113 protein-coding genes, 1 tRNA gene, 1 pseudogene and 1 riboswitch (1 of these 116 running past the window's edge) are annotated in these 115,343 nt (G+C 64.7%); of the genes and pseudogenes, 54 read left to right on the forward strand and 61 right to left on the reverse strand.

Features of this window, described 5'->3' with window-relative positions:
* Positions 1-211 (reverse strand): annotated as a pseudogene (locus LCM4576_RS37005) (hypothetical protein); the annotation flags it as partial.
* Between the two features lie 249 nt (positions 212-460).
* On the opposite strand from LCM4576_RS37005, the gene LCM4576_RS18005 reads away from it, so the two are divergent.
* On the forward strand, positions 461-2,443 hold the full coding sequence (locus LCM4576_RS18005) for a M23 family metallopeptidase (protein ID WP_071033723.1): 1,983 nt from the start codon (positions 461-463) through the stop codon (positions 2,441-2,443).
* A 121-nt stretch (positions 2,444-2,564) separates the two neighbouring features.
* Here LCM4576_RS18005 and LCM4576_RS18010 read toward each other — a convergent pair whose 3' ends face one another.
* The gene (locus tag LCM4576_RS18010; RefSeq protein WP_071033521.1) at positions 2,565-4,118 is read right to left on the reverse strand and encodes an MFS transporter; all 1,554 of its coding nucleotides are present in this window, start codon (positions 4,116-4,118) and stop codon (positions 2,565-2,567) included.
* 225 nt (positions 4,119-4,343) lie between these two features.
* Between LCM4576_RS18010 and LCM4576_RS18015 the strand changes: the two genes are divergently transcribed.
* Positions 4,344-4,976, forward strand: a complete 633-nt coding sequence (locus tag LCM4576_RS18015; RefSeq protein WP_071033523.1) for a TMEM175 family protein — start codon at positions 4,344-4,346, stop codon at positions 4,974-4,976.
* Here the strand turns inward: LCM4576_RS18015 and LCM4576_RS18020 are convergent.
* The 8 genes from LCM4576_RS18020 to LCM4576_RS18055 form a co-directional block, all read right to left on the reverse strand.
* Complete coding sequence (locus LCM4576_RS18020; protein WP_071033525.1) at positions 4,950-6,494, reverse strand: L,D-transpeptidase family protein; 1,545 nt, start codon at positions 6,492-6,494, stop codon at positions 4,950-4,952. The two genes, LCM4576_RS18015 and LCM4576_RS18020, sit on opposite strands and share 27 nt — an antisense overlap.
* 128 nt (positions 6,495-6,622) lie before the next feature.
* On the reverse strand, positions 6,623-6,991 hold the full coding sequence (locus LCM4576_RS18025; protein WP_071033527.1) for an MmcQ/YjbR family DNA-binding protein: 369 nt from the start codon (positions 6,989-6,991) through the stop codon (positions 6,623-6,625).
* 118 nt (positions 6,992-7,109) lie between these two features.
* Positions 7,110-9,716: an ATP-dependent chaperone ClpB gene (clpB, locus tag LCM4576_RS18030; protein ID WP_071033529.1), complete on the reverse strand. Its 2,607-nt coding sequence runs from the start codon at positions 9,714-9,716 to the stop codon at positions 7,110-7,112.
* A gap of 222 nt (positions 9,717-9,938) precedes the next feature.
* Positions 9,939-10,943, reverse strand: coding sequence for a DUF4167 domain-containing protein (locus LCM4576_RS34870; RefSeq protein WP_244510833.1), 1,005 nt, complete (start codon positions 10,941-10,943; stop codon positions 9,939-9,941).
* Positions 10,944-11,275: 332 nt separating this feature from the next.
* Positions 11,276-12,154 (reverse strand): peptide chain release factor N(5)-glutamine methyltransferase, encoded by an 879-nt coding sequence (gene prmC / locus LCM4576_RS18040; protein ID WP_071033531.1) that lies wholly within the window; start codon positions 12,152-12,154, stop codon positions 11,276-11,278.
* Entirely contained in the window at positions 12,147-13,226 is a 1,080-nt protein-coding gene (prfA, locus tag LCM4576_RS18045) for a peptide chain release factor 1 (RefSeq protein WP_040989211.1), read from the reverse strand. Before prfA ends, prmC begins: the two co-directional genes overlap by 8 nt.
* Positions 13,227-13,235: 9 nt before the next feature.
* A complete protein-coding gene (ptsP, locus tag LCM4576_RS18050; protein WP_071033533.1) occupies positions 13,236-15,506 on the reverse strand; it encodes a phosphoenolpyruvate--protein phosphotransferase in 2,271 nt (756 codons plus the stop codon).
* A gap of 82 nt (positions 15,507-15,588) precedes the next feature.
* Positions 15,589-16,842, reverse strand: coding sequence for an aspartate kinase (locus LCM4576_RS18055; RefSeq protein ID WP_071033535.1), 1,254 nt, complete (start codon positions 16,840-16,842; stop codon positions 15,589-15,591).
* Positions 16,843-17,054: 212 nt separating this feature from the next.
* Here LCM4576_RS18055 and LCM4576_RS18060 point away from each other — a divergent pair, with 212 nt between their 5' ends.
* The gene (locus LCM4576_RS18060; protein WP_071033537.1) at positions 17,055-17,351 is read left to right on the forward strand and encodes an antibiotic biosynthesis monooxygenase; all 297 of its coding nucleotides are present in this window, start codon (positions 17,055-17,057) and stop codon (positions 17,349-17,351) included.
* Positions 17,352-17,378: 27 nt separating this feature from the next.
* On the opposite strand, the gene LCM4576_RS18065 is transcribed toward LCM4576_RS18060, so the two are convergent.
* Positions 17,379-17,936 (reverse strand): putative glycolipid-binding domain-containing protein, encoded by a 558-nt coding sequence (locus LCM4576_RS18065; RefSeq protein ID WP_071033539.1) that lies wholly within the window; start codon positions 17,934-17,936, stop codon positions 17,379-17,381.
* Positions 17,937-18,166: 230 nt separating this feature from the next.
* Between LCM4576_RS18065 and ubiG the strand changes: the two genes are divergently transcribed.
* Complete coding sequence (ubiG, locus tag LCM4576_RS18070) at positions 18,167-18,916, forward strand: bifunctional 2-polyprenyl-6-hydroxyphenol methylase/3-demethylubiquinol 3-O-methyltransferase UbiG (RefSeq protein WP_071033541.1); 750 nt, start codon at positions 18,167-18,169, stop codon at positions 18,914-18,916.
* 25 nt (positions 18,917-18,941) lie between these two features.
* On the opposite strand, the gene LCM4576_RS18075 is transcribed toward ubiG, so the two are convergent.
* Both LCM4576_RS18075 and LCM4576_RS18080 read right to left on the reverse strand, forming a co-directional pair.
* The gene (locus tag LCM4576_RS18075) at positions 18,942-19,445 is read right to left on the reverse strand and encodes a flavin reductase family protein (protein WP_071033543.1); all 504 of its coding nucleotides are present in this window, start codon (positions 19,443-19,445) and stop codon (positions 18,942-18,944) included.
* Between the two features lie 167 nt (positions 19,446-19,612).
* Positions 19,613-20,545, reverse strand: a complete 933-nt coding sequence (locus tag LCM4576_RS18080; RefSeq protein ID WP_071033545.1) for a DMT family transporter — start codon at positions 20,543-20,545, stop codon at positions 19,613-19,615.
* Between the two features lie 99 nt (positions 20,546-20,644).
* Here LCM4576_RS18080 and LCM4576_RS18085 point away from each other — a divergent pair, with 99 nt between their 5' ends.
* Positions 20,645-21,130, forward strand: a complete 486-nt coding sequence (locus tag LCM4576_RS18085) for a MarR family winged helix-turn-helix transcriptional regulator (RefSeq protein WP_071033547.1) — start codon at positions 20,645-20,647, stop codon at positions 21,128-21,130.
* Positions 21,131-21,137: 7 nt separating this feature from the next.
* Here LCM4576_RS18085 and LCM4576_RS18090 read toward each other — a convergent pair whose 3' ends face one another.
* The 4 genes from LCM4576_RS18090 to LCM4576_RS18105 form a co-directional block, all read right to left on the reverse strand.
* A complete protein-coding gene (locus LCM4576_RS18090; protein WP_071033549.1) occupies positions 21,138-21,563 on the reverse strand; it encodes a DUF1178 family protein in 426 nt (141 codons plus the stop codon).
* Positions 21,560-22,426: a carbon-nitrogen hydrolase family protein gene (locus LCM4576_RS18095; RefSeq protein WP_071033551.1), complete on the reverse strand. Its 867-nt coding sequence runs from the start codon at positions 22,424-22,426 to the stop codon at positions 21,560-21,562. The genes LCM4576_RS18090 and LCM4576_RS18095 overlap by 4 nt, the downstream gene beginning before the upstream one ends.
* A gap of 2 nt (positions 22,427-22,428) precedes the next feature.
* Positions 22,429-22,698 (reverse strand): glutaredoxin 3, encoded by a 270-nt coding sequence (gene grxC / locus LCM4576_RS18100; RefSeq protein WP_071033553.1) that lies wholly within the window; start codon positions 22,696-22,698, stop codon positions 22,429-22,431.
* Between the two features lie 76 nt (positions 22,699-22,774).
* Positions 22,775-23,575, reverse strand: a complete 801-nt coding sequence (locus LCM4576_RS18105) for a ComF family protein (RefSeq protein ID WP_071033554.1) — start codon at positions 23,573-23,575, stop codon at positions 22,775-22,777.
* Positions 23,576-23,639: 64 nt separating this feature from the next.
* Between LCM4576_RS18105 and LCM4576_RS18110 the strand changes: the two genes are divergently transcribed.
* The gene (locus LCM4576_RS18110; RefSeq protein WP_071033556.1) at positions 23,640-24,512 is read left to right on the forward strand and encodes a methyltransferase domain-containing protein; all 873 of its coding nucleotides are present in this window, start codon (positions 23,640-23,642) and stop codon (positions 24,510-24,512) included.
* A 32-nt stretch (positions 24,513-24,544) separates the two neighbouring features.
* On the opposite strand, the gene LCM4576_RS18115 is transcribed toward LCM4576_RS18110, so the two are convergent.
* The 5 genes from LCM4576_RS18115 to argJ form a co-directional block, all read right to left on the reverse strand.
* Positions 24,545-24,730 carry a Flp family type IVb pilin gene (locus LCM4576_RS18115; protein WP_082047341.1) on the reverse strand — a complete coding sequence of 62 codons (186 nt, stop codon included), beginning with the start codon at positions 24,728-24,730 and terminating at the stop codon, positions 24,545-24,547.
* A gap of 104 nt (positions 24,731-24,834) precedes the next feature.
* Positions 24,835-25,155 carry a hypothetical protein gene (locus tag LCM4576_RS18120; protein ID WP_071033558.1) on the reverse strand — a complete coding sequence of 107 codons (321 nt, stop codon included), beginning with the start codon at positions 25,153-25,155 and terminating at the stop codon, positions 24,835-24,837.
* Between the two features lie 167 nt (positions 25,156-25,322).
* Positions 25,323-25,745, reverse strand: a complete 423-nt coding sequence (locus tag LCM4576_RS18125; protein ID WP_041011337.1) for a (deoxy)nucleoside triphosphate pyrophosphohydrolase — start codon at positions 25,743-25,745, stop codon at positions 25,323-25,325.
* Positions 25,742-26,521 carry an N-acetyltransferase gene (locus LCM4576_RS18130; protein ID WP_198540265.1) on the reverse strand — a complete coding sequence of 260 codons (780 nt, stop codon included), beginning with the start codon at positions 26,519-26,521 and terminating at the stop codon, positions 25,742-25,744. The genes LCM4576_RS18125 and LCM4576_RS18130 overlap by 4 nt, the downstream gene beginning before the upstream one ends.
* Entirely contained in the window at positions 26,521-27,762 is a 1,242-nt protein-coding gene (gene argJ, locus LCM4576_RS18135) for a bifunctional glutamate N-acetyltransferase/amino-acid acetyltransferase ArgJ (protein WP_071033560.1), read from the reverse strand. The genes LCM4576_RS18130 and argJ overlap by 1 nt, the downstream gene beginning before the upstream one ends.
* A 188-nt stretch (positions 27,763-27,950) precedes the next feature.
* Between argJ and LCM4576_RS18140 the strand changes: the two genes are divergently transcribed.
* Positions 27,951-28,547 (forward strand): TetR/AcrR family transcriptional regulator, encoded by a 597-nt coding sequence (locus LCM4576_RS18140; protein WP_041011335.1) that lies wholly within the window; start codon positions 27,951-27,953, stop codon positions 28,545-28,547.
* A 50-nt stretch (positions 28,548-28,597) separates the two neighbouring features.
* Here the strand turns inward: LCM4576_RS18140 and LCM4576_RS18145 are convergent, their stop codons facing one another.
* The gene (locus LCM4576_RS18145) at positions 28,598-29,518 is read right to left on the reverse strand and encodes a peptidylprolyl isomerase (protein WP_071033562.1); all 921 of its coding nucleotides are present in this window, start codon (positions 29,516-29,518) and stop codon (positions 28,598-28,600) included.
* Positions 29,519-29,782: 264 nt separating this feature from the next.
* On the opposite strand from LCM4576_RS18145, the gene secA reads away from it, so the two are divergent.
* Complete coding sequence (gene secA / locus LCM4576_RS18150) at positions 29,783-32,515, forward strand: preprotein translocase subunit SecA (RefSeq protein WP_071033564.1); 2,733 nt, start codon at positions 29,783-29,785, stop codon at positions 32,513-32,515.
* Between the two features lie 126 nt (positions 32,516-32,641).
* Here secA and LCM4576_RS18155 read toward each other — a convergent pair whose 3' ends face one another.
* The gene (locus LCM4576_RS18155; protein WP_244510834.1) at positions 32,642-35,230 is read right to left on the reverse strand and encodes a LuxR family transcriptional regulator; all 2,589 of its coding nucleotides are present in this window, start codon (positions 35,228-35,230) and stop codon (positions 32,642-32,644) included.
* Positions 35,231-35,546: 316 nt separating this feature from the next.
* Here LCM4576_RS18155 and LCM4576_RS18160 point away from each other — a divergent pair, with 316 nt between their 5' ends.
* The 7 genes from LCM4576_RS18160 to LCM4576_RS18185 all read left to right on the forward strand — a co-directional run bounded on the left by LCM4576_RS18160 (position 35,547) and on the right by LCM4576_RS18185 (position 41,847).
* Positions 35,547-35,819 carry a DUF4242 domain-containing protein gene (locus LCM4576_RS18160; protein WP_040989229.1) on the forward strand — a complete coding sequence of 91 codons (273 nt, stop codon included), beginning with the start codon at positions 35,547-35,549 and terminating at the stop codon, positions 35,817-35,819.
* A 112-nt stretch (positions 35,820-35,931) separates the two neighbouring features.
* A complete protein-coding gene (locus LCM4576_RS36535; protein WP_157900451.1) occupies positions 35,932-36,081 on the forward strand; it encodes a hypothetical protein in 150 nt (49 codons plus the stop codon).
* 162 nt (positions 36,082-36,243) lie between these two features.
* Positions 36,244-36,696 carry a hypothetical protein gene (locus tag LCM4576_RS18165; protein ID WP_052468089.1) on the forward strand — a complete coding sequence of 151 codons (453 nt, stop codon included), beginning with the start codon at positions 36,244-36,246 and terminating at the stop codon, positions 36,694-36,696.
* A 321-nt stretch (positions 36,697-37,017) separates the two neighbouring features.
* Positions 37,018-38,421 carry a lipopolysaccharide biosynthesis protein gene (locus LCM4576_RS18170; protein ID WP_071033567.1) on the forward strand — a complete coding sequence of 468 codons (1,404 nt, stop codon included), beginning with the start codon at positions 37,018-37,020 and terminating at the stop codon, positions 38,419-38,421.
* A complete protein-coding gene (locus LCM4576_RS18175) occupies positions 38,421-39,701 on the forward strand; it encodes a GNAT family N-acetyltransferase (RefSeq protein WP_071033569.1) in 1,281 nt (426 codons plus the stop codon). The genes LCM4576_RS18170 and LCM4576_RS18175 overlap by 1 nt, the downstream gene beginning before the upstream one ends.
* Before the next feature lie 72 nt (positions 39,702-39,773).
* Positions 39,774-40,934 (forward strand): YncE family protein, encoded by a 1,161-nt coding sequence (locus LCM4576_RS18180; RefSeq protein WP_071033727.1) that lies wholly within the window; start codon positions 39,774-39,776, stop codon positions 40,932-40,934.
* A gap of 583 nt (positions 40,935-41,517) precedes the next feature.
* Entirely contained in the window at positions 41,518-41,847 is a 330-nt protein-coding gene (locus LCM4576_RS18185) for a hypothetical protein (RefSeq protein WP_083361422.1), read from the forward strand.
* A 577-nt stretch (positions 41,848-42,424) separates the two neighbouring features.
* Here LCM4576_RS18185 and LCM4576_RS18190 read toward each other — a convergent pair.
* A tRNA-Leu gene (locus LCM4576_RS18190) sits at positions 42,425-42,509 on the reverse strand.
* A gap of 336 nt (positions 42,510-42,845) precedes the next feature.
* Here LCM4576_RS18190 and LCM4576_RS18195 point away from each other — a divergent pair.
* On the forward strand, positions 42,846-43,433 hold the full coding sequence (locus tag LCM4576_RS18195) for a YqaA family protein (RefSeq protein WP_071033571.1): 588 nt from the start codon (positions 42,846-42,848) through the stop codon (positions 43,431-43,433).
* 23 nt (positions 43,434-43,456) lie between these two features.
* On the forward strand, positions 43,457-43,975 hold the full coding sequence (locus tag LCM4576_RS18200; RefSeq protein WP_071033573.1) for a disulfide bond formation protein B: 519 nt from the start codon (positions 43,457-43,459) through the stop codon (positions 43,973-43,975).
* 166 nt (positions 43,976-44,141) lie between these two features.
* Here the strand turns inward: LCM4576_RS18200 and LCM4576_RS18205 are convergent, their stop codons facing one another.
* On the reverse strand, positions 44,142-44,699 hold the full coding sequence (locus LCM4576_RS18205; protein WP_027167440.1) for an HNH endonuclease: 558 nt from the start codon (positions 44,697-44,699) through the stop codon (positions 44,142-44,144).
* 110 nt (positions 44,700-44,809) lie between these two features.
* Complete coding sequence (locus LCM4576_RS18210) at positions 44,810-45,469, reverse strand: DNA-3-methyladenine glycosylase (protein ID WP_071033575.1); 660 nt, start codon at positions 45,467-45,469, stop codon at positions 44,810-44,812.
* A gap of 81 nt (positions 45,470-45,550) precedes the next feature.
* On the opposite strand from LCM4576_RS18210, the gene gluQRS reads away from it, so the two are divergent.
* On the forward strand, positions 45,551-46,420 hold the full coding sequence (gluQRS, locus tag LCM4576_RS18215; protein WP_071033577.1) for a tRNA glutamyl-Q(34) synthetase GluQRS: 870 nt from the start codon (positions 45,551-45,553) through the stop codon (positions 46,418-46,420).
* Between the two features lie 15 nt (positions 46,421-46,435).
* Here the strand turns inward: gluQRS and LCM4576_RS18220 are convergent, their stop codons facing one another.
* On the reverse strand, positions 46,436-46,723 hold the full coding sequence (locus LCM4576_RS18220; RefSeq protein WP_041011325.1) for a hypothetical protein: 288 nt from the start codon (positions 46,721-46,723) through the stop codon (positions 46,436-46,438).
* 155 nt (positions 46,724-46,878) lie between these two features.
* On the opposite strand from LCM4576_RS18220, the gene LCM4576_RS18225 reads away from it, so the two are divergent.
* Positions 46,879-47,760 (forward strand): DMT family transporter, encoded by an 882-nt coding sequence (locus LCM4576_RS18225; protein WP_071033579.1) that lies wholly within the window; start codon positions 46,879-46,881, stop codon positions 47,758-47,760.
* 156 nt (positions 47,761-47,916) lie between these two features.
* On the opposite strand, the gene LCM4576_RS18230 is transcribed toward LCM4576_RS18225, so the two are convergent.
* Entirely contained in the window at positions 47,917-48,768 is an 852-nt protein-coding gene (locus tag LCM4576_RS18230; protein ID WP_071033581.1) for a YihY/virulence factor BrkB family protein, read from the reverse strand.
* Positions 48,769-48,826: 58 nt separating this feature from the next.
* On the opposite strand from LCM4576_RS18230, the gene LCM4576_RS18235 reads away from it, so the two are divergent.
* The 7 genes from LCM4576_RS18235 (at position 48,827) to LCM4576_RS18265 (ending at position 54,337) form a co-directional block, all read left to right on the forward strand.
* A complete protein-coding gene (locus LCM4576_RS18235; RefSeq protein ID WP_083361423.1) occupies positions 48,827-49,693 on the forward strand; it encodes an SDR family oxidoreductase in 867 nt (288 codons plus the stop codon).
* Between the two features lie 25 nt (positions 49,694-49,718).
* On the forward strand, positions 49,719-49,910 hold the full coding sequence (locus LCM4576_RS18240) for a twin transmembrane helix small protein (protein WP_040989242.1): 192 nt from the start codon (positions 49,719-49,721) through the stop codon (positions 49,908-49,910).
* A 79-nt stretch (positions 49,911-49,989) separates the two neighbouring features.
* On the forward strand, positions 49,990-50,571 hold the full coding sequence (locus tag LCM4576_RS18245; RefSeq protein WP_071033583.1) for a cob(I)yrinic acid a,c-diamide adenosyltransferase: 582 nt from the start codon (positions 49,990-49,992) through the stop codon (positions 50,569-50,571).
* 21 nt (positions 50,572-50,592) lie between these two features.
* Positions 50,593-51,396, forward strand: a complete 804-nt coding sequence (locus LCM4576_RS18250; protein ID WP_071033585.1) for a rhomboid family intramembrane serine protease — start codon at positions 50,593-50,595, stop codon at positions 51,394-51,396.
* A 162-nt stretch (positions 51,397-51,558) separates the two neighbouring features.
* The gene (locus LCM4576_RS18255) at positions 51,559-52,308 is read left to right on the forward strand and encodes an electron transfer flavoprotein subunit beta/FixA family protein (RefSeq protein WP_071033587.1); all 750 of its coding nucleotides are present in this window, start codon (positions 51,559-51,561) and stop codon (positions 52,306-52,308) included.
* 24 nt (positions 52,309-52,332) lie between these two features.
* Positions 52,333-53,262 (forward strand): electron transfer flavoprotein subunit alpha/FixB family protein, encoded by a 930-nt coding sequence (locus tag LCM4576_RS18260; RefSeq protein WP_071033589.1) that lies wholly within the window; start codon positions 52,333-52,335, stop codon positions 53,260-53,262.
* 196 nt (positions 53,263-53,458) lie between these two features.
* Complete coding sequence (locus LCM4576_RS18265) at positions 53,459-54,337, forward strand: 3-hydroxybutyryl-CoA dehydrogenase (RefSeq protein ID WP_071033591.1); 879 nt, start codon at positions 53,459-53,461, stop codon at positions 54,335-54,337.
* A gap of 30 nt (positions 54,338-54,367) precedes the next feature.
* Here LCM4576_RS18265 and LCM4576_RS18270 read toward each other — a convergent pair whose 3' ends face one another.
* The 3 genes from LCM4576_RS18270 to LCM4576_RS18280 all read right to left on the reverse strand — a co-directional run bounded on the left by LCM4576_RS18270 (position 54,368) and on the right by LCM4576_RS18280 (position 57,687).
* Complete coding sequence (locus tag LCM4576_RS18270) at positions 54,368-56,344, reverse strand: PAS domain S-box protein (protein ID WP_244510835.1); 1,977 nt, start codon at positions 56,342-56,344, stop codon at positions 54,368-54,370.
* Positions 56,345-56,510: 166 nt separating this feature from the next.
* Positions 56,511-57,149 (reverse strand): NrsF family protein, encoded by a 639-nt coding sequence (locus tag LCM4576_RS18275; protein ID WP_071033593.1) that lies wholly within the window; start codon positions 57,147-57,149, stop codon positions 56,511-56,513.
* Position 57,150: 1 nt separating this feature from the next.
* Positions 57,151-57,687 (reverse strand): sigma-70 family RNA polymerase sigma factor, encoded by a 537-nt coding sequence (locus LCM4576_RS18280; RefSeq protein ID WP_071033595.1) that lies wholly within the window; start codon positions 57,685-57,687, stop codon positions 57,151-57,153.
* A gap of 206 nt (positions 57,688-57,893) precedes the next feature.
* Between LCM4576_RS18280 and LCM4576_RS18285 the strand changes: the two genes are divergently transcribed.
* From LCM4576_RS18285 to LCM4576_RS18305, 5 genes are all read left to right on the forward strand, one after another.
* Positions 57,894-58,898 carry an iron ABC transporter substrate-binding protein gene (locus tag LCM4576_RS18285; RefSeq protein ID WP_071033597.1) on the forward strand — a complete coding sequence of 335 codons (1,005 nt, stop codon included), beginning with the start codon at positions 57,894-57,896 and terminating at the stop codon, positions 58,896-58,898.
* Positions 58,899-59,074: 176 nt separating this feature from the next.
* Positions 59,075-60,649: an iron ABC transporter permease gene (locus tag LCM4576_RS18290; protein ID WP_071033734.1), complete on the forward strand. Its 1,575-nt coding sequence runs from the start codon at positions 59,075-59,077 to the stop codon at positions 60,647-60,649.
* On the forward strand, positions 60,646-61,728 hold the full coding sequence (locus LCM4576_RS18295) for an ABC transporter ATP-binding protein (RefSeq protein WP_071033599.1): 1,083 nt from the start codon (positions 60,646-60,648) through the stop codon (positions 61,726-61,728). Before LCM4576_RS18290 ends, LCM4576_RS18295 begins: the two co-directional genes overlap by 4 nt.
* A 57-nt stretch (positions 61,729-61,785) precedes the next feature.
* The gene (locus LCM4576_RS18300) at positions 61,786-62,061 is read left to right on the forward strand and encodes an AbrB/MazE/SpoVT family DNA-binding domain-containing protein (RefSeq protein WP_071033601.1); all 276 of its coding nucleotides are present in this window, start codon (positions 61,786-61,788) and stop codon (positions 62,059-62,061) included.
* Entirely contained in the window at positions 62,058-62,456 is a 399-nt protein-coding gene (locus LCM4576_RS18305) for a type II toxin-antitoxin system VapC family toxin (protein ID WP_071033602.1), read from the forward strand. The genes LCM4576_RS18300 and LCM4576_RS18305 overlap by 4 nt, the downstream gene beginning before the upstream one ends.
* A 1-nt stretch (position 62,457) precedes the next feature.
* Here LCM4576_RS18305 and LCM4576_RS18310 read toward each other — a convergent pair whose 3' ends face one another.
* The 5 genes from LCM4576_RS18310 to LCM4576_RS18330 all read right to left on the reverse strand — a co-directional run bounded on the left by LCM4576_RS18310 (position 62,458) and on the right by LCM4576_RS18330 (position 67,739).
* Entirely contained in the window at positions 62,458-63,255 is a 798-nt protein-coding gene (locus LCM4576_RS18310; protein ID WP_071033604.1) for a phosphodiesterase, read from the reverse strand.
* 45 nt (positions 63,256-63,300) lie between these two features.
* Complete coding sequence (gene ugpC, locus LCM4576_RS18315; RefSeq protein WP_071033606.1) at positions 63,301-64,401, reverse strand: sn-glycerol-3-phosphate ABC transporter ATP-binding protein UgpC; 1,101 nt, start codon at positions 64,399-64,401, stop codon at positions 63,301-63,303.
* Positions 64,402-64,413: 12 nt separating this feature from the next.
* The gene (locus LCM4576_RS18320; protein WP_071033608.1) at positions 64,414-65,328 is read right to left on the reverse strand and encodes an ABC transporter permease subunit; all 915 of its coding nucleotides are present in this window, start codon (positions 65,326-65,328) and stop codon (positions 64,414-64,416) included.
* 8 nt (positions 65,329-65,336) lie between these two features.
* Complete coding sequence (locus LCM4576_RS18325) at positions 65,337-66,221, reverse strand: carbohydrate ABC transporter permease (RefSeq protein WP_071033609.1); 885 nt, start codon at positions 66,219-66,221, stop codon at positions 65,337-65,339.
* A 165-nt stretch (positions 66,222-66,386) separates the two neighbouring features.
* Entirely contained in the window at positions 66,387-67,739 is a 1,353-nt protein-coding gene (locus LCM4576_RS18330) for an extracellular solute-binding protein (protein WP_071033611.1), read from the reverse strand.
* 241 nt (positions 67,740-67,980) lie between these two features.
* Here LCM4576_RS18330 and LCM4576_RS18335 point away from each other — a divergent pair, with 241 nt between their 5' ends.
* Both LCM4576_RS18335 and LCM4576_RS18340 read left to right on the forward strand, forming a co-directional pair.
* Positions 67,981-69,021: an endonuclease/exonuclease/phosphatase family protein gene (locus LCM4576_RS18335; protein ID WP_071033613.1), complete on the forward strand. Its 1,041-nt coding sequence runs from the start codon at positions 67,981-67,983 to the stop codon at positions 69,019-69,021.
* Between the two features lie 162 nt (positions 69,022-69,183).
* Entirely contained in the window at positions 69,184-71,655 is a 2,472-nt protein-coding gene (locus tag LCM4576_RS18340) for an EAL domain-containing protein (RefSeq protein ID WP_071033615.1), read from the forward strand.
* A 67-nt stretch (positions 71,656-71,722) separates the two neighbouring features.
* On the opposite strand, the gene tlpA is transcribed toward LCM4576_RS18340, so the two are convergent.
* Positions 71,723-72,406 (reverse strand): thiol:disulfide interchange protein TlpA, encoded by a 684-nt coding sequence (gene tlpA, locus LCM4576_RS18345; RefSeq protein ID WP_071033617.1) that lies wholly within the window; start codon positions 72,404-72,406, stop codon positions 71,723-71,725.
* Between the two features lie 32 nt (positions 72,407-72,438).
* Here tlpA and argH point away from each other — a divergent pair, with 32 nt between their 5' ends.
* From argH to LCM4576_RS18370, 5 genes are all read left to right on the forward strand, one after another.
* Entirely contained in the window at positions 72,439-73,839 is a 1,401-nt protein-coding gene (gene argH, locus LCM4576_RS18350; RefSeq protein WP_071033619.1) for an argininosuccinate lyase, read from the forward strand.
* A gap of 300 nt (positions 73,840-74,139) precedes the next feature.
* Positions 74,140-74,346, forward strand: a complete 207-nt coding sequence (locus tag LCM4576_RS18355) for a lipoprotein (RefSeq protein WP_040989264.1) — start codon at positions 74,140-74,142, stop codon at positions 74,344-74,346.
* A 54-nt stretch (positions 74,347-74,400) separates the two neighbouring features.
* Positions 74,401-75,669, forward strand: a complete 1,269-nt coding sequence (gene lysA / locus LCM4576_RS18360; RefSeq protein WP_071033621.1) for a diaminopimelate decarboxylase — start codon at positions 74,401-74,403, stop codon at positions 75,667-75,669.
* 32 nt (positions 75,670-75,701) lie between these two features.
* Positions 75,702-76,643: a threonine/serine dehydratase gene (locus LCM4576_RS18365; protein WP_071033622.1), complete on the forward strand. Its 942-nt coding sequence runs from the start codon at positions 75,702-75,704 to the stop codon at positions 76,641-76,643.
* Positions 76,644-76,757: 114 nt separating this feature from the next.
* Complete coding sequence (locus LCM4576_RS18370; protein WP_071033624.1) at positions 76,758-79,361, forward strand: TIGR02302 family protein; 2,604 nt, start codon at positions 76,758-76,760, stop codon at positions 79,359-79,361.
* A gap of 264 nt (positions 79,362-79,625) precedes the next feature.
* Here the strand turns inward: LCM4576_RS18370 and LCM4576_RS18375 are convergent, their stop codons facing one another.
* Complete coding sequence (locus LCM4576_RS18375) at positions 79,626-80,504, reverse strand: LysR family transcriptional regulator (RefSeq protein ID WP_071033735.1); 879 nt, start codon at positions 80,502-80,504, stop codon at positions 79,626-79,628.
* A 212-nt stretch (positions 80,505-80,716) separates the two neighbouring features.
* Here LCM4576_RS18375 and LCM4576_RS18380 point away from each other — a divergent pair, with 212 nt between their 5' ends.
* The gene (locus LCM4576_RS18380) at positions 80,717-81,670 is read left to right on the forward strand and encodes a DMT family transporter (protein WP_071033626.1); all 954 of its coding nucleotides are present in this window, start codon (positions 80,717-80,719) and stop codon (positions 81,668-81,670) included.
* Here LCM4576_RS18380 and LCM4576_RS18385 read toward each other — a convergent pair.
* From LCM4576_RS18385 to LCM4576_RS18395, 3 genes are all read right to left on the reverse strand, one after another.
* Positions 81,653-82,024, reverse strand: a complete 372-nt coding sequence (locus LCM4576_RS18385) for a response regulator (protein WP_040989271.1) — start codon at positions 82,022-82,024, stop codon at positions 81,653-81,655. The genes LCM4576_RS18380 and LCM4576_RS18385 overlap by 18 nt on opposite strands.
* Positions 82,025-82,106: 82 nt before the next feature.
* Entirely contained in the window at positions 82,107-82,649 is a 543-nt protein-coding gene (hpt, locus tag LCM4576_RS18390) for a hypoxanthine phosphoribosyltransferase (RefSeq protein WP_071033628.1), read from the reverse strand.
* A 122-nt stretch (positions 82,650-82,771) separates the two neighbouring features.
* Complete coding sequence (locus LCM4576_RS18395; protein ID WP_040989273.1) at positions 82,772-83,413, reverse strand: hypothetical protein; 642 nt, start codon at positions 83,411-83,413, stop codon at positions 82,772-82,774.
* A gap of 280 nt (positions 83,414-83,693) precedes the next feature.
* On the opposite strand from LCM4576_RS18395, the gene ftsE reads away from it, so the two are divergent.
* The 3 genes from ftsE (at position 83,694) to LCM4576_RS18410 (ending at position 86,216) form a co-directional block, all read left to right on the forward strand.
* Positions 83,694-84,353 (forward strand): cell division ATP-binding protein FtsE, encoded by a 660-nt coding sequence (ftsE, locus tag LCM4576_RS18400; protein WP_071033738.1) that lies wholly within the window; start codon positions 83,694-83,696, stop codon positions 84,351-84,353.
* Entirely contained in the window at positions 84,346-85,338 is a 993-nt protein-coding gene (locus tag LCM4576_RS18405) for an ABC transporter permease (protein ID WP_071033630.1), read from the forward strand. The genes ftsE and LCM4576_RS18405 overlap by 8 nt, the downstream gene beginning before the upstream one ends.
* Before the next feature lie 197 nt (positions 85,339-85,535).
* Entirely contained in the window at positions 85,536-86,216 is a 681-nt protein-coding gene (locus LCM4576_RS18410) for a YdcF family protein (RefSeq protein WP_244510836.1), read from the forward strand.
* On the opposite strand, the gene LCM4576_RS18415 is transcribed toward LCM4576_RS18410, so the two are convergent.
* On the reverse strand, positions 86,213-86,833 hold the full coding sequence (locus tag LCM4576_RS18415; protein ID WP_071033633.1) for a pyridoxamine 5'-phosphate oxidase family protein: 621 nt from the start codon (positions 86,831-86,833) through the stop codon (positions 86,213-86,215). The two genes, LCM4576_RS18410 and LCM4576_RS18415, sit on opposite strands and share 4 nt — an antisense overlap.
* A 102-nt stretch (positions 86,834-86,935) precedes the next feature.
* On the opposite strand from LCM4576_RS18415, the gene LCM4576_RS18420 reads away from it, so the two are divergent.
* Both LCM4576_RS18420 and LCM4576_RS18425 read left to right on the forward strand, forming a co-directional pair.
* Positions 86,936-87,838: a LysR family transcriptional regulator gene (locus LCM4576_RS18420; RefSeq protein ID WP_071033635.1), complete on the forward strand. Its 903-nt coding sequence runs from the start codon at positions 86,936-86,938 to the stop codon at positions 87,836-87,838.
* A gap of 139 nt (positions 87,839-87,977) precedes the next feature.
* Positions 87,978-88,772 carry a 1-acyl-sn-glycerol-3-phosphate acyltransferase gene (locus LCM4576_RS18425; RefSeq protein WP_071033636.1) on the forward strand — a complete coding sequence of 265 codons (795 nt, stop codon included), beginning with the start codon at positions 87,978-87,980 and terminating at the stop codon, positions 88,770-88,772.
* Between the two features lie 105 nt (positions 88,773-88,877).
* Here LCM4576_RS18425 and LCM4576_RS18430 read toward each other — a convergent pair whose 3' ends face one another.
* From LCM4576_RS18430 to LCM4576_RS18440, 3 genes are all read right to left on the reverse strand, one after another.
* On the reverse strand, positions 88,878-89,498 hold the full coding sequence (locus LCM4576_RS18430; RefSeq protein WP_071033637.1) for a LysE family translocator: 621 nt from the start codon (positions 89,496-89,498) through the stop codon (positions 88,878-88,880).
* Positions 89,499-89,580: 82 nt separating this feature from the next.
* The gene (locus LCM4576_RS18435) at positions 89,581-90,528 is read right to left on the reverse strand and encodes an aldo/keto reductase (RefSeq protein WP_071033639.1); all 948 of its coding nucleotides are present in this window, start codon (positions 90,526-90,528) and stop codon (positions 89,581-89,583) included.
* Positions 90,529-90,644: 116 nt separating this feature from the next.
* Positions 90,645-91,166, reverse strand: a complete 522-nt coding sequence (locus tag LCM4576_RS18440) for a gamma-glutamylcyclotransferase (RefSeq protein ID WP_071033641.1) — start codon at positions 91,164-91,166, stop codon at positions 90,645-90,647.
* Between the two features lie 119 nt (positions 91,167-91,285).
* On the opposite strand from LCM4576_RS18440, the gene LCM4576_RS18445 reads away from it, so the two are divergent.
* Both LCM4576_RS18445 and LCM4576_RS18450 read left to right on the forward strand, forming a co-directional pair.
* Positions 91,286-92,284: a DUF2125 domain-containing protein gene (locus LCM4576_RS18445; RefSeq protein WP_041000342.1), complete on the forward strand. Its 999-nt coding sequence runs from the start codon at positions 91,286-91,288 to the stop codon at positions 92,282-92,284.
* Positions 92,285-92,291: 7 nt separating this feature from the next.
* Positions 92,292-93,218: a sugar kinase gene (locus tag LCM4576_RS18450; protein ID WP_071033643.1), complete on the forward strand. Its 927-nt coding sequence runs from the start codon at positions 92,292-92,294 to the stop codon at positions 93,216-93,218.
* Between the two features lie 358 nt (positions 93,219-93,576).
* Here LCM4576_RS18450 and LCM4576_RS18455 read toward each other — a convergent pair whose 3' ends face one another.
* The 9 genes from LCM4576_RS18455 to LCM4576_RS18495 all read right to left on the reverse strand — a co-directional run bounded on the left by LCM4576_RS18455 (position 93,577) and on the right by LCM4576_RS18495 (position 102,629).
* A complete protein-coding gene (locus LCM4576_RS18455; protein ID WP_198540266.1) occupies positions 93,577-94,512 on the reverse strand; it encodes a prephenate/arogenate dehydrogenase family protein in 936 nt (311 codons plus the stop codon).
* A 6-nt stretch (positions 94,513-94,518) separates the two neighbouring features.
* A complete protein-coding gene (gene hisC, locus LCM4576_RS18460; protein WP_071033647.1) occupies positions 94,519-95,622 on the reverse strand; it encodes a histidinol-phosphate transaminase in 1,104 nt (367 codons plus the stop codon).
* Positions 95,623-95,764: 142 nt separating this feature from the next.
* A complete protein-coding gene (locus tag LCM4576_RS18465) occupies positions 95,765-96,595 on the reverse strand; it encodes a 3-methyl-2-oxobutanoate hydroxymethyltransferase (protein ID WP_071033649.1) in 831 nt (276 codons plus the stop codon).
* A gap of 2 nt (positions 96,596-96,597) precedes the next feature.
* Positions 96,598-97,059: a D-ribose pyranase gene (gene rbsD / locus LCM4576_RS18470; protein ID WP_071033651.1), complete on the reverse strand. Its 462-nt coding sequence runs from the start codon at positions 97,057-97,059 to the stop codon at positions 96,598-96,600.
* Entirely contained in the window at positions 97,056-98,006 is a 951-nt protein-coding gene (gene rbsK / locus LCM4576_RS18475; RefSeq protein WP_244510837.1) for a ribokinase, read from the reverse strand. Before rbsK ends, rbsD begins: the two co-directional genes overlap by 4 nt.
* Before the next feature lie 13 nt (positions 98,007-98,019).
* Positions 98,020-99,537 carry a sugar ABC transporter ATP-binding protein gene (locus tag LCM4576_RS18480; protein ID WP_071033655.1) on the reverse strand — a complete coding sequence of 506 codons (1,518 nt, stop codon included), beginning with the start codon at positions 99,535-99,537 and terminating at the stop codon, positions 98,020-98,022.
* A 59-nt stretch (positions 99,538-99,596) separates the two neighbouring features.
* Complete coding sequence (locus tag LCM4576_RS18485; protein ID WP_071033657.1) at positions 99,597-100,565, reverse strand: sugar ABC transporter substrate-binding protein; 969 nt, start codon at positions 100,563-100,565, stop codon at positions 99,597-99,599.
* 151 nt (positions 100,566-100,716) lie between these two features.
* Positions 100,717-101,739: an ABC transporter permease gene (locus tag LCM4576_RS18490; RefSeq protein ID WP_071033659.1), complete on the reverse strand. Its 1,023-nt coding sequence runs from the start codon at positions 101,737-101,739 to the stop codon at positions 100,717-100,719.
* 134 nt (positions 101,740-101,873) lie between these two features.
* The gene (locus LCM4576_RS18495) at positions 101,874-102,629 is read right to left on the reverse strand and encodes a phytanoyl-CoA dioxygenase family protein (RefSeq protein ID WP_244510838.1); all 756 of its coding nucleotides are present in this window, start codon (positions 102,627-102,629) and stop codon (positions 101,874-101,876) included.
* Between the two features lie 189 nt (positions 102,630-102,818).
* Between LCM4576_RS18495 and LCM4576_RS18500 the strand changes: the two genes are divergently transcribed.
* The 5 genes from LCM4576_RS18500 (at position 102,819) to LCM4576_RS18520 (ending at position 107,651) form a co-directional block, all read left to right on the forward strand.
* Entirely contained in the window at positions 102,819-103,673 is an 855-nt protein-coding gene (locus LCM4576_RS18500) for an AraC family transcriptional regulator (protein WP_071033663.1), read from the forward strand.
* A 119-nt stretch (positions 103,674-103,792) separates the two neighbouring features.
* Positions 103,793-103,870: riboswitch (SAM riboswitch) on the forward strand.
* 97 nt (positions 103,871-103,967) lie between these two features.
* A complete protein-coding gene (locus LCM4576_RS18505) occupies positions 103,968-105,137 on the forward strand; it encodes a homoserine O-acetyltransferase (RefSeq protein WP_071033665.1) in 1,170 nt (389 codons plus the stop codon).
* Between the two features lie 58 nt (positions 105,138-105,195).
* Positions 105,196-105,810, forward strand: coding sequence for a methionine biosynthesis protein MetW (metW, locus tag LCM4576_RS18510; RefSeq protein WP_041011284.1), 615 nt, complete (start codon positions 105,196-105,198; stop codon positions 105,808-105,810).
* On the forward strand, positions 105,759-106,562 hold the full coding sequence (locus LCM4576_RS18515) for a Stf0 family sulfotransferase (RefSeq protein ID WP_131803263.1): 804 nt from the start codon (positions 105,759-105,761) through the stop codon (positions 106,560-106,562). The genes metW and LCM4576_RS18515 overlap by 52 nt, the downstream gene beginning before the upstream one ends.
* Before the next feature lie 96 nt (positions 106,563-106,658).
* Positions 106,659-107,651, forward strand: a complete 993-nt coding sequence (locus LCM4576_RS18520; protein WP_071033669.1) for a glycosyltransferase family A protein — start codon at positions 106,659-106,661, stop codon at positions 107,649-107,651.
* A gap of 119 nt (positions 107,652-107,770) precedes the next feature.
* On the opposite strand, the gene LCM4576_RS18525 is transcribed toward LCM4576_RS18520, so the two are convergent.
* On the reverse strand, positions 107,771-108,091 hold the full coding sequence (locus LCM4576_RS18525) for a DUF1330 domain-containing protein (RefSeq protein ID WP_071033739.1): 321 nt from the start codon (positions 108,089-108,091) through the stop codon (positions 107,771-107,773).
* Positions 108,092-108,422: 331 nt separating this feature from the next.
* Here LCM4576_RS18525 and LCM4576_RS18530 point away from each other — a divergent pair, with 331 nt between their 5' ends.
* Complete coding sequence (locus tag LCM4576_RS18530) at positions 108,423-109,352, forward strand: glycosyltransferase family A protein (RefSeq protein WP_071033671.1); 930 nt, start codon at positions 108,423-108,425, stop codon at positions 109,350-109,352.
* A 111-nt stretch (positions 109,353-109,463) separates the two neighbouring features.
* Here the strand turns inward: LCM4576_RS18530 and LCM4576_RS18535 are convergent, their stop codons facing one another.
* Together LCM4576_RS18535 and LCM4576_RS18540 are read right to left on the reverse strand one after the other, a co-directional pair.
* Positions 109,464-111,305 carry an ABC transporter ATP-binding protein/permease gene (locus LCM4576_RS18535; protein ID WP_071033674.1) on the reverse strand — a complete coding sequence of 614 codons (1,842 nt, stop codon included), beginning with the start codon at positions 111,303-111,305 and terminating at the stop codon, positions 109,464-109,466.
* 116 nt (positions 111,306-111,421) lie between these two features.
* Positions 111,422-112,198 carry a class I SAM-dependent methyltransferase gene (locus LCM4576_RS18540; RefSeq protein WP_071033676.1) on the reverse strand — a complete coding sequence of 259 codons (777 nt, stop codon included), beginning with the start codon at positions 112,196-112,198 and terminating at the stop codon, positions 111,422-111,424.
* A 133-nt stretch (positions 112,199-112,331) separates the two neighbouring features.
* Here LCM4576_RS18540 and gloB point away from each other — a divergent pair, with 133 nt between their 5' ends.
* Together gloB and LCM4576_RS18550 are read left to right on the forward strand one after the other, a co-directional pair.
* Positions 112,332-113,099: a hydroxyacylglutathione hydrolase gene (gene gloB / locus LCM4576_RS18545; protein ID WP_071033740.1), complete on the forward strand. Its 768-nt coding sequence runs from the start codon at positions 112,332-112,334 to the stop codon at positions 113,097-113,099.
* A gap of 10 nt (positions 113,100-113,109) precedes the next feature.
* Complete coding sequence (locus LCM4576_RS18550; RefSeq protein WP_071033678.1) at positions 113,110-113,544, forward strand: cupin domain-containing protein; 435 nt, start codon at positions 113,110-113,112, stop codon at positions 113,542-113,544.
* Here LCM4576_RS18550 and LCM4576_RS18555 read toward each other — a convergent pair.
* The 3 genes in view from LCM4576_RS18555 to LCM4576_RS18565 are tightly spaced (at most 32 nt apart) and all read right to left on the reverse strand, a layout consistent with a single transcriptional unit that may run on beyond the window.
* A complete protein-coding gene (locus tag LCM4576_RS18555; RefSeq protein WP_071033679.1) occupies positions 113,541-114,215 on the reverse strand; it encodes a lysoplasmalogenase family protein in 675 nt (224 codons plus the stop codon). The two genes, LCM4576_RS18550 and LCM4576_RS18555, sit on opposite strands and share 4 nt — an antisense overlap.
* Positions 114,212-115,099, reverse strand: coding sequence for a DMT family transporter (locus tag LCM4576_RS18560; protein WP_071033681.1), 888 nt, complete (start codon positions 115,097-115,099; stop codon positions 114,212-114,214). The genes LCM4576_RS18555 and LCM4576_RS18560 overlap by 4 nt, the downstream gene beginning before the upstream one ends.
* A 32-nt stretch (positions 115,100-115,131) precedes the next feature.
* Positions 115,132-115,343: the final stretch of a DUF3108 domain-containing protein gene (locus tag LCM4576_RS18565; protein WP_071033683.1), read on the reverse strand. Its footprint extends 580 nt past the window's final position; the window shows 212 of its 792 coding nt (coding positions 581-792); its start codon lies beyond the right edge, outside the window; its stop codon occupies positions 115,132-115,134.

Below are 115,343 nucleotides of genomic sequence, written 5' to 3' on the forward strand. Positions count from 1 at the left end.
CGCGGCTCTCTTGAATTCCAAACAGGGCAAACATAGAAGCGAACTTCTCTGCCGCCAGCGGCGCACCGCCCTCGTTCGTGGGCCGTATATAGTCGGAGCTCCCTCGACGCGTCAACACCGATTTCGAACTTTTTTGAATTTTTTGCGACGAATTTTTCGAACCGTTTTTTCGATAGCCGACTGCCCTTGCGGCAGCCCTTGGGTCATCCACAACGAGGCCCTATTGCCGCCGCATTGAGGCGTGAAACCGGCCCATATAAGGAAGGCGCGCGCATATGTGAGGCGCCCTCAAAACGGACGACCGCGACAGACGACAGGGCGCCCTGCGCAAGGGGCGTATCATTGGGGACATCGGCCCCGGCTTGCCGCTTCGTTGACTTCAACCGCCGCGACAGGCAATTGTCATGGCCGCAACGACAACGACAAGCCGTTTCGCCTGGGGAAGAAGCAGCCTTTCTGGATGCCAGACACCGAAGAGGTCATAGCCGAACTCGGCAACGAGCCGCCGCTGATCGCGGACGGCCGCAGCGGTCCGCCTGACCGCCGCGAAGTTTCGGCGCGTTGGTTGTCGGGCACGTTCCTTACCGGCGTTACATCGAGTGTCTTGATGGGCGTGGCCTTGTTTGCCGCCCTCGATGGCCGCCAGCAGCTGGCGACTCCGCCCGAAATCGCCGAGCTCATCAGCCTTGCCGGCGGCGGCGACGATTCGGGCGAGCAGGCAAAGACCACAAGACTGGTCGCGCCCCGCCAGATCGCCCGGGCAAAGGACCGGCGTCGCATGGAAGTGTCGATGGTCACCAAGGTCGGCGATCGCGACGTTATCCACACCATGCCTTTCGTGCAGATCAAGATGGCCTTGGCCGCCGGGCACACCACCAATCGCCCCTACCCGCCATTCGACCCGATGCAGGTGTTCGGCGACGACGGCGACGACAACAACGCGCAGCCGGCAACGGCCACCGCGGCCGCCGGGCAGATCTACGGTGCCAAGGTCGAAAGCGAGATGAGCCTGAAAACGGTCGATTTTCCGATCGAGACGGCTTCCTTCGACGAAAAGAGCGATCTTTCCGCCGACGAGGTGGAAAAGGTGGTGCGCGACGCCAGCAACGGCCTGAGCGACGGCGCCGTCCAGGTGGCCGCGTTGCATTATGTCGATCCGCAGCGATTCGGCGACGCCTTCGCCGAATCGATGGCCGGCTCATACGATGTGAAGATCACGCAGGAAAATGTCTCGGTGGCGCCGCGGGCCACGCCGGACGACCAGGCGCCCGCCTTCGCCGAGGAAATCATTCCCTTCACCAAGGATACCGATATCGCCGAGGCCTTTGCCGATTCGGGCTACACAGGCGACGACGCGTCCGGCATGGCGGAGGCGATCGGCAAGCTGTTGAACGCCCCGGCGCTGAAGGCCGGAACGGTGCTGCGCGTCGGTCTTGAAGTGCGCGGCGACATCGCCAAGGTCGTGCGCACCAGCGTCTACGACAAGACAACCCACATCGTCACCATCGCACTTAACGATCGCGGCCAGTATGTGCCGGCGCAGGAGCCGGAGGCCAATCCCGAACTCTTGACGGCGTTCGATGATTCGCAGCCCGTCGTGGTGCGCGGCAATCTTCCCAATATCTATGACGGCATCTACCGTGCCGCCTATTCCTACGGGATGTCGAAAGYGATGACGCAGAAGCTGATCAAGCTTCTCGCCTCCGACGTCGATTTCCAATCGCGGATTTCGCCGGCCGATCGCCTCGAGGTCCTGTTCTCGCAGCCCGACGGCGACGACCAGACCTCCGACAATTCCGACCTGCTCTATGTATCGGYGACCTTCGGCGGCCAGACGAAGAATTTCTACCGCTTCCAGATGCAGGACGGCAGCACCGACTATTTCGACGAAAACGGTTCGAGCGCCCAGCAATTTCTGCTGCGCAATCCGCTGCCCGCCGGCAAGTTCCGCTCCGGCTTCGGCGCGCGGCGGCATCCGATTCTGGGCTATGTGCGCATGCATACCGGTGTCGACTGGGCGGCGCCCATCGGTACGCCGATCATCGCTGCGGGCAACGGCGTCGTCGAGAAGGTCGGCTGGGCCGGCGGCTACGGCAAGCAGATCATCATCCGCCACGCCAATGGCTACGAGACCTCCTACAATCACCAGAGCGCTTTCGCCAAGGGCATCGAGCCCGGGATGCGCGTGCGCCAGGGCCAGGTGATCGGCTATCTCGRCCAGACCGGTCTCGCCACCGGTCCGCATCTTCACTATGAGCTGATCGTCAACGGCACCAAGGTCGACCCGATGCGCGTGCGCCTGCCGGTGGGCAAGGTGCTGAAGGGCGACGATCTCGTCGCTTTCAAGCGCGAGCGCGAGCGCATTGACGATCTTTTGAAGCAGGAAGACGGCAACGCGCTGAAGGTCGCCAGCGCCAAGACTGATTCGCAGCTTCCCAATTGAAGCATGTCTCCCGAAAGTGGGTACCGGTTTCGGGATGAAGACATGCGTAAAATCAAAAACCTAAAGCGCGTGGAGCGAATCTGAAAGATCGCCACGCGCTTTAGCCGCGCGAATTATTGAACTATTCGCCCGAATCGTCGCCTTGYCGCGGCCAGGGTGATGCCTGCCCGGGCACCGTGAGCCAGGCAACGATCGACGACAACACGCAAAGCAATGTCGTGACAGCGGCGACCGCGGCAAAAGCCGAATCGCTTGCCGTAATCCGCAATGCGTCGAGATTGGCCGCCAGCCCGGCCGGGGGCGGCTCGCCGAAACCGGGAATACCGGCAGGGTTGCCGGTCAGTCGCGCATAGATGAAAGCCGCCAGCGAGCCCATTGCCGCCACCGCGATCAACCCGCCGACGCGCGAGACGGCATTGTTGATGCCTGACGCAGCCCCCGTGTCCTTGTCTTCGACCGAGGTCATGACCGCCGTCGACAGCGGCGACACCACAAGCGCCATGCCAAGCCCCATCAAGGCCATCAGCGGAAAGGCCCCGGTCCAGAAACGATGGATGCCGGCGTGAGAGAGCAAGGCGAGCCCGGCAAAGGCGATAGCGACGATGAGGCTGCCGGCGGCGATCGGCAGACGCGGGCCGATCTTGTCGGACCACTGGCCGACCGGTCCCGATAGCAACGCGATCGATGCCGACAACGGCAGGAAGATGAATCCGACCTCGGCCGAGCTCAATCCCCAGCCCGCGATCAGGACCATCGGCAGGTAGAAGAGATTCGCCGACAGCGCGAAATAGAGGAAGAAGGTCGCCAGATTGGCGCCGGCGAAGGCGCCGATGCGGAACAGGCCGAGATCGATCATCGGCTCGCGCTGCCAGCGCTCGTAAAGGATGAAGACGAAAAGCAGCACGACGCCGGCGACGATCGCCGGCCCGGCCATCATCCCGCCGCCCTCGGCATTCATGGCCGTCAATCCATAGGCCAACGATCCGAACGCCAGCGTCGCCAGCGCCGCACCCCCGAGATCGAGGCTGCGCTTTTCAGTCGGCTGGTCGGCCGGCACCTTGGCCAGAAGCAGATAGATCGAGATCAGTCCAAGCGGCAGGTTGATGGCGAAGATCGCGCGCCAGACCCCATTGCCGAAAGTCGTCAAGACGAAGCCGCCCAGCACGGGACCGAGCGCCGTGGTCAGCGCCGACGCGGCGGCCCAGATGCCGATCGCCCGGCCGCGCTCCTTCTTCGGATAGGCCTTGGCGATGATGGCGAGGCTGCCCGGCACCATGATCGCCGCGCCGATGCCCTGGATGGCGCGGAAGGCGATCAAAATGGCCGGGTCGGGCGCCACCGCGCAGGCGAGTGAAGCCGCGATGAACAGCGCGATGCCGGCCACGAAGGCGCGCCGCAGCCCAAACCGGTCGCCAGCGGCGCCTCCCGCCAGGATGAGCGCCGACAGCGTCAACGCATAGGCGTTGGAAATCCACTGCGCCTGCGCCAGGCTGGCGCCGAGATCCACGCGCAGCGCCGGCATGGCGATCGCCAGGATCGAGCCGTCGATGAAGCCGAGCGCCGAGGCGAGGATCGCCGCGACCAACACGAATTTTCGCTGCGTCTGAGGACAAAACGTACCGTTAGCGCGGACGGGCGAATGCGAATCGGCAGTGGTTTCGTTCGCGGATGACATAAATCCCTGCTTAGTCCTCCGTTGCGGCCGCAACAACAAGCCAGAGCATGGCTGTTCTTGAAACCAGATGCCCCCGGGCATTCCAGGAGGATGCACCTTAGTTTTCCGTTGTCGACTCAACCTGAAATCATCCGGCCCTGGCCGCATGGCGAGGCGGACGCCAATTCTGATGCAAACCGCCGATCGCGTGCTAGGTTCCACCATCATGCGTGAGAGGGGGAAGCCATGAAGCGGCCGCTCGAACCGTCGGCGGAAGGACGCGGACGCATCGTCGGCATTACCGACGGCGTCTTCGCCATCGCGCTGACCTTGATCGTGCTGGAGATCAGGGTGCCGTCRCATGAGGTGGTGCATTCGGAGGGAGAGCTGCTTGCCGCGATCCTGGCGCTCGGGCCACGGTTCCTGACTTATGCGCTGAGTTTTCTGACGCTCACCATCTTCTGGTTCGGCCAGCAAGCGCAGCATGGCCTGATCRCGAGGTCAGACCRCAGGCTGGCGACRCTCAACCTGTGCTTTCTTGCCTTCATCGCGCTGCTGCCGTTCTCGACCRACCTGCTGGGCGATTTCCTGGAATTCAGGATCGCGGTGCTGGTCTACTGGCTGAACCTCTTGATGCTTGGCGCCACGCTGTTCGCGAGCTGGTGGTATGCCGACAGGAACGGCATGGTCGCCGAGGATGTGGACGCCGGTACACGGCACACCGTCTACAATCGCATCGTCAGGGCGCAAATTCTGTGGGYGGTCGGCGCGGCGCTTTGCCTGATCACGCCGCTGCTCAGCATAGGCTTCATCCTGCTGGTGCAGCTCATCTATGCCGCGGCGCCRCGCGCTTCACTGCTGCGTAAACTCATCGGTTGAGGTCCCGCCGACCTCCGCGATTGTTGGTCCGCCGACGAACTCCACCGTGACGCCCGGGGACACCAGCTTGRCAAGCTCGCGTGCATCCCAGTTGGTCAGGCGCACGCAGCCATGGCTCTCGGTCTTGCCGATCTTGGAAGGGTCAGGYGTGCCGTGGATGCCGTAGGTCGGCTTATCGAGCGCGATCCACACCGAGYCGACCGGACCGTTCGGTCCCGGCGGGACGGTCAGGATCTTGTCGTTCTGGCCCTGCTTGAAATTGATGTTCGGGTTGTAGGTGTAGTTCGGATCGAGCGCGATGCGCGAGACGGCATGGATGCCGGTCGGCGACGGCGTGTCGGCCGAGCCGATGGTCGCCGGATAGGCCGCGACCAGCTTGCCGCTGCCATCATAGGCGTAGACTTCCTTCTTCGTCTTGTCGGCGACGATACGCGTTACCGGCGTCGAGACCAGCTTGCCRAAATTGGYGACCTTGATCATCGTGCCGGGGCGATTGAAGTCGACGCCCTTGTTGATCGACTTCAGATAGGTCTCGTCCATGTGGAAGCGTTCGGCCAGCGCCTCGGTGACCGAGGTGTAGCACATGCAGTCGAGCTTGGCCTTCTGACTGTAGTCCTCAGGGATCGAAGCGACGTAAGGGCCGGCCACATCTTCCGGCGTGATCGTATAGTTGGCAAAGGGGTCACCGCCCGACTGGGCAAGCGCCGCCTGGATGCCGACGGCATCGGTGGATTTCAGATTGGTGCCGTTTATCTCGTTGTAGGCGGCCAGCGCCTTGTCGACGTTGGAGCCGAAGCGCCCGTCGATCACGCCCGGCGAAGCGCCGCCGCGGTCGAGCAGCACCTGCAGCGCGGCAACGTCCTGGCGCACCCCGAGCGACAGYGACGGATCGACCGAGGCCTTGCCGCCCGTGTTCGGCGGCAGCGACGGCTCGGCGTCCGGATTGGTCTGCAGCACTTCGCCCTGACCCGGCTGCTCCGGGTCGATCGAAGCCTCGTTCAGCGGCTGGCGCTTGATGGTGTTCGACTTCGGCTCCTCGGGATAGGTGGTGGCATAGCCCTCATCATTGGAGGGCGCCGGCGGATAGGCATCGACGGAATTGTCGCTGTTGGGATCGTATTCATCGACCGGCGGCGGGATAACGCGGCCGTTCTCCTCCAGTTGCCGGCGGCGGAAGCGCGCCATGTCCTCGGGATTGTCGAGATAATAGCGATCGTCACCCTCGGTCGGCGCGCGGCCGAGTTCCTGCATGCGCATCTRCCGGCGCAGAGCTCGGCGGTCGAGCCTGCTCCCCGGCGGCTGGATGGCGATCACCTTGCCGGTGTCGGCATCGACCAGCACGCGGTTGCCCCTGGCGTCGTAGTAGATATCGATATTGCCTTCCTGCGCCAGCACCAGCGCACCGCGCTGGGCGGGCCGTGTCGCCTGCGGCGCGCCATCCACGCTCGGCGTGGCGAACGCACTGGAAGTCACCAGCCCGGCCGCGAGTGCCGAAAGGGAAAAGATCAAGCGCAGCATGGGGGTCTAGCTCTCCGGTCGACTAGGCTCCTGGCGGGCGAATCTTCGCCAGCAAACCAGTTGCCCAAATTAAGGTTCCAATATGAACCGGGCATGAAGATGGCGGTTTTCCGCGAGCTTGAGGAATATCAGCCAGCTTGCGCAAGTCCCAATTCCTTGCGTGCCTGTCTGGTCAGCTTGAGCACGACCAGGCGATGGCTCTCGCGCAGATAGTCCATCAGCGCCGCGTCATCCACGCTTTGGCTCGTCTGACGCTGAATCCATTTCATGCCGCGCGAGGCAAGATAGGGAGCCGGCCGGCAGCCCGGCTGCTCCTTCAGCACGTCATAGGCCATCTCGGAACACTTGAAGGTAACGAAGAGCTCGCCGCCCTCGTTCCAGCCGCCGATGGCGAACACCTTGCCGCCAACCTTCCAGACATGGGCGCCGCCCCACTGAACGACATGCGTCGTGGCGGGCAGCGATGCGCAGAAGCCGTTGTAATCGTCGAGCGTCATCGAGTCCTTCCCCAGCCATTCGAATCGGCAGCCGATTATGCGCAGTCGCCGGGAATAACAAAGCGCGCCGCACCGGTCCGGTGCGACGCGCTTCGCGTTCGTTCAAGCTCGACCCGGATCAGGCGGCGGCTTCCGTCGCCACCACGGTCGGCTTCGAGCGGAAGTTCAACCGGTCGGAGCCCGCGGTGACCTTGACAGTCGAACCGTCGAGGATCTCGCCGAGCAGGATCTTCTCCGCCAGCGGGTCCTGCAGCTCCTTCTGCATCACCCGCTTCAGCGGCCTGGCGCCATAAGCCGGATCGTAGCCCTTCGAGGCCAGCCACTCGATCGCGTCATGATCCAGCGACAGCGTGATCTTGCGGTCGACAAGCAGGTTCTCCAGCCGCTTGAGCTGGATCTCGACGATACGGTCCATATCCTGACGGCGCAGCCGGTGGAACAGGATCACCTCGTCGACACGGTTGAGGAACTCCGGCCGGAACGAGGCCTTCACCACGCTCATCACCTCGTCGCGCACGGCATCGACATCCTGGTCGTCGCTGAGGTTGACCAGATATTCGGCGCCGAGGTTGGACGTCATGATGATCAGCGTGTTGCGGAAATCGACCGTGCGGCCCTGGCCATCGGTCAGCCTTCCGTCGTCGAGCACCTGCAGGAGCACGTTGAACACGTCTGGATGCGCCTTCTCGATCTCGTCGAACAGCACGACCTGATAGGGCCGGCGCCGCACCGCTTCGGTCAGCGCGCCGCCTTCCTCATAACCGACATAGCCGGGAGGCGCGCCGATCAGCCGGGCGACGGAATGCTTCTCCATGAACTCCGACATGTCGATGCGCACCAGCGCCGTCTCGTCGTCGAACAGGAAGCTGGCCAGCGCCTTGGTGAGCTCGGTCTTGCCGACGCCGGTCGGTCCGAGGAACATGAACGAGCCGATCGGCCGGTTCGGATCCTGCAGTCCGGCGCGGGCGCGGCGCACGGCCTTGGACACCGCCTGCACGGCTTCGCCCTGGCCGACGACCCGCTTGCCGATTTCGTCTTCCATGCGCAAAAGCTTCTCGCGCTGCCCTTCCAGCATCTTGTCGACCGGAATGCCGGTCCAGCGCGACACAACATGCGCGACATGGTCGGGCGTGACCACCTCTTCCACCATGCCGGTCTTGCCGTCCTGCGCCTCGGCTTCCTTGAGCTTCTTCTCGAGCTCCGGGATCTTGCCGTAGGCAAGCTCGCCGGCGCGCTGGAATTCGCCCTTGCGCTGCGCGATCGCCAGTTCGTTGCGCGTCTCGTCGAGCTGCTTCTTCAGGTCGGCGGCAAGGCCAAGCTTCTGCTTTTCGGCCTGCCACTTCGTGGTCAACTCGCTCGATTCCTCCTCGAGATCGGCAAGCTCCTTCTCCAGYCGGGCAAGCCGGTCCTTCGAGGCCTCGTCCTTCTCGACCTTCAGCGCCTCGCGCTCGATCTTGAGCTGCATGATGCGGCGGTCGATCTCGTCCAGCGCCTCGGGCTTGGAATCGACCTGCATGCGCAGCCTGGAGGCCGCCTCATCGACCAGATCGATCGCCTTGTCCGRCAGGAAACGGTCGGCGATGTAGCGGTTGGAAAGCGTGGCCGCCGACACCAGCGCGGAATCCGAAATGCGCACCTTGTGGTGCTGCTCGTACTTCTCCTTCAGGCCGCGCAGGATCGAGACCGTGTCCTCCACCGTCGGCTCGTCGACGAAGACGGGCTGGAAACGGCGGGCAAGGGCGGGGTCCTTCTCGACATGCTTGCGGTACTCGTCGAGCGTGGTCGCGCCGACGCAGTGCAGCTCGCCGCGCGCAAGCGCGGGCTTCAGCAGGTTGGACGCATCCATCGCACCGTCGGCCTTGCCGGCGCCGACCAGCGTGTGCATCTCGTCGATGAACAGGATGATGTTGCCGTTGGCCGAGGTGACCTCGTTGAGCACCGCCTTCAGCCGCTCTTCGAACTCGCCGCGATATTTGGCGCCGGCAATCAGCGCGCCCATGTCGAGCGCCATCAACTGCTTGTCCTTCAGCGATTCCGGCACGTCGCCATTGACGATGCGCAGCGCCAAGCCTTCGGCGATCGCCGTCTTGCCTACGCCCGGCTCGCCGATCAGCACGGGGTTGTTCTTGGTGCGCCGCGACAGCACCTGGATGGTGCGGCGGATCTCGTCATCACGGCCGATGACCGGATCGAGCTTGCCGGCGCGGGCGTCGGCGGTGAGGTCGCGCCCGTATTTCTTCAGCGCGTCATAGCCTTGCTCGGCCCCGGCCGAGTCGGCGGTGCGGCCCTTGCGGATATCGTTGATGGCCTGGTTGAGCGCCTGCGCGGTGACGCCTGCCTTGGACAGGATGTCGGCGGTCTTGGCCGACTTCTCCATGACAAGCGCCTGCAGCAGCCGCTCGACGGTGACGAAGCTGTCGCCGGCCTTCTTGGCCAGGTCCTCGGCGGTGGAAAACACCTTGGCAAGAGGCTGGRCCAGATAGAGCTGGCCATTGCCTCCTTCGACCTTGGGCATGGCTTCGAGCGCGGTCTCGACGCCGAGCTTGACGTCGCGGACGCTGCCGCCAGCGCGCTCGATCAGGGACGCGGCAAGGCCCTCGTCATCGTCGACGAGCACCTTCAGCATATGTTCGGGGGTGAATTGCTGGTGATTGCGCGAGAGCGCCATGGTCTGCGCCGACTGGATGAAGCCGCGCACGCGCTCGGAATATTTCTCGATATTCATATGTGTCTCCTTCCATCACCGGCCCGCTTTGCGGCACCGGATCAGATTGCGGTGACGGACCCGCTCATAGGAGCCGAGCCCTGTTCAGCCGAGATATGGTGTATGGGGCACGGTCCCTCAAGACGCCTTGATGTCGATCAAAGCAGAATATTCCAGCTGCGCACGAACGAAAACGGCGGAGATTGCTCTCCGCCGTCTGCAATGCCTGGAATGGCGTCCGGATCAGTTGTTCGCGTCGGCGGGAACAGGCTCGCCGGGAACTTCGCCGGCAACGGGCGCCGGCTCAATCACCCGGTCCGCTTCTTCTGCCGGCCTGACGCTGGYGGCGTCGCCATTGCCAGCCGCATTGCGCGCTTCGCCTGAATTCTCAGGACTGGCGGCTTCCGGGCTCAAGCTCTCCGGCTGATCGCCCTGCTCGCCATTGCCGGCCTGCTCGGCATAATTGCCACGCGGGCGCCGCGGGCGCCGTGGCCGGCGACCGCCGCCGGTGGCGGCTTCGTTGAGCTCGGCCTGGGCGGCGAGCGCGGCCGGCGAGAAACTGTCGAACTGCGGCGCCTGCTCGGCCTGAGGACCGGCCTCGCCGGCAGCCTCGGGCTGCGCCTGCGCGGCCTCATTGCGGCGGTTCTGATCGGACTGCTGGCCGCCATGCTCGCGCTGGCCGCTGTCACCGCGCGGACCGTTCTGGCCATGCTGGCCGTAGCCGCCGTTGCGGCGGTCGCGATGCCGGTCGCGGCCATTGTTGTCGCGCTGTCCCCCGTCACGCTGACCGCTGTCGCGGCGATTGTTGTTGTCGCGGCCGTTTTCCTGGTTATAGGCGAGTTCCGCCGGCGTGCCTTCGATCACCGGCTGCGGCCCGGAGCCGTTCGCCGGCGCCTCGGCGCCGTTGCCGCTGTTATTTCCCGTATTGTCGAACTCGTCGCGGTCCTCATCGAGATCGTCCTCGAAGTCGTCGCGGTTCTGCGGGACGTTCTGGATCGGCATCTGCGCCTGTGCGGCGGCAATGATGCGATTGTAATGTTCGGCGTGCTGGAGGTAGTTCTCCGCCATCACCCTGTCGCCGGAGCTTTGCGCGTCACGGGCGAGTGCGGCGTATTTTTCGGCGATCTGTTGAGCCGATCCGCGGATCTTCACGTCCGGGCCGTTGCTCTCATAAGTGCGGGTCAGGGGATTCGGCCCCTTGCGGTTGTTGTTGTTGCCACCGCCGCCATTGTTGTTGCGACCGCGCATGCGCCTGTTCTGCTGTTGTGGCCTCATTAGACTCTCTTCATAGTGAATTTTCGAAAAAACTCTTCACGAACGGAGGCGCTCATGCAGCCAGCCGTTTCGTTTCTTCACCGGCGTTCGCCCGCATCAATTGCGTTGGCGCCACGTGCCATCCTGTTCCGGTTACATCACTTGCCGGATGATTCCCGCACGAAGCTTGGGCGTCGTTTGCGCAAGAAGGCAGCTATTTCCAAGGAAAACCGAATCGCTGGGAGCACTGCCTGCTTCGTCTCATCCGGTTGAGCCGGACCCTAACTGCATTCCCCTGTATTGCCAAGCGGTTTTTTCGCACTGCATCAGGGCTTTCGCCGCTCGAACACCAGAACTCTGTCATTCTTGCCGAGGTCGCGATGTGTCCCGATTAACACATAACCGGCTGYGGCGAATATTCCGCTGACCTCGTTCTTCTGCGTGTGGCCGATCTCGACCGCTACCTTGCCTTGCGTTTCCAGAAATCCTGCCGCCTCGGCGGCGATGACCCTATAGGGGTCCAACCCATCCGCACCGCCGTCCAGCGCCCGATGCGGGTCGAAATCGCGGACCTCATCCTGCAGATTTCCGATCTCTCGACTGGGTATATAGGGAGGGTTCGAGGCAATTACATGGTAGCGGCCCGAAACTTTTTCGAACCAGTTGGAATGCAAGGCTTTGAAGCGCTCGCCGAGCCCCAGATCCCGGGCATTTGCGGTTGCGGTCGCCAATGCGCCGGGCGAAATGTCGACGCCCGTCGCTGTCGCTGCCGGGACGGCGCCGAGCAGGGCCAGCGCGATGGCGCCGGTGCCCGTGCCGAGATCGAGAATACGGCATTCGCCCAGCCTTTCGGCCGTTGCCCGGGCGAAGGGCAGGACGGCGTCGACCAGCGTCTCGGTGTCCGGCCGGGGTTCCAGCGTCTGCGGTGACAGCGACAGGCGCAAACCGTAGAATTCGCGGTAGCCGAGGATGCGGTGCACCGGCTCGCCTGCGACGCGACGCCTCAGGGCCGCTTCAACGGCCGAAAGCGCCTTCGGACCCACCTCGTGCCCCGGTTCGGCGATCGCCTGGGTGCGGGTCGTGCCGGAGAAATGTTCCACGATCAGCCGGGAATCGAGCGCCGGATCGTCGATACCGGCGGCGGCCAGACGCTCGCGCGCCGCCCTGAGCAGCGGCCCGAGCGCGGCGGGCAGATGGTCAGCCATCGAGGCTCATATCGGCCAGCAGCTTCGACTGATGGTCGGCGATCAGCGCGTCGATCACCTCGTCGAGCTCACCCATCATCACCCGGTCGAGCTTGTAGAGCGTGAGGTTGATGCGGTGGTCGGTGACGCGCCCCTGCGGAAAATTATAGGTGCGGATGCGCTCTGAACGGTCGCCCGAGCCGACCTGTGATTTGCGCGACGACGAGCGTTCTTCGTCGGCCCGGCTGCGCTCCAGGTCATAGAGCCGCGCGCGCAGGATCTGCATGGCGCGCGCCCGGTTCTGGTGCTGCGATTTTTCCGCCTGCACCACCATGATGCCGGTCGGCAGATGGGTGATGCGCACCGCCGAGTCGGTGGTGTTGACGTGTTGGCCCCCCGAGCCCGAGGCGCGCATCGTGTCGATGCGGATATCCTCCGCCCGGATGTCGATATCGACCTCCTCGGCTTCGGGCAGCACGGCTACCGTCGCCGCCGAGGTGTGGATGCGCCCACCGGCTTCGGTTTCCGGCACGCGCTGGACGCGGTGCACGCCGGATTCGAACTTCAGATGCGCGAACACGCCCTTGCCCGACACCGAGGCGATGATTTCCTTGTAGCCGCCGACCTCGCCTTCGCTGGCCGACACCACCTCGAAACGCCAGCCGCGCGAAGCGGCGTAGCGCTCATACATGCGGAACAGATCGCCGGCGAACAGCGCCGCCTCGTCGCCGCCGGTGCCGGCGCGGATTTCGAGGATGGCGTTCCTCTCGTCGGCCGCGTCCTTGGGCAGAAGCAGGATCTGGATGTCCTTCTGCAGCGCCTCGATGCGGCTCTCGACCTCCGGCAGGTCCGCCTCGGCCAACGCCCGCATGTCGGCGTCGGTCGCCTTGTCGGCCAGCATCGCCTCAAGGTCCGCCTGTTCCTGCTCGGCGGCGCGCAACGCCCGGATCTTGCCCACCATCTCCTGGATGTCGGCATATTCCGAGGCCATCTTGACATATTGATCGGCGGCGGGGCCGGCCGCCATCTGCGCTTCGAGCATGTCGAAACGCTTGACGACTTGATCCATACGGTCGCGGGGCAGGTTGATCATGATGGGATGCTATAGCGGTATGGAGCGATCGTCGGCAAATGCCTGCAGCAGCGCCCGCATCGGCGTCCCTTGGGCCGGCGCCATCAGATTGTCCTTGAAGAAGTCTTTCAGCTCCTGCAGCGGCAGCTCGGTCAGCATTGCCTTGACCGGGCCGATCGAGGCCGGCGACATCGAGATCGAGCGGAAGCCCAGGCCGATCAGCGCCATGGCCGAGATCGGCCTCCCGGCAAGCTCGCCGCAGAGCGTCACCGGCGTGTTGTTGCGCACGCCGGCATCGGCGATTGTCTTCAGCACCCGCAGGAACGGCGCCGAAAGCGTGTCGAAGCGGTCGGCGAGCTGGGTGTTGCCGCGATCGACGGCCATGACGAACTGGAAGAGGTCGTTGGAGCCGACCGAGACGAAGTCCACCGCCTTCATCAATTCGTCGAGCTGGAACAAGAGCGAGGGCACTTCCAGCATCGCGCCGAGCTTGAGGCTGGTGGGCAGATGATGCGCAAAGCGCGACAGATGCCGGACCTCGCGGTCGATGATCTCGCGCGCCTGCGCGATTTCCGACAGCTCGGTGACCATCGGCAGCATCAGCTTCAACTCACGGCCGCCGCAGGCCTTCAGCAGCGCCCGGATTTGCGTCCTGAGCAGGCCGGGGCGGTCGAGCGTCAGCCGGATCGCCCGYCAGCCGAGCGCCGGGTTCTCTTCCTGGATCGCGCCCTTGAAGTAAGGCAGCACCTTGTCGCCGCCGATGTCGATGGTGCGGAAGGTGACGGGCTTGCCGCGCGCGGCGTCGAGCACGTCGCGGTAAAGCCGCTCCTGCGCCTCGGYGCGCGGGAAGGTCGAGGCGACCATGAACTGTAATTCGGTGCGGAAGAGCCCGATGCCGGCGGCGCCCGATTCGGTCAGCTGCGGCAGGTCGACGGCAAGACCCGCATTCATCAGGAGATCGACCGGAACGCCGTCCTTGGTCAGCGACGGCTTCTTGCGCAGCTCGCGATAGACTTCCTGCCGCCGCGCCCGGAATCGGACTTTTTCGGCATAGGCGGCCTCCAGGTCGGATTGCGGCCTCAGATGGATGGTGCCTTCCTCGCCGTCGACGATGATGGCGTCGCCGTTTTCCGCCATGGAAACGGCGCCTTTCATCTGTCCGGCGACGGGAATGCCCATGGCGCGCGCGACGATGACGACATGGCTGGTGGCGGCGCCGTCCTCCAGAACCAGGCCGCGCAGCTTGTCGCGCGGATAGTCGAGCAGTTCGGCCGCGCCCATCGAGCGGGCGACGATGATGGCATCCTTGGGCAGCGAGGCCGCAACATCCTCCGGGCCGCGCCCCATCAGCTGGCGCAGGAGCCGGTTGGCGAGGTCGTCGAAATCGCTCATCCGCTCGCGCAGATAAGGGTCGGTCATGTGCAGCATGCGGGCACGCATGTCGCTCTGCACCTTCTCGACCGCCGCCTCCGCCGTCAGGCCGTTGCGGATCGCCTCTTCCAGCCTGCGCACCCAGCCGCTGTCATTGGCGAACATGCGGTAGGCCTCGAGCACCTCGCGATGCTCGCCCTCGAAGGCGACCTCGCGCCGCTCCAGCATGTCGTCGATGGAGAGCCGAAGCGAGCCGAGCGAGGACTGCAGCCGGCGCACCTCCTCCTCGCTGTCCTCGTTGAAGAGGTTGGTGACGACGATACGCGGCTCGTGCAGCACGACATGGCCGAGCCCGACGCCTTCGTTGAAGGAAAGGCCGGTGAAGCTTGCCGGGCGGCGCAGGTCGAGCTCCAGCCCAGGCCGGGTGAGGCGCGCGAGATCGCCGGTGGCGATCATCTCGGCGATCACCATCGCCGTGGTTTCCAGAGCCTCGACCTCGTCGTCGCGGTAGTGACGCATGGTCTTGTTCTGCACCACCAGCACGCCCAGCGTGCGCCCCGCCCTCAGCACCGGCACGCCGAGGAAGGAATTGTAGATCTCCTCGCCCGTCTCCGGCAGGTAGGCGAAGGCCGGATGCTCCTGCGCGTTGGAAAGGTTGAGCGGCCGCGCGCTGGCGGCGATCGTCCCGACCAGGCCCTGCCCGAGCCTGAGCTGCGCCAGGTGGACGGCGTTCGGGTTCAGACCCTCGGTGGCGTAGAGTTCGAGCACGGAGTCGGCGCGCAGCACATAGAGCGAGCAGACTTCAGCGACCATGTTGGAGGCGATGTCGCGCACGATGCGGTCGAGCCGCTCCTGCGGCTCCAGCGGCTCCTGCATGAGCTCGCGAAGCCGTTTGAGCAGAACGCGCGGGCCACTGGCCGTATCACGCATTGCGGCTTGTTCTCCAATGGGCATTCGCCCGCCGCAGTTTCTCCCGCGGCCGGCGTTCACGCAACAACTGACTCAGTTCTTGCTATTGCTTATCCAGACCGTAGACGGAATGCAAAGTGCGAACCGCCAGTTCCGTATAGGGACCGTCGATCAGTATCGAGATTTTGATCTCGGACGTGGTGATGGCGCGGATGTTGATCGCCTTGTCGGCCAGCGCCTTGAAGGCGGTGGCGGCGACGCCGGCATGGCTCCTCATGCCGATGCCGATGACCGAGACCTTCGACATGCCGGATTCCGACTGCACGACATCGTAGCCGACTTCCGGCTTCAGCTTCTCCAGCACCGCAAGCGCCTTGTCGACGTCGCCGGACGGCACGGTGAAGGTCATATCGGTCAACTTGCCGTCCTCGGAGATGTTCTGGACGATCATGTCGACATTGATGTTGGCCTCGGCCAGCGGGCCGAAGATGCCGGCGGCAACGCCTGGGCGGTCGCCGACGCGGCGCARCGAAATCTGCGCTTCGTCCTTGGCGTAGGCAATTCCGGTGACGACCTGCTGTTCCACGATCTCTTCCTCGTCGCAAATGAGCGTTCCGGGCGGATTGAGCAAATCCCCCATTCCGGGCGCGTCGGGATCGTCGAAGGACGACCGCACGAAGGTACGCACCCTGTGAACCATGGCAAGCTCGACCGAGYGCACCTGCAGCACCTTGGCGCCGAGCGAGGCCATTTCGAGCATTTCCTCGAAGGAAATCTTGGCCAGTCGCCGGGCTTTCGGCTCTATGCGCGGGTCGGTGGTGTAGACGCCGTCGACATCGGTGTAGATGTCGCAGCGGTCGGCCTTGACCGCCGCGRCAATCGCCACGGCGCTGGTGTCGGAGCCGCCGCGGCCGAGCGTCGCGATGCGGTTGTCCGGTCCGATGCCCTGGAAGCCGGCGATCACCGCCACCTGGCCCTCGCCGAACCGCTTGATCAGGAAGGCGCCGTCGATGTCGAGGATGCGCGCCGCGCCATGCGCGTTGTCGGTCTTGATCGGGATCTGCCAGCCCTGCCAGGATCGTGCATGGACGCCCATATTCTGCAGCGTGATCGCCAGAAGACCGGCCGTGACCTGCTCGCCCGAAGCGACAACGGCGTCATATTCGCGCGCATCGTGCATGGGCGAGGCTTCGCGCGTCCAGGCGACCAGCTCGTTGGTCTTGCCGGCCATGGCCGACACCACCACGGCAACCTCGTGACCGGCATCGACCTCGCGTTTGACATGGCGCGCCACATTGCGGATGCGGGCGATGTCGGCGACCGAGGTTCCGCCGAATTTCATCACGATACGCGCCATGGAAGCGAAATGCCTTTGACTGAGGCCGGCTCAAGGCCGGAACGGGAAGAAACGCCAGGGTAAGCCCGGCGCCGGAATGCGCGGCCTCCTTAGCCAAAACAGCAAAGCTTCGCAAGCGAGCGCGACTATCGCCGGCCCCGGCACCGCTCATCCTGACGGATTCCTGCCGCCGATCATGCCATAAGGACAGCGAAACGCCGCTGGAGATTCTCATGACCGAGGTCCTGGAAATCGTCACCTTCCGCCTCAAGCCCGGCGCCGAAGCCGGCTTTGTCGCCAATAACGGGACCGTAACCGACTGGCTCGCCCGGCAGCCGGGCTTCCTCAGCCGACATCTCGGCCGGCGCGAGGATGGCGTGTGGGTCGACGTCGTGCGCTGGCGGAGCATGGAGCAGGCCCGGGCGGCGGCCGACCGCATCATGGCCGAGATCGGCGACAGCGTCGCGCTGCAGGCAATAGAGCCGGCCAGCGTCGCCATGAGCCATGCCGAAGTCGCGTTGTCACGCTAGACCCGCATCTTCGGCTGGGCAACCGGCTCAGGCAGCGCTTTGCCACAAGCCCGGATAATCGAGAACGAAACCGGCCGACGAGACCGTCAGGATGGCCTCATAGCCAAAGGCCGGCGCGGCATAGGCGTAGCGGTTTTCGTCCAGTCGCCGATAGGTCTGGTCAAGGCGCGTGAGCCTGAGTTCGGGAAAAGCCAGGTAGGCGGCCGGAGCCGGCGTCGCCACGCCGACCCCAAGATTGAAGCGGCGAACCGCCACGAGGTTCGTGGCCGGCGTGAAGCCAAGGTCGAGATCGACGAGACCCGCGACCTCGGCCTGGCCMACGCCGTTCAGCATCCATTGGCCGTCGGCGAGCCGCTCGACCTCGTAATGCAGCTCCTGCGTGCCGACGAAGCCGCCGACCCGCGCGGAGCGCGTACTCCAGCCGGGATCGCAATCCACCGCATAAGCAAGGCTGCAGGGCTGGCCGTCTTGGGCGAAGAGTGCGTGGCCCTCGAGGCGCCAACCCTGGTCGGTCGCGCCAAGCAGGCAGGCATCATGGCCCTCAAGGTCGAGACGGCGCCAGAGGATCGACGAGTGGGGTTGCATAACCGGGCCTCCTTCCTGGGCATCATGCCTTCCATTCGTCCGATATGGCGATCGCGTTTCCGCGGCGGCCAGATCAAGCCGCCATGTGCTGACATCGGGCACCGACCGGCCCGGAGATGCTTGCCGGCAACGCGTGTGGCAGCAGTTGAAAAAACCTGCCTTGACTTTCGCGGCTGAGGACCCGACTTCCTAACGTTCGCCGAGTTCTTGGCGTTCGAGGAGGCCCGCCCATGCCAGAACCCCGCCGATCGACCATCGATGCCGGAGAAGTCGAGYGCTTCTCCGCCCTTGCCGCCGAATGGTRGAACCCGAACGGCAAGTTCCGTCCGCTGCACAAGTTCAACCCGGTGCGGCTTGCCTATATCCGTGACCAGGTGGCGGCGCGTTTCGGCCGTGACCCGCGCGCGGCCCGGCCTTTCGAGGGCCTGYGCTTCCTGGACATCGGTTGCGGCGGCGGATTGCTGTGCGAACCCATGGCCAGGCTTGGCGCCGATGTCGTCGGCGCCGACGCTTCCTCGACCAACATCGAAGTGGCCAAGCTGCACGCGGCGGAGGCCGGCGTCAGCGTCGACTATCGCGCCACGACGGCCGAGGCGCTGGCCGATGCCGGCGAGACCTTCGACGTCATCCTCAACATGGAAGTGGTCGAGCATGTCGCCGATGTCGACCTGTTCGTCGCCAAATGCGGCCAGATGGTCCGCCCCGGCGGCATCATGTTCGTCGCCACCATCAACCGCACGCTGAAAGCGCTCGGCCTCGCCATCATTGGCGCCGAATATGTTCTGCGCTGGCTGCCGCGCGGCACGCATCAGTTCGGCAAGCTGGTGCGGCCGGAGGAACTTGGAAAGGCGCTGGGCGCCGCAGGCCTCACGGTGATCGACCGCACCGGCGTCATCTATCATCCGCTGGCCGACCGCTGGCAGAAGTCCAGGGACATGGACGTCAACTATATGGTGCTGGCCGAGAAGGCTTCCGTCTGAGCGGCAGCAGCCGGGGACGCTCGTCTTACGCTTCGAGTGGCCGATAACCGCCCCGCCAGTAAATCAACGCCTRCCCGGCATCCTGGGTCCTGACCGCTTCGACCGAGCCGATGACGATCGAGTGCGCGCCGCGGTCGATCATCTCGTCGAGGCTGCAGTCGAACGCGGYCACCGCACCGGCAAGCAGCGATGCGCCCGTCTTCAGCGCCGTCCATTCGGCGCCCTCGTAGCGGGCCTTGCCCTTGATGCCGCCGAAGCCGGAGAACCGCTCGGCCACCCGCTGATGCTGAGGCCCGAGCGAATTGACGCAAAAATGCCGGTAGCGCTCGATGATCGGCCAGGTCGACGAGGAGCGGTTGACACAGGCGATCACCTTCGGCGGCTCCCCTGACAGCAACACCACGGAAATCACGACGAGGCCGGTGCGGTYGTCGCCGACGCCGGCGGTGATGACACTGACATTGCCGACGATGAGCCGCATGGCGGCGCGAAAATCCGCGACGCTGACCGGGCCTTCTGCGTTGGGCATTGCCGCCTCCTCTGTTTCCTAAGCATGTCTCCTGAACGTGGGAACCGGTTTCGGGATAAAGACATGCATAAGATCAAAGCTAAAGCGCATGGAGCGAAACTGAAAGATCGCGACGCGCCTTAAGCCGCCGGCTGCATCGCGGCCGGCGGGATGCTGATGCCCCCTCTTTAGCTGCGGGACGCCGCCGGCTCGATCCGAACCGGCGTCGGCGCGCCGGTCTGGTTTTGCGCCTTGGTCGTGATGAAGACGCCGGTGGTGATGATGGCGGCGCYGAGCCAGGTCAGAAGCTGGTAATGCTCGCCCAGGAACAACGTGCCGGCGAACAGGCCGACCGCCGCCGCCACGTAGCCGATCTGGCTGAGATAGACCGGGCCGCCGACGGCCTGCAGGCGGAAGAAGAAGGCGAACATCGCCGAGGCCGACGCCACTTGGCCGGCCACCACCAGCGGCACGCCGCCGAGCGGGACGAAGGCTTGCCCGCCCAGAAGCGCCAGAATGCCGGCGACCAGGAGCGTGGCCGAGGCCAAGTGGCTGCCGACGGCAAGCTCGATCGGACCGGTGCCCTCCGGCCAGTCGACGGTGCGGTAGATGTTGCCGGCGGCAAGGCTGACCGGGATGAGCAGTCCGATCGCCACCCAGAAATAATCGGCCGGCTGGCCGGCCTCGCCGCGTGTCAGCGCGACCATCACCGCGCCGACGAAGCCGACGGCGATGCCGATGATACCGAGCAGATTGGGACGCCTGACGCCGAGCAGGATCGAGAACACCAGCGTGATGACCGGCGACAGCGTGAACATGATGCCGGTGTAGCCGGCGCCGAGATGCGGGATGGCCGAGAACATCAAGAGATTGGGAAAGGCATAGGAAATCGCCGCGGTGACGAAGAAATAGCGCAGCTTGTGCGGGGTCAGCCGGATGCGTTCGCCGCGCAAGAGGAGCGCCAAGAACAGCACGCCGCCGGCGCCCAGCGAAATGACGAAGGCCCAGACCATCGCCGGCACCCCGGCCGCGGTCGCAAGCTTGCCGAACGGCAGCGTCATGCCGAGCAGGCCGCCCGTCACGACCAAAAGACCAATCGCCGAATCCCAGAGAAATTTCATCGGGCTGTCCTGTCGCTGCGTAGCCGCTTGGCGGCCGGTTCATCTTCCGGTAAGATAGCGTAAAGATTCTTTATGTCAAGATACTTTGCGGTGAGAGATATGGATCGAGCGGGCAGGGCCATGGAGCAGTGGCGACGGGAGCGGCCGGATCTCGACGTATCGCCGATGGGCGTCATCGGGCGCCTCAACGAGGTCTCGGCGCTRATCGCGCGCGACCGGCTCGCGCCGCTCTTCGCTCGCTTCGGGCTGCAGGCCGGCGAATTCGACGTTCTGGCGACGCTACGCCGGTCGGGCACGCCCTATGCGCTGACGCCGACCGAGCTCTATGAGGCGACGATGGTGACGTCGGGCGCCATGACCGCCCGCCTCGACCGTCTGGAAAAGGYCGGACTGATCCAGCGCGCGCCACACCCCAGCGACCGGCGCGGCGTGGTTGTGCAACTCACCGCAAAAGGCCGCGAGCTCACCGACGATGCGCTCACCGCCCACGTCGCCAACGAGCACCAGATCCTTTCAGGTCTGACGAGCGAAGACCGGGAAATGCTGGCGAAACTGCTGGAAAAACTGATCGGAAGCCTAAGCTAGCCGCGCCTTAGTTCCGATCCTCCGGAAAACTCGGGATCGGCATGAACTCGACGCCGTCCTCGATAAGGCTCTGCGCCTCTTCCGGTGTCGCTTCGCCATAGATGCCGCGCGGATCGGTCTCGCCGAAATGGATCTTGCGCGCCTCCTCGGCGAACTTGTCGCCGACATAATCGGCATTCTCGCGCACCTTCTCGGCCAGCRCCTTCAGCTGCGCCAGCGCCTGCTTCTGCGCCTCGCCCATGGCCAACGCCACCTTCTCCTGCTTGCGCGAGGTCGAGACGGYCGGCGCCATCAGCGCCTTCTCGACCTTGTGCGAGCCGCAGCTCGGGCAATCCACGAAGCCGCGCTTCTTCTGGGTGTCGAAATCGTCATTGCTGCGGAACCACGCCTCGAATTCGTGCTCGTGTTCGCAGATCAGGGAAAAACGGATCAAGAGGCGGCACCCCTGAGACGCGGCGCTTCGCTTGCCCCGGCATTGACGGTGAAGTCCCGCGCATTCTTCAGATTAGGGATCTTGCGGCGCGCGGCAAGCGACTGGGCAGGATCGATCTCGGCGACGATCACGCCTGGCTCGTTATGCGCGGCCTCGGCGATGATGCGTCCCCACGGATCGACGATCAGCGAATGGCCATAGGTTTCGCGCCCATCCTCATGCAGGCCGCCCTGCGCGGCGGCGATGACATAGGCGCCGTTCTCGATGGCGCGGGCGCGCAGCAGCACATGCCAATGCGCCTCGCCGGTCTGGCGCGTGAAGGCGGCGGGCACCGTCAGCACCTCGGCTCCGGCCATCGCCTCGGCGCGAAACAGCTGCGGGAAGCGCAGGTCGTAGCAGACGGCAAAGCCCAGCCTCGTTCCGTTGACGTCGGTCACGGCCGCTTCCGTTCCCGGCTCGTAGGACGCGGATTCGCGCCAGCTCTCGCCATTGTCGAGATCGACATCGAACATATGGATCTTGTCATAGCCGGCGATCAGGCTGYCGTCAGGCGAAAACAGGAACGCGCGATTGGCAAGCTTGCCGTCGGCGCGACGGATCGCCGTCGAGCCGACATGCAGATAGATGCCGAGCTCCTTCGCCAGTCTGCGTGCCGTGGCGACGACCACGTCCTTGTCCTCGGTGGTAAAAGCGGCCGCACCGGCTTCCTTGTCGCGCACCAGCGCGCCGGTCATTTCCGGCGTCTGGACGTAGGTGGCGCCCTGGCCGGCGGCCTGCCGGACCAGGATCTCCATGTCGGCGGCGTTGCGTTCCGGACTGGTGCCCGAACGCATCTRCACAGCGGCGGCCTTGAAAACCCCCATGATCAACCCCTCGCTCCGTTGGCAAGCAACACATCCAGCCGGCCCTGCGACTCCAATTCATGGAGGTCGTCGCAGCCGCCGACATGTGTGTCGCCGATGAATATCTGCGGAAAGGTGGTGCGCCCATGCGCCCGCGAAATCATTTCCTGGCGCAATTCCGGCGAGAATGAAGCGTCATGCTCGGTATAGGTCACACCTTTGCGCTCGAGCAACCGCTTTGCGGCCGCACAATAACCGCACATCATCCGCGTATAGATCGTCACATCTACCATCGATCAGCAATCCTGCCTGCGCACGTCGCCCTACAGCTGTGCGAGAACGACATGCATCAAAACAACAAGTTAAGCACTATATAGTTGCAGACTCATCCGGCCGAAAGTCCCCCGGCAGCACACGGGCGAAAGTGAGGACGTCGACCGCACCGGCGCCGCCCCTCTTCAACGCCTTGGCGACCGCCCGCGCCGTGGCGCCGGTGGTGTAGACATCGTCGACGACCAGCACCCGTCGCCCCGCTACCTCGATTTCGGCGTGCGGCGGCACGCGGAAGGCGGCGCGCACATTCTCCTCGCGCTCGTGCCGTTCGAGCCCAACCTGCTGGCGCGTCAGCTTCACGCGCCTGACCGCGGACGGCGAGAAGGGCAGCCCGCCGAGCTTTGCAACGGCCCGTCCGAGCTCCGCCGACTGGTTGAACTGGCGTCGGAAGAAACGCCGCCAATGCAACGGCACCGGCACGATCAGGTCGGCCTCCGCGATCAGCTCCGCGCCGGCGCGCATCATCCAGTTCGCCATCCAGGGCGCAAGGTCGGTTCGATCCTGATATTTCAGCCCCTGCACCATCTGCCGCGCGACGCCCGAATAGATGACGGCCGCCCGCGCCCGCTCGAAGGGCGGCGGATCGGCGATCGCCTCGGCGGACAAAAAACCCTCGCCCATGTCGTGGGTGAAGGGCGTTCCCATCACCGGACACCAGGGTTTTTCCAGCAGTCTCAGCTTCGGCCAGCAGGCGCCGCACAAGACGCCAGGCTGCGACACRTGGCGACGGCAGCCTGCGCAGACCGGTGGGAACAACAGGCGCGCCGGCCAGGCAAGTGCCTGCCGCGTCATATCCTGGATCGCTATGGTCTTGATCTTGTGCACCGGATCGGCCACGTGAAAGGAACCTCGCGCCACCTTAACACCACTCCGGCATGCGCGGACAACAGGAAGCTTTTCATTGCAGCCCTTGATCGACACCGAGCTCTGGCTCGCGCGCAAGCGCAGGGCTCTTGCCCGCCCCGTCGAAGGCGCCGATTTCCTGATGCGGCGCGCCGCGGAGGACCTTGCCGATCGGCTGGGTGCCGTCGAACGCCGTTTCGGCAAGGCAGCGGCCATGTTCTGTCAGACATCGGCGGCGGCACAGGTGCTTGCCGACAGCGGCAAGGCCGGCGAAATCCTGCGCGTGGAGATGGACGAAGCGTTTCTGGCCGGCAATCCCGGCCTGGTAGCGCCGCCGGAGACCGTGCCGTTCGAAGAGGGCAGCCTCGATCTCGTCGTCTCCCTGCTCTCGTTGCATGCGATGAACGACATTCCCGGCGTGCTCGCGCAAATCCGCCGGGCGCTGCGACCGGACGGGCTGTTCCTCGGCGCTCTCGCCGGCGCGGGCACATTGGCGGAATTGCGCGAGAGCATGCTTGCGGCCGAGACGGAGCTATACGGCGGCGCCAGCCCGCGCATCCTTCCCTTCACCGACGTGCGCGACGCGGGCGCGCTGTTGCAGCGCGCCGGCCTGGCATTGCCGGTCGCCGATGTCGAAACGGTCGCGGTGCGCTACGATACGCTGTTCGATCTGGCTAGCGATCTGCGCGCCATGGGCGAAACCAGCCCTCTTTTCGATCGCAGCCGCCGGYCGGCCGGCAGACGCCTGTTTGCTCGCGCCGCCGAAATCTATGCCGAGCGGTTCTCGGATCCGGACGGCCGTATCAGAGCAAGCTTTTCGATCGTCTGGATGTCGGGCTGGGCGCCCGACGCCTCGCAGCAGAAGCCGCTCAAGCCCGGATCGGCCAGGGTCTCGCTGAAGACAATCCTGGAGAACCCGCCGAAAGGTTGACCGCTGCGCCTACGAAGGCCTGATCGGCTTCGTCAGGGGGAGAAGGCCTGGACCAGCCTGCTGTTATTATCGCTGAACAACCACTGTAGCGCATCCATGGCCCTGCCGACGCCACCGATGATCACCAGCGACAGCACGGTAACGATCAGACCATATTCGATGGCTGTGGCGCCCGTTTCGTCTTCAATGAATTGCTGCAGCAGGTTTTTCATCGCCATCGATCCCTCATGCAGAAATTCTAATGTCCTACCTGTTAAGAAAGGTTAACGGTAAAAGCTTAACAGCAAGTGAAACATCGCTGTGCCGCAAAATGTTAACCACGTCAGCACTCGCCGCTGCGGCTAMCGTCATTGCGGATCACGCAGATTGAACTGGGCAAGGGCTGCAGCACGCTGCGGCGCACGGTATATGTATTGAGGCGATGGCCGATCGATCCGGTCGCTGTCATGTCGAGCCCGCCGGAGAAGCCGTCGCGGGCGCTTTGCGGCCGGGTCTGGTTGTCCAGGAAAGGCGTCGCGATCAGCGCCAGCGCCACGGCGGCCGAGCCGAAGAGAAGCGTGATCCGCAGGATGCCCATGCCGGCGTCCGCCACGCGGAAGCCTCGGTCGGGCCGGATCGAGTCCCAGTCTCTTTCAAGGCTCATGCCGTGTTTCCCAATCATCGACGATCCCGCCGCGCGAAACGGCCTCGGGCAATTTTTCACGCCGAGATAAATCTTCCATTAACGCTGGCTAAAGCAGCTCCAGGAAAAGTGCGAAACAGCCGCTGCCTTCCGGAAACGGTGGACTGCCGCCGAGGCGGGCCGCAAAATCACAAAAGATCGATGAGGAACTGGATCAGCGGTGCGTCCGCCGGCGGCATCGGGTAGTCGCGCATCTGTTTTGGCCGGACCCATTTCAGCCCCTGGCCTTCCCTGGGCTGCGCGATGCCGCTGAAACGGCGGCAGACATAGAGCGGCATCAGCAGATGGAAATCGTCATAGGAATGGCTGGCGAAGGTGAGCGGCGCCAGGCACGGAATCTCCGTTTCGATGCCGAGTTCCTCATGCAATTCGCGGACCAGGCACTCCTCMGGCGTCTCGCCGGGCTCGACCTTGCCGCCTGGAAACTCCCACAGCCCGGCGAGCTGTTTACCCTCGGGACGCTGCGCCAGGAGGACGCGCCGGTCGGCGTCGACCAGCGCGCAGGCAGCGACCAGGAGCAGGCGCTTTCCGGTTGTCTTGACCTCGCTCATGCGCCCGGCGGCCGTCGATAATGGTAGCGATAGACTTCCTCGAAGCCGAGCGACCGGTAGAGCGAGAGCGCCGGTAGATTGCCGGCCTCGACCTGCAGCCAGGCTTCGCGCGCGCCGCGCAACCGCGCCCATTTCAGCGCCGAGAGGATGAGATTGCGGCCATGGCCCTGTTTGCGCGCGGACTTTTCAGTGGCGACCTCGAACAAGCCGGCGAGATCGCCGTCATGGACGCAGATCAGCGTCGCCAGCGGCTCGTTGCCGTCCTCGAGCGCGAACAGCCCCGCTTCCGGCTGAATGGCGCCGATGACCTCCGACAGGCCGGGCCGCAGCGAGGCGTCCGAGCCGCTCGTCCTGAGCGACGCGCCGATGAAGCGGCTGATGTCCTTGAGYGGTATCTGGTCCATGGCCGCGCCAAGCTCGAGGTCCTTCAGCGGCAGCCGCATGACCAGGGATTCGTCGAACCTGTTCCAGCCGCCCTTGTCGAGATGCCTGGACAGCACCTGTCCCGACAGCGGCGACATACGGAAGGTCAGCGGCCGGCCATAAGCATCGAAGCGTCTTGCGGCGCGGCCGATGCGCTCCTCGATGGCATGCGTGTCGCCGGGATCGAGCGGATTGACCGAATTCAGGCGCTTGGCGGGGAGACCGGCGGTCAGCCGCACCACCCAGGTCCCGTCATAATGGACGGCGGCCGCCGGCCAGGCGCGAAAACCCGCCGCCTCGTAGCGGCGCACGACCGCCAGCACGCTTGCCGGATGCCCGGACACCGGCGCCATCAGCTCCGATAATCGCCGTTGATGGCGACATATTCCTTGGTGAGGTCGCAGGTCCACACCGTCGCCTTGCCGCGGCCGATGCCGATATCGGCGCGGATGCGGATGTCATCGCGCTTCATATAGGCCGAGGTCGCTTCCTCCGAATAGCCCGGATCGCGCTCGCCCTCATGCGCGAGCCGATTGTCGCCGAACCAGATCGACAACCGGTCGCGGTCGGCCGGCTCGCCGGCCTTGCCGACGGCCATGACGACGCGGCCCCAATTGGCGTCCTCGCCCGCGACCGCCGTCTTGACCAGCGGCGAATTGGCGATCGAAAGCGCGATCCGCTTGGCCGAACGCGCCGATTTGGCGCCCGTGACGGTGACTTCGACCTGTTTGCGTGCGCCCTCGCCGTCGCGCACCACTTGCAGCGCCAGCGACTTCAGCACCTTGCCGAGCGCCCGGCGGAACGCGCCGAGCCGCGCGTCCTTGGGATCGGCGATCGCCGGCGCGCCGCGCGCGGCGGCCTTGCCGGTCGCGAAGATGAGCAGCGTGTCGCTGGTCGAGGTATCGCTGTCGACGGTCACCGCATTGAAGGTCTTGGCAGTGCCGCGCGCCACCAGGTCCTGCAGCACGGGGGCGGCGATCGGTGCGTCGGTGGCGATGAAGGAAAGCATCGTCGCCATGTCGGGCGCGATCATGCCGGCGCCCTTGGCGATGCCGTTGATGGTCACGTCAACGTCGCCGAGCTTGACAATCTGAGTTGCCACCTTCGGATAGGTGTCCGTGGTCATGATCGCCTTCGCCGCCTCGGTCCACAGATCCGGCTTCCCGTCCTTGACCAGGCCGGCGAGCAGGTGGCTGAATTTGGTGGTGTCGAGCGGCTCGCCGATGACGCCGGTCGAGGCCAGGAACACTTCGCTCTCGGAGCAGCCGGCGGCCTTGGCCGCCGCCTCGCCGGTCAGCGCGGTCGAAGCCTTGYCCTTCTTGCCGGTGAAGGCGTTGGYATTGCCGGAATTGACCACCAGCACGCGCGCCTTGCCGGCAGGCAGGTTCTGGCGGCAGAAGTCGACCGGCGCCGACGGGCATTTCGACCTGGTGAACACGCCGGCRACGGCCGTGCCCGGATCGAAGACCATGGCGAGCAGGTCGGTTCTGTTCTTGTATTTGATGCCGGCTTCGGCGGTCGCGATGCRCACACCCTCGATGACCGGCATCTTCGGATATTTCTTCGGTGCGAGCGGCGAAATCGTAGCGGACATCGGGACCCCGGAGCGRCAAGAACACGAAAGGAAGGCCGGTTTGCCCGATAGCGCGCGCCGGCGCAAGGGGCGTTCTGGCCGCGCCCTCCCGGCCTGGCCGGCGGCTTCGCGATTGGAAACGCGTCGTTTCGTTTCATCGCCGAAGCCAATATGATCGGCGGCAGATTCACCGGCTAAGGAAGACCTCGATGGGCGAAGCCGCCGCTCGCGGGCGCAAGTCGATCGGCGCGAAACGCAATCCCGAGAGCGCCGATGCCATCGTCAAGGCCGCCGAAGCGGTGTTGCGCGAGGCGGGCTATGCCGGCTTCTCGATCGAGGCCGTCGCCCGGCGGGCGCGGGCTGGAAAGCCGACCATCTATCGCTGGTGGCCRAGCAAGGCGGCGCTGCTGATCGAGATCTACCAGCGGCAGAAGCGCGTCGAGACGCCCGACACCGGAAACATCGAGGACGACCTGGCCGGCTTCCTCGAAAATCTGTTCGCGCATTGGCGCGACACCCCGTCGGGCAACATCTTCCGCTCGCTGATCGCGGAGGCGCAGTCGGACGAGACAGCCGCGGCGGCACTTGCCGAATATTCAAAGGGACGCCGAAGCCATACCGGCCGGATGATCGAGCGCGCCAAGGCGCGGGGCGAGGTGGCGGCCGATGTCGATGCCGGGATCGTCGCCGACCTGATCGCTTCCTTCGCCTGGCGGCATCTGCTGACCGGGCGGCTCGACGAGGACGCGGCGGCGATCCGCGCCGCCGTGCGCTACCTGGTGCGAGGGATCGGCCAGGCCTCATAATGCAAAGGGCGCCCGAAGGCGCCCTTTGCCGAACAGTCAGCTGGTGGCTGTCACTTGCCGCCTTCCAGCGTGTCGATGTCCTTCTTGAGCTTCTCGTCCGGGATCTCGACCTTGGCTGCCGCGCGCAGTTCCTTGACCATGGCGAAATACTTGTCGCGGATCACCGCCTGCTTGGCCTGGTCCTTGACGTCGTCGAAGGCCGGCGGCTGCTTGGCGCGCTTGTCCTCGAGCTTAATGACGTGCCAACCGAACTGCGTCTGCACCGGCTCCTTGGTGTATTTGCCGACATCGAGCGCGAAGGCCGCCTTGTCGAATTCCGGCACCATCTGGCCCGGTCCGAACCAGCCGAGATCGCCGCCATTGGTTTTGCCCGAGGGGTCATTGGTGTGCTCGTTGGCGAGCTTCTGGAAGTCGGCGCCGCCGTCGAGCTGCTTGATGATCGCCTCGGCCTCTTCCTTCGTCTTCACGAGGATGTGACGCGCATGCACTTCGTTGACCGGCGGCGTGTTGGCGATCTCCTGGTCGTAGCGGGCGCGCACTTCGGCGTCAGTCACCTTGTCGACCACTTCCTTCTCGACGACCTCGCCATGCAGGGCGCGCGCCTGCAGGAAAGCCATGCGGCGCTGGAAGTCGGCGTCCTTGTCGAGGCCCGCATCGACCGCCTTCTTGGCCATGACGCGGATCTCGATCGCCGCCGAAAGGGCAGCCGCGCGGCGCTGATCGGGCGGCAGTTGGGCGAACTGCTGCGACAGTTCGCCTTCGGCGAGCTGCAGATCGGCCTCGGTCAGCTTCTCGCCATTGATGGTTGCTACCACCGCATTGGGGTCGACCGGCTTCGCGGGAGCGGCGGCAGGCGCGGCAGCGTCCGCGGGCTTGGTCTCCTGCGCCATCAGCGGCGACAGGCAAAGAGCCGAGAGCCCGAAGGCCAGACCGAGGCTGGCGAGCGAGGCGCGGCGGAACGACAGGGACATCGAGATAAACTCCAATGGGGATTGCCAGTAAGGATCGCGGGAGCGAAAGGGTTCCAGATCAGTCGGATTGTGGCGGAATTTGGCGCTGCCCATGGGGCTAACGCGGCGTTGACATCGATTGAGCCCCCTCTTATCTGTCCATCGACTTGGCGTCCAGAACCGTTTTCCGGGCGCTTTTTGCGTTTGTCCGCATTCACGCGGATTTGATGGGCCCGCCCGGCGCCTGTCGCAAACGGCTAAAATTGCTATCGAAAGGACCATTGGATGGTCAGTCTCGGCGGTCTCGCCCGTAAGGTTTTCGGTTCTTCCAACGACCGCCGCGTCAAGTCGACCCGGCCCAGGGTCGAAGCCATCAACGCCATGGAAAACGAGATGCGGGCGCTTTCCGACGCCGAGCTTGCGGGGCGCACGCAAAAGTTCCGCCAGGATCTCGCCAACGGCGCTTCGCTCGACGATCTCTTGGTCCCGGCCTTCGCCACGGTGCGCGAGGCGGCCCGCCGCGTGCTCGGCATGCGGCCTTTCGACGTCCAGTTGATCGGCGGCATGGTGCTGCACAATGGCGGCATCGCCGAGATGCGCACCGGCGAAGGCAAGACGCTGGTCGCCACCTTGCCGGTCTATCTCAACGCGCTCGCCGGCAAGGGCGTGCATGTCGTCACCGTCAACGACTACCTCGCCAAGCGCGACGCCGAATGGATGGGCCGCGTCTACAAATTCCTCGGCCTGACCGTCGGCATCATCGTCCACGGCCTTTCCGACGACGAGCGTCGCGAGGCCTACGCCTGCGACGTCACCTATGCCACCAACAACGAGCTCGGCTTCGACTATCTGCGCGACAACATGAAGTATGAGCGCTCGCAGATGGTGCAGCGCGGACACTCCTACGCCATCGTCGACGAGGTCGACTCCATCCTTGTCGACGAAGCGCGCACGCCGCTGATCATTTCCGGCCCCCTCGAGGACCGCTCGGAGATGTACAACACCATCGACACCTTCATGCTGAAGCTCGGCCCGGCCGACTACGAGGTCGACGAGAAGCAGAAAACCACGATCTTTACCGAGGACGGCACCGAGAAGCTGGAAAACATGCTGCGCGACGCCGGCCTGTTGAAGGGCGAGTCGCTCTACGACGTCGAGAACGTCGCTATCGTCCATCACGTCAACAACGCGCTGAAGGCGCATCTGCTGTTCCAGAAGGACCGGGACTACATCGTGCGCAACGGCGAGATCGTCATCATCGACGAGTTCACTGGCCGCATGATGCCCGGACGCCGCTATTCGGAAGGCCTGCACCAGGCGCTCGAGGCCAAGGAGCATGTGCAGATCCAGCCGGAGAACCAGACGCTGRCCTCCGTCACCTTCCAGAACTATTTCCGTCTCTACAAGAAGCTCGCCGGCWTGACCGGCACGGCACTGACCGAGGCCGAGGAATTCGCCAACATCTACRATCTCGAAGTCACCGAGATCCCGACCAACCTGCCGGTCGCCCGCAAGGACGAGGACGACGAGGTCTACCGGACGGTCGACGAGAAATACAAGGCTATCGTCAAGGAAATCAAAGACGCCCGCGATCGTGGCCAGCCGATCCTGGTCGRCACCACCTCGATCGAGAAATCCGAGCTGCTGGCCGAGCGCTTGCGCAAGGAGGGCATCAAGGACTTCGAGGTGCTGAACGCCCGTCACCATGAACGGGAAGCGTCCATCGTCGCCCAGGCCGGCAAGCCCGGCGCCATCACCATCGCCACCAACATGGCCGGCCGCGGCACCGACATCAAGCTCGGCGGCAACGCCGAGATGCGGATCGCCGAGGAGCTTGGCGACATGCCGCCCGGACCCGAGCGCGAGGCGCGGGAAAAGGCCATCATCGACGACGTCGAGCGCCTGAAGGAAAAGGCGCTGGCCGCCGGYGGCCTCTACGTTCTGKCCACGGAACGCCACGAATCGCGCCGCATCGACAACCAGTTGCGTGGCCGCTCCGGCCGTCAGGGCGATCCGGGCCGCTCGAAATTCTTCCTGTCGCTGCAGGACGATTTGATGCGCATCTTCGGCTCCGAGCGCATGGACGGCATGCTGCAGAAGCTCGGCCTCAAGGAAGACGAGGCGATCATCCACCCCTGGATCAACAAGGCGCTGGAGAAGGCGCAGAAGAAGGTCGAGGCGCGCAACTTCGACATCCGCAAGAACCTCCTGAAATATGACGACGTCTCGAACGACCAGCGCAAAGTGGTGTTCGAGCAGCGCATCGAGCTGATGGACGGCGAAGGCCTGTCGGAGACGATCGCCGAGATGCGCGAGGGCGTGATCGAGGAGATCGTCGCCAAGAACATTCCCGAGAACGCCTATGCCGAGCAGTGGAACGTCGCCGGCCTCAAGGAAGAGGTGGGGCAATACCTCAACCTCGACCTGCCGATCGAGGAATGGGTCAAGGAAGAGGGCATCGCCGAGGACGATATCCGCGAGCGCATCACGGCCGCGGCCGACGCCGCCGCCAAGGAGCGCGCCGACCGCTTCGGTCCCGACGTGATGAACTATGTCGAACGTTCGGTGGTGCTGCAGACGCTCGACCATCTGTGGCGCGAGCACATTGTCAATCTCGACCACCTGCGCTCGGTTGTYGGCTTCCGCGGCTACGCCCAGCGCGACCCGCTGCAGGAATATAAGGGCGAAGCCTTCGAACTGTTCCAGGGCATGCTCGGCAATCTGCGCCAGGCCGTCACCGCGCAGCTGATGCGCGTCGAGCTGGTGCGCCAGGCGGCCGACGCGCCGCCGCCCGAAACGCCGGAGATGTTCGGCAGCCATATCGACGGTTCCACCGGCGAGGACGATTTCCAGGGTGGCGAGACCGCGCTTCTGATGCGTCAGGACACCAACGCCGTCGTCGCGCCGGAAAACCGCGATCCGAAGAACCCTTCGACCTGGGGCAAGGTCGGCCGCAACGAACTTTGCCCCTGCGGCTCCGGCAAGAAATACAAGCACTGCCACGGCGCCTTCGCCTGACGCCTATTTCCTTCTCCTCGCTTGCGGGGAGAAGGTGGCCCCGTAGGGCCGGATGAGGGGCAGCGCCGACGCTGATAGTTCTCGCAGAACGCCGGACTTATTTCAGGCTTTCCAGACAACTGGCCTTTACACCAGCCCCGACGCGCGCGCCGCGGCTGCCGCCTCGCCGCGCGAGATGACTTCCAGCTTCTCCAGCACCGCCGAGACGTGGTGATCGACCGTCTTGGGCGAAATCGTCAGATGCGCGGCGATCTTCTTGTTGGAAAAGCCCCGCTCTAGAAGTTCCAGCACTTCCATCTGGCGCTGCGTAAGGCCGGCTTGGTTGGCGCGCGTCGCCTGTCGGGGTCCTCTTGCGATGTGGCTGACGCCGCTTTCGCGCATGAGGCCGCGGGCGTGCTGCGCGATCGCTCTCGCGCCGAGCTCCTCGAAAATGGCGAGTGCCTCGCGCTGCGCCGCTTCGTCGCCGAGCAACAGGGCCATGGCCTGTTCGAAAGGCGCGCCCATTTCGGCCCATAGCGCGGCGGCGGCGCGCCAGTCGCCGCTCAGTTGCAGGCGGTGCGGCTCCGCCATGCGATCCATGTCGCCGGATTCGAATCCAGGCGACAACAGCTCCCGCCAGACAGCAAGCTCGCCGAACACGGCCGGCGTCGGCGCGAGGCTTTCCGCCACCGCGATCAGGCGCAAGGCTTCCTGCCTGTCGGCTTGCCCGAGCCACGCCAGTTCGGCCAGCACCCCGGCAAAGGCCACGAGGCGCTGCAGCTCCATGCCCTTGTCCAGGAACCGCCGCATCTCTTCGACGATCGGCTCGGCCGATGGGTCGCCGCGTCGGATGCGCAACCTTGCCAGCGCCACCAGCGACGGATAGCGCACAAGCGGCGTCGTTGCGTCGTCGTCGACCACCTCGTGCGCCATTGCCGCGGCATCGTTCCAAAACCCGCGGCGAAGCAGAAGCTGCGCCTGCACGCCGCGCATGTAATCGCGCCATGTCGCGAGATCGTTCTCGACGCAATAGCCGATGCCGCGCTCCAGGAACGCCGCCGCCTCCTTGAAGTTGAGCCTGTTCATCTCGACGCAGGCGCAGTTCGTGAAGGCGCGCGCCGCGTGCTCCTGGAAGTTGCCCGACAGCGCAATCCCAAGGCTGCGGGCGAGATCGCGCCGGCCCTTGGCAAAGTCCAGCCATTGTCCGGCGGCGCCGACATTGTTGAGGGCGTGGCAAAGGATGTCCGGGCGGTTGAGCCGCTCCGCCAGCTCGACTGCCTTGCCGCCAAGCAAAAGCGTGTCCTCGAGCCGCTCGGCGAGCATCGCCAGTTGCGAGAAGTTCGAATAGGCCATCGCCAGCTCGGCGCTGTCGGGGGCGGTCTCCAGGAGCTCGACCGCCTGCTCGCCGAAACGGTCCGCCGACTCGCGATCGCCGAGCAGATAGGCGAAGCGCGACAGGCACCTGAGGCTGTCGCCTTCCTTGAGCCGGTCGCCCAGCGCCTGGCGCAGCAGGCGCGCCCGGCCCTGCGCTTCCATCGCCGCGTCGACGCGGCCGATCAGGTGGCACTCGAAGGCATGGCCTTCGTAAAGCTCCGCCCGCTTCTCCATCGGCAGGATATCCGCGTAGCGCAGGGCGACCTCGTAATAGCCCGCCGCATCGCGATGCGCGCCGACGCGGGAAGCCTCACGCGCGGCGACCGGCGCGAGCTCGCGCACCACGTCCAGGTTTTGCGCTTCCACGGCATGATGCACCAGCCTTGCGGTGGCGACGTCCGGATTGTCACGCAAGGCTGCCAGGGCACGCTCATTGTACTCGCGCCGTTTGCTGGGCGTCAGCGCCATCTCTATGGCCGTGCGGGCGATCTCGTGCCGGAAGGCATAGCCGTCGCCGAAATCCTCGAGCAGGCCGTGGGCGACGCACTCGGCAAGCTGGCCGGCGGCGGCGATACCGCAAAGGCCGCTGAGCGCCCAGGCATCGGCGCGGCGCGGGAACACAGAGACCGCGTCGAGCATCGAGCGGGCGCCCGGCGACAATTTTTCGGCGCGCGCCAGCACGGCGTCCCGCACGCTTGCCGGCAAGGCGCCGCTTCCCTCGGAGGCAAGCAGCTCGGTGACGAAGAAGGCGTTGCCGGCGCTCGCCCGGTAGATCGCGCCGCCATCGCGCTCGGCGGCTTCGGCCAGCGACAGCACCGCGCTTTCGCTAARCAGCGGCACGTCGATGCGTACGACATTGCCGGCCGGGATCTCGCCGAGCGCCCGGCGCACCCGCATCTGCCCCTCGCTGCGGTCGGTGYGGGCCGTGATCAGAAGCAGGATGTGGGTGTTCGCGATACGCCGGCCGAGGAAGCGCACGAAATCGAGCGTCGCGTCATCCGCCCAGTGCAGATCCTCGATGACGAGCAGGCATGGGCCTTTCGCCTCGAAGACGTCGAGCGCCTCGGAAAACAGGGGCAGCCGTTGCACCTGGCGGTCGTCGATCGCCCGCGGCAGCTCCCACTGCCCRTTGCGCGCCAGATCGTAAAGCGGCCCCAGCGGATCCGGAATGGACAGGTCCTCGCAGGCGCTGCGAAGCACGCTCAGGCCGTCGTCCAGCCGGCTCGCGAAGGCCTCGACCAACGCCGTCTTGCCGGCGCCGGCCTCGCCCGAGACGACCACGACGCGGCCGCGGCCCGCTATTGCCTCCGCCAACAAGGCACCCATCTGCTGCAGCTGCGGCTGCCGTTCCAGAAGCATCATCGCTCTCTCGCGGAATTCCATCGTGGCGGGTCGCCGCCGCGATAGCGTGGGAGACAGCCCTAAAATGTGACATTCCACACATTAAGGTGCCATCTTCCACATAAAACGTCCCAAAGATAGGGAATCGTCCCGGCCAATATGGGGAATGGCTCCGATGCGCGGCCTTGCCCGAAATGGTGATATCCGCCTCGCTCGAAACGAGCGCAGGCAATTCCAAGGAAAACCGCGTAGCGGTTGAGCTCGGCGACTTCGCCATGGCCTTCCGTCTGGAATTGCGTGGAGATTTGCAATCCGATCACTGAAAGGAACGACGATCGTGCCACGTTATCTCGTTGAACGCACCTTCCCGGAAGGCCTGAACGTACCGATGAACGATGCCGGCGCCACCGCGATGGGCGGCGTCATCGCCCGCAATGCCGAGAAAGGCGTGACCTGGGTGCAATCCTTCGTCTCGCCCGACAAGTCGAAGAGTTTTTGCATCTATGACGCGCCCTCGCCAGAGGCGATCCGCAGCACCGCGCAGAAGAATTCGCTTCCCGTCGACAAGATCACGGAGGTGCGGGTTCTCGACCCCTACTTTTATCGCTGACCGGGCGGACCGTGTCGGGCAGATCGGTCCCGTCGCCGGCGGACCTGACGCCGTGCCGGATAGCGAGGGTACATCCGCCGCGGCGTACGCGGCCTCGCCCCGGCGTGGCTACATGCGACGGGCCCTGTCGGCGCTGCTTTCGCCCTTGTGGAACCGGCGCCGCCTTCTGCCGCCTCAGGACGACTATTTGAAACGCGACATCGGCCTCGAAGAGCGCGAGATGCCGCGTGAATACTGGGAATACTGGTGGCATCACCGCTGATCCCGCTTCGTCGGGATCAGCATCCATTCCTTTTCATCGACAGGCGCAGCTGACGTCCGGCCTTCGCGGTCCCCGTTTGCGCGCCTCAACCGCATTGGGAGACATGAAATGACCAATCACAATTTGACCGGATGCCTTGTCGGCGCCACTGCCGCGATCATCATGATGATGGCGGGCGCTGCCACGGCGGAAGCCGTCAATCCGCTCGCCGAAAAGGTGCGGGCGCTGGACAGCCGCTTCGAGGACGTCGCGGTGGCGAAGGCCGAAGGCTACGCGCCGATCCCTTGCGCTAGCGGCCTCACCGGCGGCGCYATGGGCATCCATTACGTCAACGCCGCCTATCTGAAGGACGACGCCGTCGACGTCGCCAAGCCGGAAGCGGTGATGTACGAACCGATGGCCGACGGCACGCTGAAGCTGATCGCGGTCGAATACATCACCGCGAAAGGTCCAGCCTCGCTCGAAGGCCATCTGTTCAACTTCAACACGGCCCCCAACCGCTACGGCCTCGGCCCGTTCTACGAATTGCATGTCTGGGCCTGGAAGCAGAACCCGACCGGCGCCTTCGCCGACATGAACCCGAATGTGTCCTGCGACGCGATGAAGGGGATGTGAGAGGCGCCTCTTCCTTCTCCCCGTTTCACGGGGAGAAGGTGGCCCGAAGGGTCGGATGAGGGGCGGCGCCGGCAATTGCGATTGGCCGCCGCTCGTAGTCTGACAGAGGATGATCACTCTGTTTGGGAACCCTCCCGCAAAGAACCTCTTCGACACGCGGTTCATCCCAAATTTCCAAGGCCGGCTCCGCCCCTCATCCGCCTGCCGGCACCTTCTCCCCGTATATGACGGGGAGAAGGAAGCACCCCACCCAACCGTTTCTTAAGGTGTTTCGGGTAGACCAAAACCTTGGAAAGAGGCGGAAAACGGAGAGTATTCGGGGTGCGCTTTTCCGCGGCGACGACTGCCGGGCGGTTCCTGCCGCAGCGCTGGGCGCTGCGCATGCGGCCGCTGCTTGGCCGCATCGATGCCGCGCTGTTCACCGCCGACGAGCGCGGMGAAGCCGGGCGCATGTCGCTGATCGCCTTTTTCATCCGCATCGTCAGCGCCTTGATCGCCTTTGTCAGCCAGGTGCTGATGGCGCGCTGGATGGGATCGTTCGAATACGGCATCTCGGTGCTGGTCTGGGTGACGATGGTCATCGTCGGCAACCTCGCCTGCCTCGGCTTCCACACCTCGGTCATCCGCTTCATCCCCGAATATCGCGAGCGCGGCATGCTGGCCGAGCTGCGCGGCATCGCGCAGGCGAGCCGCCTCTTCGTGCTCGTCGCCTCGACGCTGGTCGCGGGGCTGGGCGCGCTTGGCGTCTGGCTCGCCTCCGACTGGATCGAGAACTACTACGTCATCCCCTTCATCCTCGGCGTCATCTGCCTGCCGATGATCGCGCTCGGCGATCTCCTGCAAGGGCTGGCGCGCGCCAATTCCTGGGCGCTGCTGGCGTTGTCGCCCACCTATCTGGTGCGGCCGGTGCTGATCCTGGCGTTCATGGCCCTGATGCTTGGCCTGCACTACTTGCCCGACGCCAGGACCGCGATCTTCGCCTCGATCGCCGCCACCTACGTCACCACGCTCGGCCAGCTGATGGCCGTCACCTCGCGCATGGAAAAGAAAATTCCGCCCGGACCGATGAGGGTGCATTTCGGCCAGTGGATCMTCGTCTCGCTGCCGATCTTCCTGGTCGAGGGCTTCTTCTTCCTGCTCACCAACGCCGACGTGCTGATGGTGGGCGCCTATCTCGATCCCAATGACGTCGCCGTCTACTTCGCCACGGTGAAGACGCTGGCGCTGGTGCATTTCGTCTATTTCGCGGTCAAGGCCGGCGTCGCCCAGCGCTACGCCCAGTTCACCCATGGCGAACCGCATCGGCTTGCCGCCTTCGCCCGCGAGACCGTCTCCTGGACCTTCTGGCCCTCGCTGCTGATGGCGCTGCTGGTGCTGGCGTTGGGYGAGCCGATGCTGGTGCTGTTCGGTCCCGAATTCACCGCCGGCTATCCGCTGCTCTTCCTGCTTGTGCTGGGCGTCGTCGCGCGCGCTGCTGTCGGCCCCTGCGAGAGCCTGCTCACCATGAGCGGCAACCAGAACATCTGCGCCGCCGTCTATGCCATGACGCTTGCGCTCAACATCGGCCTCAACGTGATCCTGATCCCGCTCTTCGGCCTCTGGGGCGCGGCGATCGCCACCAGCCTCGCCATGGTCTTCGAGGCCAGCGCGCTCTCCTTCACCGTCTGGCGCAAGCTCGGCATCGTGATGGCGATCTTCGTGCCTGCAAAGAAGGAAATTGCCTAATGGCCGCCGTCCCGTTGCTCGAAGAGACCAGCGGCGGCCCCGCCGGCGCCATGGTCTCCAACCTTGCCGGCCTCGCGCGCGAGGCCGACCCGGCCCATATCGAGCTCTTCGCCAGCAACCGGCCGGAACGCAAGCTCGCCATTTATCCGGCCTCGGCCGGCTTCGACCTCGTCGAGGAGCTCGACTATCTCAGCGCCCGCGCGATCGAGCCCAACGTCTTCTTCAACCCGCGCTTCCTGGCGCCGGCGATGCCCAGGCTGGAAGACCGCGAGGTGCGGCTGGCCGTCATCCGCGACGGCGACGAGTACCGCAACCGGCTGCGGCTTCTGGTGCCGTTCTCGGTCGAGCGGCCGGCGATCCCGCTCGGCGTTCCGGTGATGCGCACATGGTCGAGCCCGTTCGGCCCGCTCGGCACGCCCCTGGTCGACCGCGACGATCCCATCGGCGTCATCGAGGATTTCTTCTCGATGCTGTCGAGGCCGCATCTCAAGCTGCCAAAAGTCTTCGTGCTGCCCGATATGCGCCTCGACGGTCCGGTGGCGAGCCTGCTCACCTCCTTTGCCGACAGCCGTGGCTTGACCATGGTGACCACCGGCAAGGTCGAGCGCCCCGTGCTGGAAAGCAGCGCCGATGGCGAGGAATACCTCAAGGCGTCGCTGCGCGCGCATCACTACCGCGAATTCCGCCGCCTGAAACGGCGCCTTGCCGATCAGGGCAAGCTCGAGCACGTCGTGGCGCGCGGACCGGACGAGATCCGCCACGCCATCGAAAGCTTCCTGACGCTGGAAGCGGCCGGCTGGAAAGGCCGYGAGCGCACCGCGATGGCGATCGACCGCTACCGCGCCGCCTTCGCCCGCGAGGCTGTTCACCGGCTGGCCGAGCAGGACATGTGCCGCATCCACCTCCTGACGCTCGACGGCCGCACCATCGCCTGCCTGATCGTCTTCGTCGAGGCCGGCGTCGCCTACACATGGAAGACGGCCTATGACGAGGCGCTTTCCGCCTATTCGCCGGGCACGCTTTTGATGATCGAGGTGACCACGCAGCATCTCGACGATCCCAACATCGTCATGACCGATTCCTGCGCGGTTCCGGACCATCCGGTGATGAGCCGGCTGTGGGCGGAGCGCAAGCCGATGGGCACGCTGGTGGTCGGGCTGACGCCGGACGCCGACCGGCTGGCCCGGCAGGCGGCCTMGCAACTGCACCTCTACCGCGAGACCCGCAACATGGCGCGCATCCTGYGCAACCGCATGCGGAGCCTCTTGAAAAGGCGCTAGATCAACGGCGGGGCACAAGCTATGGGTCCGGGCGGCGAATTCAGGGCCGGCCTTCACCACGAAACATTCCAAATGATCGATACCGTCCTGCGCTTCGCCCGCCTTTGTGCGCCGCTTGTCCTGCTCGCCCTGTTTCCGGCTCGAGCCGTCGCCGATACCTGCCCGGAGGATTGCACCGATCCGCCGCCGACCCCGGTCAACATCTACAGCCAGACCACTTCCGGCCATCTGAGCCCTGCCACGGCCGGCGCGCTGCCGCGCGTCTATGTGCCGAACCGCTCCTCCAACTCCGTCTCTGTGATCGACACCGTAACGCTGAAAGAGATCGACCGCTTCAATGTCGGCAGCAAGCCGCAGCATGTCGTGCCGTCTTGGGATTTGAAGACGCTGTGGGTCGCCAACAATGGCACCGGCAGGAACGGCAGCCTGACGCCGATCGACCCGATGACGGCCAAGCCCGGCCAGCAGATTCCTGTCGACGACCCCTATAATCTCTATTTCATGCCGGACGGCAGCGCGGCAATTGTCGTCGACGAGGCGATGAAGCAGCTCGATTTCCGCGACCCGCACACCATGGCATTGAAATCGAGCCTGCCGACGCCGACCTGCCCCGGCATCAACCATGCCGATTTTTCGGTTGACGGCGCTTACGCGATCTTCACCTGCGAATATGGCGATGGCGGCCTGGCCAAGATCGACCTGAAGAACCAGAAGGTGCTCGGTCATCTCGACCTGTCGAAGATGGGCATGCCGCAGGACATCCGCCTCTCVCCCGATGGCAAGGTCTTCTACGTCGCCGACATGATGAATGAYGGCGTCTTCCTGATCGACGGCGACAGTTTCAAGGAAATCGGCTTCATCCCGACCGGCATCGGCGCGCATGGCTTCGTCGTCAGCCGCGACGGCAAGCGCCTCTATGTCTCGAACCGCGGCTCGCACAAGATGGAGCAGGGCAAGGCCAAGGGCCCGGGCAGCGTGACGGTGATCGACTTCGCCACCCGCGCCGTGGTCGCCCAATGGCCGATCCCCGGCGGCGGCAGCCCCGACATGGGCAATGTCAGCGCCGACGGCAGGCAGCTCTGGCTCTCCGGCCGCTTCGACAGCGACGTCTACATGATCGACACGACGAGCGGCGCCGTGACGAAAATCCGCGTCGGCGTCGAGCCGCATGGGCTGACGGTGTGGCCACAGCCCGGAAGGTATTCGCAAGGGCATACGGGGAATATGCGGTAGCGAGCCAAAAACAACATGCTTTTACTGGCGCATTCCGATCCATAAGGGTGCATAAGGGCGGACCGATTGCCGCCGCGGATTATGTCGGCCAGCGTCAGCTACTTGCCCGCCAGCGCCGGGACAGTCTTTGGGGACAACGCTCGCAACCGAAGTGATGTTGCTCACYACCTCGTTGTCTTCGTTACTAGCCATCATGGTCGAATAGGGAGTCATGTGAGACCCCTATTACTTCAGAAGATTTGCGAGCCGTCAGCTCTCCAACGAATGGATGCTCGCTCTTGTCACAATGAGCAATGTTTGATTACGTCTGATTTTTTTCGAAGCAGGGGTTGGCACATGTCGAGCGCATCAAGCATCGCATCTGAGATCGAACGTGTGGTTCGCAACGAACTTGACGACTGCGAGCGCGCAATCAAAAGCGACAATAAAACGCGCGCTCTTAGCGAGGTCGACGACGCCATGAGAAAACTGAAGCGCCTAGCGGATGAAGTCCGACGCCTAGGGCGCTGACCATCAATCGATGTCGGCTGCTTCACCCTCCGGCCGCTCTACAATTTTGACCATTTCAGGAGGAGGCTGCCAGATGGAGTCTGAGCAAACCAGCACGTTCAAGGACGGCGTTACCTACATCGACTGGGATATTGTCCGCAAAAAGCGCTTCGCACAGAATGTTGTGCCGCCGCGGCCGTCAGACTGGCCAGGCAATGTTACGTCGGTGAGTATTGCCGGGCTTGGGCTTATCGGAATCGACGAGACGACGAACGAGCTGTTCTGGGACGGCAAGCGGCTCATAACCGAGAAGCGCTTTGCTGACTATGAGCGGCGACTAGCTGTAATCGGCCTAGTGATCGCCGGCGTTGGCGTTGCCGCCACTGTCATTCAGGCATGGGCGGCGGTCGTTGCTCTTCCATAGATCGGGAAGCGAAAGACGCAGGACTGAACTGAGCAGCTAAAAGTTAGACCGGATAGCCGTTCAAATGCAAAAGGGGCAAGATCGATGTGGGACACCACAAAGGATGTGGCGTCATTTCTCGCGAATTTGGCGGCCATAGTTACGGCAATTGTTGCGATTTGGGCCTGGGCGAGATTTCTTTGGCACGCAAAGCRCAGGCGGTGGAGACTAGAAAGCTATCTCAGACATCAGCGGGAAAATTCTGGGGACGCTGGGATGCGGAGCGTCCTACATCTTATGTCCAACCTAGCGATGACGGAGGAACAAATTTACTCTGCTGCCTTTGCCAGCGAAAAGGTGACTGCCGTACCGCTGGCAGACGATAAAGGCTTCGCAAAAGATATCCTGTTTCTCTACCAGATGCCGATACCAGGTAGATACTCGCCACGCTGAGGGCAAAACTTCACCTGCTGCGGAATTGAATTGGGACCTTTCGCCCGAAGCCTGAAATTTCCAGCCCCTCGCCGGTCACCCAGTCTGAGGCAGCGGTGCGCAGAAGAGCGAAAGCCCACAAACTGGGAGCCCTCAACTGAAAATTTGGTGCCCCTAGCCGGGATCGAACCAGCACTCCTTGCGGAACTCGATTTTGAGTCGAGCGCGTCTACCAATTCCGCCATAGGGGCTCAGGCCGGGCGGCCTGGATGGGCGCGGACTATACGGGCGGATGGGTGTTCGTCAACTGGCCTGTTGCGGATTTGCCCGCGCAAACGGCGGCATTGCCCACCTCTCGGCCATCGTGGCCACGCGGGACATTGTGCGGCGCGGAAAATCTTTCTAGACAGACGAAGCGTTGAGCGCCTGGCATCCGAAAGCTGGATGYGGCGCTTTGGGTCCTTGTCTTCCTGCCTGCCGTTGCCCAAAACCGCCAAGCGTCTCGGGTGACATTGATCAGAGCAATTCCCGGAAAAGCGCGCTGCGGTTTTCCGTCCGGAATTATGTCGACCGCATTAGGAGAGCCGATGCTTCGCGGACTATACGACTGGACCCTGTCGCTGGCGGCGYGCAAGTCCGCCGAATGGTGGCTGGCCTTCATCGCCTTCGTCGAAAGCTCGGTGTTCTTCATCCCGGCCGACGTGCTGTTCCTGCCCATGGCGTTGGCGCGGCCCGAACGCGCCTATCGCTACGCGCTGACCGCCACGGTTGCGTCCGTGCTGGGCGGCATTGCCGGCTGGCTGATCGGCTACTATGCCTACGACACGATAGCGCGCCCGATCCTGGAGCATTTCGGCGGCCTTGCCACATTCGAGAGGTGGCAGTCGTCCGGCGCCGGGCTGATGCTGGTTCTGCTCGTAACATCCGGCGCCGCGCATCTGCCGCCGATCAAAGTCGTCACCATCCTGGCCGGCGCGCTTCACGTCAATCTCGCCGTCTTCATCGTCTCGGCCATCGTGGCGCGCGGCGCGCGTTTCCTGCTTCTTGCCTGGCTGCTGCGTCGCTATGGCGAGTCGATCAGGGAGTTCATCGAAAAGCGCTTGGGATTGATTGTCGGCGCGGGCGCCGCTGCCCTGATTTTGCTCTATATCCTCGTCAGATACGCCCACGGATAGCGACGCAACAACGGACCCGATAGATGACCGCGACGATGAATGCCGACACCGGACGCCAGCGCACGCGCGCGGCGCTGTTTCTCGCCGTCGCCATGGCCGCGACCGTCGGCTCGGCGCTCGCCTTCCAATATATCGGCGGCTACATCCCCTGCCATCTCTGCCTCGAGCAGCGCACGCCCTACTATATCGGTGCGCCGCTGATGGTACTGGCGGCGATCACCTCGATGCTGCGAGCGCCGGCTTGGGTGACGCGAGGCCTGCTGGCGATCGGCGGCCTGTTGATGCTCTACGGCCTCTATCTCGGCGTCTACCACTCCGGCGTCGAATGGGCGTGGTGGCCGGGCCCTGCCGACTGCACCGCCGGCGCCGGCCCGGTCGACACCGGCGGCAAGGGCGTGCTCGACGCGCTCGACAAATTCGTGCCGCCCTCCTGCGACAAGGCGGCGCTTCGCATCCTGGGTCTGTCACTCGCCGGCTGGAACGCCATCRCCAGCCTCATCCTCGCCGCAGTCGCCTTCCGCAGCGCGCTCGCGCGCGACTGAGCCAAATTCGATTGAGCGGCGCGACGCAGAGTTCGGACAAAAATTCGGCAGGCTGAGTCGAATGGTGCGGTTTTCGAGAACCGGAGCGGAGCGTACTTAAGTACGTGAGCACCGGAAGCGCAGAAAACCGCGGCAGTCGGCCGGCATGACGGATTTGTGCCGAACTCTACGGCTCCAACTCGACATCCCAGTACAGATAATCCATCCAGCTTTCATGCAGATGGTTGGGCGGGAACAGGCGGCCGTTGTTGTGCAGGTCGTGCACCGTCGGCTGATAGGGTTTCTGCAGCGGCCACATCTTGGCTTGGGCCGGCATCATGCCGCCCTTGCGAAGATTGCAGGGCGAGCAGGCGGCGACGACATTCTCCCAGGTCGTCGCCCCGCCGCGATGGCGCGGGATGACGTGGTCGAACGTCAGATCCTCCGGCGTGCCGCAATACTGGCATTGGAAGCGGTCGCGCAGGAACACGTTGAAGCGGGTGAAGGCGGGATGCCGCGACGGCTTCACATAGGCTTTCAGGCTGACCACGCTCGGCAGCTTCATCGAGAAGGTCGGCGAGGAAACGGCGTGCTCGTATTCGGCGACGATGTTGACCCGGTCGAGGAAGACAGCCTTGATGGCGTCCTGCCACGACCAGAGCGACAGGGGGTAATAGCTGAGCGGACGGTAGTCCGCATTCAGCACCAGCGCGGGAAGCCCATCCGGAGATACGGCAACCGTCACGTCCTTCGCCTCCTTCGTTCTAAACCGAACGGCGCGGATACTGTAAGCCCGACATGACAGGGATGTGAAGCGGATTGTCTCTCGCCGAAACCCTCAAAAACGCATGATTTTCATGCTTTTTTGGTCATTTCGACGGGAGGCGCCGCGTCTCTGCCCTTCAGTTCGCGGTAATAGGCCCAAAAAAGCCGCGACGCGACACCCCGCCAGGGGCTCCATGATTCGGCCAGCCGGATAAGCATTTTCTCCGGCGGACGCGGGTCGATGCCGAGCGCATGGCCGACCGCCGTCTGGAGCGCGACGTCGCGCGCGGGGAACACATCCGGGTGGCCGGCGGCGAACAGCAGGTAGCACTCGGCCGTCCACGGGCCGATGCCCGGCACGGCCGTCATCGCCGCGATCGCCTCGCCGGCTTCCAGGGTGCAGAGGTGATCGAGATCGAGCCCGCCGGCCACCGCTTCGGCCACGGCGAGCAGCCCGCGCTGCTTCGGCCGCGACAGCCCGGCCTCGCGAAATACGTCTTCGCCCGCGGCGAGGATTGCCTGCGGCGTCAACGGGTCGACCAGCCTGACCAGCCGGCCGAAAATGGCATCGGCGCTCGCGCGGGACACCTGCTGCGAAACGATGATCGAGGCGAGGCTTTGAAAGCCCGGCTCCGACAGCCGCAGCGGCACCTCGCCCGCTTTGCCGCGCACCGTCTCCAGCCGCGGATCGATCCGGCAGAGCGCGTCGAGCCCTGCCGCAATGTCGTCGAGCGAGGCGATGCGTTGCACGTTTGCTTGTTCCCAGGGCGACAAATGATGGCTAACTATCAACCGGCGGAAGCACCTCACAACCTGAATGCCGCCTGAAAGATGACGCTCCTGACATTCCGCTTCGCGCCGAGCCCCAATGGCGAACTGCATCTCGGCCACGCCTATTCGGCCCTGCTCAACCAGAAGATGGCGGCGCAAGCGGGCGGACGCCTGCTGCTGCGCATCGAGGATATCGACATCACCCGCTGCACGCCGCAATTCGAAACCGGCATTTTCCGTGACCTCGAATGGCTGGGGTTGCGCTGGGAAGCACCGGTGCGCCGCCAGTCAGAACATTTTGCCGAATACCGGGCGGTGCTGGACCGGCTGATCGCCGAGGAGCTCGTCTATCCGGCTTTCATGAGCCGCGGCGAGATCCGCGCCTTCATCGCCGAGACAGGCGGCCGCGACTGGCCGCGCGATCCGGACGGCGTGCCGCTCTACCCGCCGCTCGACAAGGCCTTGCCGGCCAGGGAGCGCAAGCGGCGGCTTGCCGAGAACATGCCCTTTGCCTGGCGGCTCGATGTCGAGGCGGCGACGGCGCGCCTCGCGGCCGGCCTGTCATGGACAGAGTTCACCGACGAGACGATGTCCGCGACGCGAGCGATCGAAGCGCAACCGCAGGCCTGGGGCGACGTCATCGTCGCCCGCCGCGACATCCCGACCAGCTACCATCTCGCCGTCGTCCTCGACGATGCGCTGCAAGGCGTCAGCCATGTCGTGCGCGGCCAGGATCTCTATTCGGCGACCGGGGTGCAGCGCCTGCTGCAGGAATTGCTCGGCCTCTCGCCGCCGCGCTATTTCCACCACCGCCTGATTCTTGGCCCGGATGGCCGGAAGCTCTCCAAGAGCTTCAAGGATACCGGCCTAGCCGCGCTTCGCGAGGCAGGCGTGTCGCCGCAGGACGTCAAGCGGCTGCTTGGGCTTTGATTGCGAAAGYGCCGATTACAAGCGCGCCATCCCGGCCTTGATCAGCGCCAGCACGCTGATGAAGGAAAAGGCGCCGCCCAGCCCCCAGGCAACCGCCAGCTTGAGATCRCTCAGGCTGATGCCATGCTTGTTGGCGATCACCACCGCGGCAAAAAAGCCGAAGATGAACAGCAGCGTGTTGCCGGTCGGACCGAAGGCGCCCTCTTTCATGATCGCGTCGAGCAAAGTGCCGAAGAAGAAACCGAAGGCGGCAATGATCGCGAAGGCGAACAGAAGCCAGGTTGTGTCCAGATGCAAAAACATGCCTCACCATGGCGCGGCGATGCGCCATGCCCCTGTTGGCACGGTTTGTTGAATTCAACTTAGCTTATGGATCAACCGTTTCGTTTTGCTTGCGGGATTGATCGGCATTAGAGCAATTGCCGTCATCAACCGTTCACCCCGGCAGCTTTCCCCCAATGCAGAGCATCAAGCGGTTCATTCCCGCCTCCTTCGTCGTCCTGTGGGCGACCGGCTTCATCGGCGCGCGCTACGCCATGCCCTGGGCGGAACCCTTCACCTTCCTTGCCATCCGCTTCGTGATCGCGGCGATCCTGTTTGCCGGCCTCACCGTTCTCATCGGCTCGCGCAAGGCGACGCGCGAAGAGGCGCTGCACGCGACGGTGGCCGGCGTCCTCATGCACGGCATCTATCTGGGCGCCGTCTTCTGGGCGATCCACAGGGGCATGCCGGCCGGACTTTCGGCGCTGATCGTCGGCCTGCAGCCGCTGATCACCGCCGTGCTCGCCGGAAAGTTCCTGGGCGAAGCGATCCTGCCGCGCCATTGGGCCGGCCTTGCCGTCGGCCTGCTCGGCGTCGTCATCGTGCTCTGGCCGAAGCTCGGCATGCTGGGCGGCGGCGTCACGCCGGCGACGCTGACCGCCTCACTCGTCTCGGTGCTCGGCATGAGCGCCGGCACGATCTGGCAGAAGCGCTATGCCTCCGGCGGCGATCTGGTGTCGGCCACGATGTGGCAATATGTCGGCGGCTCCGCCGTGATGATCCTGGGCTCGCTCTTCCTCGAGACGCGCGCCGTCACCGTCAATGGCGAGCTGATCTTCGCCATGGCCTGGCTGGTGCTGGTGCTGTCGGTCGGCGCCATATTCCTGTTGATGGTGATGATCAGGGACGGCGAGATGTCGAAGGTCGCCTCGCTGTTCTACCTCGTGCCGGCCGTGACCGCGGTCATCGCCTGGATGCTTTTCGACGAGCAGCTCAACCTGCTGCAGATCRCCGGCATGGCGATCGCCACGCTTGGCGTCGCCCTGGCGACGGCGGGGCAGGACAGGAAGAGGAATTGAAGAATTGAAGAATTGAAGAATTGAAGAACTGAGAACTGAGGAACTGAGGAACTGAGGAACTGAGGAACTGAGGTGACAATAACTGGTGCTGATTTTCCTTCTTGATTTCTTCAATTCATCAATTCTTCAGTTCTTCAATTCCTCTTTCCGCCCAACTCAGCCAACGCGCGCCCGCGCCTCAAGATACCGACTGATCGAGGCGTTGAGCTCACCGCCCAGGATGAAGATCGCCGAGATGATGTAGAGGAAGACGACCGCGATCATGATCGAGGCGAGTCCGGCATAGGTCGTCACATAGGACGAGAAATGGTCGAGATAGGTGGCGAAGATCGTCGATCCGACCAGCCAGGCGATGAGCGTGAAGACGATGCCGGGTATGATCGAGACGAAGCGGCGCTTGCCGGCCGGCAGCCAGATATGCACCGAGAACAGCCCGATGACGATCACCGTCGAGGCGATCACGTAACGCCAGATGGTGATCGTGCCCATATAGGGCTTGATCCACTCCAGATGCGCTTCCGCCAGCCGCGCGAGCAGCGGCGCGAACACCAGAAGCACGCTGATGGCGAGAAAGCAGGCAGTGGCGATCAGCACGAAGATGATGCTCTGCACCCTGCGGTGGATGATGCCGCGCGTCTCGGTGACCCGGTAGGCGCGGTTGAGYGAGGTGCGCAGCGCCTCGATGCCGTTGGACGCGAAATAGGCCGCGAGCAGCACGCCATAGGTCAGAAGGTCGGTGCGCCGCACGGTGAGCACGTTCTGCACCTCGTGGGCGATCGGCTTGGCGATCTGCTCCGGCCATGTGTCGAAGACCAGGTGCACGRCCGTGTCGGCGAAGGCGCGCGCCCCGAGGAAGCTGGYAAGCGTGGTGGCGAAGATCAGGAACGGAAACAGCGCCATCAGCGAGGTGATCGCCAGATGGCTGGCCATCGCCCAGCCGTCATCGGTGTTGAAATGGCCGATCGCATCGTAGAGCACGCGCTTGACGGCGACGATATTCCGCAGCAAGGGCCCGCGCTCCGCTCGATTGTGTCAACGCCGCGAATATGGGAAGTGATTGCGGCAAATGGCAACCCCAGGTCCCATAACGCGCCCCGCCGCCGAAGAGTTGCGCACCGTCATCGTCACCGGGGCTTCCTCCGGCATCGGCGCCTATTGCGCGCGGGCGTTGAAAGCGGAAGGCTGGCGGGTCTTCGCCACGGCGCGCAAGCCGGACGATATCGCCGCGCTCGAGGCCGACGGACTGGAAGCCTTCTATCTCGACTATCGGGAACCCCAATCGATCGCGGCGCTTGTCGATGCGGTGCTGGAGCGCACCGGCGGCACGCTTGACGCGCTCTTCAACAACGGCGCCTACGCCCAGCCCGGCGCCGTCGAGGACTTGGCCGTCGCGGCGCTTCGCGAGCAGTTCGAGGCCAATTTCTTCGGCTGGCATGATCTGACCCGGCGCATCGTGCCGGTCATGCGCCGCCAGGGCCACGGCCGCCTCGTCCATTGCTCCTCGATCCTCGGGCTGGCGCCGGTCCGCTTCAGGGGCGCCTATTCGGCCTCCAAGCACGCCATCGAAGGCCTGATGCTGTGCATGCGCCAAGAGCTCGAAGGCAGCGGCATCCACCTCTCRCTGATCGAGCCGGGACCGGTGACATCGAAGATCGCCAGCAACGGCCTCACCTGGTTCCTGAAAAATATCGATGTCGAGAATTCCGTCCACCGCGCCGACTATCAGGCGCAGCTCGCCCGGCTTCAGGCCGGCGGCAGCGTGTCGAAGCTGAAGCCCGGGCCGGAGATCGTGCACAAGGCGCTGCGCCACGCGCTTCTGTCACAGCGCCCGCGTCCGCATTATGTGGTAACGCTGCCGGCCAGGATCGGCGTGGCRCTGAAGCGCATCCTGCCGGCGTCCCTGCTCTACCGCGTGCTCGCCAGGCGCRCCTGACCGAACCTGAACCGGAGCCAGCCAGATGCTTATCGCCTTGAAGATCCTCGCCATCGTCGCGATGGCCGCCGTGGTGATCGTGCTGGTCCGCGGCCTGATCAACATGATGCGCGGTGGCTCGGGCATCACCTCGAACAAGCTGATGCAGGCGCGCATCATGCTGCAGGCCCTCGCCTTAGCGTTGTTGTTGCTGGTGGTCTATTTCACGCGCAAATAGCGGGGTCTCAGCAATTCCAGGAAAAGTGTGACACGGTTTTCCGTCCGGAATTGCGTCAAATCGCTTAAAGGGGGACGGCATGGTCAAGCTCAACAAGATCTASACCCGCACCGGCGACGACGGCACGACAGGGCTCGGCAGCGGGGAGCGGCGGCTGAAATCGGACCTGCGCGTCGACGCCTACGGCACCGTCGACGAGACCAACGCCTGCATCGGCCTGGCCCGCATCCACACCGCCGCCGAACATCCCGCGATCGACGCCATGYTGTCGCGCATCCAGAACGACCTTTTCGATCTCGGAGGCGACCTCGCCGTGCCGGACGATRGCAAGCCCCTCGAATACGAGCCGCTGCGCATCGTCGCCGCCCAGACCGATCGCGTCGAGCAGGACATCGATGCGCTCAATAAGGAGCTGCAGCCGCTGAAATCGTTCGTCCTGAATGGCGGCACGCCCGCGGCCGCCGCGCTCCATCTGGCCCGCACCGTAGCGCGCCGCGCGGAGCGCCTCATGGTGGCGCTGGCGCAGGATCCGGCCGAGCACGTCAACCGCGAGGCGCTCAAATACATCAACCGCGTCTCGGATTTCCTGTTCGTCGCCGCCCGTGCGGTCAATGACAATGGAAAGGCCGACGTGCTATGGGTTCCCGGCAAGAACCGCTGAATCCGGAGGCGGGAGGGTCCGATGTTCATCCCGCTCTACGACACCAACAGGCTGCGCCACATCCGGCTGCAATATGTCACCATCGGCCTGATCGTGGCGAATGTGCTGGTCTATCTGGCGACCACGCTTGGCGGCGAGAACTTCRCCAATGCCGCGGTCCTCGGCCYGGGCTTCATCCCCTCAGTGGTCCACGACAAGGTCGAGCTATCGCCTGAATTCGTCGTCATTCCCGAAAGCCTCAGCTACCTCACCTATTCCTTCCTGCATGCCGACATCTTCCATCTCGGCGGCAACATGCTGTTCCTCTGGGTGTTCGGCGACAATGTCGAGGATGCGCTCGGCCACATACGCTATCTGATCTTCTACCTCGCCTGCGCGGCGGCGGGCGCGTTCGTCCAGGGATTGGTGGGCTGGGATTCACAGGTGCCGCTGATCGGCGCCTCTGGCGCCATTGCCGGCGTCGTCGCCGCCTATCTGATCCTCTATCCCCGGGTGAAAGTCTGGGTGCTGGCCTTTGCCCGCATTCCGTTGCGCATCCCGGCTTTCATTCCGCTGATCCTGTGGATCCTGTTCCAGATCGTGATGTTCGCCGCGGGCGGCGAGGACCAGATCTCCTGGGCCTGCCATATCGGCGGCATCATCGCCGGATCGATCCTGGTGCTGGTGCTGCGCAGCCGCGGCGTGCCGCTGCTGGCCGGCGCCGACGGCGAGCCGGACCCGACGCCCAACATCCAGCAGCCGCCCCTCCCCGTCGAGCCGGCGGGCGGCGATCCGGCGCAGCCGGCCTCGCAATGGGGCYGTGGAGCAGCGACGCCYCGGGACTGAACCGATTTGGGTGTGTCGTGGGATATTGACGCGCCGGTTTGCCGCCACTACGGAAACGGCACCGCTGGGCGGATATTCCGCCCGTAATGTCGGCTTTCGACAACTCTGACAGGGCGCACGCTGCTATAGCGCCCCGACTATCTCAGGAGAGGTGACAGGAAAATGAAGATCCTTGTGCCCGTGAAGCGGGTTGTGGACGCCAACGTCAAGGTCCGGGTGAAAGCCGATGGACTGGGCGTCGAGCTTGCCAACGTCAAGATGGCGATGAACCCGTTCGACGAGATCGCGGTCGAGGAAGCGATCCGCATCAAGGAAGCCGGCAAGGCGGAAGAGATCATCGTGGTGTCGATCGGCCCGCAGCAGGCGCAGGAGACGCTCCGCACCGCGCTCGCCATGGGCGCCGACCGCGCCATCCTGGTCAAGACCGACGAACAGACCGAGCCGCTCGGCGTCGCCAAGGTGCTGAAGGGCGTGGTCGAAGCGGAGAAGCCGGGCCTCGTCATCCTCGGCAAGCAGGCGATCGACGACGATTCGAACCAGACCGGCCAGATGCTGGCCGCACTCCTCGGCTGGGCCCAGGGCACCTTCGCCTCCAAGGTTGAGCTCGCCGGCGACAAGGCCAAGGTGACGCGCGAGGTCGACGGCGGCCTGCAGACGGTCGAATTGAAGATGCCGGTGATCGTCACCGCCGACCTTCGCCTCAACCAGCCGCGCTATGCCTCGCTGCCCAACATCATGAAGGCCAAGAAGAAGCCGCTCGACGAGAAGAGCCCGGCCGACTACGGCGCCGACGTCAAGCCGCGCCTCAAGGTGATCAAGACCGAGGAGCCGGGCGGCCGCAAGGCGGGCGTCAAGGTGAAGTCGGTGGCCGAGCTCGTCGAGAAGCTCAAGAACGAAGCCGGCGTGCTCTGAAGCGATCGGGAAAGGACAAAGAAAATGGCAATTCTCCTCATCGCCGAACACGACAATTCAAGCCTTTCCGACCAGACCGCCAAGGCGCTGTCGGCCGCTCTCCAGATCGGCGCGGAAGTCGACGTGCTGGTGGCCGGCAAGGGCGCCAAGGGCGCGGCTGACGCCGCCGCCAGGCTGAAAGGTGTCCGTAAGGTGCTGCTCGCCGAGGCCGACGAGCTCGCCGAGCGTCTCGCCGAGCCGACGGCGGCTCTCGTGGTCTCGCTTGCAGGCGGCTACGACACGATCATCGCGCCCGCTACATCCGCCGGCAAGAACATCGCCCCGCGCGTCGCCGCCCTGCTCGACGTCGCGCAGGTGTCGGAAATCATCGAAGTGGTCTCGCCGGATACCTTCAAGCGGCCGATCTATGCCGGAAACGCCATCCAGACCGTGCAGTCGACCGACGCCAAGAAGGTCATCACGGTGCGCACCGCTTCCTTCTCAGCAGCACCCGAAGGCGGTTCGGCCTCGGTCGAGACGGTCGGCGCCGCCGCCAACCCCGGCCTGTCGTCTTTCGTCGAGAACAAGCTCTCCGAGAACGACCGTCCGGAGCTGACCTCGGCCAAGATCATCATCTCCGGCGGCCGCGCGCTCGGCTCCTCGGAGAAGTTCCAGGAGGTGATCCTGCCGGTCGCCGACAAGCTCGGCGCCGCGGTCGGCGCTTCGCGCGCCGCGGTCGACGCGGGTTACGCGCCGAATGACTGGCAGGTCGGCCAGACCGGCAAGGTGGTCGCGCCCGATCTCTACATCGCCGTCGGCATCTCCGGCGCCATCCAGCACCTCGCAGGCATGAAGGACTCGAAGGTTATCGTCGCCATCAACAAGGACGAGGAAGCGCCGATCTTCCAGGTTGCCGACTACGGCCTGGTCGGCGATCTCTTCGTCATCCTGCCGGAGCTGCAAAAGGCGCTTTGACGCCGCCAGTTCTGGCATATTAAAATCCGAAGGGTGGGGTAGACGAAGTCGCCCCGCCCTTTTAGTTTGCACTGCACAAAAAGCAGGCCGCCAAGGTCTGAGCCATTCCGGCGGTTTGCATCGGAATTGCTAGGAAYAAACAAGCAGGAGCGTTCGGCTTCAACGAAGCGGGATTGCTCCGGACGGGATTGGGGTCATGAGCAAGATCGAGACGATCGGCATTGTCGGCGCGGGCCAGATGGGTGGCGGTATCGCCCATGTCTCGGCGCTGGGCGGCTACAAGGTCCTGATCCACGACATATCGGCCGACCGGATCGAGAAGGGTATCGCCACCATCAGCGGMAACATGGCCCGCCAGGTCGGCTCCGGCAAGCTCGAGGAAAAGGCGCGCAACGAAGCGATGGCGCGCATCTCCGCCGCCCCGGCCATGGCCGATCTCGCCGCCGCCGACCTCGTGATCGAAGCGGCGACCGAAGACGAGACGGTCAAGCGCAAGATCTACGCGCAGCTCTGCCCGCAGCTCAATCCGGAAGCGATTCTCGCCACCAACACCTCGTCGATCTCRATCACCCGGCTTGCCGCCCAGACCGACCGCCCCGAGCGCTTCATCGGCATCCACTTCATGAACCCGGTGCCGGTGATGAAGCTGGTCGAGCTGGTGCGCGGCATCGCCACGGAGGATCAGACCTTCGAGGCGGCCAAGACCTATGTGAACCACCTCGACAAGACGATCACCGTCTCGGAGGATTTCCCGGCCTTCATCGTCAACCGCATCCTTTTGCCGATGATCAACGAGGCGATCTACACGCTCTACGAAGGTGTCGGCACGGTCGATGCCATCGACACCGCCATGCGGTTGGGAGYCAACCATCCGATGGGGCCGCTGCAGCTTGCCGATTTCATCGGCCTCGACACCTGCCTGTCGATCATGCAGGTTCTGCATGAGGGYCTGTCGGATTCGAAATACCGCCCCTGCCCGCTGCTGGTGAAATATGTCGAGGCCGGTTGGCTCGGCCGCAAGACCAGCCGTGGCTTCTACGACTATCGCGGCGATCATCCGGTGCCGACGCGCTGATCTTTTCCGATTGAGCGTCTTCGCAACGATTCAGGACGCCGCTGCGAGCGGCAACGACGTGACGCCGTCTTTCGAAACCTCGTCAGGCGAAGCTTCGTCCGGAGCGGCGGAAACGCAGCCGCGGCCGGCCGCCTTGGCGGCGTAGCAGGCGGCGTCGGCCCGGGCGATGATCTCGTCGACCTCGCCGCAGCCGGCGCGGATCGGCGCGAGCCCGATGCTGGCGCCGATCGAATGCGGGCGCCCGTCCCAGCTGAAATTGAGATTACGGATCGCATCGATGATCGAGCGCGCCGCGACCGGCCCGCGCTCCCCGGCGCCCGATTTGAGAAGGACGGCGAACTCGTCGCCRCCGAGCCGCGCGACGATGTCTTCCGGACCAAGCACATTGCGAAGGGTGTCGGCCACGCGCTTGAGCAGCGCATCGCCGGCGGCATGGCCGCCGGTGTCGTTGACCGCCTTGAAGTGGTCGAGGTCGACGAACATGAACTGGTGCTCGCCGCCATTGAGGCGGCACTGGTCGACAAACTCCTCCATGGTGCGGATGAAGCTCGAACGGTTGGCGAGCCCGGTCAGCGCGTCATGTGCGGCGGCATAGGCCAGTTGGCGCTGCAGCGCGCGTGCGTCGGTGAAATCCTGGAAGACGATGACCAGGCCGCAGAACTCCTCGCGGTCGTTCATGATCGGCGACACCACCTGGCGGATGCTGCAGCGCGTGTCGTCGCGCCGCACCAGGACCGCTCGCGTGTTCTGGTCGCAATGCGGCCGCTCGCCCGCCGGAGGGCGCGAAAGCCCGATCCTGTGCCCGCTCTCCTCATCGACCGCCCAATAGACATGGCCGAGCACCTTGCCCATGGCCTCGCCGACATCGACGCCGGTAAGCTTTTCGGCGATCGGGTTCATGAAGGTGATGCGGTTGGCGGCATCGGTGCAGATCACCGCGTCGCCTATCGACTGCAGCGTCACACGGAGTCTCTCCTTCTCGTCGGCCAGCATGGCCGCGGAAACCTTGAGCCGTTCTTCGGCCTRCTTGCGCTCCGTGATGTCGGTCAGGCTGCCGATGGCCCGGACGAGCCGGCCCTGCGCGTCGCGCTCGATCGCCTTGCCGCGGTCAAGGATCCAGACCCAATGGCCGTCCTTGTGCCGCRTCCGGAACTCGGCCTCGAAGAAGGGCGTCTCGCCGTCAAGATGCGCGCGATCCGCTTCGGCGACGATTTCGCGGTCGTCCGGATGGATCATCGTCAGCCAGCGGTCGGGGTCGCCGTCGAGTTCACCATCGGCATAGCCCAGCATCTTGACCCAGGTTTCGGAATAGGTCGTGYCGCCCTTGCGCATGTCGAGGCTCCACATACCTTGCCCGGCGCTGGTCAGCGCGAAATTCCAGCGCGTCTCCGCCTCGGCGATGCGCGCCTCGGCCTGCTTACGGGCGTCTATGTCCTCGATCTGCGACACGAGATAGAGCGGACGGCCTGTCTCCTCTTCTCGAATGACCGAGCCGGCAAGCTGCGCCCAGACCGGAGTGCCGTCCTTGCGCAGATACCGCTTCTCGAAGTGGAACGAGTGGATCTTGCCTTCCTTCAGGCTCATCATCGTCTCGCGGCCGATCTGCAGATCGTCGGGATGCGTGATCTGGAGGAAAGTCAGCGCCTCGATCTCCGGGCGTGTGTAGCCGAGCATATCGGCGAAGGCAGGATTGGCCTGAACGATGCGCCCGTCGAGGCCGACAATGGCGACGCCGATCGCCGAATCCTCCATGGCGCGACGAAAGCGCTGTTCGCTTTCGGCGATCTGCCGACCGTCGTCGATGATCCTGCGAATGAACAATCCCGAGAAAAACAGCGTCACGGCCGTGATGGCGACGGATATCTGCAGGCAGACTTTCAGCGCCTCTTCACCGAGCCCCAGCGCCGRCAGCAAGACCGATGCGGCCAGGGCAACCAGTCCCCCTGCCATGAACGCGAACACGGCACGCTTGCCGGCCCGCGGACCTTTCCAGTTCAACCACGCCACGATGCGATCCCACCCAACACGCAACTGCACGTTGCCATAACCCTGGCGGATCGGTTTTAAGGAATGGTTGCGTGGACGGCGGCCATCGCTCCGCTAACCGRCAAACAATTGCCGGCATGATTAAGGTACTGTTTCCAAACAGCATCAAAGGATCAGGGTGCGGCGGCTACCAGCGCACGAAGAGCCGGCCGCCAATGGCGCCGAGCAGCGTGAGGAAAGCGATGGCGACCGTATACCAGGTGGYGACGAAGAGCGGCGAATCGTCGAAGCAATGCGCGGCATAGAAGGTTGCCGCGAGCCCGCCCGCGAGCAGRCCGGCCACCGCGCCCGCCAGCACCGGCCGCGTCGGCGCGCCGTAGCGCAGCATGCCGAGGAAAACCGCCAGCGGACCGATGCCGATCAGCGGGATGAAGCTCATGCAGATCATCATGTTGGAGCCGATAAGCCGCTTGCCCCAATCGGCCTCGGGCACGACGAAGAGCTCCAGAACCACAGCCAGCACGACCAGAAGCGGCGCGGCGAGCATCCAGGCCATCCTCCGCCCGGTCGAAGCGCCCGGCACCGACAGCGCGCGAATCAGCGCGAAAGCGCTGGCCGCGAGCACCAGCGTAAACACGAATTTCGACATGAAGCGCATCGTATGCATGGCGGGCATGATGTCGGGGCGCGGCCCGATGGTCGCAAAGAAGACCACCGCGGCGATCGCTACGGCCACGCCGACCGCCAGCCACCAGGCCTTGCCGAGCGGCATCGCCTTGTCCCGGGCATCGGCGTCGAGCGCCTTGATGAGATCCTCTGTCCTCATGTYACTGTCGTCCAAACCGTTTGGCGATCGCGGCGAGACCGCGATGCAGCGAGACGCGCACCRCCGTCTCGCTGATCCCGAGCTTGCTCGCCGTCTCGCCGATCGAATGGCCGTCGACCGAGATCGACGACACCACCGAGCGCTGCGCCGGCGGCAGCCCGTCGAGCGCCCGGTTGATGTCGCGCTCGCTCACCGTTTCCGCCTCCGGTTCCGCGAAGGTTTCGGCGATCTCATCGATCTCGACCTCGATACGCCGTCCGCGCCGGCGGAAAGCGTCGATCAGCTTGAAGCGGGCAATTGCGTAGACCCACGGCAAGACCGGCGCATCCTCGCRCCAAGTATGCCGTTTGACGTGAATTGCCAGCAAGGTTTCCTGCACGACATCCTCGGGGTCGACCCCGCCMTGTACGATCTTGCGCCGGACAAAGYCGCGAACGAGAGCGGCAATCCGGTGCAGAAAGTCGGCATACGCCCTTTCATCGCCCGCGATCGCAGCCCTGAACAGCCCGGAGAGCTCGGCCTCGTCCTTGCCGGTCACAGAGTCCACTCCCCCGATTTTCGTGCTTCGGCCCTGGTTTGTTACGTGGCCGGCGAAATAATGTCCAAGCCAAACTGCCGCAAAATCACGAAAGTTTGCGGCGCGGCGACCGATTGAAGCAGGGTCACAATGTTGACTACAACAATCAGGTATTGATAGGAGCAGCCATGTTCGAACCCCTGTCTCCAGTTTTAAGGACGATGCCCATGAAAATTGCCCTTTCCACGCTTGCCGGCGCCGTGCTGGCGCTCGGCCTGATCGCCGGCCCGGCCATGGCCGAGGATCAAGGCATCGTCGTCTACAATGCCCAGCATGAGAGCCTGGCCAAGGAATGGGCGAAAGGCTTCACCAAGGAAACCGGCATCAAGGTCACGCTGCGCAACGGCGGCGACAGCGATTTCTCCAACCAGATCGTCGCCGAGGGCGCGGCCTCGCCGGCCGACGTCTTCTTGACGGAGAATTCTCCGGCCATGGCGCTGGTCGAGGCTGCGGGCCTGTTCGCGCCGGTCGACGCCGAGACCCTCGCCCAGGTTCCGCAGGAATACCAGCCCTCGAGCGGGAAGTGGGTCGGCGTCRCCGCCCGCAGCACCGTCTTCGCCTATAACAAGGACAAGCTCAAGGAAGACCAGTTGCCGAAGTCGCTGCTCGATCTCGCCGATCCGAGCTGGAAAGGCCGCTGGGCCGCATCGCCGTCGGGCGCCGATTTCCAGGCCATCGTCAGCGCGCTGCTGCAGATCAAGGGCGAGGCTGCCACCGCCGGCTGRCTGAAGGCGATGAAGGAGAACTTCACAGCCTACAAGGGCAACTCGACGGTGATGAAGGCGGTCAATGCCGGCGAGATCGATGGCGGCGTGATCTACCACTATTATTGGTTCGGCGATCAGGCCAAGACCGGCGAGAACAGCAAGAATGTCGGCCTGCACTATTTCAAGAACCAGGATCCGGGCGCGTTCGTTTCGGTTTCGGGCGGCGGCGTGCTGGCATCGAGCAAGCATCCCAAGGAAGCCCAGGCCTTCCTGAAGTGGGTGACCGGCAAGGGCGGCCAGGACGTGCTGAAGACCGGGACCTCGTATGAATATGCGGTCGGCAAGGATGCCCAGTCCAACCCGAAGCTGGTGCCGCTGGCCGATCTGCAGGCGCCGAAAGTCGATCCGGCGACGCTGAATTCCAAGAAGGTCATCGACCTGATGACGCAAGCCGGCTTGCTTTAGTTCGCGTTCGTCCTAAAAGGGCGAACGACCGTGCTCCCGCGGCAATTCGCCTTCCGCGGGAGCGTTTTTGTTTGGAGATCGCTTCGTCGAATGACGATCGGCTGCGCCTCGAGCCGCTTGCGCGGCGTATCAGATCGCTTCCGCCATGCGGCGCCGGCGACATGGCAGCGCGCCTGATGCAGTCGGCGATCGACATGACCCCGGCAAGGTTGCCGGTGGGCGCGATGAAGAAGCGCCGGTCCATGTCATGGATCACGCTCGCCGCGGCTCTGATCTCGCTCATCGCGCTGTTGCCACTCGCCTTCATCGTCTGGATCGCGATCCAGACCGGCTTGGATACGGTGGTGGCGCTGATCTTCCGTCCGCGCGTCGGCGAACTGCTGGTCAACACCGGACTCCTCGTCATCGTCACCGTGCCGATCGCCATCGCGCTGTCGGTGGCRCTGGCCTGGCTGACCGAGCGCAGCGACCTGCCGGGCAATCGGCTTTGGTCGTGGCTGTCGGTCGCGCCRCTCGCCATCCCCGCTTTCGTGCACTCCTATGCCTGGATCAGCTTCGTTCCGGGCCTGCACGGGCTCTGGGCCGGCGTGCTGGTCTCCGTCATCGCCTATTTCCCGTTCCTCTATCTGCCGATCGCCGCCGCGTTGCGCCGCCTCGACCCGGCGCTGGAGGATGCCGCGGCGGCACTCGGTCTTGGCCCGTGGCGGGTTTTCGCGCGCGTCGTGCTGCCGCAACTGAGGCTCGCCATCTGCGGCGGCTCGTTGCTGGTCGGCCTGCATCTCTTGGCCGAGTACGGTCTCTATGTCTTCATCCGTTTCGACACGTTCACCACCGCGATCGTCGACCAATTCCAGTCGACCTTCAACGGTCCGGCCGCCAACATGCTGGCCGCCGTGCTGGTGGTCTGCTGCCTTTTCCTGCTCGTCCTCGAAGTGATGATACGCGGCGAGGAGCGCTATGCCCGCGTCGGTTCCGGCGCCGCGCGCAAGCAACRACGCGCTCGCCTCGGCCGCGCCACCTTGCCATGCCTGCTTTTGCCCGCCGGCGTCGCGCTGCTGTCGCTCGGTGTGCCCTTCGTCACCATAGGCCGCTGGCTGCTCGCTGGCGGCACCGACGTCTGGCGGTGGGACGAGATCGGCCTGGCGCTCGGCCAGACGCTGTTCCTTGCCATCGCCGGCGCGGTGCTTGCAACGATTGCCGCCATGCCGATGGCCTGGATCTCGATCCGCGCCCCGGGGCGGCTGCAACGCCTGCTCGAGAGCTGCAATTACATCGTCGGCGCCTTGCCGGGCGTGGTCATCGCGCTGGCGCTGGTGACCATCACCGTGCGCGTCGCGCTGCCGCTCTACCAGACACTGTTCACCATCCTGTTCGGTTACGCGCTGATGTTCCTGCCGCGCGCGCTGATAAGCCTGCGCGCCTCGATCGCGCAGGCGCCGGTGGAACTGGAGCGCGCCGCCTCCAGCCTCGGCCGGCCGCCGGTCAAGGCGTTGTGGTCGACCACCGTCCGTCTGTCGGCGCCGGGCGCCGCGGCCGGCATGGCCATGGTGGCGCTCGGCATCACCAACGAGCTCACCGCCACCCAGATGCTGGCGCCCAACGGCACCCGCACGCTGGCGATGGCTTTCTGGTCCTATAGCGGCGAGATCGACTACGCCTCCGCTGCCCCTTACGCGCTGATCATGGTGGCGATGTCGCTGCCGATGACCTGGTGGCTCTACATCCAGTCGAAGCGGATGGCCGGACGATGAGCTTCCTCGAACTCAGCGGCGTCGCGAAAAGCTACGGCCCGGTGACGGCGCTCGCCGGCGTCGACCTGAAAGTCGAAAGCGGCAGCCGCACAGCCATCGTCGGCCCGTCCGGCTGCGGCAAGACCACCTTGCTCAGGCTGATCGCCGGCTTCGAGGCGCCGGACCGCGGCCGCATCGCGCTCGACGGCAAGGTGCTGGCCAATGGCGGCGCCGCCGTGCCGGCGCATCGCCGCGGCATCGGCGTGGTCGCCCAGGATGGCGCCCTCTTCCCGCATCTCAGCATCGCCGACAATATCGGTTTCGGCATCGCGCGGAATGCCGGCAACCGGGCCGAACATATCGTCGAGCTCGCCTACATCGTCGGATTGGACAAGGCGGTCCTGAAACGTCGGCCGCATGAGCTTTCCGGCGGCCAGCAGCAGCGCGTCGCGCTTGCCCGCGCCATGGCGATGAAGCCGAGGCTGATGCTGCTCGACGAGCCGTTCTCGGCCCTCGACACCGGGCTTCGCGCCTCGATGCGCAAGGCGGTGGCCGAGCTTCTGGAGGAGGCGGGCATCACCACCATCCTGGTCACGCACGACCAGGCCGAGGCGCTGTCCTTCGCCAGCCAGGTGGCGGTGATGCGCGACGGCCTGTTCTCGCAGGTCGGCACGCCGCGCGAGCTCTATTTTAAGCCGCGGGACAGGATGGTCGCCGAGTTCCTCGGCGACGCCATCATCGTGCCCGCCAGGATCGCCGACGGCTTCGCCGTGTCACGGCTCGGCCGCATCGCGGTCGACACGAACGAACGGCGCGATGTCGCGCGCATCATGCTCAGGCCCGAGCAAATCCTGCTCAAGCTCACCTCGCGCGAAGRCATGTCGGGCACGCCGGACATGCTGTTCGGCGAAGTGACGGACTGCGAGTTCGCCGGCTCGGTCTGCACCGTCGCGGTGCGGCTGCTCAACAGCCCGGATCCGCCCGATGCGGYGGCCATCGGCAACGCGCCGCTCATCCTGCGCAGGACAGGCATGGACGCCCCGGCTGTCGGCGAGATCGTGCRCCTCACCGTCACCGGCAAGGCGCATGTGTTCGTTTAGCCTCTAACTTGAAAATAATGCAATTTTGCATTATTTTTGGAAACTCGGAGGCACATCATGACGACATTGACGGTTACCGCGAGGGGCCAGGTCACCTTCCGGAAGGACGTGCTCAAGCACCTCGGCATCCAGCCCGGCGACAAGATCCGGCTCGATCTTCTGCCCGGTGGACGGGCGGAACTGAAAGCCGATCAGGGCAAGGGCTCCTGGCAGGAGCTGAGCGGGATGCTCAAGGGCAAGACGAACGGCGCACGGCTGTCGATCGAGGAGATCAACGATGCGATCGCCGACGCCRGCGCTTCGAGCGGGATGCGTGGACTCGAGCGCAAGTGAAGGTCAGCCTCGACACCAACGTGCTGTTGCGCCTTGTCATCGGCGACGACGAAGCGCAGCAGYGGACAGCAGCCGCGACCCTGGAAGAAGCCGAACTGGTCGCGATCAGCGTTCAAGCGCTCTGCGAGTTTGTCTGGGTGCTGGACAGAAGTTACCGGGTCGCACGGCCCGATATATCCGCCTCGATCCGCCGCATCCTCGACATGCGCAACGTCGTAGCCAACCGACCGACGATCGAGGCGGGCCTGGCCGTGCTCGACGCCGGTGGCGATTTCGCCGATGGCGTGATCGCGTTCGACGGTCAGTGGCTCGGTGGCGAAACCTTCGTGTCCTTCGACAGGAAAGCGGTAAAGCTGGTCGAGGGACAGGGAACGCCGACACTGCTGCTCGGGTGATCTACCGCACCCGCTGCCCCGTCGCCGGTGACCAGAGCGGCCATTGCTCCAGGAAATCGTGGCTGTGGATGACGACGCGGGCGCCGTCGATCAGGATGATCGAATAGGCGGGCGGCGCCTGTTCGACCATTTCGTCGCCGACGAGGTCGAGCATGAAGCGGGCATGCAGGCCGCGCTGCACCGAGAACGGAATGCCGGCGACGGTGCCGGCGATGTCGCGGTGGACATGACCGAAGAAGATGTAGCGGACATTGCCATGGCGGGTCAGCACATCGATGAGCCGCTGCGGCTGTTCGAGGCCGAGCGGGTCGAGCAGCGTCAGCCCGAGCTCAACCGGCGGATGATGCAGGAAAATATAAGCCGCCTTGCCCRCCGCCTCGCCAAGCCGTGCGTCGAGCCAGCCAAGCCGGCTGTCGCACAACTCGCCCGTCACGCGRCCTTCCGCCAGGCTGTCGAGGAAAACAAGCCGCCCTTCCGGCGTATCGAAAACCGACTGCGCGAAGCCGTTGCTGTCGGTTCCGTTTTCCGGGAAGGCGGCGATGAGGTTGGCGCGCCGGTCGTGGTTTCCGGGCAGCAGCCGGTAGGGCACTGTGAGTCGGCTCAGCGCCGCCTTCAGGTCGGCATAGCTCTCGGCCTCTCCGTCATCGGTCAGGTCGCCCGTGAAGATGCAGAGCGTCGCATCGCCGTGACGTTGATTGATATGATCGATGCATCGATCGAGACGCTCATTCAGATTTGCGCCATAGCGCATCTCGCGCCGACGACCGAGATGGACGTCGGTGACCTGGATTATTTTCATGCGTGAACCCTCAATCAGTTCTTTCGAAATCGCGGGAAGGATCGCCTACAGCGCCGGCTCCGGCAGCGAGGCCTTGAACACGTCGAGCCTGCCGCCTGTCTCCGAGGAGAAGAAATGCAGGTCCGCCTCTGCGAACTGCAGGCCGACCGTGCTGCCCGGTTCGGGATGGACGGTCTCCGACGTCACGATAGAGAACGGCGCGCCGTCGAGATCGACATAGATGACCCGGCCGGCGCCCAATTCCTCGATGAGGTCGACGCTCGCCGCCAGCGCTCCGGGCGTGCCCGGCGCCACCATGCGCACCGCCTCCGGCCGGATRCCGACCGCGACTTTCGCGCCGACGGGCAGGCCCGTGCGCGACACGTTGAGCTTGCGGCTGTCGCCGAGYAGCGACAGCCCATCGAGCGTGACGGTGCCTTCCAGCATGTTCATCGCCGGCGCGCCGACGAAGGTGGCGACGAAGCGGCTTGCCGGCCGGCTGTAGACTTCCGCCGGCGTGCCGACCTGCTCGAYGCGGCCGCCATTCATCACCACCAGCCGGTCGGCCAGCGTCATCGCCTCGACCTGGTCATGCGTGACGAAGACCGAGGTGGCGCTGAGACGCCGGTGCAGCTTGCGGATCTCGGAGCGCATCTGCACGCGCAGCTTGGCGTCGAGGTTGGAGAGCGGTTCGTCGAAAAGGAACACTTTCGGCTCGCGGATCATGGCGCGGCCCATGGCGACGCGCTGGCGCTGGCCGCCGGAGAGCGCCATCGGCTTGCGGTCGAGCAGGTGCTCCAGCTCCAGGACGCGCGCCACCGCCTGGATGCGCTGGGCGCGTTCGGCCGACGGAACGCCTGCCACCTTCAGCGAATAGCCGATGTTCTGCGCCACGCTCATATGCGGGTAAAGCGCATAGTTCTGGAACACCATGGCGCAGCCGCGCTCGCGCGGTTCGAGCTTGTTGACGACCGTGTTGTCGATCGCGATCGTGCCGTCGGAAATCTCTTCCAGCCCGGCGATCATCCTGAGCAGCGTGGACTTGCCGCAGCCCGACGGCCCCAGGATGACGACGAATTCGCCCGAGGCGAAGTCGAGGTCGACGMCGTGCACGACCTGCGTCTTGACGTAGTTCTTCTTGACGCCGCGAATAGTGATGGAGGCCATTTTCCGTCTCCCTTATTTTTCGGTGGCGATCAGGCCGCGCACGAACCAGCGCTGCATCAAGACCACCACGAAGAGCGGCGGCAGCATGATGATAAGCGTGCCGGCCATGGCGATATGCCATTCCGGCGCGCCGCCGACATTGGGGATGAGCTGCTTCAGCTCGGTCACCGCCATCGCATGCGACTGATCGGTGGTGATAAGCAGCGGCCACAGATACTGGTTCCAGGCCCACAGGAACATGATGGTGCCCAGTGCCGCCATGTTGTTGCGCGACAGCGGCAACAGGATATCGACGAAGAAGCGCAACGCGCCGGCGCCGTCCATGCGCGCGGCCTCGGTCAATTCGTCCGGCACGGTCAGGAAGAACTGGCGGTAGAGGAAGGTGCCGGTGGCGGTCGCGATCAGCGGCAGGATCAGGCCGCTATAGGAATTGAGCAGCCCGAGGCTGAGCTGGACCTGAACGCCGGAAACCTTCTCGATCAGCCAGGACAGCCCTGTCAGGTCCATGATCGTCTGGTAAGGCTCGAGCACATTGGCGACCACCGCATAGGTCGGCACGATGCGCACTTCGAGCGGCAACATCAGCGTGATGAAGATCAGCCAGAAGATCAGCATGCGGCCAGGATAGCGGAAATAGACGATCGAGAAGGCCGTCAGCGCCGAGATGATCACTWTGCCGGCGGCAACGCCGAATGCCATGATGAAGGAGTTGAAGAGCTTCGGGCCGAGATCGGCGGTCGTCCACGCCGTCTTGATGTTGACCCAGAAATCGCTGCCCGRCAGCAGCGACATCGGCACGTCGTTGACGTCCTTCAGATTGTGCGAGGCGGCGATCGCCACAATGACGAACGGCGCCACGCAGAACACGAAGCCGGCGAACAGGATGAGATGCGTGAAGAAATTGAGGATCGGGGTGCGCTCGACCATGGCCCGCCTCAACGATAATGCACRCGCCGCTCGATGAAGCGGAACTGGACGATGGTAAGCGCGACGATGAGCAGCATCAGGATGATGCTCTGCGCGGCGGCCCCTGAGTAATCCAGGCCTTTGAAGYCGTCGGAATAGATCTTGTAGACCATCAGATTGGTGGCGTTGGCCGGTCCGCCGGCGGTCATGATGTCGACGATGCCGAAGGAATCCTGAAAGCTCTCGGTGATGTTGATGACCAGCAGGAAAAAAATGGTCGGCGTGATCAGCGGGAACTGGATGTCCCAGAAGCGCCGGATGACGCCGGAGCCATCCATCGCAGCCGCCTCGATCAGCGAACGCGGGATCGCCTGGAAGGCGGCGAGGAAGAAGATGAAATTATAGCCGACATATTTCCAGGAAAAGGCGATGATGATCGAGGCCATCGCGTCGGCGCCGTCGAGGCCGGGATCCCAGAGGCCCGGCCAGAATTTGTTGACGACAGCCATGAAGCCGGCCTCCGGCGCCAGGATGAAGCGAAACGCCAGCGCCAGAGCCGGCGCGGCGATGCCGTAGGGCCAGATCAGAACGACGCGGTAGAGCCATGAGCCGGCAAGCTGCCGGTCGGTTAGGGCGGCGAGCACCAGCGCGATGACCATCGCCAGGCCCGTGCTGATGCCGGCGAAGATCATGCTGGCGGTGATGGAGTTCCAGTAGTCGGCGTTGGCGAGGATCGAACGGAAATTGTCGAGCCCGACCCAGATGTTGCCGCCGCCCCAGGGCTGCTGCAGCGTCAGCGACCAGTAGACCGCCTGGCCGGCCGGCCAGTAGAAGAGGGTGAAGATCAGGAACAGTTGCGGCACCGCGAACAGGATGCCGATCGTCCATCTGCCGAAAGTGACGCGTTTTTCCATCGATCCGCCGATGCAGTGGAACCATCAGCCCGCCTTCGCGGGACAGATTAGAGCATGTCTCCCGAAAGTGGGAACCGGTTTCGGGACAAAGACATGCGTGGAATCAAAACCATATGAAATGGCCGCCCGTCGAGGTTCGACGGGCGGCCGTTCCGCTATCCGGGATCAGGGCAGGGTCTTACCCGGATAGGTCTGCTGGAAGCGCTCTAGGATGGCGTCGCCGTTCTTGACCAGCGTGTCGAGGCCTTCCTGCACGCTGACCTTGTTGGCGAAGATCGCCTGCATCTGCGTGCCGAATTCGGCGCGGATCTGGGTGAAGTTGCCGAGGCGCACACCACGGGTGATCTCGGTCGGCTCCGACGCGGTCAGGCTCTCGATCRCCACTTCACGGCCCTTATAAGGCGCCTTGTCGTAGAAGCCGTTGGACTTCATGAAATCGAAGCCCGACTTCGTCACCGGGATATAGCCGGTGTTGGTCGACCAGAACAAAGCGGTCTTGGGGTCGTGGATGAAGTTGAGGAACGCGGCCGCGCCCTTGTATTCGGCGTCCGACTTGCCCGACAGCACCCACAGCGAAGCGCCGCCGACCAGCGAGTTCTTGCGCTCGGTGCCGGCATAGACCGGCAGCTCGGCGACGTCCCAGTTCATGCCTTCCTTCTGGGTGCGGCCGACCGTGCCGTGATCGCCGACAGAGGTCAGGATGACCTGGCAGGTGCCGGTCGCGAAGGCCTGTACCATGTCCTGACCGAGATCCTTCGACTTGATCTTGATCAGGCCCGCGTCATACCACTTCTTCAAGTCGGTGACGTATTGGACGAACTTGGTCTTGTTGACTTCCAGACGCGCGTCGAGACCGTCATAGCCGTTGTTCTTGGTGGYGACCGRCTGGTTGTGCAGCRCCGAGAACTGCTCCATCAGCTGCCAGCTCTCGTTGGCCGAGATGTTGATCRCCATCGGGCAATCATAGCCGGCGTCCTTCAGTGCCTTCAGGTCGGCGCCGACATCTTCCCAGGTCTTCGGCGCCTCGGTCTTGCCGATCTTGGCGAAGGCGTCCTTGTTCCAGTACATCAGCGCCGTCGACGAGTTGAACGGGAAGGACAGCATCTCGCCCTTCGACGTCGCGTAGTAGCGGGCGATGCCGGGGAAATAGTCGCTGTAGTCGATCTTGTAGCCGTTCTCCTCCATCAGCTTGTCGGCGGGCTTGTAGGCGCCCGACAACATCATGGTGGCGGTGCCCACGTCATAGACCTGGACGACGGTGGGCTGCTTGCCGGCGCGGAAGGCGGCGATCGTGTTCTGCAGCGTGGCGTCGTAATTGCCTTGGCTGGTGCAGACGACCTCGTAGTCCTTCTGGGAATCGTTGAAGTTCTTGCACAGMGTGTCGACGACGCGGGCGAGATCGCCCGAAAGACCGAACCAGAAATCGAATTTGACCGGCTCCGCGAAAGCAGGAACCGCGAGCGCGGTGCTGAGCGCGCCGGCGGCAAGGGCAGTGAAGCCCCGCTTGATGATCGTCATGGTTTTCCCTCTTGAGTGGCAGTGTGACAAGGGTTTTTGYGCAAGTCCTTGCCCGCTCTCATAGAGAAGGTATGTGACAGTTCTGTTGTGGGCCCGAAGGCCCTGTGGACAGCCAGTCTCTCCTCCCCTGGCAGCGGCCGCGCCGGCATGAAAACGTCACATCGGCGCTCTAGGAAGCTAGGGCGCCTCGAAGCGGCGAAAAGACCTACGTCGTTAACTGGCTAACTGGATGAGAAGAGACATGCTGGTCCCGCAGCTCACGCACGTGCCCGTCACCGCCCGCAACGCGATGCGGGACGGCCCGCGCGACAGCGCCACCCATCTGCGCCACGCCGCCGCCGTTCCGGCCCTCGGCGAGATCGAGATCGGCGGCCAGGCGTCGCGCGGGAGCGCCGGCGAGAGCCTGACGGTGATGGCCTGGAACGTCGAGCGGCTGCGTCACGTCGATGCCGTCGCCGCAACGATCGCCGGCCAGGCGCCGCACGTCGTGCTGCTGTCCGAAGTCGACAAAGGCATGGCGCGCTCCGGCAACGGCCATCTTTTGAGCCGGCTTGCCGATCGTCTGGGCCATTCCTATGCCTATGGCGTCGAGTTCCTGGAACTCGGCACCGGCAATGAGGCCGAGCAGGCGGCAAATGGCGGCGCCGAGAACATCGAGGGCTTCCACGGCAACGCCATAACCAGCGCCGTCCCGCTGCTGCGGCCGTTTCTCGTTCGCCTGGACGCGGCCGGCGCCTGGTTCCTGCCGGAGCACGGCCAGCCGCGCGTCGGCGGCCGCATGGCGCTCGGCGGCCAGGTGATGGTCGGCGAGCGCCGGGTCACCGTCGTTTCGGTGCATCTCGAGAACCGCACCAATCCCGCCGGCCGCGCCGACCAGACGCGCCATCTGCTCGATGCCATCGACAGATATGATGCGGAAGCGCCGGTGCTGATCGGCGGCGATTTCAACACGCTGACCGCCACCTATGAAGAGCGTCACGCCGATCCGGCCGCATGGCGGGCCCGCATTGCCGCCGAACCCGACCGGCTGATGTGCCCCGATCGCCACGAGCCCCTCTTCGCGATCATGGCTGAACGCGGCTACGACTGGCGCGATGCCAACGCGTTCGACAAGCCGACCCAGCGGCGCGTGGCAGGCGACGCCACACCTGCCGGCCACATCGACTGGTTCTTTATCCGCGGCCTTTCGGCAAGCGCGCCGGCGACGCTGCCGGCGGTGCTGCCGGACGGCAGCCCGAGCGCCGACCACGAGGCGCTGGTGGTGACGGTGCGGGTGAGGTGACGGCGTTCGGACGGATGCAGCACGGAGCGAGCCGCTCTATCCGTCCGGAGGTACAACCTGGGACGCACGCATTGGTTGCGGGYGGCATAATCGATTCTTCAGGCGTCCGGCCCTAATCAATCCCGTTGCCTTGATTGATGCGGGAAGATCAGGTGAAGGAAGATGCTGACCGTCTATAATTGTATCGTGAACGAGCACGATCTCAGACTGGTCGCGCTCGCGGCGCTCATTTGTGGAATTTCCTGTTTCGCCGCTGTCAATCTGCTCCGCCATGTCGTGCAATCCACCAGCCGGAACCGTTATGCGTGGCTGCTGATTGCGGCAGCCTCGACCGGGTTCGGCATCTGGGCGACGCATTTCATCGCCATGATCGCCTTCACGCCGGGGATACCCAACGCCTACAACGCGGAGCTCTCGGTCGCTTCGCTGGCGGTTTCCGTTCTGCTGACGGCCGCCGGCATGTKGATTGCGACCGTGCGCGGCGGCATCGACCACTATCTCGTCGGTGGCGCCGTGCTCGGCATCGGCATCGCGGCGATGCACTATACCGGCATGGCGGCTTTCGAGGTCGAAGGCCGGATCGGCTGGAACCAGCTGCTGGTCSCCGCCTCGCTGGTTTCGGGCGTAGTGCTTGCCGCGCTCTCGCTGCTTGTCGTGCTTCGCYGGCCATCGACCCTGGCGACGGTCTTCGGCGCCGTCCTGCTGACGCTGGCGATCTGCACGCTGCATTTCATCGCCATGGCCGCCGTATCGATCTATCCGGATTCATCGATCGAGATCTCGAAATTCACGATAGCGCCGATGTCGCAGGCCTTCGCCGCCGCCACGRCAAGCCTCGTCATCCTGGTGCTGGCGGCCACGGCGCTATGGATCGATCTGCGCTTCCGCCGTCACAGGGTCGAGGCGGAACGCATGCATGGCCTCGCCAATGCCGCTGTCGAAGGCCTCATCGTCTGCGACGGCAACCGCATCGTCAGCGCCAATGACAGCATCGCTGCGCTGAGCGGCATCGCCGCCGGCACGCTGAACACGATGACGCTGGGCGACCTGTTCGGCGAGCGGATTGCGTCGGCTATCGCCGCCGGTAACGGACAGGCGCAGGAAGCCGACCTCCGCAGTCAGGACGATAGCCGGATGCCGGTGGAGCTGATCGCCAGGAGCATCGACTATTGCGGCAAGGGGCATCTGGTCGTGGCCGTGCGCGACATACGCGAACGCAGGAAGGCCGAGCAGGAGATCATGCGGCTTGCGCATTACGACCCGCTCACCGGACTGGCCAATCGCCGCAGCTTCACCAGCCGCCTGGAAGCCGAGATCGCCGCGTCAGCTGAAGGCGGCAAAGGCGGCCAGCTGGCGCTCATGCTGCTCGACCTCGACAGGTTCAAGGAAGTGAACGACCTGTTCGGTCACGCCGCCGGCGACGCCGTGCTGCAGAAGGTGGCGCACTGCGCCTCCAGCGTGCTGCGCCACGGCCAGATGCTGGCCCGGCTCGGCGGCGACGAATTCGCCATCATCGCCCCTAACCTTCCCGATCCGCAGGCGGCCGGCCGCATCGCCGAAGCCGTGCTTTCGGCGCTGCGCCAGGAAAACCGGCTGTCGCCCGGCGGCATGGTGTCGGCCAGCATCGGCATCGCGCTCTATCCGCTCGACGCCGACGAGCAGGCGGCGCTGGTCAGCCATGCCGACACTGCGCTCTATCGCGCCAAGGCCGAAGGCAAGGATACTTTCCGCTATTTCGAGGCCTCGATGGGCGCCGAGGCACGCGACCGGCGCAGCCTGGAGCAGGATCTGCGCCAGGCCGTGGCGCGCGGCGAATTCCGGCTCGTCTACCAGCCGCAGAAGGAAATCAGCAGCGGCAGGATGGTCGGCTTCGAAGCCTTGCTGCGCTGGCAGCATCCCGAACGCGGCGAGGTTTCGCCTTCGGTGTTCATCCCCGTGGCCGAGGACAGCGGTTCGATCGCCCAGATCGGCGAGTGGGTGCTGGCGACCGCCTGCAAGGAGGCTGCGACGTGGAAGAACCCGCTGACGATTGCCGTCAACGTCTCGGCGGTGCAGCTCCACAATCCCGATTTCAGTCGCAAGGTRCATGAGGTGCTGCTGCGTACCGGCCTGATGGCGGGCAGGCTCGAGCTCGAGATCACCGAGACGGCGCTGGTGAAGGACATGYCGCGCGCGCTGGCCACCTTGCGTCAGATCAAGGCGCTCGGCGTGCGCGTGGCGATGGACGATTTCGGAACCGGCTATTCCTCGCTGTCCAACCTGCGCGCCTTCCCCTTCRACAAGATCAAGATCGACGGCTCCTTCATCAAGTCGGTCGACCGCAACGGCCAGGTCGCGACCATCGTGCGCGCCGTGCTTGGCCTCGGACGCGGCCTCGGCCTRCCGGTTCTGGCCGAAGGCGTCGAGACGCTGGACGAACTGCGCTTCCTCGACGCCGAGGATTGCGACATCGGTCAGGGATATTTTCTGGGCAGGCCCGGCCCGATCGAGGCGTTCGGTGAGCTGACGGGTGTTCGGGCGGCAGATGACAGCATCATGGAAGACGTCGTCGTCGAGGCAACCGCCAAGGTCGAAAACGTCCGCAGTGGCAGCATCCTGATGCTGCAGCCGGCCGCGGCCGCGCGTTCAGCCTAAACAATTCCAGGAAAAGTGCGTAGCGGTTTTCCGTCCGGAATTGCGTCAATGCAAAAAGACTACACGGTCACGGCGCGAGCGCCGCTTCCACCAGCCGCTTGGCGTCGGGGCTCGACCACTCGGCCGGGCCGTTCATGTGCGCGATCAGGCAGCCGTCCGCGTCGATCAGCATGGTGACCGGAAGCCCCAGCGCCAGGCCGCGCGTTTTCGCCTCGTTGAACAGGGCGATCGTCGGATCGCGGTAGAAGCCGAGCGTCTCGACGCCGATCTCCTTGAGGAACYTTTTCGGCTTGGTATCGTCGCCGGTGTCGACATTGACCGCGATCACCTCGAAGGCGTTGCTGCCCTTCTCCTTCTGCAGCGCATCGAGCGCCGGCATCTCGGCGCGGCACGGCGCGCACCATGTCGCCCACAGATTGAGCAGCACCGTCTTGCCGGCATGGTCGGCGATGGTCATCGGCTTGCCGTCGGGACCGTTGAAGGCCAGGCTCTTCAGCGACTGCGGCGGATCGGCCGGCTGCAGCGCCGCGACCTGGCCGACGGCCTTRGCGGCGATCTGCTTGGCGCGCCCGGCCTTGGCCGCGCAGGCGGCATCGTCCTTGTCGGCGGTTGCGGCGACCTTCTCGGGAGCGTTGTTGCCAGAACCGCTCTCGCTGACATATACCGCCACCGCGCCGGCCAGCACGCCCGCCACCAAGGCGGCAAGGATGAGGCGCGTAGCCGGAAAAAAGAATCTCTTGCCGTCTGCCATTTCAAAACTGCTCCGGAGCACGGGTTATAGCGATGAGCGACAAGAAGGCCAGCAACCAGATGTGGGGCGGACGTTTTGCCTCGGGTCCGGCCGCGATCATGGAAGCGATCAACGCGTCGATCGGCTTCGACCGCAAGCTCTATGCGCAGGACATAAGCGGATCGATCGCCCATAGCGAGATGTTGGCCGAAACGGGCATTATTTCGGCGGCCGATCAAGAAAAAATCGCTCACGGGCTGAACACGATCCTGAAAGAGATCGAGGCCGGCACGTTCGAATTCTCGACCAGGCTCGAAGACATCCACATGAATGTGGAGGCCCGCCTTGCCGACCTGATCGGCCCGGCGGCCGGACGGCTGCACACCGCGCGCTCGCGCAACGACCAGGTGGCCGTCGATCTGAGGCTCTGGGTCAAGCAGGAATGCCAGCGCCTCGCCCAGGCGCTGAAAGAGCTGATCGCCGCGTTCCTCGAACGCGCCGAGGAGCACGCGGCGACCGTCATGCCCGGCTTCACCCATATGCAGGCGGCGCAGCCGGTGACCTTCGGCCACCACTGCATGGCTTATGTCGAGATGTTCGGCCGCGACCTCTCGCGCGTCCGCGACGCCATCGAACGCATGGATGAAAGCCCGCTGGGCGCGGCGGCCCTTGCCGGCACCAGCTTTTCCATCGACCGCCATATGACGGCGAAGGCGCTGGGTTTCCGCGAGCCGACCCGCAATTCGCTGGACAGCGTCTCTGACCGCGATTTCGCGCTCGAGTTCCTGAGCCTCGCCGCAATCTGCGCGACGCATCTCTCCAGRCTGGCCGARGAGATCATCATCTGGTCGACGCCGCAATTCGGCTTTATCCGGCTCTCGGATTCCTTTTCCACCGGCTCCTCGATCATGCCGCAGAAGAAGAACCCGGACGCCGCCGAGCTGGTGCGCGGCAAGACCGGCCGCGTCAACGGCCATCTCGTCGGCCTTTTGACGGTGATGAAGGGCATGCCGCTGACCTATGGCAAGGACATGCAGGAGGACAAGGAAGCGGTCTTCGACGCCGCCGAGACGCTCGACCTGATGCTGGCGGCGACGACCGGCATGGTGCGCGACATGACCGTCAACGCCGCCGCCATGAAGAAGGCCGCCGGCGCCGGTCACGCCACCGCGACCGACCTTGCCGACTGGCTGGTGCRCAATCTAGGCCTGCCCTTCCGCGAGGCCCATCATGTCACCGGCCGCGCCGTGGCGCTCGCCGAGGAAAAGAAGGTCGGGCTGGAGAAGCTCTCGCTGGACGACCTGCGTTCGATCCATTCCGGCATCACCGACGGCATCTTCTCGGTGCTTGCCGTGCAGAATTCGGTGAAGAGCCGGGTGAGCTTCGGCGGCACCGCGCCGTCGGAAGTGCGAAAGCAGATCCGCTACTGGAAGAAGCGGCTCGCCAAGGCTTGATGCATGTCGCCCAGAAGTGTGTAGCGGTTCCGGGAGAACGACATGCATCAAAACAAATGCATGTCGCCCAGAAGTGTGTGGCGGTTCCGGGGCAACGACATGCATCAAAACAAATGCATGTCGCCCGGAAGTGTGCAGCGGTTCCGGGGCAACGACATGCATCAAAACAAATGCATGTCGCCCGGAAGTGTGCAGCGGTTCCGGGACAACGACATGCATCAAAACAATTGCCGGGATGCAAAGCGCTGAAAACTCGGCTAAAAGCGGCAGCACAACAATCAGTTTCGAACGGATGGATCGATGACCCGTAGCAGGATTTTGGTGACGCTGGCGTTGCTGGCGGCGGTTGTCACCGTTACCGCCTGCGGCAGGAAGACCGGCCTCGACACGCCTTATGAGGCGGCGGTGCAGGCACGCAAGGATGCGGAAAAAGCCAAGCAGCCGGTGCCGCCCGAGCCGGAAAAACCGGTCAAGGACAGGAAATTCATCCTCGATCCCCTGCTCTAGAGCCGATGAGATCGACCCGATCTCATACCGCTCCAACTTCCGGAACCGAACCTCGTGAACCATTTCGATTACCGCGACGGCGTGCTCCATGCCGAGGACGTCGCGATCCCTGATATCGCTGCCGCGGTCGGCACGCCCTTCTATTGCTATTCGACGGCGACGCTGACCCGCCATTTCCGCGTCTTCAGGGAGGCCTTCGCCGGCCTCGACGCGCTGGTCTGTTACGCCATGAAGGCGAACTCCAACCAGGCCGTTCTGAGGACGCTGGCCAAGCAGGGCGCGGGCGCCGACGTGGTCTCGGAAGGCGAAATGCGCCGCGCTTTGGCCGCCGGCATACCGGCCAGCAAGATCCTGTTTTCCGGCGTCGGCAAGACCGCGCGCGAGATGGATTTCGCGCTCTCGGCCGGCATCCTCTGCTTCAACGTCGAATCCGAGCCTGAGCTCGAGCTTTTGTCGGCGCGCGCCGTGGCGCTCGGCAAGGTGGCGCCGATCTCGCTGCGCATCAATCCGGATGTCGATGCCAGAACGCACAAGAAGATCTCGACCGGCAAGGCCGAGAACAAGTTCGGCATCCCATGGCAGCGCGCCCGGCAGGTCTATGCCCGCGCGGCTGAATTGCCGGGCATCAAGGTGACCGGCATCGACACCCATATCGGCAGCCAGATCACCGAATTGCAGCCCTTCGACGACGCCTTCGCGCTGCTCGCCGAGTTGGTCGGCGCGCTGCGCGCCGACGGACATTCGATCGAGCATGTCGATCTCGGCGGCGGCCTCGGCATTCCCTACCGTGTCGACAACAGCCCGCCGCCATTGCCCGACGCCTATGCCGAGATCGTCAGGAAGCACGTCACCAGGCTCGGTCTCAAGGTGATGTTCGAGCCCGGCCGCCTGATCGTCGGCAATGCCGGCATCCTGGTGTCTGAGGTGATCTATGTGAAGGAAGGCGACGCCAAGAACTTCCTTATCGTCGACGCCGCCATGAACGACCTGATCCGGCCGACGCTCTATGACGCCTTCCACGACATCCGGCCGGTGGTGCAGCCGCACGCCTCGACGGCGCGCATGAAGGCCGACGTCGTCGGCCCGGTCTGCGAGACGGGCGACTTCATCGGCCTCGATCGCGACCTGCCGAGGCTGAAGGCCGGCGACCTGATCGCCGTTTCCACCGCCGGCGCCTATGGTGCGGTGCAGGCCGGCACATACAACACCCGGCTTCTGGTGCCGGAGGTTCTGGTCGACGGCGACCGCTTCCATGTCGTGCGGCCGCGCCAGACCTACGAGGACCTGATCGGACTGGATTCTATCCCCGACTGGCTGAAGTAACCGAGTGGCGACGACGCTTTAAGGAGCAAGCCATGCTGGAAAAAAAGACGATCACGCGCGAGCGCATCGCCGCTGTCGAACCGCGCATCCGTCCCTATGTGCGCCACACGCCCGTCATGCGCGTCGACATGGCGGATTTCGGCCGGCCGGCCTTTCCGGTCGACCTGAAGCTCGAATGCCTGCAGCATTCCGGCTCCTTCAAGGCGCGCGGCGCCTTCACCAACCTGCTCGAACGCCAGGTGCCGGAGGCCGGCGTGGTCGCAGCGTCCGGCGGCAATCATGGCGCGGCCGTCGCCTACGCCGCCATGAAGCTCGGGCACAAGGCCAGCATCTTCGTGCCCGAGGTCAGCCCGCCGGCGAAGCTCGCGCGCATCCGCGGCTACGGCGCCGAGCTGGTGGTCGGCGGCGCCCGCTATGCCGAGGCGCTGGCCGCCAGCGAGGAATTCGCCGCCAGAACCGGCGCCCTGCAGGTGCACGCCTTCAACCAGGAGGAAACGCTGCTCGGCCAGGGCACGCTCGGCCTGGAGATCGAGGCCGACCTGCCCGAAATCGACACGCTGCTGGTCGCCGTCGGCGGCGGCGGCCTGATCGGCGGCATCGCCGCCTGGTTCTCGGGGCGTATCCGCATCATCGCCATCGAGCCCGAGGGCGCGCCGACGCTCTACCGCGCCTTGGAGGCCGGAAAGCCGGTCGATGCGCCGGCCGAAGGCATCGCCGCCGATTCGCTGGCGCCGAAGCGCGTCGGCGAAATAATGTTCCCGATCGCCGAGGCCTTCGTCGAACGTTCGATCCTGGTCAGCGACGACGACATCGTCGCGGCGCAGAGGGCGTTGTGGGACCGCGTGCGAATCATCGCCGAGCCGGGCGGCGCCGCCGCCTTCGCCGCCATGCTTTCCGGGCGCTATGTGCCGGCGGAAACCGAGCGCGTGGCCGTCCTGGTCTGCGGTTCCAACACGAATCCCGCCAATTTCTGATCATAACCCGGCCAAACCGCTTCACGTTTTTGGAACCCGCCTCGCCTTTGCCGTGTTTGTTGGTATCCTTCTGGCGATGACGTCCGGGCTATCGTGCCCGGGCAGGAAGGGCCGATGACCGAACGACCCATTTCCAGCGGCGAACGCGGCTTGGCCGGGCGCCTGGCGCTCAGCCGGTTGGCGACACGGGCCTCGATACTCTTCGAGCGCGCCTGGCCGCTCGTGCTGCCGCTGCTGGTCGTCGCCAGCCTGTTCCTCAGCTTTTCATGGTTCGGCCTGTTCCCGCGCTTGYCGGATGCGGCGCGCATCGGCCTTCTGATCCTGTTCGCRCTGGCGGCGGTCGCGGCGCTCTATCCGCTGCGCTTCTTCCGCTTGCCCTCGGCCGCCGAGATCGACCGCCGCATCGAGGCGGCGAACGAATTGCTGCACAGCCCGGTGCAGGTGCAGACCGACCGGCCGAGCGGYGCCGACAGCATCTTTTCGCAGGCGCTGTGGCGCGAGCACCAGAAGCGCATGGCCGAGCGGCTTTCGAGCCTCGGCGCCGACCGGCCGCGCACCGGCGTGCCGGACTATGACCGCTGGGGCCTGCGCGCCGTGGCCGGGCTGCTGTTCGTCACCGCCCTGGCCTTCTCCTTCGGCCCATTCGGCGGCAGGGTCGGCGACGCTTTTGTCGCCCGCGCGGTGCACGATGCCGTGCCGCCGCGCATCGACGCCTGGGTGACGCCGCCCGCCTATACCGGCAAGGCGCCGCTGTTCCTGACGGCCGATGCCAACCAGGCCGTCCAGACCTTTTCCGTTCCGCAAGGCAGCGACGTTTCGCTGCGCGTCACCGGGGGCTCGGGCGAGGAAACGCTGAGCTATGCCGATCAAGGCGGCAATGACCGCGCCATCGAGCCCGCGGCGCCCCCCGGAGCACCCAAGGGGACCGCGCCCGCTGCCGCCAGCCAGACGGCGCCAAACGTCCGCCAGTTCTCCGGCAAGCTGAACACCAACGGCACGCTGACGCTGAAATCCGGCGATAGCGATCTCGGCCACTGGGCCTTTGCGGTCATCCCCGACAAGCCGCCGACGATCCGCTTCGTCGGCGAGCCGAAGCGCGCCGTCAAYGGCGCCATGGAGCTCAACTACCAGATCGACGACGATTACGGCGCGGCCTCCGCCAAGGCCGTTTTCGAACTGTCCGACCCGCCGGCCGCGAATGCGCATCCGCTTTATGGCGCGCCCGACATGCCGCTGACCCTGCCGCGGCGCGGCGGCAAGGCGAGCGCGGCCAAGACGACCAAGGACCTGACCGAGCATGTCTGGGCCGGCGGCAACATCAAGCTGACGCTGAGCGTCACCGACGATGCCGGCCACACCGCGACCAGCGACACCAAGACGCTTGTCATGCCCGAGCGGCCCTTCGCCAACCCRCTGGCCCGCGCGGTGATCGAACAGCGCCGGTTGCTGGCGCTCGACACCAATGCCAAGCCGCGCGTCCTCGACCTGATGGATGCGATCACGCTGCGGCCCGAGGACACGTTCGACAACATGTCGAACTATCTCGCCATCATGAGCGCGCGGAGCCGGCTGAAGCTCTCCGAGAGCGACGACCAGTTGCGCAACGTCGTCTCCTATCTCTGGGAGATCGCGCTCGGCATCGAGGAAGGCAATCTGTCGGCCGCCGAGCGCCGGTTGCGCCAGGCGCAGCAGGCGTTGCAGGACGCCATCAAGAACGGCGCCAGCGATCAGGAGATCGAAAAGGCGATGAAGGAACTGCGCGAGGCGATGAACCAGTTCCTGCAGGAATTCGCCCAGCGCGCGCAGCAGAACCCGAACGCGCCGCAGATGCAGCAGAACGGCCGCGAGCTGYGCCAGAGCGATATCGACCGCATGATGGATCAGATCGAGAATCTGGCCAAATCGGGCGATCGCGACAAGGCGCAGCAGCTTCTCTCCGAGCTGCAGGACATGATGAACAACCTGCAGGCCGGCCGCCAGCAGCCGGGCGGCGAGCAGGATAGCGAGCTGCGCCAGCAGATGGACAAGCTCGGCGATATCATGCGCCGCCAGCAGGAAATGATGAACGACACCTTCCGCCTCGACCAGATGCAGCGTGRCTCGCGCGACAATGGCGAACAACAATTCGGCGAGGATGGCGAGCAACAGCAGCAGGGCCAGGACGAGCAACGGCCAGGTCCCGGCCAAGACCGCGATCCGCTGGGACGGCCGAAAATGTCGCCGAAGGACCTCGCCGATGCGCTGAAGCAACTGCAGGAAGGCCAGGGCCAGCTGCAAAGCGAGCTCGATCAATTGAAGAAGGGCCTCGAAGGCATGGGCATGCAGCCCAATGAAGGCTTCGGCGAGGCCGGCAAGTCGATGGGCGACGCCGAGCAATCGCTTGGCCAGGGCGATGGCGACCAGGCCGTCGGCCACCAGGGCCGCGCGCTGGAAGCGCTGCGCCGCGGCGCCAAGGACATGATGAAGCAGATGCAGGCCATGCAGGGCGACCAGGGCGGCGGCGAGCAGGGTGGCCGCGAGCAGAATGCCGACCGCGATCCGCTGGGACGGCCGCGCGCGACCAACGGCCCTGATGACGGCACCTCGGTYAAGGTCCCCGACGAGATTGACGTGCAGCGCGCCCGCCAGATCCTCGACGCGATCCGCAAGCGGCTCGGCAACGCGCTCAGCCCCGACATCGAGCGCAGCTATCTCGAACGGCTGCTGGAGCTGAAGTAGCTTCTGCCTCACAGCTGTTAGACTGGATGTGAGGCCCTTGCCCACTTTTGAGATGCTGGCGGGACAGCGCCCCTCTCTGTCCTGCCGGACATCTCCCCCACTTGGGGGGAGATCGGATGTCGTCACCGCTTTCGCCAATCGCCAACGCCGCGATCACCAATACCRCAGGAAAAGCGCGGTCGCGGGAACTGGCAATCTCCCCCCTTGTGGGGGAGATGTCCGGCAGGACAGAGGGGGGCGCGAAGGATCGCTGTGCGCCGGTATCTATGCCGCAGGCGCGACCTGCCTTGTCAACATGAACGCCTCGCGGATCGCGTTCTCCATGCCGTCGATCGCATCGCCGGTCGCCTGCGGATTGCGGTGCAGCACGACGTTGGAGGAATCGATGTCGCCGAAGCCGTCGGCGGCCGTCAGCTCGCGGCAATCTTCCGGGATGTTGCTGCGCGAGATCGGCGCGATGGCAAGGCCGGAAGTGACCGCGAGCGTCAGGCCGCCATTGGTGTCGCTGGTGTAGGCCACGCGGTAGTCGAGGCCGCGCTGCTGCAGCGACTTGATGGCGAAGTCGCGGCACCAGCCGTTGCGGCTGTAAAGCGCGATCGGCACCGGCCGCTCCTCATGCATGTGGTGCAGCGTCGATGTAACCCAGACCGTCGGGTCGTGCATCAGCACCTCGCCGCCGGAAGAGCCCTCCCATTCGAACACCACGGCGAGGTCGAGCTCGCCGGCCGCGAGCGCCCGCACCTGCGAATCCGAGTGCGCGTAGCGCACCGTGACCTCGACGCGCGGATGCCGCTTGGCGAATTCGCCCAGCGCCCGCGACAAGWTCGAACGTCCATATTCGGCCGGGATGCCGATGCGCACCAGCCCGCCGAGYGGCGGCGCCACCAGCGAGGCCGCCGTTTCGTCGAGCAGCGAGACGATCCGGCGCGCGTTGACGATGAGCTCGCCGCCACGGCGTGTCAGCGCCACGCCGCGCGAGCCGCGTTCGAACAGATCGTCGCCGACCATGTCCTCGAGCTTCTTCATCTGCATGGACACGGCCGATTGCGTGCGCCCGGCTTTCTCCGCCGCACGTGTGAAATTGCCGGTCTCGGCCACCGCCACGAAGGTGCGCAGGAGGTCGCTGTCGAGCACGGGCTTCATCGATTTTCCRCCATAAGCAAATTTGATTGCAGGCATCATTCCAATTCGTTTGCAAGATGTCAAATGCCGCAGGATAGTCGCGTCACCCATTGGATATGCGACCGCGAAATCGGCCGCGGACCAATCGAAGAGTCCTCACTCGTACCCGCTGCCTGAAAACGGTAGCGGGTTCTTTTTGCTGATAAAATGCGGCTCGCGGGGGGCCRACACCGATGCAGAACCGGACGGTGCTTGGCATTCTGAGCCTCTGCCTCGGCGTGCTGGTTTTTTCGCTGCAGGATCCGCTGGTGAAGGCGGTGTCGGGCGGCTATCCGGTGACCGAGGTGATGGCGATCCGGGCCATCGTCGCGTTGCCGATCCTGATCGCCATCGTCCAGGCCGATGTCGGCCTGAAGGCGGTGCTGTCGAAGCGCTTCGGCATGCTGACGCTGCGCGCCTTCATCCAGTTCTCGTCCTACACGGTCTACTATCTGGCGATCGCCGCCTTGCCGCTGGCCGATGCGGTGGCGCTCTATTTCATGGCGCCGCTGTTCATCATGGCGATGGCCGGACCTTACCTTGGCGAACGCGTCTCGTGGAAAACGCTGGCGACGGTGCTGATCGGCCTGGTCGGCGTGCTGGTGATGGTGCGYCCCGGCGCCGGCGTGTTCGACTGGGCGGCGCTGTTGTCGCTGGGCTCGGCCTTCCTTTACGGCTTTTCGCAACTGATGGCGCGCCGCATCGGCGACACCGAATCGTCGACCGTGATGGCCTTCTACCAGAACGGCGCCTATCTCAGCGGCGCAATTGCCGTCGCGACCGTCTTTCATCTCGCCGGCATCACCCATGCGGCGCATCCGAGCGTCGAATTCCTGGTGCGGCCGTGGGTTTGGCCGACAATGCCGGACTTCCTCAAGATGGCCGCCTGCGGCCTCGTTGCGTCCGCCGGCATGATCCTGTTGTCGCAGGCCTACCGGATGGCGCCGGCCAACCGCGTCGCCACCTTCGAATACACCGGCATCCTGTGGTCGCCGCTGTGGGGTTTCCTGTTCTTCGCCGAAGTGCCGCGTGAAACCACCGTGCTGGGCGCGGCGCTGATCATCGGCGCCGGCCTGCTTGCGCTCAGCGGCGGGCGTCGGCGAAATGCCGCGCCGGCAACCGGCGCGGTCTCAAGCGAAGCAGCTTAATGCCTTGCCGACGCGGGTGCGGATCTCGGCCAGCGTGAATGGCTTCTGCACGACGTCGAGGATGATGCCGTTGAGCTCCTCGGCGCGCTCACGCTGGTCGGCATAGCCGGTCATCAGCATGATTCTCATCACCGGGAACTCTCTCGCGGCGGCTGTCGCCATCTCGATGCCGTCCATTTCCGGCATGCGGATGTCGGACACCACAAGGTCGTAGCCGCCGCGGGCCTGCCGGATCATGTCCAACCCCTGCGCGCCGTCGGTGGCGACGGTGACATTATGGCCGTCGCGCTCGAGCGCGCGGGCAGCGAGGGTGCGGACGGACTCATCGTCCTCGACGATCAGAAGCTTTGCCATGCCGAGATAGATGCCGCCGAAACGTTGATGTTTTCTGAAAATTCTAACGATCGGCAGCTTTTGGAAGGACGCTGGCGTCCTTTCAGGCGTCGCCCTTCACCACGCCGACAAACGGCAGCTCGCGGAACGCGTGGGCRACATCCATGCCGTAGCCGACGACGAAATAGTCCGGACAGTCGAAGCCGACATAATCGGCGTTGAGCGCGCTCTGGCGGCGCATCCGCTTGTCGAGCAGCACCGCGATGGCGCAGCTCCTGGCGCCGCGCGAAAGCATCAGATCGCGGGTGAAGGAAAGCGTCTTGCCGGATTCCAGTATGTCGTCGATCAACAGCACGTCGCGGCCGGYGACCTCGTTGTCGATGTCGCGCAGCACCCTGACCTCGCCGCTCGTGGTGCCGGCGCCATAGCTTGAAATGAAGATGAACTCGACTTCCGGCGACAGGCCGACATCATGCATGGCGCGGATGAGATCGGCGGCGAAGACGAACGAGCCCTTGAGGATCGAGATCACCAGCAGGTCGTGGTAGTCGCGCCCGGCGATTTCCTTGGCGAGCTCGAGATTGCGGCGCGCGATCGCCGACGCCGAAAACAGGACCTCGATGTCCTTGCCACGCACAACTGGCATTCTTTTGTCCTTCAAAATCGGCAGCGACGTCGACAGGAGCGGAGCGTACGTTTCGGTACGTGAGCACCGGAAGCGCGGGAAACCGCTATTTGCAGGCCGGCCTCGCCTGAATATCGACCCGTCTAGCCGGCGAAGATTACGGAGACGGTCTTCACACCGTCTTTAGGCACATCGAGGCGGCTGGAAAAGCCGAATCTTTCGCCGGGCCCCAGGGAACGGTTGGATGTCCCCAGCCTGTAGCGGATGATATTGGCGTTGTTGTCGGTGACGCGGATCTCGAGCGGCGGCAGCGTTTCCGACTTCATCCCGTCATTCGCCGCCTCGCCATCCACGAACAGCACCGGCTTCAAGCCCGACGCGTCGATGCGCGACGTCACGCCGGAAATGGTGAGCGCGCTCGCCGGCGCGGGGGTCGTCCAAAAGGGGCTTTGCCGGACCAGYGCATGACCACCCGACACCCAGAAGGAGGCGAGCGCTATGCCGACGCCGGCGACCCAGAACAGCGGGCCGCCTCGCGAGGAGCCCGACGGCGCGGCCTCCGGCTTGCGCAGCATGCCCATGCCTTCGATCGATGGCGAGGAAGGAACCTGCGGCGGCGCGGGCGCTGTCGACGATTCAGGGTGCGCGACAAAACGCGGCAGCACTACATAGTCGGCRTCGACGATGTCGGTCGCGCCGGACATGACGCGCTCCGGCGCGGCCTTTGTCGCCGAACCGGTCATGATTTCGCCGGAAACAGGGCGCGCGGTTCTCTCGTCAGCCATTACGGCACCAGTGCAATCTTCGTTTCTTTTGCGTAAACGGAATTGGTTAACGCTTCCCCACCGGAATGGCTTTGATGCACGCTGAATGTCACAAAATTAACCGCCGGTTAACCATGCCGGCCGATGGTCTGTTAGAGCAATTCCAGGAAAAGTGTGAAACGGTTTTCCGTCCGGAATTGCGTCAAACGAAAGATAGAGCGGTTCGCCGTTTCCGTGAAACGGTGGAACGCTCTAGAGTAGATTGTGGCGCGTCGCCGCCGAGAGTTTCAGGTCGCCGAACGTGATCCGCTTCGAAAATGTCGGCCTCCGCTATGGCATGGGTCCGGAGATCCTCCGCGACATTTCCCTGCACATTCCGGAGCGCTCCTTTCAGTTCCTGAGCGGCCCTTCGGGCGCCGGCAAGACGACCTTGCTGCGCCTTTTGTTCATGTCGCTGAAGCCGACGCGCGGCCTGATCACCATCTTCGGCAAGGACCGCTCGCGCATCTCGCGCGGCGAACTGCCGTTGCTGCGCCGCCGCATCGGCGTGGTGTTCCAGGATTTCCGTCTGCTCGACCACATGACGACGTACGAGAATGTGGCGCTGCCCTTGCGCGTGCGCGGGCGCGAGGAAGCGAGCTACCGCACCGACGTGACCGAGCTTCTGAAATGGGTCGGCCTCGGCGACCGCATGCATGTGCTGCCGCCGGTGCTGTCCGGGGGCGAGAAGCAGCGCGCCGCGATCGCCCGCGCGCTGATAGAGCAGCCGGAGATCCTTCTGGCCGACGAGCCGACCGGCAATGTCGACCCGCCGCTGGCGCGCCGGCTGCTCAGGCTGTTCATCGAATTGAACCGGCTGGRCACCGCCGTGGTGATCGCCACCCACGACCTTGGCCTGATGGAGCAGGTCGATGCGCGCCGCATGATTCTGGCTGGCGGAAGGTTGGACGTCTATGACTGACCTTCCAGCCGATCAGCTGCACGATGAAGYCGACGCCGAGGCGCCGGCGACGATCCGGCGTGTCCAGCGCAAGACGGCGCCGATCGTGCCGGCGCAGAACATCGCCGGCCGGGCGCTGGTGCTGGTCATCGCCATCATGACCTTCCTGTCCTGCCTCACCTTTGGCGCGGTGACCCTGGTGCGCGATACCGCATCGGTCTGGGAGAACCAGATCTCGCGCGAGGCGAYGATCCAGATCAAGCCGGCYGATGGTCTCGACATGGAGGCGGCCCTTGCGCAGGCCTCGCAGATCGCCAGCGAGTTCCCCGGCGTGAAGGGCACCAAGATCATCGACCGCGACGCGACGGCGCGCCTTCTGGAACCATGGCTGGGCAGCGGCCTCAACATCGACGAGCTGCCGGTGYCGCGCCTCATCATCGTCACCATCGACGAGGCCAGCCCGCCGGACTTCGCCGCCATGCGCGCCGCCATCGCGCCCAAGATCCCGACCGCGGCGCTCGACGACCACCGCACCTGGGTCGATCGCCTTGTCGCCATGGCGCGCACGACGGTGACGATCGGCATCGCCGTCTTGGTGCTGATGCTCTCGGCGACCGTGCTGACGGTCGTGTTCGCCACGCGCGGTGCCATGGCCGGCAACGGCCATATCATCGAGGTGCTGCATTTCGTCGGTGCCGAGGCGCGCTTCATCGCGCGCGAGTTCCGCTGGCATTTCCTGGTCACCGGCATGAAGGGCGCGGCCGCCGGCGGTGCGCTCGCGATCCTCGTCTTCATCGTGTTTTCCTGGTGGTCGTCGCGCAACATGGCCACGCCCCAGGCCGACCAGGCGACCGCTTTGTTCGGCAATTTCGCCATCGGCTCCGCCGGCTATTTCGGCGTCGGCCTGATGGTGCTGGTGATCGGCGCGCTGACCGCGGCGACCTCGCACGCCACCGTCGTCGCCTATCTCAGCGACATCGACGTTCGCCAACCGGATGCGGGCTGATCCATGAGCTCAATCCGAAAGCCGGCGCAAGCGCTATATAAGACAACGATCACACACGGGACACCTGCCGTAACGCAATGTGCGCGTCTTACCCATCAAACGCCGCATTTCGGAGTTAACCATGCGATGCTTTCAGGATTAACCTGGGGATGATGGAAGCGCGGGATTCGATCGATACGGTTGGACGGATGCCGGCGATGCGTGTGCGCAGCGCTGCCCCCGCCGGGCTTGGTCGTTTGCGGCTCRCCTTGCGCGTCTGCGGTTTCGCGGTTCTCGCCGCGCTGGTGCTTTTTGCAGGCGGCTTCGGCTGGTTCGCCGACAAGGTCAGCCACATGACGACGCCGACCAATCCGGCCAGGGCCGATGCCATCATCGTGCTCACCGGCGGGCAGTCGCGGCTCGATGCGGCGATGGATCTGCTGGCCTCCGGCAAGGGTGAGCGACTGCTGATCAGCGGCGTCCATCCCTCGGCCACAAGGCGCCAGCTGCAGGCGGCGATGGGCGGCGACAAGCAGCTCTTCTCCTGCTGCGTCGACATCGACCGCGCCGCGCTCGATACCATCGGCAATGCCGAGGAAAGCGCCAAATGGGTGGAGAACCACGCCTATGGCAGCATCATCATCGTCACCAACAATTACCACATGCCGCGCAGCCTGCTCGAGATGGGCCGGCTGCTGCATGGCGCGCGGCTCGAGCCCTATCCGGTGGTCAACACCAATCTCGGCAATGGTGGCTGGCTGACCAAGCCGGAAGCGCTGCGCGTGCTGCTGACCGAATACAGCAAATATGTGCTGTCGCTGGCGCGCGGCGTCCTGCCGCTTCGCACGACGCCCGAGGGCGTCACGCTGGCGGAAGCATCGACCGTGGTGAAGAACTAAAGCTCAGCCGCCGCACCATCGCGCAGGCGGGCAATCTCCTGCTCCAGGCCGGCGATGCGCCGGTCGCGCTCGGCCAGTGCCGCCGCGACATCCGCCGCCTCGAAGCGCTGCGGGATGTGCTGCGGGCAATTGGCATCCCAGGCCGTGACCGTGAACAGGATCGCCTGCTCCGGCCGTGCCTTGTAGTCCGCCGGCATCAGCTTCGCCRTCAGTTCCGGGTCATTTTCGACGACCCGAGCCCTGCCCCAGATCTTGATCCGCTGCCTGAGCATGTAGTCGATCAGGAACAGGAAGGCCTGGTCGTTGTCCTCGAGGTTGCCCTGGGTGATGAACTGCCGGTTCCCGGAAAAGTCCGCGAAGCCGATCACGTGCTCGTCCAGCACCTTGAGGAAGYCGGCCGGCCCGCCGCGATGCTGGATGTAAGGCTGTCCCTGGGCGTTCGCCGTCGCCAGAAACACGCTTGTCTGTGCCTCRATGAAGGCGGCGAGGTCCGGCGTGATCGTTGCCCGCCAGCCGCCGCGCTGCTCGACGCGTGCGTAGGAATCACGCGACCCCTTGCGGGACTGGATGGCCTTGACGGTCGGCGTGAAGGCGACGTCGCTGGTGAATTCATTCATGCCGGCGCTCCTTGGACCAGGATAGCAAGTGATTTAGCCTCTTCCGAAAATCGGATGTAGAGCGCATATTCGCAATCCATCTTTCCAGTTTTCGGAAGAATAATGGACCGCCTCGACGCCATGTCCCTGTTCGTCGCCACGGTGGAGGCCGGCAGCCTTTCCGCTGCAGCCAGGCGCGCCGGCGTGCCGCTGGCGACGGTGAGCCGCAAGCTCACCGACCTGGAGAAGCATTTGAAGACGCGCCTGCTCAACCGCTCGACGCGGCGCCTGACGCTCACCGATGCCGGCCAGTCTTATCTTGCCGCCTGCCGCCGCATCCTCGACGAGGTGAGCGAAGCCGAACGCACCGCGGCCGGCGAATATTCGAGCCCGACCGGCGAGCTGGTCATCACAGCGCCGGTCGTCTTCGGCCGCCTGCATGTGCTGCCGGTGATCACCGCCTTTCTCGCCATCTATCCGCAAGTGGATATCCGCCTGACCTTGTCCGACCGGATCACTCAGCTGGCCGAGGAGCATATCGATCTGGCGGTGCGCATCGGCGAGCTGCAGGGTTCGGCCATGGTTGCAATCCGCGTCGGCTCGATCCGTCGCCTCGTCTGCGCAAGCCCCGCCTATCTCGCCATGCACGGCACGCCGGAGAAACCGCAGGATCTCGCGGGCCACAACGGCGTCACCTTCGAAGGTCTCGCCGCTCCCGCGACATGGAGTTTTGGCTCTGGCAAGACGGAAACCACGGTCCCGGTCCGCTCGCGCCTGCAGGTCAACACCGCCGAAGCGGCGATCGATGCCGCGATTGCCGGCCTCGGCCTGACAAAAGTGCTCTCCTACCAGGCRGACGCCGCCGTGCGCGCCGGCACGCTGYGGGTGGTGCTGGAGTCGTTCGAGCCACCGCCCTGGCCGGTGAGCCTCGTCCATGCCGGCCAGGGCCGGCTGCCGGTGAAGCTGCGCGCCTTCCTCGATTTTGCAGCGCCGCGCCTGAAGGAGCGGCTGGCGCGGTCATTGTAAGCAATTCCAGGAAAAGTGCATCGCGGTTTTCCGTCCGGAATTGCGACAAAACAAGAGTGGCCAGCGTTCGAGCACCGTGCCGTTTCCTTTTTGCCGCCGCTTGGTGTAACCAACGCACACTTCCTCACGGGCCCCTTGCATGCTCATCATCCGCTCGCTAGCGTTCAACCTCGTTTTCTATCTCAGCCTKATCGTCCAGATGATCTTCTGGACGCCTTTCTATTTCCYGTCGCCGCGCCATCGCGCCTGGTTCGTGCCGAAATTCTGGTCGCGCACCTCGATGTGGCTCTATGACAAGATCGCCGCGACCAAGAGCGAGATCACCGGCGTCGAGAACCTGCCCAAAGGCTCCTTCATCCTGGCGCCGAAGCACCAGTCCTTCTGGGACGCGATCGCCTTCTTCCCCTATCTCGACGACGCGCTCTACATCCTGAAACGCGAGCTGACCTGGATCCCTTTCTTCGGCTGGTACATCATGAAGATGYGCATGATCCCGGTCGACCGCGGCAGCCGTTCGAAAGCGCTGAAGGCCGTCGTCGTCGCGACCAGGCAGGAGATGGATCGCAACCCGCGCCAGCTCATTATCTATCCCGAAGGCACGCGCCGCCCGCCGGGCGCCGAGCCATCCTACAAATACGGCATCGTCGAGATCTATTCGCAACTGGGCGTCCCCGTGGTGCCGGTCGCCCATGTCGCCGGCCTCTACTGGCCGCGCCGCAAGTTCCTGCGCTATCCAGGCACCATCAAGGCCCGCTTCCTGCCGCCGATCCCGCCAGGGCTCGGCAAGGAGGAATTCATGCAGCGGCTGATCGGCGAGACCGAGGCTGCCTGCGATCAGATGCTCGTCGAGGCGGCGCAGGCGCCGAACCCGCCGCCCATGCCGCCGACGGCGCTGAAGCGGCTGGCGGAACTCGGCGTGGCCGCAAAGACCTGATCGGATAAGGCGTTTCACCGTTTCACAGAAACGGCGAAACGCCTTATCCCTTTGTTTTTACGCAATTCCAGACGGAAAACCGCTCACACTTTTCCTGGAATTGCTCTACCGCAGCGCCGCCAGCGCAGTAGCCAGCACCAGCGTCGCCGCAAATAACAGGTTGATGATCCGCGATGCCAGCGGATGGCGGAGGAACCGTGCGAAAGCGGTTCCCGCAAGCAGCCACACGACGTGGATGGCGACGATCATCGCGGCAAGCACCAGCAGCCTGGTGGAAACGCCCAACGCATCGGCCTGCGACGCGGCGCCGGCGAAGACAGCGGCGATCGCCACATAGGCTTTCGGGTTGGCGACGGCGAGCATGAAACCGCCGAGAAAATCAGGCTTCGTCGCCGTGCTCCCGCGCTCGGTCAAGGGCGGCGCGGTCGCGATCCGGAAAGCCAGATAAAGGATGTAGRCCGCCGAGGCGATCGCCAGCACCGGCGCCACTCCCGGCACCGATGTCAGTATGCCGAAAATCCCGGCCGCCACCGCCAGAAGCACGGCGATCGTGCCGAGCACCACGCCAGACGTGTAACCCAGGGAAGGACGYAGACCGAAGGCCGCGCCGACCGCGGTGACGCTGATGGTCGCGGGTCCCGGGCTGCCCATGACGATGGTTGCGGCCACGATGAGTGCCAGCAATTGTTGCCAGGGCTGCGCCTCGTTCAAGATGCCACCGGCCATGCCGAACCCTCCTGCTTGCCGCGATGCGACAGGACTTACGAGGGTGTGTCATGACCGTCTTGGACGATCGTGCACGAAGGCGCTAGCTACTCGCGCGGTCTAGCGCCCCGATATCGTCAGGCGAAAGCTTCAACGACGCGGCGCGGATCAGACTGTCCATCTGGGCCGGCGTCGTCGCGCTGGCGATCGGCGCGGTGACACCCGGCCGTGCGATGATCCAGGCCAGCGCCACTTCCGCCTGCTTGRCCGAATGGCGCTCGGCCACGGCATCGAGCGCGGCAAGGATGCGCATGCCGCGCTCGTTGAGGTAGCCGGCGACGCCCTCGCCGCGCGCGCTTTGGCCGAGATCGGCCTTGCTGCGGTATTTKCCGCTCAAAAATCCCTTGGCCAGGCTGAAATAGGTGATGACGCCGATATCCTCGGCCTTGCACAGGTCRAGCAGCGGTCCGTCGAGCGACGAACGATCGTACAAATTGTATTCGGGCTGCAGCACCTCGTAGCGCGGCAGGCTGCGCAGGCTGGCGACGTCGAGCGCGGCGCGCAACTGGCCGGCATCGAGATTGGAGCAGCCTGGATAGCGTATCTTGCCCTTTTCGAGCAGCCGCTGATACGCGCCGAGCGTTTCCTCATAGGGCGTGGCAGGATCAGGCCAGTGCGACAAATAGAGGTCGATGACGTCGGTTTGCAGCCGCTTCAGCGACGCGTCGACCGCCTTTTCGATATAGGCGGCGGAGAGGTCCTTCTTGCCTTGCCCCATATCGGAGCCGACCTTGGTGATGACGACGATTTGATCGCGGTTGCCGCGGCTCTTCATCCAGTTGCCGATGATGGTTTCCGATTCGCCGCCCTTGTTGCCGGGAACCCAGCGCGAATAGGAATCGGCCGTGTCGATGGCGTTGAAGCCTGCCGCGACGAACCGGTCGAGCAGATCGAAGGAGGTCTTCTCGTCGGCGGTCCAGCCGAAGACGTTACCGCCCAGGACCAGCGGCGCGATGGAAAGGTCGGTGCGACCGAGACGACGTTTCTGCAAGACTGATCTCCGTGATGCTGGAACGGGCCTGACGCCCAAGGATGGGATGCCGGTAAGCTAGGTCGTGGCCGGACAAGGTCAAAGGCATGGTTTTGCTTTTTGATCGGACCAGCGCTTCACGARGGCGAGACCTGACGACCCACCTCTTCCAGCCAGTGATCGCGAATGCCGAGCGCCTCGAGATGCTCGAGCGTGCTCAAGACGTAATCCTCGTTCCGGCCGGATTGGCCAACGGCGCCGCGAACGATACCTGCCGCGTGACCGGCGTCGAGCGCCCCGGCATATTGCTCATGCTGCCGGTCGACGATGTAGGCAACCRCCTCGACTGTACTGCCGCCATGCAGCCGGACGTCCARCATGYGTTCGAGATAGACGCTGGTCACCAGCTCGCGTTCGCGCAGATAGGAAAGCACCTCGTCGCGCAGATTGCCGGGAACGCGGTAGGCGAGGCCGATGCAGGAGCCGCCCCGGTCGAGGCCGAGCACCAGGCCCGGCCGCTCCCGCGTGCCGCGATGCACGAAGGAATAGACGCAAAGCGAGCGGCGATAGCCGTAAAGCCGGGCGCGGCGCGTCTCGACATGGGCAAATCCGGGCCGCCAGATCAGCGACCCATAGCCAAAAACCCAAAAATCGCCCATATCGCCAAGCCTGATCGCATTCGAGTGAACGACACCGCACCGACAAGGTGCTTCTTCTGTCCCCCGCTTGTTTGCGTATTGGTAAACGCCCGCTCGCCGGGGTTAACGAGAGCCGCAGCATGACGTCAAGTGACGAGCGATCGCCCAAACCCCGCCGCCGGCTGTTCTGGCTCGCCGCGTTCATCGTCGTGCTGTTCGCCATCTACAGCGGCGGCTGGTTCTATCTTGCCGGCAGGCTCAAGACCGAAGCCGACCAGGCGGTGGCGCGATTGGGCGGCAAGGGCATCGCCGCTGGCTGCGCCAACCTCACCGTCAGCGGCTATCCGATGAGCTTCACGGTCTCCTGCGACAACATCGCCTACGAGGACGACGCCCGGAAGGTCGCGGCCTCCACCGGAAGCTTCAACGCCGTCGCCGCGATCACCGGGCCTTTGTCGCCGGTCGCCGACCTGCGCGGGCCGCTGCGGACGATGGCGCCCGGCATGCCACCGCTCTGGATCGACTGGGACCAGTTGCAGGCCAATGTCAAAGTGTGGTGGCCGCTGCCAAGGAGCGTCTCGCTGCGGGCCGAAGGCCTGAACGGCCAGACCGATCCGCAGGACGACACGGATCCGATGCAATTGTTCAGCGCCGGCAAGGCGGCAGGCCAGCTGCAGCCAGTCGGCCAGGACATCAACTATGTCGGCAGCTTCGGCGATCTGGAGATCAATGCGGATGCCATCGACGGACGCGTGCTGCCGGCGCTGGACGGCAGTGGCGACGTAACGCTGAAGAACGGCGTAGCGTTGATCGCGACGCCRCCGAAGAGCCTGCGCGGCCAGTCGATCGACATCGCCAGGCTCGACCTGTCGTCGGGAACCGCGCGCATCACCGTGTCCGGGCCGGTCTCCGTCGACGCGGAAGGCCTGATCGATGCAAGCCTGACCATCAAACTCAAGGACCCCAAGGCAGTGGCCGCCATCCTTGGCGGTGCCATCCCGGAGCACAAGAGCGAGATCGAGCAGGGATTTGCYGGAATCGCCATGCTTGGCAAGGAGCCGTCCCTGCCGCTGAAGATCGTCAAGAGCAAGGCTTCGCTGGGCTTTATCCCACTCGGCAAGATCAAGCCGGTCGAGTAAAGCAGCGWTGGCGAGACTGCTCAGCGTCGGCGCCTTCACCCTCGACACGATCCTGCGCGTCGAGACGCTGCCGGCGCATCAAGGCAAGTTCATCGCCAGCGACGGCGTCCAGATCGCCTCCGGCATGGCGACGAGCGCCGCCTGCGCCGCGCATCGCCTTGGCGCCGAGGTCTCGCTCTGGGCGAGCACGGGCGACGATCCGGTCGGCGACCAGCTGATCGCCGACATAGAGGCCGAAGGCGTCGACTGCAGTCTCATCCGCCGCGTCGCCGGCGCGCGGTCGGCGCTGGCCGCGATCGTGGTGGACGCGCATGGCGAGCGCATCATCGTCCCCTTCTACGACAAAAAGGCGCAAGCCGATCCCGAGGCTTTGCCGCTTGCCGATCTTTCCGCCTTCGATGCCGTGCTGGTGGATGTCCGCTGGCCGGGCGCCGCGGCGCTCGCCTTGAGCGCGGCCCGATCGATCGGCCGCCCGGCGATCCTCGATGCCGATACCGCGCCCGTCGAGGTGCTGGAGCGGCTCTTGCCCTTGGCCTCGCACATCGTCGCCTCGGAGCCCGCGGCCCGCATCGTCTGCGGCCACGCGCTCGACCCCGAAAGCGCCTGCGCCGACCTCGCCTCGCGCACCGACGCCTTTGTCGCGGTGACCGGCGGCGCTGCCGGCACCTGGTGGCATGACCGGACGACCGGGCGCGTACGCCATGTCGAGGCGCCGAAGGTCAAGGCGATCGACACGCTCGCCGCCGGCGACGTCTTCCACGGCGCTTTTGCCGTCGGCCTCGCCGAGGCCATGCCCATGGAGAAGGCCTTGCGCTTTGCCAGCGCCGCCGCCGCGCTCAAATGCCTGCGCTTCGGCGGCCGGCTGGGCGCGCCGGACAGGGCCGAGACGCTGGCCATGATGGCGGCGCACTGGCCACCATCGGAACAAGGGTAGCGGCACGGCACAGGGATTTGACCGATCGGCTCCGTTCGCGTTGGCAGGTGGATGCCTCGGAGATTGGCCGAAACGCCCATCGCGATCGTCATTCCAGGGCGGAGCAGGAGCGAAGCTCCGTCGCGAAGACCCTGGTATCCATGCCGCTACCTTCGCCAAGGCGTGCAACGGAGCAGAATTCTGCACCGCGGCAACGCTTCCAAGTCGCGGCATGGATTCTATGGTCTGCGCTGCGTCGCTTCGCTCCTTGCTCCGCCATAGAATGACGAGGTTGGGAGGCCTCAGCCAATCTCCAAGGCTGCCAATGCAGACATAGTCGACCGGTCAAAGTCCGGTGCCGAGAAATTAAGGAACCAGCCTACGACTTGGCCGGATGCTCGACGGCCTGGCGGCCAAAGTCCGGCACGTCGATATCCTGGCCGGCCTCGATGATCGAGCGGCGGATGGCGCGCGTGCGGGTGAAGAGGTCGAACAGCTTCTCGCCGTCGCCCCAGCGGATCGCGCGTTGCAGCGAGGCGAGATCCTCCGAAAAACGCGCCAGCATCTCCAGGATCGCGTCCTTGTTGTGCAGGCAMACGTCCCGCCACATGGTCGGATCGGAGGCGGCAAGGCGGGTGAAATCGCGGAAACCGGAAGCGGAATATTTGATGACCTCGCTCTTGGTCACCGCTTCCAGATCGTCCGCCGTGCCGACGATGTTGTAGGCGATGATATGCGGCAGATGCGAAACGATCGCGAGCGTCATGTCGTGATGCTGCGGATCCATCGTGTCGATGTTGGAGCCGCAGCGCCGCCAGAATTCCGAAAGCGTCTCGAGCGTGGCGGGATCGGTGCCCGGCAGCGGCGTGAAGATGCACCAGCGGTTCTCGAAGAGATCGGCGAAGCCGGCATCGGGCCCGGACTTTTCCGTGCCGGCCAGCGGATGGCCGGGGATGAAGTGCACGCCCGCCGGCACATGCGGCTGCATCTGCGCGATCACCGAGGCCTTGGTCGAGCCGACATCGGTCAGGATGGCGCCTTTCTTCAGCGCCGGCGCGATCTCGGCCGCGACCTCGCCGGACGAGCCGACCGGCACCGAGACGATGACGAGGTCGGCATCGCGCACCGCTTCCCTGGCGTCTGTCGAGTAGGAATCGCCGAGACCGAGCTCCTCGGCGCGCTTCAGCGTCGAAGCGCTGCGCGTCGCGATGGCGATGTGCCTGGCAAGCCCCTCGCGGCGGATGACGCGGGCGAGCGACGAGCCGATCAGGCCGATGCCGACCAGCGCTATTTTCTCGAACATCGGTGATGCCATGGCGTTCTAGCTTTTCAGGAAGGTCTTGAGCGCATCGATGACGCCGCGATTTGCTTCCTCGGTGCCGACGCTCATGCGCAGCGCGTTGGGGAAGCCGTAGCCGGTGACGCGCCGCAGGATATAGCCGCGCGCGCTCAGATAATCGTCCGCGGCCGCCGCCGAATGCTTCTCGCCGTCGGGAAAATGGATCAGCACGAAATTGCCGACGCTGGGCGTGACGCGCAGGCCGAGCCCGGTCAGCTCGGTGCTCAGCCAGGCCAGCCATTTCTCGTTATGCGCCACGCTGCGCTCGATATGGGCGCGGTCGCGGATCGCGGCGATGCCGGCCTCGATCGCGGTGGCATTGACGTTGAACGGGCCGCGGATGCGGTTGATGGCATCGACGATATGCGCCGGCCCGTACATCCAGCCGATGCGGGCGCCGCCGAGGCCGAGCTTGGAGAAGGTGCGGGTCATCACCACGTTCTCGGAGCTGCCGGCCAGCTCGATGCCGGCTTCGTAGTCGTTGCGCCGGACATATTCGGCATAGGCCGCGTCGAGCACCAGCAGGACGTTTTTCGGCAATGCCGCGTGCAGCCGGCGTACCTCCTGGAACGGCACGTAGGTTCCGGTCGGGTTGTTCGGGTTGGCGAGGAAGACGATGCGTGTCGCYGGTGTCACGGCCGCGAGGATCGCGTCGACATCGGCGCGCTCGTCGGTTTCCTTCACCGCCACCGGCTTGGCACCCGCCGCCTGGATGTAGATCTTGTAGACCATGAAGGCGTGTTCGGTGAACACGGCCTCGTCGCCCGGCGCGAGATAGGTCTGCGCCAGCAGCCCCAGGATTTCGTCGGAGCCGTTGGAGCAGATGATGTTGGCCGGGTTCAGACCATGCACCTCGGCGATCGCCTCGCGCAGCCGCCGCGCCGTGCCGTCGGGATAGACGTCGAGCTTCGCCGCCACTTCGCGCGCGGCCTCGATCGCCTTCGGCGAGGGCCCCAGCGGATTTTCGTTCGACGACAGCTTGTAGACTTTCGTCACGCCGGCCGGCGCCGTGCTTTTTCCCGGCACATAGGCCTCGATGTCCATGATGCCCGCGCGGGGCGTCGGACGGGGCTGATCCTGCTTCATGTCACAAATCCGTCGAGAAGGCCTTCAAGGCCGCAGCGGGAATACAGGCCACGGGCTGGAATGTCGAGTGCCGGCGCCTGGCGTAAGCGGGCCGCTCGCGAGGATCGGGGCCTTGAAAATCGCGCGGCGCCTCAGGAGCCGGTCACTGCTTCGCCGAATCGACGGCGGCGCGGAACCCCTGCAGCTCTTCATCGGCAATGGCGGCGATCTCGGCCTTGCCGGGGTAGCTGCCGCCGTCGACCTCCCTGCGGAAGGCCGTGAGCGCGTCGATCCGGGCGTCGCGTACCTGCTGGTGCAACGCAGCCAGCTTGCCCCAGGCCCGCGCGTGTCGGGGGAGGCGAGCCGACTCGCCGCAGATGTCCGACGTGAACAGGAAAATGACGTCCGCCTCGGCGCCCGAGCCGAGCGACACGGTCACCAGCGCGGTGCGGCGGTGGATTTCCGCCATCAGCGCTGCCGGTATGATCTCGCACTCGACCGCAAAGGCGCCGGCATCCTCGAGGCGCCGGAACTGGTCCCAGAGCTCCACCGCCTCGGCCGCGGTCTTGCCGACCGCCCGGWTGCTACCGACCCAGGTCGACTTGCGCGGCACGAAACCGAGATGGCYCATGACGGGTATCCGTTCATTGGCCAGCATGCGCACTGTGTCGAAGCCGCGGCCGGTGATGACCGCGTCCGCCCCGGACGTGATCGCCGAAAAAGCGGTGCGCAGGATTTCGTCGCCGGTCACCGCGTCGGCGAAACCGAGCGCGGCCGTCACGAAGACGCGGCGCGACCCCTCGCGGACGCGGGCGACGTTGGCGGCCCGGCAGACCACCATCTCGATGCCGGCCGCCTCGGCCGCGGCCGCCTCGTCCGCCGTCTCGGCTGTCGCCTGGGCGACGCGCCGGCCGGCCTGCCGCAATGCGCGCAGGCCGGCGACGGTGATGCTGCGTTCGACCTCGCGGCCGCCGAAATCGAAGATCCTCGGCACACTCAGCCCTTGAGCTTCTTGGCGTAGTAATCGGGAGCGACAACGCCAGGCTTGGAGAACCAGGCCGGAACGTCGACACCGGAATAGAGCAGGATGTTGCCCCAGGGGTCGAAGGCGCCGGTGCGCACGATCACCTTGGCCCTGGCCGCCATCTCGCTGAGGATGGCCTCGTGCTTGACGGTTTCATGGTCGGCGTCCGGGAACAGGCGCTTCACCTTCGCAAGCAGCGGCGCGTTGTGCACCGGCAGCGTGTCGGCATAGGCGACGCGTTCCGCGATCAGGTTGGCCGCGATCGGCGTCAGCACGGTCTCGAGATCGGGAACGTCGGGCGCAATCGCGAGGTCGATGCGCCATGCGCTGGAAGGAATGGGGAAACCCGCGTCGCAGACGATCATCAGGTCGCCATGCCCCATGCAGGCGATGGCGTGGGCGAGTTCGGCGTTAAGCAGTCGGTTGCGGTTCACGGTTGCTCCTTCCATACGGTTTTCATGGCTTCGGCATAAAGCGCGTCGGCCTGGGCGCGCTGGGGCAGGCCGGGAATAACGCCGAGCCTGGTGCAAGCGATCGCGCCGCAGACGACGCCGAAACGCACGGCCTCGACGATATCGCGGCCTTCGGCGAGCGCCATGGCGAAGCCCGAATTGAAGGCGTCGCCCGCGCCGGTCGTGTCGGTGACCTCCACCGGCACCGCCGGCACCATGATATCGATCTCGTCGGTCAGGATCAGCGCGCCGCTGCGGCCGAGGGTGACGACGACGTTGCGCACACCGCGCCGCCGCAATTCCCGCGCAAGCTCGCGCGAAGACCTTGGGTCGTCGGCTGGCAGGCCGAGCAGGATGCGCAGCTCGCTTTCATTCGGAGTGAGGTAGTCGACCCAGGCGAAGATCGTATCGGGCAGCTGGCGCGCCGGCGCCGGGTTGAGGATCGTCCTTGCGCCATGCTTGCGGCCGAGCTCCATCGCCCGCGTGGCGGCGGCCGTCGGCACCTCCAGCACGGTCATGACGACATCGCTCTCGGCGATGCGCGCCTCGGCCGTGTCGACAGTGGCCGCGTCCATCAACTCGTTGGCGCCCATGTCGAGGATGATGAAGTTCTCGCCCTTGTCGTTGAGGATGATGAAGCCGACGCCTGTCGCCCGCTCCGTTCGCGTGGTCACAAGGCTGGTGTCGACGCCTTCGGCCGCATAGAGGTCGGTGGCGATGCTGGCGAGCTTGTCGGTGCCGAGGATGGCGAGCAGCGACGACGACGCGCCCAGGCGCGCCGTCGCGACGGCCTGGTTGGACCCCTTGCCGCCCGGACCCATGTCGAAATCGGTGCCGAGCATGGTTTCGCCGAAAATCGGCAGCTTGGGCGCCCGCATGGTCAGCCCGACCGCGAAGCTGCCGACGATGGTTATCTTTGGCTTGGTCATCCGCATTCCCGTTTCAGGATGTCATGGCGCGCGCGAGGATCGCCGTCTCGTTGATAGCCTGGCCGGTGAGGTCGCCCGACACGCGGCCGTCGCGCAGCACAAGCACGCGTTCTGCATTCATGATCAACTCCGGTATCTCCGAGGAGATCATGACGATCGCCATGCCTTCGCCGGCGATGCCGCGCAGGATCGAGTAGATTTCCGCCTTGGCGCCGACATCGATGCCGCGCGTCGGCTCGTGCAGCACCAGCACGCGTGGATTGGTGACGAGACTGCGGCCGAGGATGATCTTCTGCTGGTTGCCGCCCGAAAGCGTTCCCAGCTTCTGGCCGAGATGTGAAATCCGCGCATCGAGCCGCGCGACCTGGGCGCGGGCCTCGCGTTTCACCGCGCCGCGCCGCACGAAGCCGGCCAGCGAAAAGCGCGGCAGCGAGGCGGAGACGACATTGTCGGCCACGCTCATCCGCAGAAGGCCGCCGGAACCGCGCCGGTCGGCCGGAACGAAGGACATGCCGAGGCGGATCGCGGCGAGCGGATCGGCGCCGCGCAGGTCCTTGCCGTCGATCGTGACCTTGYCGCGCCGGGCGCAGAGCCCGAAAAGCGCGTCGCCAAGCGCGTCCTTGCCGGAATCGGGAAGCCCGCCGATGCCGAGTATCTCGCCGGCGCGCACGCTGAAGGAAACATCCTCCAGCCCCGCCGCCTCGAGGTTCTCGACCTTCAGCACGGCGTCCTCGCCTTCAGGCCTGGGTTCGGCCTGAAGCGACCATTGCAGGGCGGCGTCAAGGTCGCGGCCGACCATGGCCCGGATGAGCTGGTCCTCGGACAGGCCCTCATTGTCCATCGTCACGATCGTGCGGCCGTCGCGCATCACCGTGACGCGGTCGGCGATATCCAGCACCTCGCGCAGATGGTGCGATACGTAGATGACGGTCACGCCCTCGGCGCGAAGCTGCCTGACGACCTCGAACAGCCTTTCGCTTTCGCGTTTGGAAAGCGCCGAGTTCGGCTCGTCCAGCACGAGCACGCGGGCGTTCTGGCGGATGGCGCCGGCGATCTCGACCAGTTRCATCTCGGCGACCGACAGGCGGCCGACCTTGGTGTCGGGGTCGAGGCCGCCCATGCCGAGCCGGGTGAGCGCGTCGCGCGCCTTGCGCCGCATCATGTCGCGCGGCAGCAGCGAAACGGCCGAGCACGCCGCCATGTCCGACATCATGATGTTTTCGGCCACGCTCATCGTCGGGCAGAGCGCCAGCTCCTGATAGACGACGGTGATGCCGTGGGCGCGGCTGTCGAGCGGAGAGGATAGTTTCACCTCCCGGCCGTCGACCAGCAGCTTGCCGCCGTCGGGGCGCAGGTCCCCGGCCAGGATGTTCATCAGGGTCGACTTGCCGGCGCCGTTCTCGCCGATCACGGCGTGAACCTCGCCGGCCCGGAAGCCGACGGAGATACGGTCAAGCGCGAGCACGCCGGGGAACCGCTTGGTTACTCCGGCGATCTCGACGATGTTTGCGAGGGATGGGGCGGCCGTCATCGAGCTGGCTCGACGGGCCGGCGGAACCTGCGGCCCGCCGGTCCGTCACGCTGGCGTTGTTACTTCTTGGCCACCTCGGCGATGTTCTCCTTGGTGTAGACGCCGACGCCGGTGTCGAGGTTCTCGATCGCCTGCCCCTTGAGGAACTGGACGAGGAGGTCGACCGCGGCGAAGCCCTGCTTTTCCGGAGCCTGGTCGATCGTGGCCTGCACGTCGCCGCTCTGCACGAGCTGCACGGTCTGGTCGAGCAGGTCGAAGCCGACCACCTTCACCTTGTCGGCCGCCTTGTTGCGCTCGACCCAGGTGCCGGCGGCGGGAGTGGAGCAGCATTCCAGCGACAGGACGCCGGAGATCGACGGGTTCGCCAGCATGGCGTTCTCGATCGCCGAATAGATCTTCTGCGGATCGGTGCCGGTGTTCAGCGTGCTGACCACCTCGATGCCGGRCTCGGCCTTCAGCGCCTCGCGCGCGCCTTTCTCACGGTCGAGCGACCACTGGGCGGYGGCGTCGATGGTGGTGATCATCACCTTGCCCTTGCCGCCGAGGACCTTGGCCATCAGCTTGCCGGCCTCGCGGCCCGACTGCACGAGGTCCTGGCCGGCGAAAGCCAGGCGCTTGCTTTCGGGATTGTCGGTGTTGAAGGTGACGACCGGGATGCCGGCGGCGATCACCTTGTCGATCAGCGGCGCCAGCGCGTCGGTCGACACCGACGAAATCGCCAGGCCGTCCATCTTGCCCATCAGCGTCTCGATCTCACTGATCTGGCCGTCGGCGTCGGYGCCGACCGGGCCGATGAACTGCACGTTGACCTTGTCCGAAGTGGCCGCGCGCTGGACGCCGGCCTTCATGAACGGCGCGAACTCGTTCGAGACGTCATGGTAGGAGACGTAGATGTCGAGCGGCTGGCCGGCGGCGATCTTGGCCTTGATGCRCTCGGCGAGCGAGAAATCGGCGAGCTTGGCCTCGGCATGCGCGAGCGCCGGCAGCAGACTGAGCGCCGCCGCGAGAATGACGTGTCTGATTTTCATGGATAGTCCTCCCTCTTGTTTGGCTTGATTGCCCTTAGAATATGATGCCGAAAAGTGTGCAGCGGCCTTCGGACGACATCATGCTCTATCTCCTTGATTTAGAACCGGATTCAGATATCAGGTCGATGCGGCCTGAAACCTGGATCCGCTTCTAGGCCGCGCGTCGCGTGGTCCATTTGTCGATACCGACGGCGATGATGATGACGAGGCCGATCATCAGCTCCTGCACGAAGGGCGACACGCCCATCAGCACAAGGCCGTTGCGCATCACGCCGATGATCAGCACGCCGAGTATGGTCCCAAGGATGGTGCCTTCGCCGCCCGACAGCGAGGCGCCGCCGACAATGGTCGCGGCAATGACGTCGAGCTCCAGCCMGAGGCCGGTGCGGCCGGCCTGTCCGCTCGGCAGGAAGGCGAGGCTGAGGATACCGGCGAAGGCGGCCAGCAGCCCCATCAGCACGAAGGCCCAGATCTTCACGGTGTTGACGGAAATGCCCGACACGCGCGCCGCCTTGGCGCTGCCGCCCACGGCATACACCCTGAAACCGAAATTCGAGTAGGAAAGCACCAGCCAAGCCAGCACGGCGATGATGGCGAAGAACACGAGCTGCATCGGAATGATGCTGAACAGATAGCCCTGCCCCATGAAGCTGAAGGTCTCGAGAACGTCGGGAAGCGCGCCGTTGCGCGCATTGACGGTGACGGGCTGGCCGTTGGTCAGGATGAGCGCGGCGCCGCGGACGATGCTGAGCATGCCGAGCGTGGCGATGAGCGAGGGCAGGCGGCCGTAGGTCGACAGGATGCCGTTGATGATGCCGATGACGACGCCGGTGAAGAGGCCGACCGCGAGTGCCGGCAACAACCCCCAGCCAGCGATGATCAGCATGCCGGTGGCAAGCCCGGAAAAAGCGTAGGTCGATCYGACGGAGAGATCCACCTCGCCGGAGATCAGCACGAACGTCATGCCGACCRCCATGATCCCGAGCAGYGAGACCTGGCGGCCGATGTTCAAGAGGTTCAGCGAGGTGAGGAAGCCGTCGGTCGCGAAGGTCAGGAACAAGCAGATCACGACCAGCGCGATGAACACGCCAGCCTCACGGACCCGCAAGAGTCGCGACAATTCAAACCGGCCTGCGGCTGCCGCGCGCGCGCCGCTCCTGACCGTATCGGCCATCCCATTCCTCCCTCGACGGCGGCGCAACGGCTGCAGCCGTCCGTCGCTGTTCTTCATCTTCCCATCGATCCGTGGCCTGGGCCCAAGCCCGGGTCGATGTCCTCAGAGCCGGGCTCGTGCCCGGTCGTGCTTGCTCAGGAGGCCTGCTGGAAAGACCCGGCAGGCACCTTGCGCAATYGTTCGTAGTTGCCGTATTCGCGCACCTTCTYGAAGGGCGCGTTCTCGACCGCGTTGTAGGAGCAGATGTAGCCCCAGCGATACGTGTCGGAGCGGTTGGCGTCCGAGCGGTGCAGCAGGTTGCCGTCGAAGACCAGGGCGTCGCCCGCCTCCATCTCGACATAGACGTGCTCGAAGCGCTTCAGGGYAGCTTCCAGATGCTCCTGCTCGACATTGGTCTGCTCGTTTTCGCGGATGTGGTTGAGGYGGCCGAGCTTGTGCGTGCCCTTGAGCACCTGAAGGCAGCCGTTTTCACGCRTCGCCTTGTCGAGCGCGACGTAGATGCTCATCATTTCCGGCGCCAGACARCCGTAATTGTACCAGTAGCCGAAGTCCTGGTGCCATTCCCATGCGCCGCCTTCGTTAGGCTGCTTCATGGTCATCTTGTGGCTGTAGAGGTAGATCGGCTTGCCGACGGCGTCCTCGGCCAGATCGACCATCCGCTCGTCGCGCGCCAGCAGGCCGTATTTGTCGTCCTCGGCCTTGGTCCACATCTTCAAGAGCGTGGTCTTGCCTTCCTTGTCGCCCTTGGACATCACGCCGCCCTTGCTCTGCTCCTCTTCGAGCTGCTTGYGGGCGTGGTCGCGGAAATTGGCGACTTCACCGACGCTCAGCAGGCCACGGCGAATGATGTAGCCGTCGCGTGCGTAAAGTTCCGCTTCATGTCTGGTCATCGCGAGCATCAATATTCTCTCCCTGGAACCCTAAAGCATCCCGCGATGCGGCGGGGCGCCCCTGAACCTCTTTGAAGGCCCGGTCCCGATCCGTTTCCGGCCGGCATTCCCAGGCTCGTTAGGAGAAATTAGTCCATCCGCCAGGGAACAAAATGGACAAAGGGAACGCATTTTTTGTATAAAACGCGCATGGAAAAAAGAACGTCCGTCATCGAGAGTTTTCATTATGTGCCGGCTCCGTCCTGGACCCGCGCCGCGTTCAGCGTGCTGCGCGCCGGAAAGGTCGCCGCCGGACCCGATTATCGGATAGAACGCGCCGTCTATCCCGGACAGGACATCCTCTACTGCCTGGCCGGCGCCGRCTATGTCGAAACGCTTGGGCAAAGGATCGACGTCGGGCCTGGTCAACTGGTCTGGATGGCGAACGAGGCGCCGCACGTCCATTCCGCCGATCCCCGGGATCCCTGGACAGTCCTTTGGTTCAGGCTGGACGGGCCGGAGCCCGCCATCCTGCGGCGCAAGCTGTTCGGAGACGGCGCGCCGCGCGCCATCTTCGCCGAGGGAGCAAATCCGGTCCCTTGGTTCGAGCGCCTGTTTGCCGCGCTGCGCCGCCGCGACGCCAGCCTCGACCTGCGCCTTTCGCAACTGGTTGCCGAATTCCTGCTCCTGATCGATCGCGCGTTGGCGGGACCGGACAGCGACGACCTGCCGAAACCGCTCGCCTCCGGTATCGAAGCGATGCGCGGGGCGCTCGGCTTTGCATGGAACGCGTCGGCCCTGTCGGYCGTCACCGGGCTCGGGCCGTCGCAGACCCGGCGGATGTTTCAGCGCCATCTTCGCACCAGCCCGCATCAGTGGCTGATGCGCGAGCGGTTGATGCACGCGCAGTCACTGCTGGTGCAGGACGACCAGCCGATCGCCGAGATCGCCGAGACATGCGGCTTTTGCGACGTCTACCATTTCGGCCGCGAATTCAAGCGATCGGTTGGCATTTCGCCTTCGGCCTGGCGGCGCAGTGAACTGGGTGTCGCATCGAAGCGCTGAGCAGGTTCCGCGAAGGCGTCGCATGGCCTTCCGGCAAGAACCTGYGACAAGGTGCGGTGAACTGATTGGAGCGCCGCGCTACCCGTTGACGAAGCGCGGCGCTGGTCCTAGAAGGACTGCCAGACTTCCGTGGTGATTTGGCCGGTCGGCTTGCAGCCACGTTAAACAACTCGCTAAAGGGCCGTTTGCAACCTGTAACCGGCTTTGCGACGGCAATGCCGGTTTTTTGTTGTCCGCGGCCGGCCGGACACCGCATCGGGACGAAACCGCTGCGGCACAGGATCGAGGACGGACATGGCCGCTCAGCGCGCTGCAAGAACCAAAGACGAGGTCGACCATCCGTCGAGCCCGGTGCTGCGGTTCGGGCCCGACAAGCCGCTGAAGCTCGACGCCGGCACCCTGCTCTCGCCTTTCCAGATCGCCTACCAGACCTACGGCACGCTCAACGATGCGCGCTCCAACGCCATCCTCGTCTGCCACGCGCTGACCGGGGACCAGCACGTCGCCAACACCAATCCGGTGACCGGCAAGCCGGGCTGGTGGGAGGTGCTGATCGGTCCCGGCAAGATCATCGATACCAACCGCTTCTTCGTCATCTGCTCCAACGTCGTCGGCGGCTGCCTCGGCTCGACCGGCCCGGCCTCGATCAATCCGGCGACCGGCAAGCCTTATGGGCTCGACCTGCCGATCATCACCATCCGCGACATGGTGCGCGCGCAGGCGATGCTCATCGATCATTTCGGCATCGAAAAGCTGTTTTGCGTGCTTGGCGGCTCGATGGGTGGCATGCAGGTGCTGGAATGGGCCGCAAGCTATCCGGAGCGCGTGTTCTGCGCCCTGCCGATCGCCACCGGCGCCCGCCATTCCTCGCAGAACATCGCCTTCCATGAGGTCGGCCGGCAGGCCGTCATGGCCGATCCGGACTGGCATGGCGGCAAATATCTCGATTTTGGCAAGCGCCCGGAAAAGGGGCTGGCCGTCGCGCGTATGGCCGCCCACATCACCTATCTATCGGAAGCAGCGCTCCACCGCAAGTTCGGCCGCAATTTGCAGGATCGGGAGGCGTTGACCTTCGGCTTCGACGCCGATTTCCAGATCGAGAGCTATCTGCGGCACCAGGGCATGACCTTCGTCGACCGCTTCGACGCCAATTCCTACCTCTATCTGACCCGCGCGATGGACTATTTCGACCTTGCCGCCGATCACGGCGGCCGCCTCGCCGATGCCTTCRCCGGCACCAAGACGCRCTTCTGCCTGGTTTCCTTCACCAGCGACTGGCTGTTCCCGACCGAGGAGAGCCGCTCGATCGTGCATGCCTTGAACGCGGCGGGCGCTTCGGTCTCCTTCGTCGAGATCGAGACCGATCGCGGCCATGACGCCTTCCTGCTCGACGAGCCGGAGCTGTTCGCGGCCATCAACGGCTTCATCGCCTCCGCTGCCCGTGCGAGGGGGCTCAGCGTATGACCCCGAAGAGYCGCAGACCTTTCGGACCGGGATCATGCGCCATGCAGGAGGCGAGGCCATGAGCGTCAATCGCGCCCAGCGTGTCGATCTGGAGGTCGTCGCCGATCTTATTCCGGCCAATTCGCGCGTGCTCGATGTCGGCTCCGGCGACGGCCTGCTCCTGGAACTGTTGCAGGAAACCAAGCAGGTCGACGGCCGCGGGTTGGAACTGTCGCAGCGCGGCGTCAACGAATGCGTGGCGCGCGGGCTCTCGGTCATCCAGGGCGACGCCGACACGGATCTGAAATTCTACGCCGACAAGGGCTTCGACTTCGTCGTGCTCTCGCAGACGCTGCAGGCGACGCGCAACCCGAAGGTCGTGCTCGACGAGCTGCTTCGGATCGGCAACCGCGCCATCGTCTCCTTCCCCAATTTCGGCCATTGGCGCGTGCGCTTCTCGCTGCTGATCAAGGGCAGGATGCCGGTCACCAAGGACCTGCCCTATTCCTGGTACGACACGCCCAACATCCACTTCTGCACCATCCGCGACTTCGTCAACCTGTGCGACGAGCTTGGCGCGACTGTCGAGAAAGCGACCGCGCTCGACGCCAACGGCCAGAAGATCGGCCTGTCGATGCCCTGGTGGTTCTGGAACTTCTTCGGCCAGCAGGCGGTGTTTTTGTTGAAGCGATGACGGGAATGCGTTTCTTTCGTCAGTCACCGGCTGTGGTGRAGATCCCACCAAACATTCTGCCCGAGCTACGGGCGGGAATTCTCGTCTGCACGTCACCGCGCAGCGGCAGCAATCATCTCGCGGGATTGAYGGCTTCCGCCGGGCTGGGCCATCCGTTGGAATGGTTTGGCGGGCGACGCCTGCTGGAGTTACCGGGTTACCCGCGAGATCCCCGCACACAGCTTTTGCGTGCGCTGACGGAAGGGCGATCCTCTACCGGAGTCTATGCGATCAAGCTCTTTGCGAGTCAGTTCAAACAACTTGCCAAGAAGGTGAATTTGCCAGCGAGCCTTCCTAATTTGAGCTATGTGCGCTTGACCCGTGACGATCTGCTCGGCCAGGCGATCTCATGGGCACGTGCGCGTCAAACCCGCAAATTCCGATCCACCGAAATCAGTCATGTACCGCCACGCTATAACGGCCAGGCAATTGCAGAGTCTCTGGAAAAACTTTTGATGGAGAACGCGGCATGGGGCGGTTGGTTCGCCAAGAACGGCCTGTCTTTCCTCTCCCTGACCTACGAGCAGGTTCAGCGTGATCCGGCGGGGAGCCTAACGAAACTGGCGCAGCTAGTGGATGTAGAGCCCAACTGGGGCCCAGAGCTCCAGTCAGGTCTCGAAATCCAGCGCGACGCACTCAATGAAGAATGGCGAAAGCGTTTCCTGTCCGAAAATGCCGACCCGTCCAGCTTCGAATACCGAACAAGGAAATAGATCATTTAACAATTTCGTAGCGTAGAACTGCATCTCGATCGTTTGACAGCATGCCGTCAGGGCTATAGCCCTAGTTGATCAACTGGTTGTCTCGCGATGGCGGAGCGCCCCACCTATTCTATCGTCATAGAGATGGAGAATGCCAAATCCATCGACTGGGACGAGATCGGCCTTGGGTTGGAAGCCTTGGCGCGTGAGATCGCCGACGTTTCCGCTACCGGATTTGCGCGACCGAAGGTCATTATCTCGCATGGCGGCCTCGAGACTGACGCAGTCTCGCTGCGAAGCCATATCGGAGCCGAAGCCCCACAATTGGAGYAGGTTGCTGACCTGGCATTCGCAGCATGTCCCGGCGGCAGATACTACGACCTCAAGAACAACGGGATCCCTTCGAGCGAAGGAAGCATTCTTGTTTTTCTGGATTCTGACACGGTTCCGGAAAGGAACTGGCTCTCAACGTTGCTGAAACCCTTCATCGACCAACCTGAAACCATCTGTGTGAATGGGCACACCTATCTTTCATATGACGACTTCTTTTCGCGAACCTTCGCGTTGATCTGGTTCTTCCCCATGGCCGAGGGAGACAGGAGGTTCGCCTCGAAGCGTGCTATCAATGCCAACAACGTCGCCTTCCGCCACGACTGGATATCCAGCCACCCAWTTCCACCACAGAACGGCTTTAAGGTCTCGTGCACGCTGCTGATGCATCAGCTTTGGAGCGAAGGCCACAAAATAGTCAATGTGGACGCGCGCGTTCACCACTACTCGCCACGCGGCTGGCGCTTCTTCTATTGGCGCGCGCTGGTGACGGGCAGGGATGCCGACAGAAAGTTCGTCGAGCTCCATTCCCCCACCCGCGCCCAGCGAGTTGTCAAGTCGTTTAGCCGCTGGGGAACCATGTCGTGGCGCACGATACGACGCGTCATAAGCCATGCGCCGAGAACGGGTATGCCGCTTTGGCAAATCCCGTTTTCGCTAGCGGTCGGCCTGGCGTTTTACACGCTGGCGTTTTTTGGCCATTTCAGCCTGGCTGCCGGGCTCGTTCGTGATGAGGTCGAAATCGTGCCCGCTTATGTCGGGCATAGTTAGARCAATTTCGACAAAAGCGTGTAACGATTGGCTCGCCGGCCTGCCCTAGCTTTCAGTCCAGTTCCGGAACCGCAGAAGGACCCGCCGATTTCCTGCGCGGGACATGGGCGCCGTTTCTGCTAGCCAAGTACATCCGTAGCCTTGTGCGGATGCTCGACGCCGTCGACGAAGAYCACGTCGGACAACGAATTCCCGGTGCGCAGCGAAAGGATCGCCTGATAGGCCGGCGAATTGTACCAGTCCCGCGCATGCTGCCTGTCCGGGAACTCGATGACGATCAGGTGTCCGGGCCAGCTGTTCTCGACAACCTCGACATCRCCGCCATGGACGATGAAACGCCCGCCGAACGGCGCCAGCGTGGCATCTATCTTCTCAAGATACTCGACGATCCAGGGACCCGGCGTGACTTGGCGCATATGGGCAGCTGCGTAAGCGGTCATGGTCTGCTCCTTGATGGATCGAAGCCGATCGGCCGGCCTCGCGGAGATCACCATGCGGGAACCAGGTAGTTCGGTCGATTACCTCGGACGTCATCGGGACAAGCCGTTCCTCGCCCCTTGCTGACGGACCGTCAAGTCAACGGAGAAGCCAATTGTGTTGCCATCAAACCGCAATGTTGCGGAAAAGCCGCCGGTTTCGGGATTTCTCGGCTGGCCTGGCGTKACACAAAGGTGGCTTTTTTGTAGCGTCGGCCGCAAATCAAAGGTGGACGCGAAGATAGCCATCAGACCCATCCGACAAATGCTAGATTCGACCGGTGGTGGCAGCCCGATGTCGAGCCAGGATGTTCCGCTGATCTCAGTGATCACGCCGACCCACAATCGGCGCAGCCAGGTCGTGCGCGCGGTGGAAAGCGTTCTGGCGCAGACACTTACCCGATTCGAGCATATTGTCGTCGACGACGGTTCGACCGACGGGACGGCCGCCGCGCTCGCCGAAATCCGCGACCCGAGGCTGATTTATGTCGGCGCCAAATGGCGCGGCGCCAACGCCGCGCGCAATGCGGGCATCGAGCGCGCGCGGGCGCCGGTGGTTACGTTCCTCGATTCGGACGACGTCTATCTGCCGGACCGGCTGGAGCGGACGCTGGCGCGCTTCGACCAGAACCCTTCGCTCGAAGTGCTCATCAGTTCGTTCGTCTCGCTCAAGGGCAGCCGCAGCACCAAATGCATCAACCGCGCGGCCTTTCTGGACAAAAGCACGCTGCAGCGCGCTCTGGTCTCGCAGACTATCTTCATCGCCGGCTCGGCGATCACCGCGAGGCACGAATCGCTGCTCGCGATCGGCGGCTACGACAGCGACATCACGCGCATGCAGGATCGCGAGCTTCTGCTGCGTTTCGCCCGCCGCAGCGGCGCCCTGCTGTCCGAGGACATAGACTGGAAGAAGTACAATTCGGAGAACTCGATCTCCGGCCGGCGCGACGGCTATGTCGCGGCCTATGCCAACCTGATCGACAAGCACCCTTACATCGCCGACCGCTATCCCGATGTCCCGCCCTATATGATCGCTCGCCAGATCATCGCCGACACGTTGAAGGGCCGGCTGCAGCAGGCCTTTTCCGGCTACCTCGCAAATCGCTCGTCCAAGGCGCTCGGCTATTCGCTGCCGCAGCTCTTGCGCGGCTATGTCGTCGGCCGCCGCTGGCGGCGCRATTGCTACGACGAGTTCCGCGCCAAATAYGGCGCCCGGGCGGTTTGACCGCCTTCTAAAGCATGTCTCCCGAAAGTGGGAACCGGTTTCGGGATGAAGACATGCGTAAAATCAAAAACCTAAAGCGCATGGCCCGGATCTGAAAGATCGCGCCGCGCTTTAAGCTTCAGTGGATTCCTTCTTGCGGCGCGGCGCCGCAGGTGGCGGTTCGATCGCGCCGGCCCTGACGCGCGCGGGTTTCAGCGCCGGCGCGCCGGAATCCTTGACGATGTTCAGCGAGCGCGGAAAAAACTGGGTGTTGTGCTGACCGCGCCCGATATTGATGATCGCTGTTTCGGGCAGACGCTTCTGCAGCATGGCCAGCACCCGTCGCAGCGTCGGGCCGTCGAACGCATCGAGCGCTTCGTCCATGATTACCCATTTCGGCTTGCGCAAGGCGAGCCTGGCGAAAGCCAGCACCCGTTGTTCGTCATCGCCGAGCTCACGTTCCCACCGCCCGGGGTGGTCGAGGGCGGTTGCCAGCCGATCGAGGCCGACCTCGCCAAGCATCGCCGCGATCTCGGCATCGCTCGCCGGGGCCTCGCCGTTCGGATGGTCGAGGACTTCGCGCAACGTGCCGGCCGGGAAATAGGGCACGCGGGGCACGAAGATGGGGGTCTCGCCGGCCGGCAGGCCGATCCGGCCGCTTCCCCATGGCCACAGGCCGGCAATGGYGCGAAAGAACAATGTCTTGCCGGCGCCCGGCTCGCCGGTGATCATGACGCGCTCGCCGGCGTGGATTTCGACATCGGTCTGGGCAARCCTGGTGCAGCCTTCCGGCGAAGCCACCTCGAGCCTGTCGAAGGTCAGGCTGCCATTGGCGTTTTCAACGAACTGGATGCGTTTTTCCTTGTGATGCAGCGCATCGGTCTCGGTGAGCGCAATGCGGAAATCGGCCACGCGCATCAGCGTCGCGCGCCAGTCGGCGATGCTGCCGATATTGTTGATGAACCAGCGCAGGGACGAATGAACCTGGTTGAAGGCGCCGACCGCCATCATCAGCCCGCCGAACGAGATGTCGCCGGAAAAATAGACCGGCGAAGCCACCAGAATGGGCGCCACCACCGTTATCCAGCCATAGGTGTCGGTCACCCAGGCCAGGTTGATCTGCGCGGTGAAGATGCGCCGCATGGCGCCGAGCACCGTGCCGAGGTCGAGCTCCAGGCGGCGCCGGGCGTCGGGCTCGCCATGGTAGAGCGCGATTGCGTCGACGTTTTCGTTGACCCGCACCATGGAGGAGCGCAGCTCCGCTTCGCGGGTATAGCGCTCGCTGTTGAGGCCGATAAGCGGACGCCCGACCAGCCAGCTCAGCCACGAGGCGATGCCGGCATAGAGGAAGGCCGCCCAGACCATGTAGCCCGGTATCGCCAGTGAATAGCCGCCGATGTGGAAGACGAAGCCCGAAGACAGCTCCCACAGCACTCCGATGAAGGAGACGAGCAGGATGAAGGACTGCAGCAGGCCGACGCCGAGATCCGTCGACAGATCCGACAGATGAGCGGCATCCTGCTGCATGCGCTGGTCGGGATTGACGYCGATGGCGCCGGCATTGGCCAGCCGGAAGGCCCGCGCCGGGCGCATCCATTGATCGATCAGATCGAGCGTCAGCGCCTCGCGCAGCCTCAGACGGATCATCTGATTGAGCCAGGTCTGGCCGATGTTGAGCACCAGAAGTCCGCCGGCGATCATCGCAAAGACCAGAAGCTGGTGCAGGAAGTCGGCCATGTCGCGCCGGGCCAGCGCGTCATAGAAAGGCTGGTTCCAGCGGTTGAGCAGGACCTGCCCGATCGCGGTGGCGACGATGACCGCCACGATGCCAATGGAGACCCAGGCTAGTTGCCCGCGCACCGGCGAGGTTTTTATCCCCAGCTTGATCGTCGCCACCTGGTCGGCGAGGCTGCTTGCCTCGACCGAGACGGCGGGTTTTTGCGGGCCCGGGTTTTTATCGGTCTGGWCGTCCATGAAGGATCTTCCTGGTTTCCGCGGCGGTCATGATGGCCGCGCCAAGCAAGCATGCTMGGATCCGGCACGCCTCAGATAGGGTGATGATCGCTGCGCGTTGCAAGGCGCGGCGGCGATCACGAACGCGTCACTTGGCCAGGCGCGCGGCCAGTCGAATGCCGGCCCAGCCTCGTCGCGCCTTGCGGCGAGAAGACCGGCACGAAGACGCGACGCGAGGCGCGTTGCACGACGGGCACGCCCTGATAGAGCCGCTTCTGCGCCTCGACGACGATGACGCCGGAAAAGATCGGCCAGAACCGCCGGCCGGCCTTCTCCAACACATTGTGGAACCGCATCATGAAACGCCGCGGCGATGGAGGGAAAAACAGCGCGTCAGACCAGGACGCGGGCGTAAAATTCGCCTCGCGCAGCAATTCGGTCAGCTGGCCGCGCGAGAAYGGTCGGCCGTTGCCGAAGGGCGTGTGCTCGAAGCGCGCCCACACGCCGCGCCGGTTGGGGACGACGATGACCACACGGCCGGCTGGCGACAGCACGCGCCAGATCTCGTTCAGCGTCTCGCGCGGGTTTTCGGCATGTTCGAGAGAGTGCACCAGGAGCACGCGATCGATGCATGCATCGACCAGCGGCAGTTCCTCGTCGAAGACCAGCGCCGTCGCCRCCGGCCCGGTCGCCGGCCACACCACGGCGCCCTGCGTCGCCGGCATGAAGGCGAAGACGCRCTCGGCATCGGTGCCGAAGCGTTCCRGCCAGGGCAGCGTGTAGCCGAGGCCGACCAACCGCTCGTTGGGCACGGTTGCCCATATCGACGACAACGCCATGGTGATCGAATGCTCGGCCAGGCGGCCGAGCGTGGACGAGTAGAAGGAGCGCAGATCCACAATATCCGAATGCATGCGCGGGACGGTAGCTGCGAAGCCTGTCAAGTTCAACAAAGGCGCCCGGTCGACAAACGCGCCAGGTTCAACAAACCCGGATGACATCGGYGCCCGCCCGCCCTATGTCTGCGACGACAAAGGGAGACACGCGATGCCGGTCGAAATCGAGCAGTTCATGTGCCGCACCGACAATTTCGGCGTGCTGGTCCACGATCCGGAAAGCGGCGAGACGGCGATCATCGACGCGCCGGAAGAGGCGCCGATCCTGGCGGCGATCAAGCGCACCGRCTGGACGCCGACATTGATCCTCACCACGCATCATCATGCCGATCATGTCGAAGCCAATCTGGCGCTCAAGGAGCGCTTCAAATTGCGCATCGTCGGCCCGGAGGCCGAGAAGGCGAAAATCCCCGGCATCGACGAAACCGTGAAGCAAGGCTCGGTCGTGCGACTCGGCGAGGAGAGGATCGAGGTCATCGAGACGCCCGGTCATACCGCCGGCCATGTCTCCTACCATCTGCCGGCCTCGAAGGTGGCCTTCACCGCCGACACGCTGTTTGCGCTGGGTTGTGGCCGGCTGTTCGAATGCAAGCCGCCGGTGATGTATGACTCGCTGAAGAAGCTGGCGGCGCTGCCGGCGCAAACCGCCATCTATTGCGGCCACGAATACACTTTGGCCAATGCCCGCTTCGCGGTGACGGTCGACCCCGGCAATCCGCTGCTGAAGCAGCGCGCGGCCAGGATCGAAGCGCTGCGCGCCGCCAACAAGCCGACGCTGCCGACGACCATTGGCGAGGAATTGTCGACCAACCCGTTCCTGCGCGGGCATGACCCGTCGATCCGCAAGCATCTTGGCATGGAGAGAGCCTCGGACGCCGAGGTGTTCGCCGAGATCCGCAAGCGCAAGGATAATTTTTGAGCCTGCTTGAATGACCACCAGCGCCGCCGAGATCATCGCAACGCTAGGCTTAAAGCCGCATCCCGAAGGCGGCTGGTATGCCGAGACCTTTCGCGACGCCGCGGGCGGCCCGCGCGGGCATTCGACCGCGATCTATTTCCTGCTTGAGCAAGGCCAGCTCTCGGCCTGGCACCGGGTGAGGGACGCGGCCGAGGTCTGGCACTTTTATGCCGGCGCGCCGCTGGCGGTGTCGATGCATGAGGAAGGCGCCGGCGCCGTCATCGAGCAGGTGCTGGGCACGGCCCTCGCCGCCGGCGAGCGGCCGCAGATCGTCGTGCCGGCCGGCTGGTGGYAATCGGCGCGCAGCCTCGGCGAATGGACGCTGGTCGGCTGCACCGTGGCGCCGGGCTTCGATTTCGCCGCCTTCGAGCTTGCCCAACCGGGCTGGCAGCCGAAAATCGCCTAACTGAGAAGAAGAAATCCCAGCGTGATGGCCAGCTGGGCGGCATAGTAAAGCACCCAGACCGCATGGCGCATCCAGACGCGATGCGGCGAGATCGCCGCGAGCAGGAAGCGCTCGGTTGCCAGGAGCCCGTCCGAAGCGATGAAGAGCACCGCGCCGGCAATCACCCAGACCTTGTCCGTGGTGAGCGCCGAAATGCCCATAGCGAGGATGGCCGCGACATAGACCGCGACCGGGATGCGCAGTTGCGGGCCGACGCGGCGCCAGAGCGCGGCAAGCATGACGATGCTGAACACGGCCATGGCGAGAGCAATCGCGTCCCGCCAGAACTCGGCGCTCAGCAGTTGGAGCCCGCCGCCTGCCTGCGCGAACAGCGCGACATAGGCGATGTGGCCGGCGAGAAARCTCGCCAGCCCGCCTAGAAAGGCCTTTTCGCCGTCGCGCGACAGAAAGGCATCGCCGGCCGCGCTGAGTGCCAGCGCCGCGACGAGCAGCAACGGGCCGCCCTGCATGGCGGCAAGYACGGCCAGCAAGGCCACGGCAAGCGTCTTCGCCGCCGTGCGCGTCCATTTCGGCGGCATGTCGAGCGCAAAGGCGTAGATCACGGCCGCGACAAAGGAAAACAAAAGCGTCGCGTTGGCGTTGGCCTCGATGCCGCCCGGGAACGGCATCATGCGTTGACCTCTTTGGCCGCCGGCTTGCGCATCAGCAACGACTTTGCCGCGAGCGCGGCGCCCCCCGTGATGAGCACGCAGGCCGCGAGAATGCGCAACGACGGCTCGGCGACGCCGGYAGCGATCAGCACCAGCGTCGACAACAGCGGCGCCGCATAGCTCGCGGCGCCTAGCACCTGGATGTTGCCGCGCTTGACGCCGATGTCCCAGGCATAGAAGGCAGCACCCACCGRCATCAGGCCGAGCCCCACGACGGCCAGCCACTGTCCGGGGCCGTCCGGCAGCACCGTCTTCTCAAGCAGAAAATGGCAGACCAGCGACAGCACCGACGTCGCCGCGCAGAACCAGGTGACGATCGAGGTCGGCACCGAGGGGAAGCGCCGCGACAGAAGTGAATAGGACGACCACACAAGCGCGCAGACGGCGGCCATCGCGTAGCCGAAGGCGTAACGCGCGTCGAAGGCCAGCCCGCCGCCCTTGGTGACGATCAGGACCGTGCCGGCAAGGCCGAGCAGCGCGCCGACGACATGGTTCCAGGCGAGCCGCTCGCCCGGCATCAGCGCCGAGCCGAGCACGATCARCAGCGGCCACAGATAGGCGATCAGGCTCGCCTCGACCGCCGGCGCGTTGCGCAGCGCCGTGAAGTAGAAGAAATGATAGCCGAACAGGCCGGCTATGCCGATCACCCAGACTTGGCGAGGGATCTTCAGATTTCTGTCGGCGGCCGRCATCACCAGTCGGGCGGCGAGCCCGACGCAGGTGCCGATGGCGAAGGTGATGGCCGACAGCAGGAACGGCGGCACCTGGCCCGAGGCATTGGTGAGCAGCGCCAGCAGCGCCCACATGGCGACCGCCGAAAACCCGATCAGTGTTGCGCGCRCCATATCTCCCCCGCCGGCGCGAGGTGGCGCCTGACCTAATTCACCGCTTCGAACCGTCCGGCGCTGATGGTCAATGGACCKATCTGGGTCCCGACCGTGGCGCGGATCGGCGCATATACGCCGGATTGGCCGACCGGTGCAAACGTCACCAGCATGCGACTCTTGTTCTTGAGGAAGTTCAGCGCCTTGCGGCCCTTGCGATAGCCCGCCACCGRCTCGAAGCCCATCTTGCAGGTCACCGTGTCGC

Source organism: Mesorhizobium sp. LCM 4576 (assembly GCF_001854815.1).
In the GTDB taxonomy this organism is placed as follows: domain Bacteria; phylum Pseudomonadota; class Alphaproteobacteria; order Rhizobiales; family Rhizobiaceae; genus Mesorhizobium; species Mesorhizobium plurifarium.

Excerpts from the sequence above, each read along its gene's own strand:
- LCM4576_RS18115 (WP_082047341.1), bottom strand. The coding sequence starts at position 24,730 with ATGGCGATGAAAAACCTGCTGCAGCAATTCATTGAAGACGAAACGGGC.
- metW (WP_041011284.1), top strand. The coding sequence starts at position 105,196 with ATGAGCGTCAATCGCGCCCAGCGTGTCGATCTGGAGGTCGTCGCCGAT.
- LCM4576_RS18145 (WP_071033562.1), bottom strand. The coding sequence starts at position 29,518 with ATGTCCCTGTCGTTCCGCCGCGCCTCGCTCGCCAGCCTCGGTCTGGCC.
- LCM4576_RS18255 (WP_071033587.1), top strand. The coding sequence starts at position 51,559 with ATGAAGATCCTTGTGCCCGTGAAGCGGGTTGTGGACGCCAACGTCAAG.
- gluQRS (WP_071033577.1), top strand. The coding sequence starts at position 45,551 with ATGACGCTCCTGACATTCCGCTTCGCGCCGAGCCCCAATGGCGAACTG.
- LCM4576_RS36535 (WP_157900451.1), top strand. The coding sequence starts at position 35,932 with ATGCGACGGGCCCTGTCGGCGCTGCTTTCGCCCTTGTGGAACCGGCGC.
- prfA (WP_040989211.1), bottom strand. The coding sequence starts at position 13,226 with ATGATCAACCTGCCCCGCGACCGTATGGATCAAGTCGTCAAGCGTTTC.
- rbsK (WP_244510837.1), bottom strand. The coding sequence starts at position 98,006 with ATGACCAAGCCAAAGATAACCATCGTCGGCAGCTTCGCGGTCGGGCTG.
- LCM4576_RS18185 (WP_083361422.1), top strand. The coding sequence starts at position 41,518 with ATGGAGTCTGAGCAAACCAGCACGTTCAAGGACGGCGTTACCTACATC.
- LCM4576_RS18060 (WP_071033537.1), top strand. The coding sequence starts at position 17,055 with ATGACCGAGGTCCTGGAAATCGTCACCTTCCGCCTCAAGCCCGGCGCC.
- LCM4576_RS18385 (WP_040989271.1), bottom strand. The coding sequence starts at position 82,024 with ATGGCAAAGCTTCTGATCGTCGAGGACGATGAGTCCGTCCGCACCCTC.
- grxC (WP_071033553.1), bottom strand. The coding sequence starts at position 22,698 with ATGGTAGATGTGACGATCTATACGCGGATGATGTGCGGTTATTGTGCG.
- LCM4576_RS18025 (WP_071033527.1), bottom strand. The coding sequence starts at position 6,991 with ATGACGCTCGACGATTACAACGGCTTCTGCGCATCGCTGCCCGCCACG.
- LCM4576_RS18355 (WP_040989264.1), top strand. The coding sequence starts at position 74,140 with ATGACCCGTAGCAGGATTTTGGTGACGCTGGCGTTGCTGGCGGCGGTT.
- LCM4576_RS18365 (WP_071033622.1), top strand. The coding sequence starts at position 75,702 with ATGCTGGAAAAAAAGACGATCACGCGCGAGCGCATCGCCGCTGTCGAA.
- LCM4576_RS18260 (WP_071033589.1), top strand. The coding sequence starts at position 52,333 with ATGGCAATTCTCCTCATCGCCGAACACGACAATTCAAGCCTTTCCGAC.
- LCM4576_RS18240 (WP_040989242.1), top strand. The coding sequence starts at position 49,719 with ATGCTTATCGCCTTGAAGATCCTCGCCATCGTCGCGATGGCCGCCGTG.
- LCM4576_RS18335 (WP_071033613.1), top strand. The coding sequence starts at position 67,981 with ATGCTGGTCCCGCAGCTCACGCACGTGCCCGTCACCGCCCGCAACGCG.